Genomic DNA, 111,484 nt, shown 5'->3' with positions numbered 1-111,484 from the left:
CGGCCCGCGGAGCACCTCGTCGACCGTCGGGGTGCTCCGCGTGTCAGCGGCGGGCGGCGGATCCCTACGGCCGCCCCACCGTGTCGAACCACCGCACCACCTGCGGCGCCGACACCACGAACGACCGGAAATGGTCCACGGCGCCCTGGTTGACGATCCGTGCGGGCGCTCCGTGGCGCGCGAGTCGGGCCGCGCAGCTCCGCGCGTTGGCGATCGGGACGTCGGTGTCGGCCGTCCCCGCGTACAGCCGCACCGGCAGGTCGGCCTTCCAGTCGCAGGTGTGGTCGTTCTCGCGCGCCGCGTCCAGCAGGCCGCCGCCCGGGTGCTTGAGCCGCTCGTAGAAGGACGGCGTGAGCAGGTCCTTCACCGTGGGCGCGAGTGCGCCGAGGATGTCCTCCTCCTCGTGCTCGCCGTCGAAGAGGCCCTCGACGCGGTGCGCGTACGGCTCCCGGAACACCTCGGCCGGGTTTTTGTAGATGGCGTGCAGACGATTCTGCGCGACCAGCCAGTACGACACGTAGAGCACGCCGCTGACGTCGTTGACCCTGCCGTCGTACAGGGCCGGGAGCTCCTGTCCCTCCAGGTCGTACGGACCGCTGACGGGGGCGAGGGCCCGGAGCCTGAAGTGCCGGTCCGCGCCTTCCCGCAGCGCCCGGCCGAGCCCCATGGCGACCTGGCCGCCCTGCGAGAAGCCGGTGGCGTACACGTCGCCGTTGAGCGGGCGCCCCAGCTTCCCCGCCGCGGCGCGGGCCGCGCGCAGCATGTCGACCGAGGCGGTGACGGACGAGCGGGTGTCCATGTACGGATGGAGGCCCGGCCCGCCGCCGAGCCCGAGGTAGTCGGGTGCGGCGACGGCCCGGCCCGCGGCGGCGTTCAGATACGAGGCGACCCGCCCGAAGTCCTCCCCGGCCGAGGGCGCGTAGTCCCGGTTGACCATCGTGCCGTGCGTGTCGGAGACCACGTCGAGCCGGTGGGACCCGCCCTTGGGCAGGGTCAGCAGGCCGGTCGCGGTGGTGGGCCGACCGCGCGGGTCCACGGTCTTGTACGTGAGGCGGTAGGCCCGCACGCCGTACCGCGCGGGGCCGCTGTCGACGTTCCGCCCGCCGAGGAAGGCCCGGACCTCTGCGAGGTCCCGGTCGGCGACGGGGGTGAGGGACAGGAGGTCGCCGCGCCCGGCGCCCCGGTCCCCGGCGGCGGCGACCGGGGCCGCGGCCAGGCCCGCGAGCAGCAGGGCGGCCACTCCGGCGAGGCCCCGCCGCACGCGCCGACTCGCCCTGTGCGTACGGCCTTTGCGTGTGTCATCGCTCATTCCCCGAACGCTACGGGCGCGCGACTCACCTCGGCATCCGAGTGTCCCCCGTACCGGGGGTGGACCTGAGTGCACCCCCGCTCGCGCCGGGGGTCAGCGGCACAGGGCCGTGTCCACGACCTTCTCCACGCGCAGCATGTCCGCCTCCGCGTCCGGCAGCCTCGTCACCGCGACGTTGGCGGCGCGGCCGTCCTCGGTGACGCCGCCCCGGGTCTCGTAGCCGTCGATGTCGCCGCCGTGGTTCCAGGCGACGCCGCCGCACGACAGTGGCCTGCTCACGAGCCCGAGGCCGTAGCGGGCGCCGGGGCCGAGGGCCTTGGCCGGGATCGTGGTGCGCATCTGGGCCAGCTGGGCCTTCGGCAGGAGGGCACCGTCCAGGAGCGCGCCGAAGAACCGGTTGAGGTCGGCGTTGGTGGAGATGATCTGGCCTGCCGCCCAGGCCCAGGAGGGGTCCATCTCCGTGAAGTCGCGCGGCGGCCCGCCGTCCGGGTCGTTGATGTAGCCGTGGGGGTGCCGCTCCCGGATCGTCTTGTCGCCGACGGCCGGGAAGTAGGTGTGGCGCAGTCCGGCGCGCTGGATGACGCGCTTGTCGATCTCCTCGGCGAGGGGGCGCCCGGTGACCTTCTGGATGATCAGCCCGGCGACGACGTAGTTGGTGTTGTTGTACTCCCACTTCTCGCCGGGGGCGGAGCGGGCCTTGTGCTTCAGGGCGATGTCGAGGAGGTCGCGGGGTGCGAAGTACCGGTGCTGGATGGCCGGGAAGTCGAGGTGGTCGGTGTAGTTGGGCAGCCCGCTGGTGTGCTGGAGCAGCTGACGGACGGTGATGCGGCGCCCGTCGATGCCGTCCCCGCGGACGAGACCGGGCAGGTAGGTGTCGACGGAGGCGTCGAGGTCCACTTTCTTCTCGCCGACCAGTTGCAGCACCACCACCGCGGTGAAGGTCTTGGTGTTGCTGCCGATGCGCACCTGCCCGTCCCGGGGCACCTTCGCGCCGGTGGCCAGGTCGCCGACGCCCGCGGTGTAGCTGCGGGTGCGGCCGTCGCGGTCGCTCACGCTCGCCAGCGCGCCGGGCGGGCCGCCGTCCCGCACCAAGGCGTTCAGGCCCTTCTGCACGGCGTCCGGCCGGGCGGCGGGCGCGGCGGAGGCCGCCGACGGCGCGAGTGCGCCGAGCGACAGCACACCGGCGGTCACCGCGACAGCGGCCCTCTCGAGGCTGCGGCGACCGCTTCGCCGCCCTCCGCTCCGCTGCCGTCCGGGAGGGCTCTGCTGCCGTCCGGGAGCACGGTATGTCTGTCCTGCCTGTTCGCGCACGGGTCAACTCCGGGGAAATCGTAGGGATATCGGCGGTTGGTGCCGACGCCCAGCATTTCCGGAAGCGATCATTCAGGGCGATCCCGCTACCCACCCGGCTCGAGCGGGGGCTAACCCCCGGCGCGCCACCCGGCAGGCACCGGTCTCGGAGCCTGTCTGTCCGGCACGGCGGCGAGTCGCGGGCTCAGCCCCGTTCGAAGCAGTGCGTGACGCCGATGGCGGAGAAGCCGCGGCGCTCATACCAGTGGCGCGGCCAGTCCGCCGCGTCGGCGGTGAGGAACCGGGTGCCGCAGCCCTCGTCGACGGCGGCGCGCAGGGCGGTGTTCAGGACGGCGTCCGCGTGACCGCGCCTGAGGTGGGCCTCCGAGGTGACCAGGTCCTCGATCTGGGCCAGGCCGCTCGCCGGGTCGAGATAGAGGTCGGCCCACGAGGCGACCTCGCCTTCTTCCGTGCGGGCACCGAGGAAGCGAACGACGTCCGCCCCGCGCCGACGGGCCTCGCGCCGGTCGACGAGATGGCGTACGACCTCGTCGTCAACGTCCGGGAGGAGGTCCCGCCAGCGCCGGGTGAGCGGAGCGCGCAGCGCGTCGAGGTCCACCTCGTCCGCGGCTCCGCCGTCGCCGACGGGGCCCGCGTGCAGCATGACGAGATAGGCGGAGTGGGAGTATCCGGCCCGGATCAGCGGCTCCGCGCAGGCCGTTGCGACCGCGTCGTCGAGGACCGAGATCAGCCGGTGCGGCAGCTGCCCAAGGGCCCGGTCCGCGAGGGCGGGCAGCGCCTCGGGGTCGACGGCCGCGTCGATGACGACCTGGTTGTTCGCGCGCGAGTGCGCGAAGGCGTCGTCGTAGACGGCGAACCCGCCGGGAAGGTCCACGACGCGCCCGGCCTGACGGCGGGCGAAGGCGGCCAGGAAGGCGTTGATCCGCTGGAGTTCCGATCTCGACATGGAGGGAGCCTAGGCAGTCGTGGCCCTGGCCGCCTTCGGATTTTCCGCCGGGTCAGGCCTTCTTGTCGCCCAGCTTCCCGACGAAGCCCTGCGCCTTGTCCACGGCCGTGTCGATCTTGCCGCTGTGCTTGCCCTCGGTCTTGCCGTCGATGAAGTCGCCGACCTTCTCCAGGCCGCCCGAGATCTTGTCGCCGTGGGTCTGGGCCAGGTCCTCGGCCTTGTCCTTCAGGTTCTTGAGGTTCTTGAGGGCGTCGAACATGTACTGCCTCATCCTTCTTTTTCTGGGTTTCCCCTGGTCAGGCCCATGATCGCATGTGATTGGCCGAATGAGGCGGCCGGGGGCGGGCCCCGGGGGTACGCACGGTGGGCGCGGGAAGGGACCGAGGGGGCCGCCCCGCGCCGGCCCCGGGGGGCGGCCCGGCGCCACCCCCGTTCGACAAGATCCACTTCGTGTCACGCGCACGTCAGGGAAACATCGCCGGAGCGTTCCCGCCGGTTCACACAGCGCTGGTGAAGTGTCCGACAAGTCCAGTACTCGATCGAGGAGTCGTGCATGTCCAGACCGCGCCGGTCCCCCCGTACTCTCATAGTCGCCGCTTCCGTGGTCGCCGCCACCGCCACCGCCGCTGTCGCGGTCACCGCCGCGGCGGGGGCCTCGGGCGGCAAGGAGCAGGCCCAGGCCTCGATCAAGGGCGGGAAGGCGAAGAACGTCATCCTGCTCATCGGCGACGGCATGGGTGACTCGGAGATCACGCTGGCCCGCGACTACACCGTGGGGGCGGCCGGCCGCCTGAACATGGACAAGTTCCCGCTCACCGGCAGCTACACGACGTACGCCGTGCACCCCGACGGCTCCCCGGAGTACGTGACCGACTCCGCCGCCAGCGGCACCGGCTGGGCCACCGGCCACAAGACCGTGAACGGCCGCATCTCCAAGACGCCGGACACCGACAAGGCCGTGCCGACGATCCTGGAGCTGGCGCAGCGCAGGGGCTATGCCACCGGCTCCGTGACCACCGCCGAGCTGACCGACGCCACCCCCGCGGTGCTCGCCTCGCACGCCACCGACCGCAGCTGCCAGGGCCCCGCCGACATGGCCAAGTGCCCCGCCGACACCATCGCCAAGGGCGGCCCGGGCTCCATCGCCGAGCAGAGCGTCAACCACAAGGTGGACGTGCTCCTCGGCGGCGGCAAGCAGCGCTTCGACCAGAAGGTCACCGACGGCAAGTACAAGGGCCGCACGGTCACCGAGCAGGCGAAGAAGCTGGGCTACCAGGTCGTCACCGACAAGGCCTCGCTGAAGAACGTCAAGCCGGGCAAGCCCGTCCTCGGCCTCTTCGCCGACGGCAACGTGGCCACGGAGTGGACCGGCAAGCCCGCCGCCGTCGGCGGCACCGACCCGCAGCGCTGCGTCACCTCCAACCCCAACCGCCCGGACGGCACCCCGGCCCTCGCGGATCAGGCCACGCAGGCCATCAAGCTCCTTGAGGCCAAGCAGAAGAAGCAGCACTCGAAGCAGGGCTTCTTCCTGCAGATCGAGGGTGCCTCCATCGACAAGCAGGACCACGCGGCCGACCCCTGCGGCCAGATCGGTGAGACCGCCGCGTTCGACCGCGCGGTGAAGGTGGCGCGCGCCTACGCCGCCAAGCACCCGGACACCCTCGTGGTGACCACCGCCGACCACGGCCACACCAGCCAGATCGTGCCGCTGGACGCGCAGCCGCCCGGCCTGACCTCCACCCTGGTCACCGACGAGGGCCAGCAGCTGAAGGTCAACTACTCGACCAACACCCCGGGCAAGTCCCAGGAGCACACCGGCACCCAGGTCCGCATCGCAGCGCAGGGCCCGCAGGCGTACCGCGTCCTCGGCGTCACCAACCAGACCGACCTGTTCACCACCATCCGTGAGGCGCTGCGTCAGCGCTGACGCGACCCGAGCACACGCGTACGGCACACGACCCGAGGGGTGGTGTGCCGTTCGCGCGTCCGGGGACTCACCCGACGGAGGAGAGAGCGGACAGGGCAGCGGACGAGGCAGCGGAAAGAACGTCGCGCTGACCTGTCACATTCGGCTGCGCAGCCGCGTCAGACCAGTGACGGCGACGCCAGCGCGGCTGGGAGGCCGTCGCCACAAGTACCTGACCCGCTCAGCAGTCCCCAAGGAGTCCCCATGTCCACCACCGCCGTCGTCGTCACCGTCCTCACCGCCGCCTGGGTCGGCTTCTCCGGCTTCTCCCTGCTGCGCAAGGCCGCCTTCGTCACCGAGCCGCTCGTCCAGTACGGCGTCCCGCAGTCCTGGTGGACCCTGCTCGGCCTGGCCAAGGCCGCCGGAGCACTCGGCCTGCTCATCGGCCTCGCCGTGCCCGCCATCGGGGTGGCGGCCGCGATCGGCCTCATCCTGTACTTCGGCGGAGCAATCATCACCGTGCTGCGGGCCCACTCCTACAAGACCGTCGCCTTCCCCGTCCTCTACCTCGCCCCGGTCGTGGCCACGCTCGTCCTCAGCCACGCCGCCTGACCGCAAATCCCCCTCCCCGCAGCACCCCAGCCCGCGACCGGCCTGCCCCGCCGACCGCGGGCTTCGTGCTGCGAGGCTCCCGTCAGGCGCCGTTCACGCGCCCGACTGCGCGAGCAGACGCCGCAGCCAGCGGGTGCGGGCGTCCCGGGCGTCCCGGCTCACGGCCGCCTTCGGGGCGATGCCGTCGAAGCCGTGGTAGGCGCCGGACCACACGTGCAGCTCGGCCTGGCCTCCGGCCCGCCAGATCGCGTTCGCGTACGCGACGTCCTCGTCGCGGAACATCTCGGCCGAGCCGACCTCGACATAGGCCGGGGGCAGCCCGGAGAGGTCCGTGGCCCTCGCGGGGGCCGCGTAGTACGGCAGGTCCGCGGTGCCGTGGCGATCGCCGAGGGCCGCCTGCCACACGGTCGTGTGCGAGGTGAGGTCCCACAGGCCGCGGCCCGACATCTGGTGGCTGGAGAGCGTGCTGTTGCGGTCGTCGAGCATCGGGCAGAGCAGCAGTTGCCCCCGTACTGCGGGGCCGCCGCGGTCACGGGCCAGCAGGGCCAGGGCCGCGGCGAGCCCGCCGCCCGCGCTCTTGCCGCCGATGATGACGCGGTCCGGGTCGACGTCCAGGTCGGCCGCGTGCTCGACCGCCCAGACGAGTCCGGCGTAGCAGTCCTCCAGCGGTCCCGGGTACCGCGTCTCCGGCGCGAGGCGGTACTCGACGGAGAGCACCGCGAGGCCCAGCGGCAGCGACCACTCGCTGAGGACGCGCGGCAGCACGGACCAGGCGTTGCCCATCACCATGGCGCCGCCGTGCAGGTAGTACAGCAGGGGCAGCGGGCCCGCGAGCCCCGCGGGCCGGGCGCTCACGAGCGTGACCTCGGGTGCGCCCGGCGGCCCCGGCACGGACAGCTCCGTCACCTCGAAGCGGCCGTCGGCACGCAGGGCTTCGGCCGTCGGCCGGGGGCGCGACGCCGCGTCCCGCGCTCGTCGCTCCTGGAGGTTGTCCGGGGTGACCGGCTCCCTGGGGCCCGTGGCCAAGGCAGCGAGGGCGGCGCCCAGTTCGGGGTCGAACGGGGGCGCGGCACACGTCTCCGGGCCGCCGCCGGGCGGGTTCGGCGTGGGGTCCTCGCTCATGACCCGCCCTCCGTCCGGACGGCGGAACACCCGGCCGCCTCCCCGCCACGCTCCCCCACCCCGGCGCACGCGCGCCCTGCGAACACTCGTCTGAGATCCATACGGCGTACCCCATCACACCTCCCGCGCCGCGCCCCGTGGTCGGCTGTCCGGACGACGGCAGGGCGACTGCTGAGGCAGGACTGTTCGCGCAGGTCAGGCGGACTTTCGCCGGGCTCTAAACCCGCCGGGGGCGTTACTGAGTACGTTCGGCGTCAGTCCGAAATTCATCTCGCTCGGGACGTCTCGGGAGGCCCCAGTGAGCTTCATCTTCCACCGACAACTGCCGGACGAAAGGGCGGTGTTCACGCTCTTCCGGGACGTCTACCTCGGTGGGGCACCCGTGTGGGCCGTCCAGGAGTGGGTGCGGAGGGAGGCGGCCGTGTACTACGCCTCCGAGGCCCGCCGGTTCCGGTCGAACTGGGTCGAGTTCCGGGGCAGGACCATCGCCAAGGCGCGCAAGCACCGGAGCGCGATCCTGTCCGGCCGCTCGGGCCCCGTCGCCTTCTATCTGGAGGATCTTCCTCCGCTCCTTGCGAGGCAGCTCGATGAGCATCTCAACGACGCCGATCTGCCGCCGGGATGGGATCCGGCCGAGAAGAAACAGACGATCCTCGGCGGCCTGCACTACGTGAGCGACGGAAACCTCACGGAGCGCGAGAAGGAGGTCTTCCACATGGCCGGGGTCATGCGGATGCCGAGGACCGAGATCGCGGGCGCCATGGGGATCACGACCGGCTGCGTCAAGGCCCACTTCAGCAACGCCTGGAAGACCATGACCGAGGACCAGGTCGACGTCGACGGCCTCGAATGGCTGCTGTCCGGGCGGCGACGCGAGCCCGTGCATACGTGAAGCGGCACGTGCGTGACGAGAGGGAATCGATGACCAGGCCCTGCACCACCAGCACCGCCAAGGAGGAGGCTCCGATGGGTGAGTTCCGTACGTATTCGTTCGACCCGGAGAAGCATGTCCGGGCCTACGCCGACACCGTCCACAAGGCCTGCTGCGACGAGCGCCGGTCCACCCGGGCGCGGACGCAGAGCACCATCGCCAAGGTGCCGAACGCGGCGATGCCGCTCGGCGCCGTGGTGGTCAGCATCTGCATGACCGTCACGATGCTGCTGTTCTGGGGGATCTCCACGGCGGTGGCGCTCCAGCTGGGAGCCGGGATGGCGACGCTGTACACCGCGACGAACGACGTGCGGATCTCGGTGGTCCGCAACAACCCCGGCTGGCGCCAGCGGCACCGGATCCTGGCGCGCCTCATCCCCCAGCACCCCGTGGACTGACGGCGGCGGCCCCGCCCAGCGCCTCCAGGATTCCGAGCCCGTGGCAGACGCTGAGCGGCTACGGCCCGACCACGACTCCCGTTGCAACTCCTCGATCTCATCACGGAAGAGCCGATGCCCTCATTTTCATCGCGGTCCCTCGCCCGGAGGACGGATGACCGGGAAACACCTCAGTACGCACGTTTCCGCGTGTCCGCAGGACCGGAGTCGACCACGTCGCCCCCCATGCCGTCCGCGCCCCGGCGGCCGCGCGCGATAGCACCGCACGACGGGGCGCGACGGCCCTGAACGACCGCGGCCCCAGGCTTGGTGGAGCCCGAGGCCGCAGCTGTGACGTGCGCCGTGTCACCGCCGCACGGAGAACCTTCAGACGCTCGCCGGCCGATCTGTCCAGGACCTGGCCGCCGGGCATCCTCCTAGTTCCCGGTTAGGACAGCCTCATGGTGCCCCCCTGCTCTTCGTTTCCGTGGCAAAACACGGATGACACCTGCGCGAGCGGTCTGTTTCAGGCCAGCACGGCGGCTTCGGGCGGCTTCGACCACACGTTCACCTGGGTCGCGCTCCTCACCGCGATCGGCCTCGTCGCCGGGGCCGTCTACCGCTGGCGCGACAAGCGGGCCAAGCTCCTGGAGAAGGACTACGCGGTGCTCGACAAGGTCGTCGTCGAGCTCGACACCCTTCAGTCACTGGCCGCGACCCATGCCGATCTGGACGGCCTGAAGAGGGAACTCAGCCTCGTCAGGCAGGCGCAGAAGCGCTTCCCGAAGATCCCTTTCGGTGCCGTCGTCGCCACGATCGAGGCGTATCAGACGACCGCGTTGAGCACCGAGTGCGCCAAGAGGATCACCAAGCGCATCTCCGACAAGAAGTCGGTGACCGAGGCCCTCGAACTCTCGCGCCAGCAGGGCGCGAAGATCGCGGACATCCGTGTCGCGATCAACTCCGCGCAACGCGCCATCGACCGCAGGCTCAGGCAGTGACCTCAGCTGCCCGGCCGGGCGTCGACGATGAGGCTGATTTCGACGACCTGGCCGGGGAAGGTCAGTTCGGTGACGCCCACCGCGGTGGCGACCGGGCGGTGGTCGCCGAAGTAGGCCAGGTTCCCCCGTGCCATCGCCTCGGCGTGCGTCCGCAGGTCCACCACGTACAGGGTCTGCGCGATGACGTGGGCGCGCGTGACGCCGTAGTGGTCGAGGATCTTGTCGACGTTGGCGTACGTCAGCTGCACCTGGGCGTCGAAGTCGTCCGGGTGGCGGAACACGCCTGCCTCGTCGAACGCGAGCTGACCGGAGACGTGGATCAGGTCACCGGACTTGATCGCCTGTACGTAGCCGAAGTCGCGCTCGGCCTGCACGTCGTACTGGAAGACATCAGTCGTGCTCATCGTGTGCGTCCTTCTGGTGCGGGTCTCGGGACAGGGAGGACCCCGGCGGCAGCGGGTGGCCGGATCCGCCGAGTCGCTCTCTTGTGGTTACTCAGAAACCGTAGGAGAGTGAGCGCCGATCTGGAAGAACGCACTTTTCCGTAACGGGGGAACCAGATGGTGACCAAGCAACAGCTCAAGGGCCTGCCCGAGGACGCCGATCTGAGGCGGGCGGACTCCCTGGCACGGGAGATCTTCTCGGACATCGCCAACAAATGGGCGTTCCTGATCATCGAGGCGCTCGGCGAAGGCACCCTGCGCTTCAGCGGGTTGCGCAAGGAGGTCGAGGGCATCAGCCACAAGATGCTCACCCAGAACCTGCGCATGCTGGAGCGCAACGGCCTGGTGGAGCGGACCGTGCACCCCACCGTGCCGCCGCGGGTCGAGTACACCCTCACCCCGCCCGGCCGGGCCCTGCGCGCGGTGGTCGACGGCATGTGCGGCTGGACCCACGCCCACCTCGGCGACATCGAGGCCTCCCGCGACCGCTTCGACGGCTGACGGCACGGGCCGGGCCGGGCCGTCAGTCGAGCAGCAGGGGGTTGGGCAGCCGTGCCGCGGGGTGCATGCGCAGGAGGGTGTGGAGCACTCCCGCGAGGCCGGACATGAGGCTCGGTGAGAACGCCTCGCGGGCCAGGCCGCCGACCGGGCCCCGTTGTTCGAGGCCGGTCAGGATCTCGCCGTCGAGGCTCTGGGGGTCGTCGGCGCCCAGGGACGTCAGGAACTCCCAGAGGCCGAGGTCGCCGTGGCACAGGGTGTGGCTCCAGCCGAAGCCCTCCGCGGCGCAGGCGCGTGCGGCGCGCCGGGCCATGTCCAGCTGGGCCGGGTCACCCGTGCGCCGGTGGAGGTCCAGCAGGCCGATGCCGATGCCCGTGCTGCCGTGGCACCAGCTGGTGAAGAAGTCCTCCTCGGCGCCGATGCGCACGTCGAGCCAGTTGCCGTGCCCGGGACGGTAGAGGGACTCCTGGTAGGCGAAGGCCCGCTCGGCCAAGTGGGCCCAGCCGCGTCGTTCGCCGGCCGATCCGGCGTCGGTGAGGGCGAGCCGCAGCAGGGCCCAGCCGATGCCGGTGGCGCCGTGGGCGAAGCCCCCGATGCCCTCGGGGTTGAGCCGGGTCGTCCAGCGGGCACCGCTCTCGTCGACGACGGCCAGACCGGAGAGGCGGCGGCCGATGCGCGCGGCCGCCGCCAGCCAGCGGTCCTGCCCGGTCGCCGCGGCAAGCCCGAGCAGCGGGACGACGCCGCCCGCCGCCCCGTTGAGGAGGTCCACCTCGACGTCGTCGTCGACCAGCGGGCCCTCCTCCAGGAGGCGGGCCCGTCCGGCGGCCCGCTCCAGGAGCCAGTCCTCGCCGAGCACCCGGTGCAGCGCCAGCCACGTCCACACCTGGGACGCGGCACCGCTGAACGCGCCCGCCGACGGCGTCGGCGTGACGTCCTCGGTGCTCACCAGGACCCGCAGGGCCCCCGCGAACGTCTCGGCGACGCCCGGCACCTCCTCCGCGCGCCCGGCCCGCACCTCCTTGTCGTACTCCGCGAGCGTCAGCGCCACGCCGCCCTGCCCGGTGTAGAGGTCGGCGGGCAGCACCCTGATGGACCATCCGGCGGGGGTGAACACCGGGCTGATCCAGGTGACCGTGCCGTCGTCGCCGCGCACCGCGCCGTCGCACAGCCGCCGTACCATCCGCGCCGCCAACTCCCGGCGGCGGCGCTCCCGGTCGCGGGCGTGCGGGTCGCGGGCGGCGGCCTGCACGCGCGTGGGCAGCGACCGCTCGTTGAGGTACGCGCCCACCAGGGCATCCTGGATCACCGACTCCTCCAGGGCCAGGTCGGCGGTGCGCCAGTCCTCGACGGTGGCGCGTACGACGGCCGCGTCCACGGAGAAGGCGAACATCGGCACGTCGCCGACCAGGAGGTCCGCGATCTCGCCGTCGATGGCCGCGCGGTCCGTCGGCGCGCCCGGCAGCACCTCGGCGTTGCGCCGCAGGATGTCGCGGGCCCGCTCGACCGCGGCGGGCTCGTCGTGCAGCGACGCCGGGTGCCACAGCATCCGGCCGATGTCGACGTACGCCTGCGTCGGCCGCAGGATCCGGCGCGCCCGCGTGCCCTCGAAGCGGCGCAGCAGCGCGTGCGGGTCGGTGCCGGGCCGCCGCAGGTGCGCGGTCATCTCGCGGAAGCCCGCGAGGACCCGGTCCCAGTACGTGCTCAGGACCGGGGTGGGGCTGGGGTGGTTGCCCGCCGTGGGCATGGCCACCAGGTCCACCTCGAAGCGGGCGGCCGCCGTGCCGCCGCCCGCGATCACCGGGTGCGGGATCAGCGGCTGCTGGCCGGGGAGCGCCCCGACCCCGGAGATGTCCACGCCGCCGAGCGCGAAGCCCGTGCCGCGCACGGGCAGCAGTCCGGTGCGCAGCACCGTGCGGCGGATGGCGGCGGCCGCCACGTCGACCGCGTCGCCCCGGCCGCTGGGCGGGAACGGCGCGGGTGCGTCGAAGAGCGTCTCGGCGTCCACGATCACCGGGACCGGGCCCGCGGCGATCATGTTCTCGGCGTGCATGTCGGTGCCGCCGGTGCAGCGCAGGACGGCCAGCCAGTGTCCGACGCCCCGGTAGAACGCGGTGAGTTCGGCGTCGTCGGCGCAGTAGCGGTGGGGGACGAACTCGGCCCAGCCGTAGCCGTCCCGGGCCAGCGTCCGCGGCACCCGGATCCGCTCGTGGGGCGGCGGGGCGCCGGGAAGGTCCGCGAACAGCTCGTCGAGGAGCGCGCCCAGGGCCACGTCGGCCGCGGACGGCCGTGGCTTGTACATGATGCTTCCGTCGGCGAAGTCCACCCGGCTGACGGTCAGTCCGCCCCGGTGGCTGTCGCCCGCTCCGAACGCGACGGCGCGCACCTCCCCCGTCGGCGCGCCGAGCAGCGGCCCGAGCAGCTCGCGGTCCGTGGCGAGCCGCTCCGCGAAATGGGCGGTGGCCGCGACCGAGAGCCGCGCCACCGACGCGACCCGGGCGCCGAGGGTCGGGTAGCGGTGGGCCAGGGCGTCGAGATAGCCGTCCGCGCCCGCCTGCTCGATGAACGCGGCCCAGGTCCCGTCGTCGGGCCGGGCCGCCGCACCCGCGTTGGTTCGGCCCGTGTCCGCCGCCATGCGCAGCGCGTGCAGTTCGATCAGGAAGAGGCGCGACAGCTTCGCGTGCAAGGAGGTGAGCAGGGCGGTGTGCCCGGCCTCCAGGATCACCTCTCGTTCGCGCCCGCCGAGCGCGTCCACGGCGGCGAGGCGCCGGGCCAGCTCCTCCCGCCAAGGGCGGGCGAGGTTCCGCACCGGCCGGGCGAACCACTGGGCCTCGTCGCGTTCCCTCCCGGCTCCGTCCTGCTGTCCGGGCTTGTGCGGTGCCGATCCGCTCACGGGTCAGTGCCCCCATCCCGCGCCGCGCGCCGGCGCCTTCGAGCCGCTTGGACGAGACGCGGGGAGCCGCGGGGCCCGGCGCGCTCCCCGTCACGGGAGTGCCGTGGCCCGCGGCTCCCCGCGGGGAATCAGCAGCACCAACTGCCGTGCGACCCGCTCGGGCTGGAACAGAAGCCGTACAGCGAGTCACTCGGGTCGGTCAGCGCGGCCTCGGCCGCGGTACCGCCGACGTAGAGCGGCCCCGCGGGGTTGGCCTGGCCGTACGCGCTCTCGGCGCCCGACAGCCACGCTTCGAGAACGGCGTTGCGCACACTGGTCTGGGGCATGAGCGGCCTCCGGAGGTAGGAGTCGGGGACGGATTGCCGAGACCTGAGTATCACCGGACTCAAAGGCTCCTCAGCCGACCGATCCAGCCACAGTCACACGGGATTCGTGGGGCTCGGAACATCCTGTGGGACAGGCGTGACGGGCCGTACCCGGCCTGCCTTCCCCGGCTCCGTGCCCCGTTCCGGGTCATGACCTGCCGCCTCGCCTCGTCCCTGGAGGTCTGCACGATCTCGGCCAGGTTGGCGAGAGCGTCCGCCTGAATCGTGGAGTCCGAGCCCGCGCGGAAGCACGGCCTGGAGGGCGGCGACGCTCATGTAGTGCCCTGTCCTGGACGAAAGTTCCCGAGGGCTCGCCCGCCCCGGCCCGGGAGCCCGCCCGGGCCCGGATCCCCTCAGCCCGCCGGGGGACCCTGGGCCCGTCCGACGGGTCGGGCCGTCTCAGGCCACGGGCACGAGCCCGTCGCGCCGTGGCCGTCGCGAGCGGCCGGGGAATCCCCCGAGCCGACCGGTCACAGCCGGGCGTCTCGGTGGGTCGGCTCGCCGTCGACGACGGTGAGCAGCACCGGAAGGTCCGGGAGTTCGGTCGCGGCGGTGGTGAGCGGATCGGCGGAGAGGACCGTCAGGTCGGCACGGTGGCCGATCACGACGCGGCCCGCCTCGTGCTCCGCACCGGCCGCGTAGGCGGCGTTGACGGTCATGCCCTGGAGCGCCTCCAGAGCCGTGAGGGCCTGCTCCGGGCCGTGCGGGGGCTGGCTGAGGTCACGGCTCGGGCGGCGGTGCCGGGCCCCGGCCATGACGCCGAGCGGGGAGGAGGGCGCGATGGGCCAGTCGGAGCCGAGGACGACGACGGCCCCCGATTCGTGGAGGTCTCGGCAGCGCCAGGCGCGCGCGGCGCGCTCCTCGCCGAGGCGGCGCGACCAGTTGTCGGTGTGGTCGGCCCGGGTGAAGTCGCAGCAGTGCGTCGGCTGCATGGAGGCGACGACGCCCAGTTCGGCGAAGCGGCGCAGGGTGTCGTCGGGGACGGTCTCGATGTGCTCGACCCGGTGCCGTACCGCTCGCCAGTCGTCGGCCTGGGCCTTCTCGACGGCGTCGAGGACGTGCCGTACCGCCGCGTCGCCGATGGCGTGGGTGGCGGTGGGCACCCCGGCGCGGTGGAGCGTGCCGATGACGCGGGTGTACTCCTCGGGATCCGGCCAGAAGGCGTGCCGGGACTCGCCGTGGCAGTCGGGCCGCTCCAGCCACGCGGTGCCGTTGTCGATGGTGCCGTCCATGAAGATCTTCACGCCGTCGGTGCGCCACAGCCGGCCGCCCTCACCCTGCTGGTCGATGAGCGCGCGCAGGCCCTCGGTGTCGGTCCCCGGCTGGCACCACGGGGCGACCCGCAGCCGCAGCGGAAGCTGCCCGGCCGCGTCGAGTTCGGCGTAGAAGGCGAGGCTGTCGCCGCCCGCGTCCATGACGTGGCCGCCGGTGAGGCCCGCCGCGGCCATGGTCCGCAGCGCGGCGGCGACCCGGGCGCGGCGCTCCTCGTAGGTGGGCCGCGGGGCGACCCGCGTCACGAGTTCGCAGGCGGCCTCCTCCAGGAGCAGGCCGGTGGGCCGCCCCGCGGTGTCGCACACCACCTCGGCGGTCGCCTGGTCGAAGGTCCGCGGCCCGTCGACCCCGGCGAGTTCGAGGGCACGTCGGCTGACCAGCATGGAGTGCGCGTCGAAGAGGAGCAGTTGGGCGGGCACGCCGTCGAGCACGGCGTCGAAGGGGGCGGTCTCGACGGGGGCGCCCGCGAACACGTTGGGGTCCAGGCCCCAGCCGCGCAGCCACGCGCCGGGGGCGAGGTCCCGCACCTCGCGGGCGAGCGCGGCACGCACCTGGGCCACGTCGGTACAGGCCGACAGGTCCAGGCCGTGGGTGAGTTCGGCGCCGGTGACAGGGTGGATGTGCCCGTCGACCAGACCGGGTGTCACCACGGCGCCCTTGAGGTCGACCACCTCGGTGGCGGGGTCCGCGAGCGCGCGGACCTCCTGGTCGTCGCCGAGGGCGGTGATGCGTCCGCCCGCCGCGGCGAGCGCGGTCTGCGGCAGGAACTCGCCGGACTCCGGGTCGAGCAGACGGGCCGAGAGCAGGATGAGGGAGGTGCGCACGGGGGTCTCCTTGCGGGGTCGTCGGGTGGATGCCGCGCTGCGCCGGGCGTGCTGCGCTGGTCGTGCTGCGCGAGGTCGGCAGCGCTCGGCTCGTCGTGGGATCGGCGGTCTGCGGGGAGGGCGGCGGCGCCCGGAACCGCCCGGCACGCCGCCGGAACGTCAGTCGGGGGTCACCTCACTCAGCGAGCCCGGTTCCAGGCCGAGTTCGCGCTCCGCCGTGGTGAGGGGCAGGCGCAGCACCTCGGGCGCGCTGCCGACGCTGTCACCGCTGTTGACCAGCACGCCGAGGCCGTCGAGGACGACCAGGATCTGCTCGGTCGTCACCATCGGGTCGTCGGTGCGGAACTCCCCGCGGGCGACGCCGTCGCGGATGTGCCCTTCGAACCGGTCGCGCCAGGCGGCCTCCTGCGCACTGACGCGGGCGCGCAGCGCGGGCCGGTAGCGGCTGAGGTGGCGGGCGTTGAGCCAGAGGCGACTGAGGTCGTCGTAGGCGTCTCCGGTGGTCCGGGCGAAGAACCGTGCGAGGTGCTGGACGCAGGTGGCGCCGGCGCGCTCGGCCGGGAGGAGCGCGTCGAGCTCGGCGCCCGCGGCGGTGCCGTAGGCCTCGGCCACCAGGTCGTCCACGGCGGGGAAGTAGTGGCTGATCAGCCCCGGCCGCACGGCGAGTTCCTCAGCGATGCGCCGGAGGGTGATGCACTCAAGGCCTTCGGTCAGAGCTACCCGCGCCGCCGCCGCAACGATTTCCGCATGCCTTTCCGCTGGAGGCTTGCGGATTCGCTTGTTCTGGAGCCTTGACGTCATGGAATCCATGCTATTGAGTGTGCGACCAATAAACAAGCACGTGGGTTTCCAGCATCCGGAGGGGCCGCATGGCGTCCACGCTTCCCGACCCGCACGAAGTCCCCCCGAGCCCCCGGACGGCACCCCGGGAGGAGCCGCCTTCGACGGGCGGGACGGGCCGCATCGAGGCCCACGGCATCGACCACATCCCCGAGCACGAGCGCCACGGCCACCCCCGGCGCCTCTTCTCCGTCTGGGCCGCGGCGAACGTCAACTATCTGAGCCTCGTCATCGGCGGCACCCTGATCCTGATGGGCCTGACGCTGTGGCAGGCCCTCGCCGTGATCGTGACGGGCAATCTGTTCTGGTCGCTCACCGGGCTGCTCGCCCTGTCCGGCCCGGCCGCGGGCGCGCCGAGCGAAGTGATCACGCGCGCGATGTACGGGATCCGCGGCAACCGGGTCAACAACGCGGTCGTCGGCTGGATGATCTCCGTGTCGTACTTCGCCCTGAACCTCGCCGCCGCCGCTACCGCCGCGTTCTCCCTCGTCGAGAAGACCGGTGTCACCACCGGCACCGGCGTGAAGATCGCCGTGGTCCTCGCCATCGCCGCGCTCACCCTGACCATCGGCGTCTACGGCCACGCCACCATCCTGCGGCTGTACCTGCCGATCACCCTGGCGCTCACGGCCGTGTTCGCCGTCGTCGCGGTCCGCGTGTTCCAGCACGCCGACTACGCCTACGCGCCCGCCGAGCCGCTGACCGGCGCCGAGTTGTGGGCGGTCCTCATCTCCGGCGTCACCCTGGTCGGCTCCGCTCCGCTGTCGTACACCACCAGCGCCGACTTCTCCCGCTATCTGCCGCGCACGACGTCCGCCAAGGCCGTCCTCGGCTGGACCGCCCTCGGCGGCTTCGTGCCCGGCGTCGCCGTGTGCTCCCTCGGGGCGCTCGCCGCGACCTCGGTCGACATGACGGACCCTCAGGCAGGGCTCCAGCGGATCCTGCCGGGCTGGTTCGACCCGGTCTTCCTGCTCGCCCTCGTCCTCGGCACGATCGCCCTCAACGCCCTGACCTCCTACAGCGCCGGGCTCGCCCTCCAGGCCGTCGGCATCCGCATCCGCCGCTCCCGCAGCGTGATCGTCGACGGCGCCGCCGCGGTCTCCCTCACCCTGTACGCGCTCCTCGTCTCCGACTTCCTCGACACCGTCAGCAACGTCCTCCAGCTCACCGTCGTCCTGCTCGGCCCCGCCACCGCCGTCTACGCCACGGACATCCTGCTGCGCCGCAACCGCTACGACGGCCCGGCCCTGATGGACGAGACCCCCGCCGGCCCCTTCTGGTACGCCGCCGGGGTCAACCCGGCCGGTGCCCTCGCGCTGGCGGGCGGCGTCACCGCGGCGGCCCTGTGCGTCGACACCGCCTACACCGGACCGATCGCCCGCGCTCTGGGCGGCATGGACCTCTCCCTGCCCGTCGGCATCGTCACCGCCTCGTCCCTGTACGCGGTCCTCACCCGGGCCACGGGCGGAGCGCGCGTCCCCCGGTGAGGAGGCGGCAGGTGTGCCCGCTGCCGTCCGGGGCAGGGGCGAGGGCGGTGACAGGAGGTGTGCATGGTCCATCTGGCGGTGCCCCTGTGGGGCTTGAGGAGCGGGCAGGGCCCGCGGCAGCTGACCGAACTCGGCCTGGCCCTGCTCCTTTCGAGCCTCATCGGTTGGGAGCGCGCGGCACGGCACAAGAGCGCCGGGCTGCGCACGCACACCCTGGTGGGCATCGCCAGCGCGCTGATGATGGAGGTCTCCCAGCACGGCTTCGCGGGGGCGCTCGACCTGCCCGGCGTCTCCTTCGACCCCTCCCGGGTGGCCGCACAGATCGTCTCCGGGATCGGCTTCATCGGCGGCGGCCTGATCTTCGTGCGCCAGGACGTCGTGCGCGGCCTCACCACCGCCGCCACGGTCTGGCTCACCTGCGCGGTGGGCATGGCCTGCGGCGGCGGTCTGCCCGTGCTCGCCCTGGCCGCGACGGCGCTGCACTTCCTCGTCGTCCGCGGCTATCCACGGCTCGCCGCGCGCCTGCTGCCCCGCGCGAGCGGCTCCGCCTTCGAGCTGCGCATGACGTACCGGACGGGCACGGCGCTGCTGCCCCAGCTGATGGAGACGTGCACCCGCCGCGGCTTCCGCATCCTTCGGGTCAAGGTCGACCGGCTGCCCGGCGGAGCCGACCCCGACGCCCGCGTCCTGCTGGCGCTCGAGGGCACCGCCGACACCGGACGGCTGACCGCCGAACTCTTCGACCGCGACGACGTGATCGAGGTCGAGGTGACCAGTGCCACCGATGACGACTAGTCAGCCACAGCTTGACCTCAACCGAACTTCACCTATGAGTCTTGGCGGCATGACGCACGACACCACCGCTCTCCAGCGCTCGCTCCCCTCCCCCTCAGCCCTCTCCGGACATCGGTCCGGCGGCTCGGGACCGCTGTCCGACGCCACGCTCGACACCCTCGCCGAACGGCTCGCCGCCGGGGCCGACATCGTCGGCATCGGCGAGTCCACGCGGTTCTCCCGGGAGACCTTCGGCCTGCGTGACCAGCTCTTCCGCCGGCTGGTGCGGCAGCACGGGTTCCGGGCGCTCGCCCTCCAGGACAGCGCCGACGTCGCCGCCGGCCTCGACCGGTACGTGCGCCTCGGCGAGGGCTCCGCCGAGGCCGCGCTCGCCGGTGCCTGGCGTCCGTGGCGCACCGTGGAGATGGCCGCGGCCCTCGACTGGATCAGGGAGTTCAACCGGGAGCATCCCGACGACCCGGTACGGATCTTCGGGCTGAGGCCCGCGCAGGCGCGGCCCGAGGACTACGACGCCGTCCTGGACCACGTGCGCGCGACCGCCCCGGAACTCCTCGCCGAACTGGCCGCGCACCTCGCCCCGATCCGCACCGCGCACGACATCGACGAGCACGTGCAGCGTGCGCGGGGCACGCACCCCGGGCGGCCGTTCGTCGACCACGCCCGGGACGCGCTCGCGCTGCTCCAGGCCCGGCCCGGCAGCAGCGATGACGACGCCGTCCTGACCCGGATGCGGCTGATCGTGAGCTTCCACGCGGGCAGCGTCGCCGGACGCGGCAGCTTCACGAGCGACACCGCCACGGAGGCGGACGCCCTCGGCGACGCCCAGCGCGGGACCGGCCTGCGCCTGGTCTATTGGGACGGGATCGCGCACACCGCGGCGACCGGGACGGTCCTGGGCTCGGCCCCCGATTCCGCTGCGCGGCCCACCGTCGGCACGCACCTGCGGGAGCGCTACGGCACGCGGTACGTCTCCGTGGCGATCGGCTTCCACCACGGAGACCTCGGCGTCGTCGCCGTTCCCGAGCCGGGCGCGGACCTGGTGGACGCGCGGCTCGGCTCGGCGGACGTGCCCGCCCGCTGGCTCGACCTGCGCCGTGACGACGTACGCCGCCAGTGGGACGGCCCCGCCAGGCTCCGTGTCATCAGCGGCGTCTACGACCCGTCCCGTGACGCCTCCGAACACCTCGCGGTCGCTTCGCTGGCCGACGCGTTCGACGTCCTCCTGCACGTGCGCCGGGCGACCGGGGTGCGGTGGCTCGCCTGAGGCCTCAGGCGGGGCCCATCTGTCCCGACTCCCAGGCCCAGGCCGCGATCTCGACGCGGTTCCGGACGGCCAGCTTGGCCTGGATGTGGACGAGGTGGGTCTTCACCGTGGCGACGGAGATGAACAGCTCGGCGGCGATCTCCTGGTTGGTGCGGCCGCGCGCCACGCGCCGGGCCACGTCCAGCTCCCGCTCGGACAGCTCGTGCGGTGCGCCTCCCGCGGCCGCCGCGCCGCACCGCGGCCCGTGCCGCTCGGCGGTACGCCGCAGCAGCCGCAGCGTGACGGCCGGCGAGACCAGGGCGTCGCCGCGGGCAGCGGCGCGGACCGCCTCGACCAGGAGGCCGGGTCCCGCGTCCTTCAGCAGGAAACCGACGGCGCCGCAGCGCAGGGCCTCGTCCAGGTAGTCGTCCTGGTCGAAGGTGGTCACCACGACGACGTGCAGGGGATCGACGGCGTCCGGTCCGGCGAGCAGCCGGGTCACCTCCAGGCCGTTGAGCTTCGGCATGCGGACGTCGACCAGGCAGACGTCGGGGCGCAGCCGCCTGGCGAGCTCCACGCACGCGGCGCCGTCCGCGGCCTCGCCGACGACCTCGATGCCGGGCTGCGCGGCGAGGATCAGCCGGAAGCCGGTGCGCACCATCTCCTGGTCGTCGGCGATCAGGACGCGCAGGGGCGCGGAGCCGGTGTCGGGGTTCGTCACGCTCATCGTGGTCAGTGTGGCAGGTGGGCCGGGGGAAACGCGGCGCGGACCCGCCAGCCGCCGCCCGGCGCGGGCCCGGCCGCGAAGCTGCCGCCGACTGCCTCCACGCGCTCGCGCAGGCCGACCAGGCCGAGGCCGCCGCTGCCGCCGGGCGGCGGCCGGTCACCGGCGGGCGCGGGCCCGTTGGTGACCTCGACGCACAGGCGGCCGCCGTCGGCGGTCAGCCGCACGCGGACGTCGTCGGCCTCCGGCGCGTGGCGGCGCACGTTGGTGAGGGACTCCTGGACCACGCGGTGCGCGGACGTCTCGACCTCCGGCGGGAGGGCGAGGTCCCGGGCGCCTGCGGAGACGTCCAGGGTGGCCGCCGCTCCCCCGCTGTCGCCGTGCGCGGTCACCAGGGCGGCGAGTTCGGTGAGCAGGTCGGCGGGCCGGGTCGGGGCGTCGGGCGCGGCACGCAGCACGTGCACGAGACGGCGCATGGAGGCGAGGGTCTCCGTGCCCGCCCGCTCGATGCCCGCCAGGAGCGGATCGAGCTGCTCGGGCGCGGTTTCCCGGATGGTGCGGGCCGCCTGGGCCTGGACGACGATGCCGGTGACGTGGTGGGCGACGAAGTCGTGCAGGTCACGGGCGAGGGCGAGGCGCTCCGCCTCCTGCACGGCGGTCACCGCGTCGGCCCTGCGCCGGTCCAGGGAGCGCAGATAGCAGCCGAGCGCGAGGACGCCGCCCGCCGCGACGGTGAGCAGGAACGCGAAGGTCTGGGCGTCGGAGGGGAAGCCCATGCGCACCGGCGCGACCGCGATCGCCACGGCCAACAGCGGGCAGAGCCCGTACGCGGCCGGAACCCGTGCCGTCCGGGCCGCCACGGTGAGCAGCGCGAGCAGGGCGGCCGACTCCAGCAGCCCCCAGCTGCCGCCCGCGGGGGCGAGCCACAGCATGCCGAGCGTCAGCGCCCCGGACGCCAGGGCCGCCCCGGCCGTCAGCGTCTCCACGGCGACGCGGCGGCACGCGAGCAGCGCCCCCAGCGCCAGCGGCCCGGACACCAGCGGGAGCCAGGACCCGTCCGGCTCGTTCGACACGAGGTCGCCGAGCCAGAGCAGCAGGGCGGGCGGCAGGGCGAGGAGCAGCAGGCGACGGCGGTTCACACAGTGAATGTACGGACCAGGTCGTACGCGAGGGCTCAACCGAAAGCCGGACCGGCGCGGGTCCGATCCATCGAATGGCTGAGGCGGTGCCCGGCGCCGCGCGGCGACCGTGGAGGAACGCAGCATTCCAGGACTCCCGAAGAGAGCGACGCCCATGCCCCGAATCCCGCGCACACCGGCCTGTGCCCTCGGCGTGGCCGCGCTCGCCGTCTCCCTGACGGCGTGCGGCGGCTCGTACAACCCCTTCGACGACCACCAGGAGAAGGCCACGTACAAGACCGGCGCCGAGGCGAAGAAGGACCGGAAGTCCGTGCCGCGGTGGCTGCCGGACGACGCCACGGACGTCTCGTACGTGATGTCGACGACGGGTGGGGACCGCATCATGCGGTTCACGGCGGAGAACGGCGGGTTCCCCTCTTCGTGTGTGCGCGGAGAGCCGCAGGGCAAGCCGCGGCTGAAGGCCGACTGGTTCCCCTCCGACGTGGCCGCGAAGGCCGACGTGAACTGCGGCACCTGGTCGGGGGCGCGGATCGGCGGCACCCTGTACGCGTGGCAGGACCGGGATGTGGCGTCGGGGGCGCGGGGCACGGCGGCTGTGCGGATTCCGGAGCAGCGGATCGCCTGGAAGGCCTGCCGCGCCGAGGAGGGCGTGCCGAAGGGGGCCGACTGCGGCACCGTGCGGGTGCCCGTCGACTGGCGGAAGCCCGACGGCAAGAAGATCGACATCGCTGTCGCCCGACGTACGGCGACCGAACCGGACCGGCGTGTCGGCACGCTCGTGTTCCTGCCCGGCGGCCCCGGCAACTCCGGCGTCGACACGGTCCGGGCCACCGACGCCTGGGGCGGCCTGGAGCGGCGCTTCGACATCGTCAGTCTCGATCCGCGCGGCGTCGGCGCGAGCAGCCCGGTGCGCTGTCCGGCGGAGCCGTACGTCGCCATGGTGCGGGACAAGAAGCCCGCCACCTCCGCAGCGGAGTTCGCCCGCGAGCGGGAGCGGGCCACCGCTCTCGCCGAGGGCTGTGCCCGCGCGTCCGGGCCGGTGGCGGCGCACACCGACGCGACCAGCGTCAGCCATGACGTCGAGGCCGTCCGCGCCGCGCTCGGCGAGGACCGCGTCTCCCTGTACGGGCACTCGTACGGCACGGTCTACGGCCAGCGGTACGCGCAGCTGTACGGCCAGCGGGTGCGGGCCGCCGTGCTTGACGGCGTGATGGACCCGGCGGTCGGCCGTCGTGACTTCAACGCCACGAGCGCCCGCGCCCTGGAGCGGGCCTACGGGCAGTTCGCCCGGTGGTGCGGCAAGAGCGACGCGTGCGCGCTCGGCGACAAGGACCCGCGCACGGTCCATCGGCGGGTGGCCGCCAAGGCCGCCGACGGCACCCTGCGCAACGACGGGAAGAAGGTCACGCCCGCCACGCTGAACGGCACGCTCGACCAGATGCTCCTCACCCCGTCGTGGCCGGTGGTCGGCGAGTACCTCCAGGCCCTGGACAGTGGGAAGCCCTGGCAGGAGGACGGCGAGGAGCCGGTCGGGAAGCTGCTGCCCGTGGCCGACCAGGCGGTGTGCGTCGATCTGAACCTGCGCGCACCGGACGCGGCGGCCTACCTCGCCGACCAGAAGGCGGCCCGCAAGGCCGCGCCCGCCTTCGGCTTCTCGCCGAACGCCGTCGGGTACGCCAACCTCTGCCTGGGCCTGCCGGAACGCGCCACGCCCCGGCCCGCGACGCCGGGTGACGTCCGTACCGAGCACCCGATGCTTCTGATCAACGCCCGCCACGACAACGCCACGCCCGTGGACTGGGCCCGCTCCGTCGCGCGGCGCCTCGGCGACAAGGCGGCGCTCGTGGAGGTCGACGGCTGGGGCCACGGCGCGAAGATCTTCAACGGCGGTGCCGAGCGGAAGGCCGTCACCGACTACCTCACGCGTCTGGCCACGCCCGCGCCCGGCACCGTGATCAAGGGCAGCGTGCCGCCCGGCGCCTGACCGGTCGGTTCACGACCGGGCGAGGCGGTGCGGCTCCTCGTGGGTCTCCCGCACGGTGACGGTCAGCCGCTGCGAGGCGTGCCAGTCACCGGCGGGGTGGCCCACGAGGTAGCTCACCCGCGCGGTGCCCGGGGCGGGGCGGAGGGTGAAGACCTTGGCCTCACCGACCTCACCGGCGTCGATGACCTGCGTGTCGATGCGGGATGTGCGCAACACCCCGGTGTCCCACCTGAGTTGGACCTGGTCCCCCGCCGCCATCCCCGCGTACGGCTCGATGCGCACCATCAGCTCCGGTTCGTGCCCGCCGAGGGTGACCACGCCGTCGGCGGCCTCGTGGATCCTCGGCGCGGCCAGCTGATGTCCAGATGTGTCCTTCATCTCCCGGCCCCCTGCGACTTGACCTCCGGCCAGGGGAATCACGACGATCCGGATCCCCTGACGCCCCTCTCCGTCACCGTCCATTCTCGACGAACTCGGCCCCGCGTACCGGTAGCTCGCCCGACATTTGCCCATCGTTTGCTGTAGCGGCGACTATGCGCCGCGTGCGGGGCCCTTGAACGGGCCGCGCGAGCGGAACGTGCGGCGGTAGGCGTCCGGCGGTACGCCGACGGTGCGGTTGAAGTGACGGCGCAGTGTCGTGGCGGTCCCCATGCCGGTGGCCGCGGCGATGGCGTCGATGCCGTCGTCGGTCTTCTCCAGCAACTCCTGGGCGCGGCGGATGCGTTGGGTCAGCAGCCACTGCAGCGGAGTGGTGCCGGTCGCCGCCTTGAAGTGGCGGCCCAGCTGGCGCGAGCTCATGCGTGCCCGGCGGGCCAGGTCCTCCACGGTCAGCGGCTCGTCGAGGCGCTCGATCGCCCAGGGGAGCAGCCCGGCGAGGGGGTGGTCGTCCTGGGCGGGCACGGGGGCGGTGACGAACTGGGCCTGGCCGCCGCCGCGGTGCGGCGGCACGACCAGGCGGCGGGCGACGGCGTTGGCGACCGACGAGCCGTGGTCGAGGCGGACGAGGTGCAGACAGAGGTCCATCGCGGCGGCCTTGCCCGCGGAGGTGAGCACGCTGCCGTTGTCCACGTAGAGGACGTCCGGGTCCACCTCCACCCGCGGATGGCGGGCGGCCAGGGCGTCGGTGTGCGCCCAGTGCGTGGTGGCGCGCCTGCCGTCCAGGAGGCCCGCGGCGGCCAGGACGAACGCGCCCGTGCACAGGGAGGCCACGCGCGCACCCGCCTCGTGGGCCGTGCGCACCGCGTCGACCAGGTCGGCGGGCGGCTCCACGTCGACGTCGGCCCAGCCGGGGACGATCACGGTGCTCGCGTGGCGGAGCCGGTCGAAGCCGTGGTCGGGCTCCAGGCGGAACCGGCCGAACCGCACGGCGCCCGCGCCGTACACGCCGACGTCGTACCAGGGTCCGGGCACGGCGTCCGGGGCGGAGCCGAAGACCTCGTACGCCACGGACAGTTCGAAGTGCAGCATCCCGTCAGTGACGGCGAGCGCGACAGAACTCATGTCCGGAATTGTACGTGGCATGTCGTTCCAGACACTCACGCGCGGCGCCAGCACCGACCAGGATGTTCCTCGTTGATCGTTCAAGCACAGAGGAGAAGTCATGGCGACGGGGCAGATCGTGGCGGTGTACGGCGCTTATGGGCACACCGGCAGGTTCGTGGTGGCGCACTTGCGGGAGCGCGGGTTCGTCCCGGTCCTCTCCGGCCGGGACGCGAGCAAGCTGCGGGAACTGGCCGCGGCCCATCCCGGCCTCGACGTGCGGCCCGCGGCGGTCGACGATCCGGCCGCGCTCGACCGCGCGCTGTCCGGCGCGGCGGCCGTGGTCAACTGCGCCGGGCCCTTCGCCACGACCGCCGCGCCCGTGATCGAGGCGGCGCTGCGCGCCGGGATCCCGTATGTGGACGTGGCGGCCGAGATCGAGGCCAACGCCGACACGTTCGCCCGCTTCGCGGACCGGGCCCGCGCCGCGGGAGCGGTGATCGTGCCCGCGATGGCCTTCTTCGGCGGCCTCGGCGACCTGATGGCCACGGCGGCGATGGACGACTGGACGCATGCCGACGAGGTCCACATCGCCTACGGCCTGAACAGCTGGCACCCCACTGAGGGATCACGTGCCGCGGGCGCGGTCTCCCGGGAGCGGCGCGGCGGCCGACGCGTCCGCTTCGCGGACGGACGCCTGGAGTACCGCGACGACGCCCCGCCCACCCTGGAGTGGACCTTCCCCGAACCGATGGGAACCCGGTCCGTCATCGGGGAGTTCACGATGGCCGACGTCGTCACGGTCCCCAGCCATCTGCCGGTTCCCGACGTGCGCACCTACATGAGCGTCGAGGCGGCCGGGGACGTGGTGGCCCCGGACACCCCGGCCCCGGCCGCCGTCGACGAGCGGGGACGGTCGGCGCAGACCTTCGTCGTCGACGTCGTCGTGCGCTCCGGCGGCAGGGAGCGGCGCGCCGTGGCCCGCGGTCAGGACATCTACGCGGTCACCGCGCCGCTCGTGGTGGAAGCGGTGCACCGCGTCCTGAGCGGGAAGGTGCGGACGGAGGGCGTCGCCTCCGCGGGGCGGGCCTTCGACGCACCCGGCTTCCTCCGCTCGCTGGCGCCGCACATCACCGTCGAGACCCTGACGCCGCGCCCGTAGCCCGCGCCCCGCTCACGCGGCGCGCGGGCCCGGAGCGGGCCTCGGGCCCGCGGCCGCCGGCTCCGACGGCCACCGGCGCGTGGTGTCAGTCCTGGTGGACTTCGTTCCTGCCGGGGCCGCCGGACAGGGTGTCCGTGCCGGGACCGCCGTACAGCTTGTCGTCGCCGCTGTTGCCGTAGATGGTGTCGTTGCCGCCCTCGCCGTACAGGACGTCGTTGCCCTTGCCGCCGTACAGGAAGTCGTGGCCCGCTCCGGCGCGGACGGTGTCGTTGCCGTCGCCGCCGTTCAGGTTCTGCCGGTTCCCGCCGCCGCGGATCACGTCGTTGCCCGCTCCGCCGTCGGCGTCGCTGTTCTCGCCGCCGGCGTACATCGTGTCGTTGCCGTTGCCGCCTATCGCGATGGCGCCCCTGCCCGCGCGGATCGTGTCCTTGCCGTCGCCGCCGAGCACGACGCTGTACTCGCTGACCGTGAGGGTGTCGTCGCCCGTGCCGCCCAGGATCGAGTTGCCCTGGACGCCGGGGGCCTCGGCGAGGGTGTCGTTGCCCTTGCCGAGGTCGATGCGGGCGAAGTAGTAGGCGTCGTCGGTCTTGTTGGTGTACTTGACCGTGTCGTCGCCGTCACCCGCGGACAGTTCCAGGGTGGCGTACGGGTCCTGGCTCTCGGAGGTGTCGACCTTGCAGGACACCTTCGTACGGTCGGAGCCGCTGGGGTAGGTGCAGCCGGTGCCCGCCTTGATGGTGACGACGTCGTCGATGACGTAGGTGAGGTTGTCGAGGCTCGTACCGGTCCGCGACGCGGTGATGTTCAGCTTGTTGGTCTGACCTGCGGCGGCCGTGTAGACCACCGACTTCCCGTCAACCGCGGCGGTGGCCGACGGCGCGGCGGCACCTGCCGTGCCGGACAGCAGCACCGGTGCGGCGATCCCCGCGCCGAGAGCCAGCGTCAACGCGGAAGCGGCGCTTAACGCACGGCTGCTGATGGGTCGAGAGCGCATTTCCTAACCTCCATGAGGAGTAAGTGGTTTCAACAACAACAGGGGACTCGTGGGGCGGGCACTTGGTTGTATTCCTGTCGATCGACGAATCCGCCGACGAGTGCGGCAAGATGCCTTGTTTAGCCCTCTGACCTGCCACTTTCATGTTTCGGCGAGGAAATTGACAACACGCAGAAAGGGCAGGTTCATCGCGAATTCACCCACCCACCTGTGAAATCCCCCCCGAACTCAGGGGTCTGGAATGGCATTGCGTACGGCGCCACCCGACGGGCGGCGTGGGCGCCCTTGCGGGATCGACCGCCCCCGGCACTCCGGGCCGTCCCGCGCGAAGCGCACGCGCGCCCGCGACCTCACCCCGGAGCCGCCACGCGGTCGCGCAGCCGCCTGGCGAGAAACCGACCCTCTAAATGATCTTGAACGGGTCACCGCATGTATACCTTTGCCGTGACTTTGCGCTCTTTCTTCACCCGTTCCTGTGCCGTGGCCGTCCTCGCCACGGCCGCCGTCTCCGCACCGGCCGCCGCGGCGGAGCCGTCGGCACCCACCCCCCGGCCCGCTGCCCCGGCCGACAACACGCTGTGCGTCTACAGCACCGAGATCACCGACAGGACCACCGGCGGCTACGTCTGGGACGTGGGCACCCGTGCCTACGCGCTCTGGAAGTCCGAGGACTTCCAGAACAAGTACGGACAGCTCTCCTACGGCGAGCAGACGAACAAGCTCCTGTACGAACTCAACGTCAGCCAGCACGTCTTCGGCCACAGCTGGCTGGTGCACTTCAACTCGCACGGCGCCTTCGAGCGCAAGCTCGCCGGAGGCGCCACCGCACGCTACGACACGTACTCGTTCCAGCCGCAGGACCCCGACGGCCGCAACGGCGACGGCAGCGCGGTGGACGGCATGTCCATCAACTACACCGGCTACGACGTGAACGCGCCCGGCAAGCCACTGATCGAGTGGGACCGGCCGAGCCGCAAGCAGGACCGCAACGGCGCGTACGCGCCCCGCGCGGCCCGCTGCAAGGCGCTCACCCCCGCCCAGCAGACCGCCTTCGAGAAGGAGATCGACCGGCGCAAGCAGGCCGACGAGAAGTACACCCTGCTGCCCACCTGGAAGTACCTCCTCACCGGCGGCTGGGCCGGGACCCCGGCCCGCAACTGCACGACGTTCGCCCTCCAGGTGTGGGACGCCGCGATGGTGAACGCCCCCTCCGAGCGCATCGACCCGACGCTGCGACTGCCCGCCGCCGACCTCAACCGGCTCGGCGCCAAGGTGCCCGCCGACCTCACCCAGAGCGAGTTCTCCGCCTGGATCCCCGCCCTCGCGGGCAAGTGGATCCACGAGAAGAACGGCAACCGGGACGAGAACGACGAGGTGCCGCGCTTCGCGACCGACGACCCCACCCCGTCGCCCGCACCGGCCCGCCGGCTCGCGCACTAGCACCGGGCGGCGACGGCAACGGGCGACCGATGAGTTCCTCCGTGCCCGGCAGTCATAGATGATGTTGGTGCGAACGACGCCGCGCGTGCGGCCGAAGGACGCATCGACCGCACTTGCCGAGAACCGGGCGCACGCGCCGGGCACGAGAGACCGAGGACCCCAGATGCGTACTCTGATCAGCACCGCCTTCATCTCGCTCGACGGCGTCGTGGAGGCTCCCGGGGGCGAGCCCGGTTACCGGAACTCGGGGTGGACCTTCAAGGACGTCGAGTTCCTCCCCGAGGCGTTCGAGATCAAGGGCAGGGAGCAGCAGGAAGCCGCCGCGATACTGCTGGGCCGCGTCAGCTACGAGGCGTTCAGCCCGGTGTGGCCGGACATGGAGGAGTTCGCGGACTACAAGGTGATGCCGAAGTACGTCGTCTCCACCACCCTCGCGGAGAGCGACCTGGTGACGAACTGGGGCGAGACCACGATCCTGCGCTCGCTCGACGACGTCGCCGCGCTCAAGGAGACCGACGGCGGCCCGATCATCGTCCACGGCAGCGCCGGTCTGAACCGGAGCCTTTCGGACGCCGGTCTGATCGACCGCTACCACCTGCTCGTCTTCCCGCTGCTCCTCGGCGCGGGCAAGCGCCTGTTCAGCGACACGGACAAGGACACCCAGAAGCTGAAGCTGGTCGAGCACGAGGCGTACGCCAACGGCCTGCAGAAGAACGTCTTCGACGTCGTCCGCTGACACCACGGCTCGGGCCGTCGGTCATACCGCCGCATCACGCGGTCGGGGTGGCCGACGGCCCGAGCCGCTCCGCGAGGAAGGCGATGATCTCGTCGCGGGCCCGTACGGTCGGGTGGCCCTCCTGGTCGACGAGGTGTGCCGTGACGACGCTGTGGGCGCAGCCGACGACATCGCGGAAGAAGGGCGGCGGGTCCGGGTGCGCCGCTCCGCCGGGCAGGACGCGGCCGTCGAACGCGTCGCCGAGCAGCGCGCGATAGGCCGCGAACCGTCGCCCCGTACACCACGTGTCGTCGTCGAAGCGGTAGCCGAGCACCCGCAGCCCGTCCCGCTCGACGCGTTCCGCCACGGCGGCGGCGTCCTCGGCACTGAACTCCAGAGCTCCGGGGTCGTCCAGCGGCAGCGACGGATGGTTGACCACGGGAGCGATCACCGCGGGTTCGAGCGTCATGCTCAGGGCGAAGTTGCCCGTGAAACACAGGCCGACGGCACCGACGCCCGGTCCCCCGCACTCGGCGTGCGCCACGCGGGCGAGTCCGCGCAGCCACTCCACGACCGGGCTGGTACCGCCTCCGGCGAAGGCACGGAACTCGGCGCTGACACAGGCGGGCCGGACGACGGTCTCGACCGCGTCGGCGCGCGGATACGCGCCGTCGACGCCGAAGAGCGAGGGCAGATGGACGCGGAACCCGGCATCGCGTACCCACCGGGCGAAGCGCACCACGTCGGGGCTGATGCCCGGCATCTCGGGCATCAGGACGACCGCCGGTCCCGACCCGGCGACGTACACGGTCTTGCTGACGCCCTCGACCTCGACGGTTCTGCGGGACCAGTCGTCCATGGGATCGCTCCGGGCCCGCGTCAGGTCTCCCTGGGGCCGCGACGGGTCTCTCCTGGGCCGCAACTGGTCGCTCTGGGCTCGCTCGGTTGTCATGGGCCACAGGATGGCGAGAGGCTGCCCTTCCAGAGAAGCGGCGGTATCGCCAGGAGTCATGGTGATCCCGCCACCCGTCGGGTGCCGGAGGTGCCGCATGAGTCCGCTGCGCGTGAGCGTCCTGGCCTACCCGGGCTGCTTCGCGTCGGAGGTGTACGGCGTCCTCGACCTCCTGACCATGGCCACGCATGTCGCCGCGGCGCACGGGGCGCCCGAGCCGTCCTACGAGGCGACGGTCGTCTCGCCCCGCCGCCGCGTGACCGCCTCCGGCGGCGCGCGCCTGGACGTCTCGGCACCGCGCCCCGCGGACGTCGTCGTCGTACCGGGCTTCGAGCTCTCCCCCGCGCTCGACCTCGCAGCGACGCTCGCCGGCCTGGAGCCCGAAACCGCCGCGATCCGCGCGCAGGCAGCCGCGGGGGCCGCCGTCGTGTCGGTCTGCGTCGGCGCCTTCCTCATCGCCGAGGCCGGACTGCTGCACGGGCGCGAGGCGACGACGTCCTGGCTGTTCGCCGAGCGCTTCGCACGCCGGTACGCCGATGTGCGGGTCCGCCCGGAGCAGGTGGTCGTCACCGACCGGGGCGTGACGACCACCGCCGCCTTCAGCGCGATGTACGACTTCGCGCTGCGGCTCGTCCGCGAGCAGGACGGCCCCCGCGTCGCCCGCGGCACGGCACGCGTCGCGCTCCTGGACGACGCGCGTTCCACCCAGGCCGCGTACGTCGACCCGGAGCTGCTGCCCACCGGAGGCACGGGTTTCGCGCACCGGGTGAAGCGCTGGCTCGACCAGCGCCTCAGTACCCGCTACGACCTGACCGCCCTCGCCCGCGCGTTCGGCGTGAGCACGAGGACGATGCTCCGGCGCTTCGGCGAGGAAGCGGGCGAGACGCCCCTCGCCTATCTGCAGGGCGCCCGGGTCCGCCGCGCCAGACACCTCCTCGAGACGACCGACAGGACCGTCGCGAGCATCGCCGCCGACGTCGGGTACCGCGACTGCGGGACGTTCAGCGGGGTCTTCGCCCGGCACACCGGCCGCCAGCCGAGCGCGTACCGCTCCGCGTTCCGACGGTACGAGCCCTCGGAGAACCTCTTGCCGCGCCCCTGAACCGCGCGGAGCCCCGGACGGACGTGGAGAGTTCGCCTCAGTCCCGCCCGTACGTTCTCCCAGGCCTTGCGGGCGGACGTGGTCTCCCGGAACTGGAGGTCGAGACCGAGCCGCGCGGCCAGGTTCCTCGTGAGCTCGAAGGGTTTGACGCGCCCTCCGAGGAATTCGTCTCGCACGTCACCATCGTGGACTCTCCCCCCGTGGGAGAGTCCACCCGAGCCGGCCGCGCGTCCCGGCGGCGGGCGCGCGGCGGGGGCCGGACCCGTCGGACGACGGGCCCGGCCCCCGTGGTCGGCCGAAGGGTCAGACGCGGTCGGCGGCGATCAGGACGTACTGGAACGAGCCGTCCTTGTACGAGTTGATGAACGCCTCCTCGATGCCCGTGACCAGGGACGACGTGGCCCGCAGCTCCCAGTACGGCAGGGTCGCGGGGGTCAGGTCGACGACGGCCTGCGGGACGAGGCGGTTGTCCGCCATGGCGCGCAGGTACTCCCGCCGCGAGTGGATGTTGCACTCGAAGTGCGCGTTGATCTGCGAGACCCACTTCGAGGGCTGGCCGTAGCGGGGGTTCCAGCAGCCGGTGATCGTCACATAGCGGCCGCCCACGGAGAGGATGCGGGAGTGCTCGGCCATGAGGTCCTCGAGGTCGACGTACATGCTCGACTCGTTGTTCCACGAGCCCGCGGCCTGCCCCGTCTCGAAGGGCATCGCGAGCATGTTGCAGACCCGGGAACGGACGGAGTCCTCGATGCCCAGCTCGAGCGCGCGCTGATTGCCGAACTCGGCCTGCTTGGCCGAGAGCGTCACCCCCTCCACCGAGCAGCCGAAGCGCTGGTGGGCCATGACCATCGAACCACCGCGGCCGCAGCCCGCGTCGACGAGCGTGTCGTCGCGGCCGATGGCGCCGAGGTGGTCCAGGAGCGTCTCGGCCTGCGCCGACTCCAGCCGGTGCAACTCGGCGATCAGCCTCTTCTCGTACCCGCCGTCGTCGATGTCCCCGAGTGCGGAGCGGTCGACGTCACCGATGCCGTAGTGGTGGTGGTAGAGGCCGTCGACGTCGCCGAGGCGCAGATTGACGGGACGGGCCTCGTGGTCCCAGTAGCGGGCGATGTCGCCCTGGTAGGGCGTGGCCGGGGCGGGGATGAAGACGGAGGCGTCCGTGGAGCCGTTGACAGAGGTGACATCGGCGGTGAGATCGGTGCTGGACATGGATAAGTCCCCCTTTACCAGAAATCGGGAAGGCTGTAGCGGTAGGTGTTGGTCATGTGCCAGTAGTGGTTGCCGTCGACCCAGACGGCCACGCCCTTGAGGAAGCGGAGCACACGCGGGTCGGGGCAGGAGGCGGCCAGCTGTGCGGCCGTGGCCTCGAACTCGTGCATGAGCTCGTTGTGGACCTCGACGGCCTTCAGATAGGCCTCCCGCTCGGAGAGGTCCTCCCGTTCGGCGATCACCACGGGCAGGTTGAGGTGCTTGCCGGGGCTGGCGAGCTCCTTGGTGTACGAGTACAGGTCGTTGACGATGGTGGTGGCGTTGCTCGCGAGGGCGATGACCCGCTGCATGGCGGGCTGCGCGTGCAGGTCCGCCGGGAGTTCGTAGCCACCGACGGTGTCGGTGATGGTGGGGCACGGGCGGAAGTTGTTGAACTGGCGCATCGCCAGGTACTCCCACACCTGCGGTACGTAATCGGTCTCGGCCCAGGCCGCCTCGGCGAGGTATCCCAGGTGCAGCCGGGCCATGTCGTGCCGGAACCGGTCGGCCTGGGCGGGGGTGGCCAGCTGGGCGAAGTACTCCATGGCGGAGGCGTAGGCGCGCCGCGGGGCGTCCGACTGGAGGGATTCGGCCCAGTCCGGCGCGTACTCCTTCGTCGTGTGGAGCGGGTCGAGCGCGGTGTGCGCGAGCAGCAGCCTGCCGCCGAGGCCCACCGGCGAGCCGCCGTGGTCCTCGCAGTAGCAGTCGTCGACGGCGTTCTCGGCGACCATGAGCCGGGCGGCCGCCATCACGTGCTCGACGGTGGGCGCGTCCGGGTGGCAGGCGACCATGTACCGGCCGGTGGAGAAGCCGTCGAACTGGTCCTCCCACTCCGGCGGGTACGCCTGCACCTCGTCCACCGCCCAGCGCTTGATCCGGCGGCTGACCTCCTCCACGCGGACCGGGTCGGGCTCCGGTACCGGGTGGTGGTAGAGGCCGGGGATCGGCGTGCCCTCGGCCGCGGGCGGCTGCTCCGGCGGCTCGGGCTCCAGCGGCTCCGGGTCCGGCGCGACCGGGGCGGCAGGCAGCTCCTCGCGCCGGGCCAGGCTGAGGGCCGCCGTGCCCAGGCCGCTGGGGCCGCGCAGCACCCGGGCGAGCGCGGCGTTGGGTTCGATCGCGCTCGGCGGCAGGGGGGAGGGCCCGGGATCAGGCATCCGTGACTCCTAGGTGACGTGGGGTGGGCAGGCCTCGGCGGCTAGTCGGGCCTGCGGGCGATCTGCACGTTCTCCAGCACACCAAGGGCGTCGGGCACCAGGACCGCGGCGGAGAAGTACGTGGTCACCAGGTAGGACGTGACCGCCTGGTCGTTGAGCCCCATGAAGCGGACCGAGAGGCCCGGCTCGTACTCGTCCGGCAGCCCCGTCTGGTGCAGGCCGATGACGCCCTGGTTGTCCTCGCCGACGCGCATGGCGAGGATCGAGCTGGTGTGCTCCTTCGTGATCGGGATCTTGTTGCAGGGCAGGATCGGGACGCCGCGCCAGGCCGGGACCTGCTGGCCGCCGAGGTCCACGTTGTCCGGGTAGAGCCCGTGGGCGCTGAAGCCGCGCCCGATCGCCGCGATCGTGCGGGGGTGGGCGAGGAAGAACTTGGTGCCGCGGCGGCGGCAGAGGAGCGCGTCCATGTCGTCGGGGCTCGGCGGTCCCGCGTGGGGCTGGATCCGCTGCTTGAGGTCGGCGTTGTGCAGGAGGCCGAACTCGCGGTTGTTGATCAGCTCGTGCTCCTGGCGCTCGCGCAGCGCCTCGATGGTGAGCCTGAGCTGTTCCTCGGTCTGGTTCATCGGGCCGTTGTAGAGGTCGGCGACCCTGCTGTGGACCCTCAGGACGGTCTGGGCGACGGAGAGTTCGTACTCGCGCGGGTGGAGTTCGTAGTCCACGAACGTGCCGGGGAGCACCGGCTCGCCGGTGTGCCCGGCGGAGAGGGCGATCTCGGCCTCTCCGTGCCGGTTCTGCCGCTGCTGGGGCAGTGCGCTCAACCGCTCGACGTGCGCCCGCAGGCTCGGCGCCGAGGACATCAGGGCGGCGAAGTCCCCGCGGGAGAGCGTGACGAGGGTGCCGTCGGTCTCGGCGGTGGCGGTGAAGTCCCAGGTGGCGTCGGTATCGAGCAGGGCGTCGTCGCCGAACCGGTCGCCGTCGCTGAGCACCGCGACGGCGACCTCCTCCCCGTACTGGCCCACGGAGGTCTGGTTGATCCGGCCGTGGGCGATGAGGTGGAGCTGCTCGGCGGCGGCGCCGCGCTCCACGAGGACCTCACCGGCGCGGAAGTCGCGCTGCGCGCACCGGTCGGCGATCGCGGCCAGCACGTCGTCCTCGTCGAAGTCCCGCAGCAGGGCCAGTTCGCCGAGCTCTCGGGGGATGACCCGGACGCGTGCACCGTCCTGGATGAAGTCGATGCGTCCGTCGCCGACGGTGTACGTCAGTCGGCGGTTCACCCGGTAGGTGCCGCCCTTGGTCTCCACCCAGGGCAGCATCCGCAGCAGCCAGCGGGAGGAGATCTCCTGCATCTGCGGGGCGGACTTGGTGGTGGTGGCGAGGTTGCGGGCAGCCGCCGTGCCCAGGCTGGTGCGCGGCGGCTCCAGCTGTGCCTCCCGGCTGGCGTCAACGGTCATCGGGCAAGCGCTCCTTCATAAGGCATTCGCAGGCAGCCGGTGGCGTACCTGTGCACAACTGTTGAAAGTTGACAAATCGCAGCTAATATCGGTGAACCGGTCCAGAACTCAGGGAACAGTAACGGCGGGTACGCCCCGTCCACCCACGGAATCCCGGGGCATTACCTCGATGCGGTGAGCTTGACCGGCAGGGCGTTTGCCGCGGCCACCAGTGGTTTTCGGACAGCAGTCACCCCGGCCCAAGGGCATGGCACGGTCACTCACCCCTCTCCCCGCCCTCACACCTCACCCTCAACCCGCGCGACCCGGGTGTCGCGCCCCTGGTCGACGTACCGTCAGGCGTCCGCACCCACGCAGCAGTTGGCGTAGTTCGGGGCCCTCCCTCCCGTACGCGCAATCCGCCCGCCCGGCTCAAACGAATCCCCCGCGCAGACGCGGAGCACCCCGCCCCGTGCGCGAGCGCCACGAGAGACCAGGGAAGGGCCCATGACCCAGCACGAGAAACGCATCCGTACCCGGCGACTCACCCTGCTGGCCGTTCCGTTGCTCCTGGCGGGAGGTGGGGTGCTGCCCGCCGCGCCGAGTTCGGCGGCGGGCCCGGTGTACTGCCTGGGCGAGCAGGCGACGGTCGTCGGGACCGAGGGCGACGACTTCGAGACCGGCACTCCGCAGCGCGACGTCGTCCAGCTGCTGGGCGGCAACGACACCTACGCCGACCTCACCGGCGACGACCTGGTGTGTCTGGGGGACGGCAACGACCAGTACGGTTCCGACTTCAACCTGGCCAACGGCTCCGACAAGGTCTCCGGCGGCCCCGGCAACGACACGGTCTTCGGCTTCGGCGGCGCCGACGTCCTGCGCGGCAACGAGGGCAGCGACCAGATCCGCGGCGGCAACGGAGCGGACACGCTCGGCGGGGGCGAAGGGGACGACGACCTCGTCGGCGAGGCGGGCACCGACAACGCCAACGGGGGCGACGGCACCGACGCCTGCGACGCGGAGACCGAGACGGCCTGCGAGGGGTGAGCACACACGAGTGCGGGGGGTGCGGGGAGTGCCCGTCCACTCCCCCGTACGCCTGCGCGTCCAGCCCCGCTCCTGCCTCTGCGGCACGGCGCCCGCCCGGTCCGTCACGGGGGTACGGACCGCTGCGGCCACCGGCACCGGTCAGACGGCACCGATTCGCGCCGGAAGGCCCCGGAACCCCGCGTTCGCGGGACACTTCGGCCATGGCCTCCTCCCATCAGGCGCGGCCGCGCAGCGGGCTCGACGAGGCGACCCGGGCGGTCCCGGAGGACCGCCTGGAGGTCCAGGCCCTCCTGCTGGCCGCCGACGAAGACGCCTTCCGCGAGATCTACGAGCGGTACTCCCCGCTGGTGCGGGCCCTCGCGGCGCGCATCACCCGCGACCACAGCGCCGCCGACGACGTCGTCCAGGAGGTCTTCGTGCGGCTGTGGGAGAGCCCGCTGTCCTACGACCCGGCCCGCGGGCCCCTGCGCGCCTGGCTCGGGGTGGTCGCCCACCGGCGTGCCGTCGACTGGGTCCGCCGCGAGGAGCGCCACCGCAGGACCGCCGAGCCGCCGGCACCGTCCGGCCACGACGAGACCGCCGAGGCCGTGACCGCGCGCCTGGAGGCGCTCGGTGTACGCTCCGCCGCGGCCCGGCTGCCGGACACCTTGCGCACTCCGCTGCTCCTCGCCTACTACGGAAGCCGTACCTACCGTCAGGTGGCCGGTGACCTCGGCATCCCGGAAGGGACCGCCAAGACTCGCCTGCGGGCCGCCCTGCGCGCACTGGCCGCGGCACTCGCGGAGGAAGGGATCACACCATGAGCGGTGCCGCCCGCCCCGCGCCCGGCGAACACGCCGAGGTGCGTTCGCTGTTGGGCGCATGGCTCCTCGACGCGTGCTCGGACGGGGAGAGCTCCGCCGTGGCGGCGCACCTGGAGCGCTGCGCCGCCTGCGCGGCCGAGGTGCGGCACCTGTACCCGGCGGCCGTCGCGCTGGCCGATCCGCCGCCGTACGACGACGCCACCGCCCTGCCCGGAGCCGCCAGGAACCCGCCCGGTTCCCCGCGTTCCCCGCACGACCGCGTCACCGCCCTCGCCTTCGCCCGTCGGCCGCCCGCTCCCCGCGCCGTCCCGCCGCACCTGCGCCCGTACACCGACCAGGTGGCCACGTTGGACGCCGTCCTGCGCGACCTGGCCGACGCGGAGTGGAGCACCCTCACCGTGGAGGGCTGGACGGTGGTCCAGCTGGTGGCCCACCTCGCCGCGACCGACGGCCTCCTGGCCGAGGGGCTCGACGCCGGGGCCCGCGGCCCGCTGGGTCAGGCGGGTGACAGCGTCCGCGACCGCACCCGGGCCTGCACGGCCTGGGCGGCCGACCAGGCCCCCGCGTCCGTGCACAGGGCCTGGCGCGCCCAGGCCGACGTCCTGCGCGCCGCGCTGCTCGGCGACGGTGGCGGGACCGCGGTCGGCCCCGAGCGCCTCGTCTCCCTCGGGGGTGCCCCGCCGCTCGCCGTGGCCCATCACGCCGCCGCCAGGGCCTTCGAGACCTGGATCCACGCCCGGGACATCGCCCTGCGCACGGGCCGCCGGCTGCCGCCGCCCACGTCCCGCTCGCTGTCCCTCATGTGCGACTTCGGCGTACGTCTGCTGCCGCTCGCCATGCGGCTGCGGGGCACGCCGCTGGGGGACCGCGTCCTGCACCTCGAACTCACCGGCCGGAGCGGTGACACGTGGCTGCTCACCGAGCCGGGCCGCTCCTCGCCCCAAGGCCCGCCCGACGCCCGTCTCGTCCTCGACGCCGTGGAGTTCTGCCTGCTCACCGGGGACCGCCGGACCCCGGCCGAGGCCGCCGCCCTCGCCCGCGTCAGCGGGGACACCACGCTGGCCGACGAGGCCCTGGCCGCCGCGCCCGCCTTCGCCGGTCCCTGAACCCCGCCCCACCGGACACAGAGGACGCCGATGCACACCCCCCTCACCCCTCTGGCCTTCCTGCGCCGCGCCGCCGAGGTCCACCCCGACAAGACCGCTGTCGTGCACGGTGGACTGCGGCTCAGCTACGCCGAGTTCGCCGCGCTGGCGACCCGCCTCGCGCACGCGCTGCGGGCTTCCGGGGTGGCGCCCGGTGACCGGGTCGCCTATCTCGCCCCGAACATCCCCGAGCTGCTCGTCGCGCACTTCGGCGTGCCGCTGGCCGGTGCCGTGCTCGTCGCGGTGAACACCCGCCTCGCCCCGGCGGAGGTCCGGCACATCTGCGACCACTCCGGGGCCCGAATCCTGGTGGGCGACGCGGAGCTGCTCGCCGGGGCCGGACCGGAACTCGGCGGCCTGACGTCGGTCCGGGAGACCGTCGTCGTCGGCGCGGACGCCGGGGCGGCGCTCGGCACGCCGTACGAGACGTTCCTCGCCCGGGGTGACGACCGTCCGCTCTCCTGGGACGTGCCGGACGAGAACGCGGTCATCGCCCTCAACTACACCTCCGGCACGACCGGTCGGCCCAAGGGCGTCATGTACACCCACCGCGGGGCCTACCTCAACGCCCTCGGTGAGGTGCTCCACTCACGGCACACGCCCGAGAGCGTGTACCTGTGGACCCTGCCGATGTTCCACTGCAACGGCTGGTGCACCGCCTGGGCCGTCACCGCGATCGGCGGCACCCACGTGTGCCTGCGCGCGGTGGTCGCCGAGGACGTCTGGCGGCTCCTCGGCACCGAGGGGGTGACGCATCTGAACGGCGCCCCGACCGTCCTGCTCACCCTCACGACCGCCCCGCAGGCCCACCGGCTGCGGCGCCCGCTCACGGTCACGGTCGCGGGCGCGCCGCCCAGTCCCACCCTGATCCGCCGGGTCGAGGACCTCGGCGCCGACGTCGTCCACGTCTACGGACTCACCGAGACCTACGGCCCGTACGCCGTCTGCGAACCGCAGCCCTCCTGGGACGCCCTGGACGGCCCGGCACGCCACGCGCTGCGGGCCCGCCAGGGTGTCGGCATGATCCAGACGGACGGCCTGCGCGTCGTCGACGCGGACCTGCGCGACGTGCCGGCCGACGGCACCACGCTCGGTGAGGTCGTCATGCGCGGCAACAACGTCATGGCGGGCTACTTCCAGGACGCCGAGGCCACCGCCGAGGCGTTCCGCGGCGGCTGGTTCCACTCCGGTGACCTCGGCGTGCGGCACCCCGACGGGTACGTCGAACTCCGTGACCGGGCCAAGGACATCATCATCTCCGGCGGCGAGAACATCTCCACCGTGGAGGTCGAGCGCGCCCTCGACTCGCACCCCGCGGTGCACGAGGTGGCGGTCGTGGGGGTGCCCGACGAGAAGTGGGGGGAACGCCCGAAGGCCTTCGTGGTCCTGGGCCCCGCCGCGGACGACGTCGAGGTGACCGCCCAGGACCTCATCGACCACGTGCGCTCCCGCCTGGCCCGCTTCAAGGCGCCGGACCGGGTCGAGTTCGTCACCAGCCTGCCGAAGACGTCGACCGGCAAGATCCAGAAGTACGTGCTGCGGGAGCGGTCCCGGTAGGCCCGGGGGCGTCAGCTCAGCGCGTGCGCGCCGACGGCCCGGCCGACGCGCTGCGGCAGGTCGTTCCAGGGCCGCGGGCTCACGACCGGCACGCCCAGGGTCCGGGCCCGGTCGGCGAGCCACCTGCCGTACAGCACGCTGACGCGCGCCCGGTGGTGCTGCGGTCCGGCGTCCGGCTCGCGCGCCAGGTAGTTGGCCGTCACCTGGGCCTCGTCGTCCTCGTGGACGAGGACCGCCCGCACCCCGTCCATCGACTTCACCAGGTCGGGGAGCAGGTAGTCGCCCTCGATGATGACGGGGGTGTCGGTGTCCACGTGGTTGGCGACGACCGCCTCGACGGCCGGGGCGAGCACCCGGGCGATCGCGATCTGCCGCTCCACGACGGACTCGGGCGCCTGGAGCGCCGCCTCGGGGTGGGTGCGCCATATGTGCACCTCGGGCAGGTGCTCGGGCCGGGTGACCGCGAGGAGTGCCTCCACGATGTCGTCGACCTCCACGACGGGGACGGCGAACCGTCGTGCGAGCGCGCGGCTGACCGTGGTCTTGCCCGTTCCGGAGGCGCCGCCGACGGCGAGGACGCGCCAGTCCGGCTGCGGGGGCTGCTCAGGGGTGTCGTTCACGCGGGAACTGTAGCGAGCGCCGGCCGGGCTTCGGGGCGGCGGCCGGGAGCTGGAAGCCGACTTCCGCGCCGCCGCCCTGGGCGCCGGTGGCGAAGACGGTGCCGTCGTCGGCCGTGATGATGTCGTGGACGATGGCCAGGCCGAGGCCGGACCCGGGGATGGACTGGGTGCGGGGGCCGCGGTAGAAGCGGTCGAAGACGGCGTCCAGGTCGTCCGGCGCGATGCCGGGACCGTGGTCGCGTACCGTCAGACGGTTTCCTTGCACGTGGAGGGCGATGGGTGCGGGGGCCTCGCTGAACTTCACCGCGTTACTGAGGAGGTTGTCGACGCAGCGTTGCAGCGCCCGGGGTCTGGCCCGTACCGGGACGGGGCCCTCGGCCGTGACGGTGATGTCCCGGCCCGTGCGCTGGCGGTAGCGCTGCGCGCTGTCCTCCGCCGCGGCGGGCAGGTCGACGCTCGCCGGGTCCTCCCCGGTGTACCGGTCGGTGGCCAGCTCGACGAGTTCGCGGACGAGTTCGTCGAGTGCCGTGGTCTCCGTGACGAGGGTGGTGAGGATCTGCTCCTCGTCCTTGGGGTCGAGTCTGCCGCGGGCACGCTGGAGCAGTTCGGCGCTGCCGCGCACGGAGGTCAGGGGGGTGCGCAGTTCGTGGCTCGCGTCCTGCACCAGTTGCTGCTGCTGGGCGCGCGAGCGGCGCAGGGCGCCCAGCATGGCGTCGAAGCTGCGGGTCAGCTGGCCGATCTCGTCCGCTCCCGCGGGCGGCAGGGGCGTGGACAGGTCCTGGGTGGTGGTGATGCGCCCGGTGGCGCGGGCGAGGCGGCTGACCGGGCGCAGGATGCGGCCCAGGACGATCCAGCTCAGCACCGCCGAGAGGCCGGTGGCGGCCACGGTGGTCCAGGGGATGCGCCACAGGAAGGCGTTCTCGACGCGGGCGACGCCTTGGTAGTGCTGTCCGACCATCACCGCTCCCCCGTCGGGCAGCGCCTTGGTGAGCACCCCGTACTCGCGGCCGGAGACGAACACGTCCTGGCGGCTGGTCCCGGTGCCGGTGCGGGCCACCTCGCGGTCGGCGTCCGAGACCGGGAGGCGGTCGCGGCCGGGGTCGAGGGGGCGCACGGTGCCGTCGGCGAGCAGCACCTGTTCGGTGACGTCGGGGCGCACCGGGGGCTTGCGGGAGGCGCCGAGCAGGGCGGTGACCGTGTCGGCGCGGTCTTCGAGGCCGCGTTCCAGTTCGTCTGCGACGAGGTCGCTGACGCTGCGGTACGACGCGACGACGGTGACGCCGATGGCGAGTACGGCCGCGGCCACGACCACCAGGGTGATCTTCGCGCGCAGCGTCGGACGGGCCAGCCGTCCCAGGGGGCGTGCCATCACGCCGACCTGACGGTGAAGCCGACGTTGCGCACGGTGTGGATCACCCGGGGGGCGCCGTCGTGTTCGGTCTTGCGGCGCAGATAGCCGATGTAGACGTCCAGGGAGCGCGAGGTGGTGTCGAAGTCGTAGCCCCATATGCGCTCGTAGATCTGGGCGCGGGTGAGCACGACGCCCGGGTTGTCCAACAGCAGTTCCAGGACGTCGAACTCGGTCTTGGTCAGGTCGAGCGGGTGGGGTCCCCGGTGGGCCTGCCGGGTGGCGGGGTCCAGGGTGAGGTCGCCGACGGCCAGCAGCTCGGCGGCGGCTTCGGGGGGCGCGGTGCGGCGCAGCAACGCGCGGATGCGCGCGAGGAGTTCCTCGGTGGCGAACGGCTTCGCCAGGTAGTCGTCGGCGCCCGCGTCGAGACCGGCGACGCGGTCACCGATCTGGTCCCGGGCGGTGAGCACGAGCACGGGAAGCCGGTCGCCGCGTCTGCGCAGCATCCGGCACAGGGCCAGGCCGTCCAGGCCCGGCATGACCACGTCCACCACCGCCAGGTCCGGGCTCTCCTCCTCGATCAGGGCGAGCCCGCGCAGTCCGTCGGGGGCCAGCAGGACGCGGTAGCCCTCGAAGCGCAGCAGTTGGTCCAGGGTGCTGCGCACACCTGGGTCGTCCTCGACGACCAGGACGGTACGGCGGTGCTCGTTTGCCTCAGTCATGAGCACATCTTCGCTGGTGGGGGCGGTGGCCCCGGCGGGCGGCCCCGTCCTTGGCCCGCTCACCGACGCCCCTCGGCCGGTGGCGGCCGCCCGCGTCCCGCCGGGCCCGGGGCGTTCAGGCCGAAGGGGTGTGTTCCGTCGGGCCGTAGAGGGCCGCGTCCGCGCCGGTGTGCAGGGCCCAGTAGCGGTCGCCGTAGGACCAGTGCCACCACTCGGTGGGGTAGTTCACCAGGCCCGCGGCCGTGAGCACCGAGCCGAGCAGCTCCCGGTGGGCGCGGGCCCGGTCGCTGATGTTGGCGGCGCCGGTGTAGCAGGCGCCCTCGCTCTCCTCGGGGTCGGCGTTCATGCGCGTGCCCAGGTCCAGTTCGCGTCCGTCGGTGTCGGCCAGGGTGAGGTCGACGGCCGCGCCCGCGCTGTGCGGGGCGATCTCGGGCGGTGACACGTAGCGGCTGGTCGCCGCGTGGAGCTCCGCGGCGGACCAGTCGGGGTGCTGGGCCCGCAGTTCGTCGGCGTACTCCTCGAAGTAGGCGCGCTGCAGGGCCAGCGGGCGGTACCCCTCGACGAACAGCAGCCGCACGTCGGCCGGGAGCAGCGACTGGGCCTTCAGCAGGCGTTCCAGCACGCCCGCGCGCAGCTGGGCGAAGGAGTCCGCCGACCGCAGGTGCGCGAAGCCGTCCGCCGGGTCCTGCTCGCGGTCGTCGACGCGCAGACCGCCGTCGCGCCGTACGTCCACGAGCTGTTCACCGCACTCGGCGACGGGTATCGCGGCGACCCTCGGGTCCGACATCAGAATGATCTCGCTCATCACGCGATCATCTCCCAGGAGGGCGGTGCCCGGAAGTGCCTCGTCCGTCACCACGGGATCATCGCCCTGGTGGGTGTCGGGGCCGCTGGCCCGCGAAGTCAACCGCGCGGGCGCTGCGCCCTCCCCCTGGGGTACGGCGGTTCAACGCGGACTGCGCCGGGCCGGGTTGGGTACACGGCCAGCCCCTGGGTAGAGAAGCAGCCATGTCCTGCCTGCCTCGCCCGGCGGACGGTGTCGTGGTGGGCCATGAGGTGTCACGCTCATGGGCCCCGCGCGGCCGCCGCCGGACGAACTCTCGCCGACCGAGCAGGATCATGGCGAGAAACATGCGGGTAGGATCCGCCGACACCCCGTTCGCACTCAGGAGAGGTGGACGTCATGTCCGATGCCCTCGCCACACCGACCGGACTCGAGAGTCACTACGCCGCGCAGCTCGCGGCGGACCTCGAGCGCAACGCCACCGAGCAGGAACGTATCGGTACCGAAGTGCAGTCCCTGCAGGAGCAGTTGCGTGCCCTGCAGCGCGACCGTGAGCTGCTGCTGAAGATGCAGCAGCTGCTGGACGACGGGGCCGCGGCCTCCGTCCGGCAGGCCGCCGCGACCCGTAAGGCGCGGGTCCCCGCACCCCGGGAGACCGCGCCCCGCGCCAAGCGCACCGCGCCCAAGAAGGCCGCGGCCGCCAAGGCCAAGCCGCAGCCCAAGCCCAAGCCCGCCGAGGGACCCACCCTCATCGAGCTGGTGCGCACCCACCTCGGACAGCAGAGCGAACCGCGCTCGGCCGCCGAGGTGACGACCGCGCTCACCCAGGGCCACCCGGATCGCACCATCAAGACCACGGTCGTGCGCACCACCCTGGAGAAGCTGGTCGCCAAGGGCCAGGCCCAGCGCACCCGGCAGCAGAACTCCGTCTTCTACAGCACGCCCGACGCCCCCGAGCAGACGAAGGGGGCCGACGACGGCGCGGCCACCGCCGCCGAGAAGCCGGAGTCGAAGGACTGAACTCCGTTCGGGAAGAGTTCTGTCCAGCGGAATGCGAGGACCGGCACGGGACGTTCACCCAGAACGTTCAAGCAGTTGGGGAGCCCGAGCGGCTCCCCACGCGTGCCGCCCTCGCACCGCGCGGCGGCCGCCCATCACAGAGGATCGCCAGGACATGACGCACGACGCACGCACCCTCACCAACCCCTCCACGCTCCACGACCCGACCCCCTTCGGTTACAGCCACGCCGCATCGGCGCCCGGCGAACTCGTCTTCATCGGCGGTCAGTACGCCTCCGACGCCACCGGTTCGCCGGTGCCCGGTGACTTCGCCGCCCAGGTCGACCTGGCCTTCGAGCGGCTGCGGTCGGCTCTGGAAGGGGTGGGCCTCGGCTTCGAGCACGTCGTCCGGCTCGGCACGTACATCGTGGACCACGACGTCGACAAGCTCGGCGCCCTGGGCAAGGCGCTGCACACCCACTTCGGTGACCGCCTCCCGGCGCAGACCCTCAGTGGTGTCGCCTCGCTCGCCCTGCCGGGCATGCTCTTCGAGGTCGACGCGGTCGCCGTCCGCCCGGCCGCGTAGCGGTCGCGCCCCACTCCTCCGCGGGGCATCACGGACGACGCAGCCTGACGGCCAGGAACATCGGCTGGTGATGGCTCTTGTCGTACCGGCGCGGATCGACCCTCCGGGCCTCTTCCGTGGCTCTCGGCTCGACGAGCTTCTCCAGGACGAAGCCCGCGCCGAGGAGTTCGCCGAGGAAGACCTCGAGGGGGCCCGCAGTCCCCGCACCTCACCGGCCAGCTCCAGCATGGCGGGACGATCGGTGTACGCGTGGTACGCGCTGTCCGTGGCCTGTGCGGCGAACTGCTCGCCCATCTCACCGTGGTACGCGGTCTCGGCTGTCATGCCGGTGATCCTCGCAGGAGGTTCGTGGCCCACCGCCCGGCAGGGCCGGGGTGGCTCGACCGTGCCGCCGGGCCGTAGTGTCTGCCCGGCTCGGTCCGAGGCGATCAAGGGGGCAGTGGTGGTGCGGTGGGGGCAGCGGGGCGTGGTCGGTGTGGCGGTGGGGGTGGTGGTGGCCGTCGTCGCCGGGTGTGCGGCGCAGGAGGCGGGTGACACCGGGCGGTCGAAGGGCACGGCATCGGCGTCCGCCACGCCGTCGAAGGACGCGCCGTCGTCACCCGCGGCCCGGCCGCTCACCGCGGGGAAGCTCAAGTCCCTGCTCCTCCGGGACGCGGACGTGCCGCAGGCCGAGAGCACCTCGGTGCAGGGGCCCGTGCCCCGCTACGATCCGCCGGTGCGGGTGCCCGGCCCCGGCTGCCAGGAGGTGTTCGACGCGCTCGTCGCCCACCACGCGTCCGCGTCCGTGATCCAGGACTTCTGGTGGCGCGGCAGGACCTGGGGCGGCCGCACCTGGCTGGCCTCGTACGCGGGCACCGGGGCCACCGAGCGGTTCCAGCGGCTGACGGAGGGCCTCAAGACCTGTAGGACGCTGGTGGGGCAGACCCCGGAGGGCAGGCTGGGCTCCCGGATATCCCGGGTGAAGGCGGCGGAGTTCGGTGACGAGGCGGTCACCTTCGACCTGAGCTCGACCGGCCGGGACGGCGCCCCGCTGGTCGACCACCACACCTGGGTGCGCGTGGGCGCCCTCACCGTGGACATCAGTGACCGCGGCGCCCGCGACGCACCCCGCTTCCCCCTCGGCGTGGTGGTCGACCAGCAGCTCGACCGGCTCACGAGGGAGAAGCGGAGGTGACGCGCCAGCGGGGTCAGGCGCGCAGGGCCGTGAGCCCGTCGTAGGCGGCCATCACGACTTCCAGGCCCCGGTTTTCTTCTTCGGGACCGCGCATCTGATTCGTCACGTACGCCACCGCCATGCGGGCGTCGGGCTCGACCATGACCAGGGAACCGCCCCAGCCGCCCCAGCCGTAGGTGGTGCCGAACAGGCCGTAGCCCATGCCGTAGCGCATCGAGGTGCCCAGGACGCGGTCCTCGCCGTGGAACTGCTCCTGCCACGCGAGCTCGCAGCCCGCCCCCGACAGGAGCCGTACACCGCCCACCGCTCCCCCGCAGGCCAGGACCGACTGCACGAGCGCGACCGAGCGGGCGTTGCCGAAGCCGCTCGCCGCGGGGATCTCCGCGCGGCGCCAGGCCGTGCTGTTGCCGTCGCGGACCCGGATCGCGGTCGCGCCGGAGGGTGCGGCACCGGTGCCCGGCGCGCTCGCGGCGTAGTCCTCGCCCTGGGCGGGCGGCGGCACCGTGAGCGCGACCCGCCCGTCGTGCTCGGCGGGCAGGCCCAGGTGGAAGTCGGCGCCCAGCGGCCCGGCCACCTCCTCGGCGAAGAACCGGCCCGGGCTTCGGCCGGAGATCCGGCGGACGACCTCCCCGACCAGGAACCCCTGGGTCAGCGAGTGGTATCCGGCCGCGGTGCCCGGCTCCCAGCGCGGTGTCTGCGCGGCCAGGCGCGCCGTGGCGGCCGGCCAGTCGTAGAGCTCCTCGACAGGCCCCTCCCAGTCGGGCAGCCCCGCGGTGTGCGCGAGCAGATGGCGGACCAGCACACCCGCCTTGCCCGCGGCCGCGAACTCCGGCCAGTACCGGGCGACCGGCGCGTCCGGGTCGAGCGCGCCGCGGTCCGCGAGGACCAGGGCGCACAGCGCCGTCATCGTCTTGGTGACGGACCAGGTGTTGACGAGGGTGTCCCGCTGCCAGTCAGTCGTACGGTCCGCGTCGGCGAAGCCGCCCCAGACGTCGACCACCGGCTCGCCGTCCACGAAGACGGCTGCCGAGGCGCCCGTGTCACCCGAGTCGAGGAGCGCCGCGAGCGCTTGGGGTACGGCGGTGAACAGATCATCATATGTGCCCTGAACGTCGGCCATGCGCGGAATCTAGCCCGTGTCGCCGCGGCGCGGTCAACCGGTTTTCCGGCGGCCCGAGCCGCTCCACGAGGGCCGTGCGGCCGGGCCCCGTGCCGCCCGGCCCGGGGCCGGGACCCGGCCATGCCGTCGCCGCCCGTCCGCCGCTCACCGGGCCGTCTGTGAGACTGGCCCCTTCCGGACCGCCCCTCACCAGGGCGGCGTCGAGACGAGGAGCCAGTGTGGAGCCACAGGACCGTACCCGCCCGGTGATCGCGGCACCCGCGCACGTATGGATGCTGGTGCGGCAGCACCCCACCGCGCTGCGCAGGTCCACGCGTGAGCTCGCCGACGCCCTCGCGGCCGTCCACGGCGACCGATTCGCGGTCTGGCACACCGACGAGCTGCTCTTCGGCGTCCAGGACGGCCGGTTGGTGCTGCACACCCTCGGCGGCGCGGAGCTGCCCGCTCCCGAGGTGGTGTGCGTGCGCCAGGTGGCGGGGCCCATGCGCGACGACCGCGAGGTGACCCTGCTCCGGCATCTGGAGCGCATGGGCAGCACCCTGGTCAACGGCGTCGACGCCCACCTCACCAGCCGCAACAAGCTCTGGCAGCTCCAGGAACTCGCCCTGGCGGGACTGCCGGTGCCCGACACCCTCTCCTACGCCACCGCGCCGCTCGAAGGCGTGGTCCGCAGCCCTCGCCTTGACGGGCCGTGCGTGGTGAAGTCCGTCAGCGGCTGCAAGGGCACGCAGGTGTTCCTCGCTCCCGACGCCCAGCTGCTGCGATCGATGGCCGGGAGCCTTCAGCAGCACGTGCCGTTCCTGTTCCAGGAGCACGTGGCGCACTCACACGGCCGTACCCTGCGCGTCATCGTCGTCGACGGCGAGCCGGTGGACGCCGTGCTGCACACGTCCGGCGACGGCGGCCTCACCGCCAACATCGCCAAGGGCGGCTCCGCCGTGCTGTGCCGGGGGCGCTACCCGCGCGCGGAGGAGCTGGCGGTGGACGCGGCCCGCGCCCTGGGCCTGGACATCGCCGGGGTGGACCTGCTGTTCGCCACGGAGGACACCTACACCGTCTGCGAGGTCAACTCCGTCCCCGGCTGGCGTCCGGCGATGGAGGCGGTCGTGCCCGCCATCACCGCCTGCGTCGACCGTCGTCTGGCCGCCCGGGGCGAAGCCCGCGCGAAAAACCTGGTGGACGGGCCGAATCGGGCGGTGCGATAGTCCGGCCGTGACGACCACCGCCTCCGCCGCCCCCGTTTCCCTGGCCGATGGCCTCGTGCTGCGCGAGGCCCGCCCTCAGGACCTCGACCGGATCGGCGCTCTGCTGACCGCGCGGGGTGAGCCCGCCGACGCCCTCGACCACCGCCTCGTGGCCGAGGACCCGGACGCCGGGTGGTCCTCGTGCGCCGTGGTGGTCGACGGTGACCGCGTCGTCTCCACCGCGACGCTCCTCGACGAGAGCCTCCGCGTCGGCGGCGTCCAGCTGCCCGCGGGCCAGGTCGAACTGGTCGCCACGGACAAGGAGTACGAAGGCCGCGGACTGGTGCGGGCGCTCATGGGCTGGGCGCACGCACGCTCCGCCGCGCGGGGCCACGTGGTCCAGGCGATGATCGGGATCCCGTACTTCTACCGGCTGTTCGGGTACGAGTACGCCATCGACATGCCGCAGGCTCTGGCCCTCCGGACACCGCCGCCCGGTGCGGGAGCGCCCGCGCTGCGCGCCGCCGGGCCCGCCGACATCCCCGCGATGGCGGCCCTCCAGGACGCGGCGCAGGAACGGTTCGACGTGGCGATGCCGCACTCGGCCGCCTGCTGGCGGTGGCTCCTTGAGCACGAGGCGAGCGCTCTGTGGGTCCTGGAGCGGGCCGGTGCCGTCGTCGCCACCGGGCGCACCACGCCCCCGGACGGCGGGGTGCTCCTCGCCGAGGCCGCCGCACGCGACGAGGAGGCGGCCCGGCAGCTGCTGCGGGGTGTCGCCGCCCTGGCCCCCGAGGGGCCGGTGCGCGTCGTCGACCGGCCGGGCACGGTGACGTCCGCCGCCTGGCGGGAGTTCCTGGAGCACGAGCCGCGCGAGCAGGCCGAGCAGTACTACGTCCGCGTCCCGGACGTCGCGGTGCTCCTGGACCGGCTGCGGCCGCTGCTCTGGCAGCGCCTCACCGCGGCCGGTGCGGATCCCGGCGATCGCGACATCGTCGTGTCCACCTTCGGCGCCCACTACCGGATCCCGGTGCGGGCCGAGGGCCTCGGGGCCGTGGTCACCGGCGGGCCGATGCAGGGCCCCAGGGCCGTGGGCGGCGCCGGAGTGGCGCCCGACCAGCTGCCCGCCCTGCTGTTCGGCCCGCACGGCTTGGCGGGCCTGACGCGTCTGCGGCCCGACGTCTACGCCGCGCGGGAGGAGCTGTTCCGGACGCTCTTCCCGCCGCTGACCGCGGACGTGCTCAGCTTCTACCTGCCGTTCTGAGGCGGGTGGGCCCGCCACAGGAAGATGTCGGCCTTGCCGTTCGTGTCGCCCGGGACGATGCCCGCGTCGGGGCTGTCGAAGACGAGGCGGTCCTCACCGGCGATGGCTCCCGGAACGGCCCGTGCGGTGCCGTGGACGTCGGTCTCCCGGCCGCTCGGGACGTGGCGCAGGCGGAGCGCGGAGTACGCCACGGGGTCGTTGCTCCGGTAGAGCACCTGGTGGCCGTTCTGGCTGAGCGCGTCGATCCTCTTGCCGGGCAGCCGCGTGGTCGCGCCGTTGAGTACGTCGCGGACGTAGGCGCCGTCCGTCGTATTGATGGCGACGGTACGGCCGTTCCCGCCGAGCTGGACGAGTTCGCTCGACCCGCTGTCGTCGACGCGGACGCGGGCGTGCTGGTCGCGGTCGTAACGCCAGACCTCTCCGGTGCCCGCGTCGCGGTAGGCGACGTAGCGGCCGTCGGCGCTGATGGACGGCTCCTGCATGTCGCGGGTGGAGACCGGCGGGCCCTCACTGACGGTCTCGTAGGTGTCCGTCACGCGGTCATAGACGTCGACGCGGGAGGGGACCGAGGGGTGGTTGGGCAGCTGGGTGAAGGCGATGTAGCGGCCGTCGGCGCTCATGGTGGCGCTGTTGGACCCGGCCTTGGCCGGGCCGCTGCTGACGGTCCTCGTCTGCCCGGTCTCCAGGTCGGTCAGCTTGACCTTGACCGTCTGGCTGCCCCAGCCGAGGTAGGTGACGTACCGCCCGTCGTCGCTGACGGCGGGGTCCTGCAAGGAGTCCCTGATCCGTGTGACCGTGCCGGTCGTGTTGTCGCGGACGTGCACCGCGCCGGGCGGGCGGGGCGTGGGCTCCGACGTGAGGTTGGTGGCAGCGCTGTGGAAGACGGTGAAGGCGCCGTTCCGCGACAGGGACGCGTGGGTCGAGTTGTTGTCGGCCTCGGTGCCGTCGGCGGCGACGGACACGCGCTCCACGCTCGGCGCGTGTGACCGGGCGGGCCCGGCCGCCTGGGCGGTCGCGGGCACCGCGGTGAAAGTGACGGCTCCGACCGCGGTGACCGCGACGGCGGCCGTACGGATCCGTAACGCGCGTACGGCGGACAACTGCACGCTTCCAGCCAAGGACATGTTCCCCCCAGAGCGTGTTCCCCCCGGCCCGACGCCGAGGGCCTCCACGGATCCAAGCGCAGCCTCCGGCACGGGTCAATCGGACGCCATGCGTACAACCTAGACGGGCTTCCGTGCCTCCAGACGCCTTTGAAGCGCTCCCCGGAGGCCGTGCTCCGCCGGCTTCAGCCGTGGTGAGGTGTCCCGGGGCGGGGTGCCCGCCCCAGGCCCGTGCTCAGCATGCGGGCGGCGCGCCGGGCGGCTTCGACGGTGGTGCCGAGGCAGCGCGTGTCCACGACGGCCACGCCGAGGGCGGCGACGACCGCGCCCGAGGGAGCGTGCACCGGGACCGCCAGGCAGTTGCGCTCGCCGTCCCACTCGTACGCGTGTACGTCGGCGCCCTGCTCGCGGGCCCTGCGCAGTCGGCGCGTCCACTGGGCCGTGGAGTGCCCCGGCGGCGGGGCGGCCGTCGGCCCCGCGGCGGCGAAGATCACGTCGGCGGCGCTGTCGGGCGGCAGCGTCTCGCCCGCCAGGTGGGGGAAGAACTCCCGGGCGGCCGCGGGGATCCCGGTCACCACCGTCATCTGCCCGGCGTGCGGAACGGTCAGGCAGACCGTCGCCCGCGTCGCCGAGACGAGGTGCCGCAGCGGCAGCGCCGCGTTCCTCTCCAGGGCCCGATGGGCGCTCCAGGACCGCCCCAGGCGGGCCACGGTCGCGCCGACGCGGTAGCCCCCGGCGTGCCGCTCCACCGCTCCCAGGGCGGTGAGCTGGTCGAGCAGCCGGTGCACGGTGCTCTTGGGCAGGCCGGTGGCACGGCTCAGGCCGGTGGGTCCGGCCTCGCCCGCCCGGGCGAGCTCCTCCAGGAGGAGGAACGCACCCTCCAACACCCCCCGGCCGGGCGGTGTCCGCTCGTGATCCATGGTTGCCCCCTCGCGGCCACCGAGGCGTTCGGCAGCCTCTCGCTCCGCTCCGCCGGACACCCTAGGGCGGCCCGCTCCACCGCCGGTGAACGGCCGGGCCGGACCGATCCCGATCCGGCCACGGGGCCTATGCCCTACGGTCTTGCCATGGTGTCGAGTGAGGGGCTCGCTGCCGACCGCCGTGACCGGAGCGGCGGAGGCGGGTCCGGGGGCGGAGGCGGAGCGGTGGTCGAGGAAGACGACGTGGTCGCTGTGGTGATGGCGGCGTCGCGCCTGGTGATGGGCATGTCGGCGCGGGCACTTGCCGAGGTGGACGACACGCTCTCGCTGGCGCAGCTGCGGACGATGGTCGCCCTGGAGGGGTGCGGGCCGGTCAAACTCGCCGAACTGGCCGAGGTGTTGGGGGTGAACGCGTCGACGGCGCTGCGCGCGGTGGCGCGGCTCGAAGCGATCGGTCTCGTGGACCGCCGGGCCAATCCCGACAGCAGGCGCGAGGTGATCCTGACGCTGACGCCGTCGGGCGCGACCCTGGTGGCGCGCGTCCTGCGGCACCGGCGCCGGGAGGTGGCCAAGCTCGTCGAAGGGGTGCCGCCCGAGGCGCGGTCCGGTCTGGTGGCGGGGCTGCGGGCCTTGCTGGAGGTGGCGGGCGACCGTTCCGTCCATGTCCCCGAGGTGGCCGAGGAGTTCCGGCGGGTGGCCCTCTGACGGAGCCGGGCGCCCCCTGGCGCCCCTCGGCGCGGAGGGTCGGTCCCGCGGCGTCACGGGCGGGCGGGACGCCGCGCCGCCACCGCATGCCCCTGCACCGTCAGCCACACCACGGCCGCGACCCACGCGAGGAGGTGGACGGCCACGCTGGGCGCGTGGGGCGTCAGCGTGGCGGTGACGCGCGCGGTGGCGGTGGCGTACATGCCGACGGGGAAGACGACACACCACAGGGCGGGCTCGTACGCGAGCGGGACGCGGTGGTGGAAGTGCCGCCAGCAGCCGGTGGCGAGCAGCGGCGGTATCAGCACGGTCGCCCAGCTCCACAGGACGACCACGGCGAGGGCGAGCGTGCCGCGCACCGCGTGCGGCAAGAGGCCTTCGTGGTCGTGGAGTTGGGTGCCCGCGAGCGTGCTGATGGCCACCGCCCCCATCGCGACCCAGTACGCCGGAGTGCAGCGCGCGGGGCCCGGAGGGTGGCGCAGCAGTCTGCGGCCGAGCACGGTGGCGGTGCCCGCGTACAGCAGGACCCCGCACCACCACAGGGCGAACGCGAGCGGTACGAGCACGTGGCGCGGCGGCAGGCTGGTGAGGCCGAGGACCAGCGACTGGAGGCCGACGGTGGCCAGGAACCAGGTGCCGTCGGCCTCCCGCGCGGCCGCGCGCGGCAGGCGCGTGAGGCCGGCGGCGAGCACCGCCCAGGCCGCGCCCGCCACGGCGAGCAGGACGTACGCCGCCGCGCGTGCGGGGCCGTGACTGAGGCGGGTGACGAGGACACCGGAGGCCGCGACGAAGGTGAAGTGCCCGAACACTCTTGTGGGGTCGGTCAGTTCGGCCTTGAGGGTCGCGGGGTGGAGCAGGGCCTTGGCGCCGCTCGCCACCAGGAGGGCCGCGTAGAGCGCGCACGCGAGGGCGAAGAGCAGTGTGGAGGCGGTGCGGACCCCGGCTTCGTTCAGGGCCCGGGACACGATGCCGGTCGCCATGACGGGCGCGAAGCACGCCGGTGGCAGCGACCGGCACCGGTCACGGAGCCGGAGCCCGTCCCTCACCGGCGCGCGGCGGCGTCCCGCACCGGCGGGGAGACCGGGGCGGGACGGGTCACCGGCGCGGGGCGCGCGCCACGGGAGCGGTAGACGATGTAGGGGCGGGCCAGATAGCCGACCGGGGCGGTGAAGGCGTGGACGAGGCGGCTGAACGGCCACAGCGCGAACAGCGCCATGGCGAGCAGCGCGTGCGTCTGGTAGACGAACGGGGCGTGGGACATGGCCGACACGTCGGGGTCCAGGGCGAACAGGGAGCGGACCCACACGGAGACGCCGAGCCGGTAGTCGTAGTGGTGGGGCGGGCTGGTGGAGGCGGTCGCGGCGAGCCCGGCCAGGATCACCGCGGCGAGCAGCGGGTAGACGGCGCGGTCGCTGCGGCTGGTGGCGCCGCGGACGGCCGGAACGCGCAGGCGGCGGTAGAGCAGGACGGCGAGCCCGGCCAGGGTGGCGAGGCCCGCGATGCCGCCGACGAACAGCGCGTTGGCGTGGTAGAGCCACTCGTGGACGTGGACGCGGTCGGTGAAGGCCTCGGGGATGAGCAGGCCGATGAGGTGTCCGGCGATGACGAAGAGCAGGCCGAAGTGGAAGAGGGGGCCGCCGACCCGCAGGAGCCGGTTCTCGTGCAGCTGGCTGGAGCGGGTGGTGAAGCCGAACCGGTCGTAGCGGTAGCGCCAGACGGTGCCCGTGACCATGAAGGCCACGACGAGATAGGGCAGCACGCCCCACAAGGTGGTGTGCAGGTGCTTCACGAGACGGTCTCCTCCTCGTGCGGGTGCGGAACGGCTCGTTGGGGAAACGGCAGGAGTCCGACCGTCTCGGTGGGCGGCCCCGTCCGCGCCAGGCGCAGTGCGGCGGCGCGGTCGGTGGGCGAGGCGCCGGGCAGGGTGCGGCAGACGGCTTCGAGGACGTCGGCGTAGGGGCTGCGGTGGTCGCGCAGGGCGAGCCGGAGGAGCTCGACGGCGGCGCGGTCCTCCCGCAGCGCGGTGCGCCCCGGTGCGGGGCAGCGGGCGGCGAATTCGAGGACCAGGGGCAGGAAGTCGGGCAGTTCGTCGGCGGGCGGCTGCCACCCGTGGGCGCGGTACAGGCCCTGCCAGCGCAGCAGGGACTGGCCGCGGCGGCGCGTGTCGCCGTCGGTGTAGTACGTCAGGTGCAGGGTGCGCCTGCGGCTGCGGTCGAAGGTCGCGACGTAGCGCGCGGACAGGTCCAGCACGGGGACGTCGGCGACGGCCGCGCAGAAGCGGAGCAGCGGTTCCGCGCGGGGGCCGGGGGCGGCGGCGAGGGCGGTGGTGACCGCGTGGAGCCGGTGCGGCCAGTCCGCGTCGGGGTGGCGAAGGAGCAGGGACGCGGCCTGGTGGACGAGGGGTGCGTCGCTCATGCCCGGTGCCCCTCGGGCCCGGGGAACAGGCCCTCCGGGCGGCCCTGCCCGTTCCAGTTGAGGAGGTTGACGCGGCCGCGCAGCGAGGTCCCGGCGTGTTCGGGCGCGGGCTCTTCGGTGCCGGGCAGCGGGGTGTGGAAGGCGTCGGCGTCGAACATGCCGGGGCCGTGGTCGTGGTCGAGGCTGCAGCCGTCCGGCTCGTCGCCGGTGGCGGTGGTGTGGTAGCCGGTGGGGATGACGTAGCGCTCGTCGTACTTGGCGAGGGCGAGCAGCCGGTACATGGCCTCGACCTCCCCGGCGTCCATGCCGACGGCGCGGGCGATGGCGGGGTCCTGCTCCTCGCCGAGGTTGACGCGCCGCATGTGGGAGCGCATCGCGGCGAGACGGCACAGCGCGGCCTCGACGGGCGCGGGGTCGCCCGCGGTGAACAGACCGGCCAGGTAGGAGACGGGGATGCGCAGGGTGTCGATGGCGGCGAAGAGCTTGGCGGGGTCCTCGCCGTCGTGGCCCGTGGCGGTGAGGGACTCGACCACCGGGGAGAGCGGCGGCACGTACCAGACCATGGGCAGCGTGCGGTACTCGGGATGCAGGGGCAGGGCCACCTTGTACCGGCTGATCAGGTCGTACACCGGGGAGCGGCGGGCGGCCGTGATCCAGTCGTGCGGGATGCCGGACGCCTCGGCCGCGGCCGCGACCCGGGGGTCGAAGGGGTCGAGGAAGCAGTCCAGTTGGGCCTGGTACAGGTCCTTCTCGTCGGGGGTGGCGGCGGCCTCCCCCGCCTTGTCGGCGTCGTAGAGGATCACGCCGAGGTAGCGCAGCCGACCGACGCAGGTCTCGGAGCAGACGGTGGGCTGCCCGGCCTCGATGCGCGGGTAGCACAGGGTGCACTTCTCGGCCTTGCCGGTGGTGTGGTTGAAGTAGACCTTCTTGTACGGGCAGCCGGTGACGCACATGCGCCAGCCGCGGCAGCGGTCCTGGTCGACCAGGACGATGCCGTCCTCGATGCGCTTGTACAGCGCGCCGGAGGGGCACACGGCGACGCAGGACGGGTTGAGGCAGTGCTCGCAGATGCGGGGCAGATAGAACATGAACGCCTGCTCGTACTCCAGGCGCACCTGTTCGTTGAGGTCCCTCAGGACGGGGTCGCCCGCGAGGTGCTGGGGCCCGCCGCCGAGGTCGTCGTCCCAGTTGGGGCCCCAGGTGACGGACGTCGGGCGGCCGTCGATCTGGGAGCGCGGCGCGGCCGTGGGGACGTCCTCGCCCAGGGGCGCGCTGATCAGGTTGTCGTAGTCGTACGTCCACGGCTCGTAGTAGTCGTCGAGGGAGGGCAGTTCGGGGTTGGCGAAGAGCCGGGCGAGGCGGCGGGCGCGGCCGCCGCTGCGCGGCACGAGACGGCCGTGCTTGAGCCGCCAGCCGCCCTTCCACTTGTCCTGGTCCTCGTAGCCGCGGGGGTAGCCCTGGCCGGGGCGGGTCTCGACGTTGTTGAACCAGGCGTACTCGGTGCCCGAGCGGTTGGTCCACGTCTGTTTGCAGGTGACCGAGCAGGTGTGGCAGCCGATGCACTTGTCGAGGTTCATCACCATCGCCACCTGTGCCATGCAGCGTCCGATGGGGACTTCGTCACGGGGCATCAGTACTGCACCTCCTGGGAGCGGCGGCGGATGACGGTGACCGCGTCGCGCTGGTTGCCGGTCGGGCCGTAGTAGTTGGGGGCGAAGGACAGCTGGGCGTGTCCGCCGATGAGGTGGGTCGGTTTGACGAGGAGCCGGGTGAGGGCGTTGTGGACGCCGCCGCGCCGTCCGGTGCGCTCCGACTTGGGGACGTTCACCAGGCGTTCCTGCACGTGGTACATGAACACCGTGCCGGGCGGCATCCGGTGCGAGACGACGGCGCGGGCGACGACCACGCCGTTGGCGTTGACCGCTTCGATCCAGTCGTTGTCCGCCACGCCGATTGCTTCGGCGTCGGTGACGCTGATCCAGATGACGGGCCCGCCGCGGGCGAGGGTCTGCATCAGGAGGTTCTCCTGGTACTCGGAGTGGATGGACCACTTCGAGTGCGGTGTCAGATAGCGCACGGTCACCGAGGTGCCGTCGCCGTCGGTGGCGGGCCGCTCGCCGAGGAGGGCCAGGTCCAGGGGCGGCCGGTAGACGGGCAGCTGTTCGCCGAACTCGGTGATCCAGGGGTGGTCGAGGTAGAAGTGCTGTCGTCCGGTGAAGGTGTGCCAGGGCTTGCGGTGTTCGGTGTTGATCGTGAAGGGCGAGTAGCGCCGGTCGGACGCCTCCTTGCCGGACCATTCGAAGCTGGCGCTGACCTGCACGGGGCGGGCCTGGGTGTCGGAGAAGACGACGCGCCGTTCGGCGACCGAGGCGGCGAGTTCCTCGAGGCCGCTGTCGCCGCCGCAGCGTTCGGCCAGCTGGCGCAGCCCTTCGGCGGCGACGCGGCCGTTGGTGGTACCGGAGAGGGCGAGGATCGCCTCGCACAGCTTGACGTCCGTGTCCAGCAGGGGCCTGCCCCGGGCCGCTCCCTCGGTGGCAGTGCCGCAGCGGGCCGTCAGCCAGCGGCTCTCGGGGGTGGTGCGGACGGTGACGCCCTTGACCTGGAGGCCCAGTTCGTCGGGCAGCGGGCCGAGCGCGGCGAGCTGGTCGGCGACGGCCCGGTAGTCGCGCTCGACGAGCGTGTACTGCGGCCCGGTGGGGCCCGGTGGCGGTGCCTCGCCGGGGGTGTCGTGCTGGAGGGCGGTGGCCACCAGGTCGTGGGCGACGTCCAGACGGCCGTGGGCGAGGCGGGACACCTCGGCGGCGAGCCCGTGGAAGATCTCGAAGTCGGTGCGGGCCTGCCAGGGCGGGTTGATCGCCGGGGAGAAGGCGTGCACGTAGGGGTGCATGTCCGTGCTGGACAGGTCGTGTTTCTCGTACCAGGTGGCGGCGGGCAGCACGAGGTCGGCGAAGAGCGTGGTGGAGGTCATGCGGAAGTCGAGCGCGAGCAGCAGGTCGAGCTTGCCGCGCGGGGCCTGTTCGTGCCAGGTGACGTCCTGGGGCCGGTCGTCGGGCGGGACCTCGTCGGCGCTCGCGTTGTCGGTGGTGCCGAGCAGGTGCCGCTGGAAGAACTCGTTGCCCTTGGCCGAGGAGCCGATCAGGTTGGCCCGCCACACCGTCAGGACGCGGGGCCAGTTGGCGGGGTCGTCGGGGTCCTGGAAGGCGTGGGTGAGGCGGCCCGCCGCCTGCTCGGCGGCCACCCAGGGGCCGGGCTCCGCTCCCGCCTCGTGGATCTGCCGTCCCAGGGTCAGCGGGTTGGCCGAGAAGGTGGGGTAGGCGGGCATCCACCCCTGCCGGGTGGAGCGGGCGAGCAGGTCCGCGGTGTGCAGTCCGCTGAGCGCCCCGGGCCCGGTCGGCGACGCGAGGGCGTCCGCGGTGGTCCTGTCGTAGCGCCACTGGTCGGTGTGCAGGTACCAGTAGGGCGTGCCGGCCATCTGCCGCGAGGGGCGGGCCCAGTCGGAGCCGGTGGCCAGCTGCTGCCAGCCGGCGTAGGGGCGGACCTTCTCCTGCCCCACGTAGTGCGCCCAGCCGCCGCCGTTGACGCCCTGGCAGCCGGTGAGCAGCAGCAGCGACAGGAACGAGCGGTAGATCGTGTCGGAGTGGAACCAGTGGTTGGTCCCGGCCCCCATCACGATCATGCAGCGGCCCCGGGTCTGCTCCGCGGTGCGGGCGAACTCCCGGGCGGCGCGCACCACGGCCCCCGCGGACACCGAGGTGACGGCTTCCTGCCAGGCGGGGGTGCAGGGGGTCGAGGCGTCCTCGTACGGGACGGGCGGCTGTCCGTCCAGGGCCTCGCGCGCCACGCCGTACTGGGCCAGCATCAGGTCGAACACCGTGGTCACCAGGCAGCCGCCGACGCGGGTGGTCGGCACGGTGCGGCGGACCGTCGCGCCCGCCTCGTCGAAGCGGGGAAGCACCACCGTCGCGGTCCCGGCGCCCGGGTGTCCGAGGAGGCTCAGCACGGGGTCGAGGTCACCCAGGTCGAGGTTCCAGCGGCCCTCGCCGCCCTTGGCCCAGCGGTCGCCGAGCGTGCCGTTGGGCACCACGGCCGCGCCCGAGGCCGCGTCGAGGAACACCGGCATCCAGCGCCGCGCGTCCGCGTGCGCCTCCCCCGCCAGGTCCGCGTCGACGGCGGTGACGAAGGCCCCCGGGGCGTGCGCGCCCTGCTCCCGCTCGTCCAGGGCGACCAGGAACGGCAGGTCGGTGAACCGTTTGACGTAGTCGGTGAAGTACGGCACCTGTCGGTCGACGAAGCACTCGCGCAGGATCACGTGGCCCATCGCCATGGCGAGCGCGCCGTCGGTCCCGGGGTGCGGGTGCAGCCATTCGTCGGCGAACTTCGTCGCGTCGGCGTAGTCCGGCGACACGACGACGACCTTCTGGCCGCGGTAGCGGGCCTCGGCCATCCAGTGGGCGTCCGGGGTGCGGGTCACCGGCACGTTCGAACCCCACAGCATCAGGTACGCGGCGTCCCACCAGTCCCCGGACTCGGGCACGTCGGTCTGGTCGCCGAAGACCTGGGGCGAGGCGACGGGCAGGTCGGCGTACCAGTCGTAGAAGGACAGCATGGGCGCGCCGATCAGGGCGTGGAAGCGGGCGCCGACGGCGTGCGAGGCCATCGACATCGCCGGGATCGGTGAGAAGCCCGCGATCCGGTCGGGGCCGTACGCGTCGAGGGTGTGCACGTACGCGGCGGCCGCGATCTCCAGGGCCTCCTGCCAGCTGACGCGCACCAGGCCGCCGTGGCCGCGCGCCGCCTGGTAGCGGCGCCGACGCTGCGGGTCCCCGGTGATCTCCGCCCACGCCGCGACGGGGTCGCCGAGCCTCCGCTTGGCGGACCGGAACATCTCCACGAGAACGCCGCGGGCCAGCGGATACTTCACGCGCGTGGGCGAGTAGGTGTACCAGGAGAAGGAGGCGCCGCGCGGGCAGCCCCGCGGCTCATAGTCGGGCCTGTCGGGTCCGGTGGAGGGGTAGTCCGTGGCCTGCGTCTCCCAGGTGATCAGGCCGTCCTTGACGTACACCTGCCACGAACACGAGCCGGTGCAGTTCACGCCGTGGGTGGAGCGCACCACCTTGTCGTGGGCCCACCGCTCCCGATAGGGCTGGTCGTTGACCGTCTGACCTGGGTGGAAGACCGCTCGGCCCTCCGGTGTCGTGGGTGCCTGCTGAAGTAATCGGCCGATTTCGAGCAGTCGCTCGGCGGCGTCGGCGGCGGCGCGCTCCGCCTTCGCCCTGCTGCGTCCCATGCCCATGTCGCGGGCCCTCCTCGGGCATCGCGGTGCCGCCGTGCGGTGGTGGTCACGTCGGCACACACCTCATCGATCGAGGGCCAGAGTGCTCCTGGCCGGGCGCTGGTGTGGACCATTTTTCGGCCAGTTGGTTGTACTTAGAACTTATTTTTCTTGCTCTTTGCAATGGTTCAACACGCGATCGCTCATGCGTTCCCCGCCCGCCCGGACAGGCCAGGTGGAGGCCCCCTCCGGGGCGCGTGCCCGGCTCTGATCGTTTCCGCCCGCGAGCTGCCGTAAGGTACTGACGCCCCACCGCAAGAAGCACGAACACGGAGCAAGTACGCGTGTCACCCTCCCTCCAGCCGGTCCTCGACCGCATCGCTGACGAGATCCAGCGCCTGCCGGGCCGCGGCCGCCCGGCCGACTACATCCCGGCGCTCGCCTCGGCGGACCCGCGGCGGTTCGGGATGGCGGTCGCCGAGCTCGACGGCACGGTCTACGGCGTCGGGGACTGGCAGCAGCCCTTCTCCACCCAGTCCATCACCAAGGTCTTCACGCTCGCCCTCGATCTGAGCCTGGAGGGCGAGCTGCTGTGGGAGCACGTGGGCCGGGAGCCGTCGGGCAACCCGTTCAACTCGCTGGTGCAGCTGGAGTACGAGCACGGCATCCCGCGCAACCCCTTCATCAACGCCGGCGCCCTCGTCGTCACCGACCGGCTGCAGAGCCTGACCGGCGACGCCGCCGGGGTGCTGCGCGACTTCCTGCGCGCGGAGTCCGGCAACGACCGCCTCACCTTCGACGAGCACGTCGCCGACAGCGAGACCGAGCACGGCGACCGCAACGCCGCCCTCGCGCACTTCATGGCGTCGTACGGCAACATCACCAACGCCGTCCCCGAGCTCCTCGCCCAGTACTTCCGCCAGTGCTCCATCGAGGCGTCCTGCGCCGACCTCGCCCTGGCCGCCGGGTTCCTCGCCCGCCACGGCATACGGTCCGACGGCTCCACGCTGCTCACCCGCAGCCAGGCCAAGCAGATCAACGCGGTCATGCTGACCTGCGGCACGTACGACGCCGCCGGTGACTTCGCCCACCGCGTGGGCCTGCCCGGCAAGAGCGGCGTGGGCGGCGGCATCATCGCCGTCGTGCCCGGGCGCTGCACCCTGTGCGTGTGGAGCCCCGGCCTGGACCAGCGCGGCAACTCCGTGGCGGGCGTCGCCGCGCTCGACCGCTTCACCACGCTCACCGGGCTCTCCGTCTTCTGAGCCCGCCGGGGGCGCCGCCGCTCAGGCCCCGGCGGGCGGGGCCCCGCGGTCGGCACCCGTCAGGCGCAGCTGGACCTGGACCTCCTGGTCGCCCGACGCCGTGCCCTCGGCCGCGGCGCTGAAGGCCCCTTCGAGCACCGCGCGCAGCCGGTCGACCGCCGCCGGGGCGCCCTGGAGGTCGGCGGTCACGGAGTCCGAGAGGAGCACTCCCGGCACCGGGCCGGGTGCCGCGGAGGCCTGGAAGGAGCCGGTCCAGACGGCGGGCCGGGTCGCCTCGGTCTGGCGTGGCGCGTCGTCACCGCGGTCGCCGCGGAAGTGCGTGCATAGGGCACCGAAGACCGCGTCCGCGTCGGCGGCCGAGCAGTCGCTGAGCACCACGTGCACCAGGTCGGGGGACGAGGGCCGCGGCTGCGGGCTCGATGTGTCGGTCATGCTGTTCTCCCGTCGGGTCGTGGATGGCTGAGGCGGCGTCACAGGTCGCGCAGCACGGGCAGCAGCTCCTTCTCGGCCCAGTCGATGAACGGCAGCTGGTGGTCGCCGCCGACCTGGACGAGGGCGATCTCGGTGAAGCCGGCTTCCGCGTAGGGGCGTACCGCGTCGACGAACGTGTCGACGTCGGCGCCGCACGGGATCTGCTGTGCGACGTCCCGCGGCGTGACGTACTGGGTGGCTCCGGCGAAGCCGGACGGGCCGGGCAGTTCGGCGTTGACCGGCCAGCCGCCCACGCTCCAGCGGAACTGCTCGTGGGCGCGGGCGATCGCCGCGCCCTCGTCGGGGTCGTAACAGACGGGCAGCTGGCCGATGCGGGGCTTGCCGCTGCCGCCGTGCCGGTCGAAGGCGTCGAGCAGCTCGGGCTTCGCCTCGGTGGCGATGACCAGGTCGGCGTGGCGGCCCGCCAGGGCGCACGACACCTCGCCGGAGACGGCCACACCAAGGGGCGGCGGCTCCTCCGGCAGGTCCCACAGGCGGGCGTTCGCCACGTCGAAGTGGGTGCCCTGGTGGTGGACGGTGTCCCCCGAGAAGAGCGCCCGGATGATCCCGACGGCCTCTTCGAGCATCTCCAGACGGACCTCCGGGGCGGGCCAGCCGCCCCCCACCACGTGCTCGTTGAGGTTCTCCCCGCTGCCGAGGCCGAGCCGGAAGCGGCCCTCGGAGAGCAGCTGCATCGTGGCGGCCTTCTGGGCCACCACGGCCGGGTGGTAGCGGACCGTCGGGCAGGTCACGTACGTCATGAGCGGGATGCGCGAGGTCGCCTGCGCGGCGGCGCCGAGCACGCTCCACGCGTACGGCGCGTGGCCCTGCTCCTCCAGCCACGGGAAGTAGTGGTCCGAGGTCACCGAGAAGTCGAAACCGGCACCCTCTGCGGCGACCAGATGTTCGACGAGGGAGCGCGGTCCCGCTTGCTCGGTCATCATCGTGTAGCCGATTTTCACCATGATCTACGCATTCGCCCCATCGGCTCGGCTGAAACCCATGAACCCTGATGGCGGACAGCACACGGCTGCTACCCCGCCGTCGGGGTACTGGGTACCGAGTGGCCCCCACAGTCCGAAGTAGGCGGGCCGGAGAGGCGGCGTCCGGTGCGTACCGTGGGTGTGGAGGAGGAGCTCCTCCTGTTCGACCGTGAGAGTGGGGAGCCTCGGGCCCTGTCGACGGCCGTCCTGGCCCGTGCGGCCAGGGACACCGCCGAGCACGGCGGTGCGGAGGAGAGCGGGAACGGGGACTCCGGGGACGACGCCTTCGAGAAGGAGCTGCACGGCCACCAGATCGAATTCGCCACGCGGCCGCAGTCGGACATGGACAGCCTCTCCGCCGAGATCGTCCGGTGGCGGGCCGAGGCGGCCCGGCACGCCGGTGACGTCGGCGCCTCGGTGGCCGCCCTTGCCACCTCTCCCCTGCCCGCGAGCCCCTCCGTCAACGTGGGCAAGCGCTTCCAGTGGATGGAGGAGCAGTTCGGCCTCACCACCCAGGAGCAGCTGACCTGCGGCTGCCACGTGCACGTCGCCGTGGAGTCGGACGAGGAGGGCGTGGCCGTCGTCGACAGGATCCGGCCGTGGCTGGCGGTCCTCGTCGCGCTCAGCTCCAACTCCCCGTTCTGGCAGGGCAAGGACAGCCGGTACGCCAGCTACCGCAGCAGAGTGTGGGGGCGCTGGCCGATGGCGGGCCCCACCGAGCTCTTCGGCTCGGCCGTGCGGTACGAGCAGCAGGTCAGCGACATGGTGACCACCGGGGTGCTGCGCGACCGGGGCATGGTCTACTTCGACGCCCGGCTCTCCCACCGCTACCCCACCGTCGAGATCCGGGTGGCGGACGTGTGCCTCGACGCGGGCACCACCGTCCTGATCGCCGCGCTCTGCCGGGCCCTCGTCGAGACGGCCGCGCGGGAGTGGCGCGCGGGCACGCCGCCGCTGGGGCACGGCGTCAGCCTGCTGCGGCTCGCCGCGTGGCGCGCCGCGCGCTCCGGCCTCGACGACGTGCTCCTCCACCCCCTGACGATGCGGCCGACCCCCGGCCCCGAGGCGGCCCGCGCCCTCCTCGACCACGTACGGGACGCCCTCGACGACACCGGGGACCTCGCCCTGGCCCGCGAACGCACGGCACGCCTCCTCGCCCACGGCACCGGGGCCCACCTCCAGCGCGACCTCTACCGGCGCACCGACAGCCTGCGCTCCGTGATCACGGAGTGCGTACGCCACACCCAGGCACCACCCACGTGACCTGCGGCCCAGCCGCACGTCATGATCCTCCCCACGCTCACCCGCACGTCAACCCGCCGTAACCCACGGCGCCTTGGATGGCCGACGCCGGTGCTTCCAGCCGGCGCCCGTTCCCACCCCCACAGGGAGATACTCCGTGCCCCACCCCACCCCGCGCACCTGTCTCGTGGCGCTCGCCACGGCGGCGACGCTGGCCGCGACGGCCCCGAGCGCGACGGCCGCCGACGCGCCGCCCCGGCTGAAGGTGCTCACGTACAACGCCTTCCTGTTCAGCAAGACGCTGTACCCGAACTGGGGGCAGGACCACCGGGCCAAGGAGATACCGGCCGCCGGGTTCTTCCGGGGGAACGACGTCGTCGTGGTGCAGGAGGCGTTCGACAACTCCGCGTCCGAGGCGCTCCAGAAGAACGCCTCGGCGCTGTACCCGCACCAGACGCCGGTGGTGGGCAGGAGCAAGTCCGGGTGGGACGCCACCGGGGGCGCATACTCCGCGCTGACCCCGGAGGACGGCGGCGTGACAGTCCTCAGCAAGTGGCCGATCGTGCGCAAGGAGCAGTACGTCTACAAGGACGCATGCGGCGCGGACCACCACTCCAACAAGGGGTTCGCCTACGTCGTCCTGGACGTGAACGGCACGAAGGTGCACGTGGTCGGCACCCACGCCCAGTCCACCGACCCCGGCTGCTCGGCGGGCGAGGCGGCCACGACGCGCGCCAAGCAGTTCAAGGAGCTGGACGCGTTCCTGGACGCCCAGCGCATCCCGGCGAACGAGCAGGTCATGGTCGCGGGCGACTTCAACGTGGACTCGCACAGCCCGGAGTACGCCTCGATGCTCGCCGACGCGGGCCTGGCGCCCGCGGACGAGCGGACCGGGCACCCGTACTCCTTCGACACGCGGGACAACTCGATCGCCGCCGAGCGCTACCCGAGCGACCCCCGCGAGGACCTCGACCACGTCCTGCACCGCCAGGGGCACGCCCGTCCTTCGGCGTGGAAGAACGACGTGGTCAAGGAGCGGAGCGCGCCCTGGACGGTGTCGAGCTGGGGCAAGCAGTACACGTACACCAACCTCTCCGACCACTACCCGGTCGTGGGCGGCTGACGGACAGGACCCGAGGGGTCACGTGGAGCCCGTCCACGCGTCGGGCCCGAAGGTGCCCTCGACGTCGGAGGCGAGGGTGGCGGCGTTCACCCTCGCCTCCAGGGCGTGGACGGTGGCTCCTGGCCGAGGAGCGGGCGGCGGTGTCTGGAAGCCGCACGGGCCCACTGAGGCCGGGGCCGCGCGGCCCGGTGGCGCTGTCTACGATCGGCGTATGGCCCTCTTCCGTCTCGTACGCACCACGCCGCTCGGTCCCGACGAGGCATGGCGGCGGCTGACGGACTGGGAGCGGCACGGCCAGGTGATGCCCCTGACCAGGGTCACGGTCTCCGGAGCGGAGTCCGGGGGTGCGGGTGCCCTGCTGACGGCGCGCTCCGGGGTCGGGCCGCTGGCGTTCGACGACGTGATGGAGGTCGTGCTCTGGCAGCCGCCGCGGGGGCGGCGCGGGACCTGCCGCCTGGTCAAGCGCGGCTCGTTCGTCACCGGGTGGGCCGAGATAGAGGTGGGTCCCAGGGAGGCCGGTGCGGGTTCGCGGGTGGTCTGGCGTGAGGAGCTGCGGGTGCGGTGGCTGCCCGGGGCGCTGGATCCCGTGGTGGCACGGGCGGCGGCGTGGCTGTTCGGCCGGGCGGTCGACGCGCTGCTCACCGGGCGCTGACCGGGCGTTCACCGGGGCCCGGTCAGTCGAGGGGCTTCTCCCACACCGAGACGTGCTGGGTGCTCTCGCTGGTGAAGGGCCTCCGGTGCCAGTCCTCCCAGCGGTCGCGCAGGCGGAGTCCGGCGAGCCGCGCCATCAGGTCGAGCTCGGCGGGCCACACGTACCGGAAGGGGATGGCGCGGTGCTCGGCGCGGCCGTCGACGATCGTGACGTAGTGCGAGCTCAGCGCCTGTGTGGCCACGTCGTAGGTGTCGAACGCCCACTGGGTGGGGCTGATGTGGAACGGCACGGCGGTCTGCCCCGGCGGCAGGAGCCGCAGATCGGGCACGCCGACCTCGATGACGAAGCGGCCGCCGGGGCGCAGATGGGCGGCGGCGTTGTGGAAGCAGTCCACCTGGGCGTCCTGCGTGGTGAGGTTGTTGATCGTGTTGAAGACGAGGTAGACCACCGAGGCGGACCGCGCGTCCTCGACGTGGGTGGTGGCGAAGTCGCCGATGGTCACGGGCACCGCGTCGCCGCCCGGCTTGTCCCGCAGCCGGGACGCCATGGCGCGGGACATCTCGATGCCGTGCACCGGGACGCCGCGTCGGGCGAGCGGCAGGGCGATGCGGCCCGTGCCGATGCCGAACTCCAGTGCCTCGCCGTCGCCCGCCAGGTCGGCGAGGAGATCGACGACGGGGTCCACCGCCTCCGGGCGGAACATGTCGGCCGACGACTCGTCGTAGGTGGCGGCTACGTCCTCCGCGAAGTGTCCGTCCTCAGGGGGCATGCCGGGACGGTAGCGCCCGGGACTCCCGTGACGCACGGGGTTTTCCGCCGCACGGGATGCGGATCGGTCGGTGCGCGGTGAACCTGGAACCAGGGGCGACACCGCAAGGAGACATCCCATGTCTGTGCTGGACAAGCTCAAGCAGATGCTGAAGGGCCACGAGGACAAGGCGGGCCAGGGCATCGACAAGGCGGGAGACTTCGTCGACGACAAGACGCAGGGCAAGTACAGCAGCCAGGTCGACACCGCCCAGGAGAAACTCAAGGAGCAGCTGGGCGGCGACCAGGGGCAGCAGAACCCGCCGCAGTCCTGATCGAGGCACCGAGTGGTCCGGGCCCCGGCCCGGACCACGGGGTCTGCGGACGCTACGGGCGCTGGTCGCGGCCCGTCGCGGCCCGCGCGTGCGCGGTACGGGCGAGCTTCGGCCCCAGCCACCGCTTGAAGCGGCGCAGCGCCTCGACCTGCCCGGCGGCCTTGTCGAGGCCGTAGTAGAGCTGGGGCGGCACGTACGGCAGCAGCGGTGAGTGGCGCTGGCCGAGCAGGGCGAACATGCGGTGCGGCGGCAGGTGGACGTACCGCGGCAGGCTCTCGTACCACCGGGCGCTGTAGCGGGCGGCGCTCTGGACGGACAGGAGGGCGGCCTCGCGCTCCCGCTGGTAGGCGGCGAGCGCTGCCGGGAGCGTGGGGTGGCCGCGCAGGGCGGCGGCCAGCGCGATGGCGTCCTCCAGGGCGAGGGTGGTGCCCGCGCCGATGGAGTAGTGGGTGGTGTGGGCGGCGTCGCCGAGGAGGACGACGTTGTCGCGGTACCAGCGCTTGTTGGTGAGGGTCTGGAAGGTCAGCCACTGGGCCCGGCCGTCGGCGGAGGAGCGGCCGATCAGGGGGTGCCCGTCCAGGAGGTGGTCGAAGAGCTTGCCCAGGAGGGTCAGGCCTTCGGCCTCGTCGGCGCGGTCGAGGCCGAGACCGGTCCAGGTCTCCGGGGCGCACTCGACGACGCAGGTGCTGCCCTGCGCGCCGTAGCCGTACGCGTAGGCCCAGATCCAGCCGTGGTCGCTCTCCACGAAGGCGAACGTGAAGGCGTCGAAGACCTTGGTGGTGCCGAGCCAGATGTACCGGTTGCGTCCGGCGGTGACGTGCGTGCCGTGGTGCTCGGGGTACTGGCCGCGCAGCGTGCTGTGCAGGCCGTCGCCGGCGACGACCAGGTCGGCCTCGCGGGGCAGTGCGTCGGCCGTCATCTCGTGGCCGAACTCCAGGCGTACGCCGAGGGCCCTGGCCCGTGCGGCGAGCAGTTCGAGGAGGCGGTGGCGGCCGATGCCGAAGCCCTCGTCGCCGCGGTGGCGCGTGGTGCGGTCCCCCACGTGGGCGACGCCGTCGCGCCAGCGGACGGAGGCCTCCTCGACGGCGCGCGCGGACTCGGGGTCGTGCTCGTGGAGTTTGTCGAGGAGCCCGCGCCAGTACGTGACGCCCCAGCCGTAGGTGGAGCCCTCCGGGTTGCGCTCGTGGACGGTGATCTCGGTGGTCGGGTCCTGCCGCTTCAGGAGGATGGAGAGATAGAGACCGGCGGGGCCGCCACCGACGCAGGTGACCTTCACGTACACCTCTGCAAGTTGCTCACGATGACCATGCGACGACAGAGAGTAGCAGCAGAGGTGACTGTTGCCCGACGCGCTGCGAGGGGCCCGGCCGCGTCTCCCTACGGCCCGGGCCCTGCGCGGCGACCGCTCGCTACAGCTTGAAGTCGATCCGGCCCAGGAGACCGACCGTCAGCTCGAAGTAGTCGGCGTGCACCAGGCGCCGGGCGGCCGGTACCGGGGTGCCGTTGACGGTGGCCGTGTCGGTCGCCGTGTCCTTGTCGGTGCGGTACAGCTCGTGCTCCTGGACCAGCAGCCGGTACAGGGTGAGGAGTTGGCCGGTGGGGGCCGCGATGCCGCCGGACCAGGCGAAGCCCGTGCCGTTGGCGCGGCAGACCAGGTCCGCCGGGGTGCCCAGGTCCTTCCAGTCCATGTCGTCCTCCCCCGCCTGCGCCCGGCTCTGGAGGGTGAGCGTGACCCGGCGGCACGCGGCCGCGGCGGTGCTGCCGGTGCCGCTCATCTCACCCAGTTCGTTGTACGTGGCCGGGCCGGTGAGGGTGACCGTGAGCTGGTTGCCCTCGCGCCGCCCGGTGAGCGTGCGCGGCGGCAGGAGCTGGGCGAACTCCGCCCGTTCCACCTTCGACAGGTGCAGCGGGTCGACCGCGTACGGCTGGTAGCGGGCGAGGGCGAGGCGCAGATACGGGAAGTAGGTGGTGGCCGCGCCGCTGCCGAAGTCCACGTCGATGTCGACGTACCAGAGCCCCCGTCCCTTGTCGTACGCGGGGGTGAAGGCCGCCGCGTCGACGAGGACCGGTTCCGTGTCGGGTGAGCCGGGCAGGCGCAGACCGGTCGGGCGCTTCTCCGCGTTCGGGAAGTGCGTGGCCTGCGGGCGCGGCAGGACGGTGGTGTCGGACCAGACGGGGTCGACGCCCCAGCGGGTGGCGACGGTGTCGGGCAGGGCGGTGCCGGTGTCGAGCACCACGGCGAGCATCTCGTCGTCGCCGGAGGAGTACCAGGGGCGGTTCAGATAGACGCGCAGGCCCGCGGGGCGGCGGCGCTGGGTGACCGTGGCCCGCTGCTCGTCGACGCTGCGGTCGTGGCGCAGGGTGGGCACGGCGTAGGCGACGGCGGGCGGCTGGGGCCTGCGGGAGCTGGGCACCGGCAGGGGGGCCGCGGTCGGGCCGAGGCGGGTGACGTTGGCGCGGTCGTCGGTGATGGTGGGGTGGAAGTACTCGCGGAAGCGGGTGACGGCGGTCGGCGTGTAGCGGACGTTGCGGTGCCGGGTGTCGCCGAACTCGTGGGTGCGGGTGACCCGTTCCTCGTCGTCGGTGTAGGCCAGGGTGATGTCCTCCAGCTGCTTGTGGCCGTCCACGCGGGTGGGCGCGGGCTGGGTGACGTCGTCGAGCCACTCGCTCCAGCGGGCGTCCACCTCGACGTGGCCGGTGCTCTCGGCGTGGCTGGTGACCTGGACGGTGATGGCGGCGGCGGTCTGTTCGGCCGTCCGATAAGCCGTGAGTTCGGCGAGGCGGGGTGGCTGCACGGGCTTCTCCACCGCGTGCACCAGCGTGACCTCGGTCCAGGGCGTGAGCATCCAGTTCTCGCCGTCGGCGGTGGCCCGGGTGAGGAACGCCCTGTCCTGCTCGCGCAGGTCCTGCCAGAAGGAGGACTCGGTGAGCAGCCCCCACTGGCGCAGCAGGGGGAGCTTCTGCGGGTCCAGATAGCAGCTCAGGCGGACCGTGGCGATCTCGCCCTTGGGCAGGTACACCTCCAGGACGCGCTGGGTGAGGCCGTCCCAGTGCGGTGCGCCGCTGCCTTCCCGGATGCGGATCTTGAAGGGCTGGGCCTGTGGCCAGGGGCCGGGGAAGGGGATCTTGCGGTTGTCCAGGTCGCCGGGCAGGCCGCGCAGCATGACGCCCTCGGCGAGGACGTCCGGGAGGTACGGCAGGCGCAGTTGGTGGGTGTCGTGCACGACGAACTCGCCCTGCTTGAGCCCGGCGCCGCGGCGCGCGAGCGGCAGCGGGGTGACGGCCACAGGGTCGTGCACGTCGTGCTTGGCGATGTGGATGGAGCCTTCGAGCAGCAGGTCGTGCGGGAGGTGCGGCCACTGCGGGTCGCGGACGACGGTGTCCAGGAAGGACCCGGATTCGCGGGAGGCGGCGGCGAAGTACTCCGCGCGCACCCGGTCGGGCTTGGTGGCGCCGAAGGCGGCGTCGAACACGCCGTGCTCCTCGGCCATCTGCAGGGCCGTCTTCGGCGGTGCCACGTGTCGCTCCGCGATCGGCTTGTACTGGCGGTCCAGGCCGTCGACGTCGGAGCGCGCCTTGTGGTCGGGGACGTTGGAGCGCCACAGGACGTACTCGTCGGGCGAGATCTGACGGCCGTCGTCGGTGACGGTGCTGCGGATGACCAGGCGCTCGGTGGACTCGCCCTCGTTGAACGGAAGGAGCGGCACCACCACGGGCTGTGGGACGGGCTCCCAACGGCCGTAGGTGATCGCGTCGGACCGGACGGCGTCGGGTGTGCTCGCGGTGTGTTCGAGGCCGTTGCCCGCGAGGTCGACGACGCGGGCGCGCATCCGGTACGTGCGGCCGAAGCGCAGGGCGGGCAGCGAGCCGGGCTCCGCCGTGAACCGGGTCTCCAGGGGCACGTCCGGCGACACGGGCGGGGCGGGTGCCTCCGGCTCGTTGTCGAGCCCGATGGTGCGGCCCGGCCGGGGTGCGGCGAGGCTCCAGCCGTGCCAGCCGCAGACGGCCTGGTGGCCGTAGAGCTCCTTGGAGGTGGCGGAGGTGGCCGTCACGGCGCTGGCGCGCACCAGGCCCTCGTCGGGGCGGACCTGGAGGGTGATGGGCTGCTGTCCGGGCCAGCGGATCGTGTAGCGGCCGCGGCGGCGCAGCAGCGACTGCCACTGGCGGACGGCGCCGGTGGCCGGGTCGACGGTGCCGATGTCCACGCGGTAGCCGCGGACCAGGTTCTCCGCGGTCAGTTCGGCCACCTCGCCGTTGGTGCGGCGCTTGAGGTCGGTGCCGATCTGTCCGGCGAGGTAGTGGTCGCGGACGGTGTGCATCAGGGTGATGCCGCCGCCGCGGGCGGCCGGGGTGGCGGTGCCCGCGACCTGGTGGGCGACGGAGCCGGGGCTCGACGGCACGTCACGGTCGTACAGGGCCGCGATGGTGCGGGCGTAGTCGAGGTGCTTGAGCGCCGCCCCGTCCACGTCCAGTTCGGTGAGGTGCCAGGTGTCGGGGGCGCCGAGGTTCAGCATCCCGCCGGTGATCAGGCCCCCGGTGGCGGGGGCCGCTTCGAAGACGCTGCCCCGGACGAGCCGGAGGGTCGTCCAGGGGCGGAGCGGCTCGGCGTTGAGGTCGTCGGCGTGGGGGACGCCGTCCGCGAAGCGCACCCGGACGCGGGCCCCGTCGGGGATGCTCGCGGGCAGGGTGAACCGGCGGTCGACGACGAGGCCGAACCTGCGCTGGAGCTCCGGGTAGTCGCCGAGCAGACCGCACGCCTCGTGGAAGTCGACGCGGTGCTCTTCCTCCTCCTCGGCGGCCAGGGCCTCGGCGGACGGCCGGGGCCGGTCGTAGAACAGGGCGGTCTCGGCCAGGGGCAGCACGTGCTTGTTCACCGCCCTGGTGTAGAACTCGGTCGTACGGTCCATGACCCGCGGAGTGAGGTCGTCCGCGGCGGCGCGCGGGACGTCGCCGTGCTGGTTGAACGCCCGCTTCACCACCTCGTAGCCCTCGGCCAGGTTCCGGCCCATGTCCAGGACCTCGCGGGTGATGATGTCGGGCATCAGATACAGGGCGGGCATCTCCCAGCCGCGGTGGTCCGTCGGCGGTTCCTCGCACAGGAGGCTCTCCTGGCGGGCCCATTCGCCGCCGAGGCGGCTGCGCGTCGTGGTCACGGCGACGGCCTGGTACACGTCGGCGATCTCGTCGTGCACCATCTTGCCGGGGAAGGAGCGCAGGGTGTCCGGTGCCTCGGCGACCAGCGCGGTCGCCTGCTCCGGCAGGGCGACCGGGGTGGTGTCCTTGAACAGGGCTTTCCACGTGTCGAGGTCGGCCGGGGGGTAGTGGCCCGTCGGCTCGTGTGCCGTGACGTAGGTGTGCTCGGGCTTGTCGAACTCGAACCGGAGCCCGGCCAGCAGGGTGGCCAGCCGCTCGGGCCAGCGGAGGAACGCCTCGGACTGGCCGAGTTGGGTGATGCCGGTCAGGTGCGGGGTGACGAGGACGGACACGCGTACGGTGTCGCCCTCGATGACGCCGTCGGGAAGGACGGTCCATCGGATGCTGTCCACCATGGTCAGTCCACCTCCGCGAAGGCCGTGCAGTAGTCGAGGACGGGGTCGATGCGGGCGCCCGTGACCGGGTCGGTGTACGGCGACATGAGGTCGACGAAGGACGGCGGTGTGAGCTCCGGGGCGGGGGCGGCGCCCGCGACGTCGGTGCGCTTGCCGCTGCCCGCGAACTTCTTCTCGCAGCGGATCGTCACCGACTTCGAGAAGAAGCCGATCTCGATGCTGATGGTGAGCCGGGCGCGGCCGACGGCGTAGCCGCCTTCGTAGCCCAGTTCGAGGTAGAGCTCGATGGAGGCGGAGACGATGCCGAGGACGTCGACCTCGCCGCGGGCGCGGAGGTAGCCGACGAGTTTGACGTTGGGGCGGATCTCCTTCTGGTCGGGCCTGCCCGGGTCGTTGGTGACGCTGACGAGTTCGAGCCGGAAGTAGATGCCCGCCATCACGGACAAGCTGCCGCTGGCCACGCCGAAGTTCATGGACACCGCGGCGCCGAATTCGACGGCGGCGTCCAGGACGGCGATTTCCTTGGGGTTGAGGACGATGCCGAAGTAGCCGCCACCGCCGAGCATCGACACGGTGAGGCGGAACGGCGCCTCACGGCGGCAGAACGAGAAGCCCGCCTGGAGCGGGGTGTTCCCGATGAACGGCACCGAGAGCATCGCGTTCAGGGAGAGGTTCTCCAGGCTGAACACGCCCACGGCCGCGTTGGGCAGCTGCATCGAGTAGTTGGCGTGGATGCCGGAGCTGTCGACGGTGAGGGCGGGCGGGTCGCTGAAGCCGTCGAGCGGGATGAGGTTGCGCAGGGTCTGGATGAACTCCAGGTGCCCGATGAAGTCGACGCTGCCGAGCTTCACCTCGACGTCGGGTTTCTGGCCCGCGCGCATGGTGAAGCGGATCCGCTGGAAGTGCAGGGCGATCGCTTCGAAGTCGGGGACCATGCGCAGCTTGAAGTTGTCCAGCGTGCAGGTGATGTCGGCGGCCTGGGGCACGTCGGGCCGCAGGGAGCCGCGCAGGTCCGCCACGAGCGTCAGCTTGCCCACGGGCCAGAAGACGGCGTCCTTCTCGTGCTCCGGGGGCTCCTTCTTGTCCGGCCGCCACGCCGTGATGTCCGGCTGCCACTGGATGCGGGAGTTGACGACGTCCGGCAGCTTGGCGCCGAGCGCCGCCATCTTGATGGCGTCCCGCAGCGCGATGACCTCGCCCGCCCCGTTCTCGTACGTGGCGGTCGCCTCGGCGATGCGGGTGAGCAGCTGCCGCACACCGGTCTCGACCCCGGCGGGCAGGGCCACGCGCAGCTCCCTGAGGGCGTCGGCGAAGGCGCGGAAGGCGTTGTCGACGTCCTCGATGCGGGTGGGGTTGGGGGCGTGCTCCAGATTGCTGGTGATGTAGGCGAGGAGCACCTCGACGAAGCGTGTCGCGGTGTCGACGACGCGGATGACGCGGTCGGCGGTCTGGGGGAACTGTTCCTGGACGGCGGCCAGGGTGTCGCGCAGACCGCGCAGGTCGTTGAGGAATCCGGTGACGGCGTTGACGGTCGCCGTGAGGAAGTTCGGCGCCTTGAGCCGGTCGAGTCCGGCCTCCTTGAGGATCGCTGACAGCGGGAACATTCCGAAGAGCTTGGCGTCGTTGATCTGCTTGAAGTAGTCGAGGGGGTTGAACCGGCCCTGGAGGAGGTTGACCCACTTGTCGGCCGGGTCGGCGGCAGGAGCGAGGGCCGTGGCGGGGACGGCGGCCACCGGGCCGGTCAGCCGGGACAGGCCCGCGACGCTGAAGTTCGGCTGGGCGAGGGCTCCGGCGCTCTGCCCTCCCGAGCTGAAGGTCAGCGGGAACGGCTCGACGAGCTCGACGAACAGCTGGCCCTTGTTGGCGTCGGTGAAGGCGTCGCGCACGTACGGCTCGGGGTGGAACACCGACTTCGGCTGGTCACCGCCGCCGCCGGTGCCGAAGCGGCTGAGGGCCGGCACGACGGCGCGCGCCCAGCGCACGGTGGGCAGGAACAGGGGCTCTTCGGCGGCGACCGGGTCCGGGGCGAGCGCGGCGCCCCAGATCAGCCGGCCGGTGGAGAGCGTCGTGTCGTCGGGCTTGTTGCTCGGCGCGAAGGCGACGGCCTGGCCGCGCACGTCGGCGAGGGCGCGTTTGACCGCGTCGTGGGTCAGGTCGGGTTCCGTGGGGCTCGGCGCGGTCTCGTCCGGGGTGTAGAACGTGATCAGCGTCTGCACGTCGGCCCGGTTCCCGTACAGGTTCTTGCCGACGAAGGCCATGGGCGTGCGGAACTCGACAAGGCGGCCGTCCAGGTCGGTCATGCTCACCTGGAACTGGAAGGGCACCTCCCCGTCGGTCTCCGGGAAGAAGGCGAGCTTCTCGTTGGGGTGGTTGGGGTCGGTGGCCAGGCCCGGGATCGTCCGGGGCTCGTGCAGGTCGGGGGTGACGAGGGTGAGCAGCCGGACGCTGACGAACGGGAAACGGCGGCGCAGCCGCTTCAGCTCCTCCGGGTCCCCGGGCGCTCCGTAGCGGCGGACCGGCTCGCGCACCATGATGAAGAACCGCTGGTTGAGGTAGGCCGCGTGGTCCGGCCGCTCGTGGTCGAACTTGCGCTCGGTGACCTTGACGAGGTCCGCGAGGTGACCGAAGGGGAAGAGCCGCCCCCGGTACATGACCCGTACGTAGTGGTCGCGGCCGAGGGAGGCGCGGTGGCGCCACTGGGTGACCTGGAAGCCGTCGGGCGGCCGGTCCCAGCGGCCGAGGGAGTCGAGCCAGCCTCCCATGCTGGACAGCATGAGGTTGTCGCCGGTGAGCGGCGTCGGCCGGAAGCCGCCCGGCAGGCCGGTGTTGGAGGTCAGGTGCACCACGGACGACCGGTCCTCGGGGGTCATCGCCATGGTGAAGTCGTTGCCGTCGGGGCGCAGCGGGTGCGGGTCGGCGGGGTCGAAGCCGGGGTCGCGGGTCCAGACGGCACGGGCGCCGGTGGCGGGCAGCCGGGTGTGCCACAGCTCGACGCGGCCCGTGGGATCGGGGAGTTCGCTGGTGTGCGACCAGGTGGCGCCCTGGGGCGGTGACAGCAGGAGCCGGTAGGGCAGTTCGATGCCGGTCTTCGGGTCGTCCGGGTTCGCGAGCGGGTTCTCCGGCCGGGCTCCGGCGGCGGGCGCCGCGGCCGGGGCGGCGAGCAGCCCCGCGTCGACGGGCCCGTCGGGACCGTGCCGCGCCGCGAGCTCCGCCACCGTGCGGGCCAGGCGCAGGGCGTGGAAGACGTTGTCGGGAGCCTCGGTCACGGCGTGGTGCAGCCCGGCCGCGGCGGCCGGTTCCCGGGCGGCGTCCACGACGCGCAGGGGGAGCTCCCGCATCGCGTCGAGGAGGCCCTTCTCGGTGTAGGTGACGGAGCTCTGGGCTCCCACATCGAACACCAGGACGCTGCGGCCGCCGATGCGCGAGGCCACCGGCGGCGGCTTGTGCGGCTCGCTCCCGGCGAGGGTGGCGCCTTCCGGGATGCCGGGGGTGAGCTCGAAGAACGCCCGCTCGACGACGTGCTGGGGGCCGAAGGTGACGACGAGGTAGCCCGGCTGGTCCGGCTTCTGGCGGACCAGCCGGCGGGGTGCGAGCAGGGGCTTCTCCAGGCGCAGGCCCAGGAAGCGGAAGTGGAGGTCGAGCAGGTCGGTGGCGCGCAGCAGACGGTAGGGCTGCGGAGGCGGTGGCACGGACATGGGTTCCCCCGTTGCCGGGTCCGAGGACCCCGTAGGGCGGCATGGTGTGTCGCAAGAGTGGTGGAGGGAGGTGCGTCAGGACGTCGGTGTCACGGCCGACCTGCCTGACGCGTGGTGGGAGGGGTGGCGTGCCCGCGACGACGGAGCGAGGCGTGGCAGAGCCGCCACTGAAGCGAAGTGAGATGCGCCCTGGGATGGGTGATCCATGGTTCTATCGCACGCCGGGGGCTGTCGTCGCTGTCAATTTCGGCCTTCATGCCAGCTCCTGCCCGCACGCCGCTTCCGTCCCAGGATCCCCGCTCGGCGGGTGCGTGCGGCGATCGATACGCGCAGCTCACCCCATTGGATGAGCCGGAGGTGGCGCCGCGCGCAGCGCCGGACCGGTGCGCGGGCGCGTCCCGGTGCGCCAGGCGAAATCCGTTCGCCGGTGCGCGCCCGCGCGCCCTACGCTCGGCGGCATGAGCAAGCCCCTCGTCGCCCTTCTCAGCGGAGCCGGCATCTCCACGGACTCCGGCATCCCCGACTACCGCGGGCCGAACGGCCTGTGGCGGCGCGACCCCGAGGCCGAGAAGCTCGTGACGTACGAGTACTACATGGGTGATCCGGAGATCCGGCGCAGGGCGTGGCGGATGCGGCGGGAGAACCGCACGCTCCTGGCCCGCCCGAACGCGGCGCATCACGCGGTGGTCGAGCTGGAGCGCTCCGGCGTCCCGGTGCGGGTGATCACGCAGAACGTGGACGGGCTGCACCAGCTGGCCGGGATGCCGGACCGCAAGGTGCTCGAACTGCACGGCTCGGCACGGTCGGTGGTGTGCACCGGGTGTGGTGCGCGCGGGCCGATGGAGGAGGCGCTCGCCCGTGTCGAGGCGGGCGAGCCGGATCCGGCGTGCACGGCATGCGGTGGTGTCCTCAAGTCGGCGACGGTGATGTTCGGCGAGCGGCTCGATCCGGAGGTGCTCGGCGAGGCCGTGGCGATCACGAAGGCCTGCGAGGTGTTCGTCGCGGTGGGCACGAGCCTCCAGGTGCAGCCCGCGGCGGGCCTCGCGGGTCTCGCCGCCGACTTCGGGGCGCGCCTCGTCATCGTGAACGCCGAGCCGACCCCGTACGACGACCGGGCCACGGAGGTGGTGCGCGAGCCGATCGGCACGGCGCTGCCGGAGCTGCTGCGGGGGCTCACCGCCTAGAGGGGTGGACGGCGGGGCCAAGGAGGGGCGGCCCCGCCGTCCTGGGGGGGGGTGGTTCTCAGCCGAACTGCACGCTGTGCGGGAGGGGCTCGAAGTAGCCGCGCTCCTGGCCGGGGGCGAGGGTGTCCGCGCGCTCCTCGCAGCCCTGGTCGAAGTACACGGTGGCGATGGTGTCCGTGCCGTTGTTGACGCTGTCCGCGCCTTGGAGCAGGAGGTAGCACTCGCCGTTGTCCGGGTCGTCGATCTCCAGGTCGCCGGACTGGGACGAGTGGTAGAAGAAGGTCCCGGTGGCCGCGTGGGCGGTGCCGGCGGGCAGGGCGGTGAAAACGGCCAGTGCGGTGGCCGCGGCCAGGGCCGCGCGCCCGATGCGTGCCGACGTCATGCGCGTGGTGGTCATGGGTGCCACGGTTCCGCACGGGAGTGGAGTCACCCAGGGGACACACTCCCAGAGAGCCGGGAAGTCGGAGCGGGCAGCCGGTTCGCACGCCCCCTGTGCGCGCCCCGGGCGCCCCTCGTCCGACGCCCGCGTGACGCATCCAGGGCGACTCCCTCGTCCGGGTGAGTGCCGACAGGACCGGCATATGCGGACATGCGCGTGGGAAGCGAAGGCCCGTTGCACCCACCACTGTGAAAGGACCGCGCGTATGCGCTTCCGCACCGCCCTGGCCGCCGCCGCGGGCGCTCTTGCCCTGACCGTCGCCCTGCCCGCGTCGGCCACCGCGGCCGACGGCCAGTTCCAGTACACCTATAGCGGGCTCGACGGCAGGCCGCGGGTCGCCGTCATCGACGACCCGGAGAGCTGGGAGTGCGTCACGCTGCCGGAGGTGGCGGACCCGGGATCCAGCTCCCCGGCCCACTCGCCGCGCAACCGGACCGACGCGTACGCCGAGGTCTTCACGGAGCCGGACTGCACGGGTGACTCGTTCACCTTGCGACCGCACACCGGCTACGGCTCCGAACGCCTCAAGCTCCGCTCCGTGATGTTCTTCTGACGGCTTTTCAGCGACGTGTGCGGCTCGGCGGACCCGGTGTGACGCGCACGTCCACCGCCGCCTGGCGGGCGGCCCACACCTTCACGTGGCCCGCCCGTCCCGCGGGCACCCTGTCGGTGCTGGCGTGCGCCCCGCGCCCCGTGACCTCGACGCGCCATCCGGTGGGGCTCGGCGGCAGGGACAGCTCGGTGGTGCCGGGGCGGCGCGCGGCCCGGTAGGCCAGGCGGTAGGTGCCGGTGTCCGGGTCGTGGACGTCCTCGCGTACGGCTCCGGCGACCGCGGGGGCGTACGGCGTGGCGGTGCGCTCCTTGTTCGTACGGAAGCGGCCGTCGGGGTCGAGCGCGCAGTAGCCGCCGCCGTAGCACCACACGTAGCCCGCCCAGCCGGAGGAGTAGCGGTTCAGGGAGGCGAGGGCGTCGTCGTAGAAGCGGCGCATGTGCGGCAAGCCGCTGTTGAGGGGGCCCCACTCCCCCACCACGACCGGCAGGGAGTGCTCGCGCGGGTAGGCGGTGACGGCCCGCTCGTAGGCCTCGATCCAACCGGCCGACGGGTCGTAGTCGGCGCCCGCCTCCATCGCGGTGTTGTAGAAGTGCGGCGCGTACACGACCCGTTCGTCGTCGATGCGGCCGAGGCCGGTGGGGACGCCTTCGCCGACGATCGGGGTCGGCTCGACGAACAGCCAGGCCGAGCGGTCCCGGGTGCGGATCGCGTCCGCGAGGCGGTTGTACAGGGGGGTGAGCTGGGTGGCCTCGATGCGGCGGGCGGCGTTCGCCAGGTCCTCGCCGGGGCGGAGTTCACCCATCGGCTCGTTGATGAGGTCGTAGCCGAGCAGCGCCGGGTGGTCGCCGAAGCGGTCGGCGATCAGGCGCCACATGCGGGCCTGGGCGGTGCGCAGGTCCGCGTCCTCGTAGAGGTGGGTGAAGGCACGCTGGACGGCGGGCTCGAAGTACTCGGCGAACCAGTCGTCGGGGTGCGGGGTGAAGGGCAGCCCGTCGGTGCGCGTCGCCCAGCGGGGGATCCCGCGGTGGCCGAAGGCGGGTCCGAACACGTCCTGGTGGGCGTCGAGCACGACCTGGATCCTGTGCTTGTGGGCCCAGCCGAGGATCCGCTGGATCTTGCGCAGATAGCCGTTGCTGTAGTGGCCGCGGCGCGGCTCCAGGTCGTCCCAGAACACGAGGAGGCGCGCGACGTTGAAGCCGCGGGCGCGCAGGTCGCTGAAGTGGCGTTCCGTGATGGCGCTGAGGGCCTCGGCGCCGTGGTGGGTCTTGTCCTCGACGTTCCATCCGCGCAGCGTGAGGGTGCGGCCCCGGCGGTCGGTCAGGCGCGGGATGCCGGTGGTGTCCGCCGGGGGCGCTGCGCCGACGGCTCCGCCGCGCGGGCCGTCCGCCCGCGCGGCGGCGGGCCGGGCCTGGGCCGTGGGGGTCAGCGCCCCGCCGAGAAGGGCGACGGCGAGGAGCGCGGCCAGAGCCGTGCGGCGCGGGGCCATGGCGGACCTCCGGTGATTGACGGGGAACACCCTGGGTACCGAGGTGTTCGCGTCATCCAACCTGTTGACTGACGGCCCATCAAGATATTTGCGTGAGGCTTTGGTTGGAATTCCCAGCGGGCCTCGGGTCGCGCCCGCGCCGCACAGACCGAGAGGCTCAGTGCGCCTCCAGGACGCGCAGGGCGCGGTCGAAGGCCGAGTCGCGGTTCTTGGCGAACTCCTCCTTGGTGAAGACGGGTTCGCTCAGGTGCGGCGGGACGCCGGTGCCGTCGAAGGTGCGGCCGGTGCGGGTCAGGAACTCCTCGTTCGGCAGCCAGGCGACCATGCCGTTGGGGAGGTTGCGCGCCAGGACGTCCGAGAACACGCCCTGGGTGGCCTGGCCGACGCGCACGACCTTGCCGGGCCGGTCCATCAGGGCTTGGGTGAAGGTCTCCCCCGCGCTCACGGTCGAGCCGCCGGTCAGCACGGCGATCGGGCCGGTGTAGCGGGGCGCGTCGGCCGGGCGGACGCGGATGGGCTCGGGGCGGGTGTGCTTGCCCGGGTCGGCGGGGTCGTTGCGGGCCCGCTTGGAATAAGCGACGTAAGGCGTGTCGGTGAGGCGCTCGGCGATGCGGATGCCGAGGACGTCGGAGCCGCCGCCGTTGACGCGCAGGTCGATCATGAGGCCCTTCAGCCGCCGGGTGCGGTCCTTGGTGAGGATCGTGTCGAGCGCCCGGTCGAGCTCGGCCGCGTGGGCGGAGAAGGGGGCGCCCGCGGGCACGTACCCGGCGAAGCCGGAGATCCGCAGATAGCCCCGGTCGCCCGGCAGATCGGCGTAGGTGATCCGGCCGCCTCCGAAGTCCTTGCGGTACGTGGCGTGCTTCAGGTCGCGCTTCTCGATGAACTTCTTGGCCTTGGCGTCCAGTTCCTTCGTCGGGTTGACCGTGCCGGGGCGGACCTCGGCGTAGACGCGGTCGCCGTCCATGACCGCGACGTGGGCGTCGTGGAGCGGCTTCACCATGCTGCTGAAGATCGAGAACAGTTCCTTGCGCGTGGTGTCCGCGTGCACCCGGGGCCGGTACCGGTCGCGTACGGCGTCCCAGTCGACGCCCCTCGCCGCGAAGAAGGGGTAGTTCTCCGCGAACGACTGCCAGAACACGTCGAAGGACGCCCGGGGGCCCCTCGGGCCCTGCCGCGTGCAGTCGTCCGGCAGTGCCTGGACGCGCCGCAGGGCGCGGTGGCCCACGGAGCTGTCGAAGCTCAGGGTCGCGCGCCGCCCGTCGGGCCGGGTGCGGACGGCGACGACGGTGCCGTCCTCCGTGAGGTAGCGCCCGGCGCCCGTGCGCCGGGCCGACTCGCCCTTGAGACAGCTCACGGCGGTCGTCTGGTACTCCTGGAAGGTTCCGTTCCGGATCGCGAGGACGGTGCCGTAGCCGTCCATGCGCCAGTAGCCGTCGACGGTCGAGCGCTCCTTGCCGGGGGCGGGACGGTCCTTCGCGACGGCGCTCGGCGCGGCGCCCGCGGCGAGGGCCAGGACGACGGCGGTGGCGGTGGCGATGCGCACGGTGAGGCCTTCCGGGTAAGGGGTGCGTGACGTGAAGGGGTGCGGTGACGCGATCCGTGTCGGCATCACGGTCCCGCACGCGGCCCGGCGCGGCCATCCGGCTGGCCGGTGGGACGGGGGTGGGGACAACCCCCGCCTCTCGACACGCACCCCACGCGCCACCCCGGCCCGCCCCAGGCCTCGCACGCGTCACCCGAAGCGACTCGGACCTCGCACCGCGTGACGTGACTCGGGTCTCAAAGTGATCTGCGCGGTTTCTGTTATCCCCCCGCGCCCCGCAGGATCTCCGATGCAGTGGGCGCACTCAGCACCACGCAGCGATCAGGACAGGAGATGTGCCGTGCAGCACGATCAGTGGGAGCCGCAGCAGGGGGACGGCACCGGCCTGACCGCTCTCGTCGTCGCGGGCCGGGCGGGGGACGCGCGGGCCCAGGACGAGCTGGTCGCCGCGTTCCTGCCGCTCGTGTACAACATCGTCGGCCGCGCCCTCAGCGGGCACGCCGACGTCGACGACCTGGTGCAGGACGTCATGGTGCGGATGCTCAGAGGGCTTCCCGGCCTGCGCGATCCGGACTCGTTCCGGTCCTGGCTCGTCGCCATCGCCATGAACGAGACCCGCCGCCACCAGCGGCCCGCGCCGGTCGACAGCGGCCTCCAGGACGCGTACGACGTCCCGGACCCGGGCGGGGACTTCACCGACGTGACGATCCTCAGGCTCGGCCTGTCCGGGGAGCGCAAGGAGGTCGCCCGGGCCACGCGCTGGATGGACGACGACCACCGGGAGCTGCTCGCGCTGTGGTGGCTGGAGGCCGCCGGCGAGCTGTCCCGCGGTGAGGTCGCCGCGGCCCTGGAGCTCACGCCGGAGCACACCGCCGTACGGGTGCAGCGCATGAAGGCCCAGCTGGAGACGGCACGCGTGGTCGTGCGCGCGCTGGCCGCCGAGCCGCGCTGCCCCGTGCTCGCCCAGGTGGCGTCGGGCTGGGACGGCAGGCCGTCCGCGCTGTGGCGCAAACGTCTGGTGCGGCACACCCGCGACTGCGCATCCTGCGGGGGCCTCGGCGCGCGCCTCACGCCCGCGGAGGGGCTGCTCGCCGGGATCGCTCTCGTGCCGCCACTGCTGGTCATGGGGGCCGGGCACTTCTCCGGAGCGGGTGCCGGGGCCGGGACGGACACCATGGCGTCCGTCGCGTACGCGGGAGACGGCGAAGGACATGCGCAAGCCATGCATCAGCATGAAGCGGGAGCTTCTGGTGACGTCGGCGGCGGTGGCGCCCCTGACGTGACCCCCCTCTCCTCGACGGGCACCCCTGGCTCCCGGGCACGGCTGCGGCAGGGGCGGCGCAGCGTGCGCAGGCGGCGCCAGGCGGTCGGCGCGGGCGCGGGTGTGGCCGCCATCGCCGCGCTCGCCGGTGTCATGCAGCTCGCCGACGACTCGCCCGAGCCTTCGGACAAGGGCTCGGCGGTGGCGCTGGAGTCGGCTGAGCCCTCCGTGTCGCCGACGGTCACGCAGGAGCCGAGCCGGTCGCCGTCCCCCTCCGCGTCGCCGTCGAAGGCCAAGAAGGCCAAGAAGCCCTCGCCGACCGCGAGTCCTTCGCGCGCCAGCAGGAAGAAGACGGCCGAGCCGCCGCGCCCCACCCCCTCCACGAAGGCGGCGCCCCGCCCCACGACCAGGAAGCCCGCGCCGCCCGCACCCTCCGGGTCCAAGGCGCAGCAGGTCCTCAGCCTGGTCAACGCCGAGCGCGCCAAGGCCGGGTGCGGTCCCCTCACCCACAACAGCAAGCTGGCCACGGCCGCACAGCGCCACTCCGCCGACATGCGGTCGCGCAACTACTTCGACCACACCTCGCCGGACGGCACCGACCCGGGGCAGCGCATCACGGCCGCGGGCTACAAGTGGAGCACGTACGGCGAGAACATCGCGCGCGGCCAGCAGACCGCCGCCTCGGTGATGGACTCCTGGATGAACAGCGAGGGCCACCGCGCCAACATCCTCAACTGCTCCTTCAAGGAGCTGGGCACGGGGGTCGAGGAGGGCGAAGGCGGCCCGTGGTGGACGCAGAACTTCGGGGCGCGGGGCTGATGGTCTGACCCGGCGCGGGGGGCGACCCGGCGGGCGGTGAGCGGTGGGCCTCAGCCGCGCCCACCGCCGGGCCCCCACCGCCGGGCCGGGCCGGACGCCCCCCCACCGCCGGGCCGGGCCGCCCCCCCCACCGCCACTCGGAGCCGCCCCCGCCCCCGGACCGGACCCGGCCGCCGACCGCTGCCGGTCCGATTCGCCCCACCGGGCCCAACGCCCCATCCCACCAGTCAAATCCGTCCCAAAAGACTGTTGACACCTCAAAGGTGCCCGACGGAGGGTACCGCTGACCGGCTTGTCATGTTCTTGTCCACACCCACCAGGCAAGAGGTGAGCCTTGTTCCTCCGTCGCACCCGTCGTAGAAATGCGCGCGGCGCCAGCACGCGCCGCCTCCCGGTCCGCCGTCTCGGTCTCCTCACGGCGCTCCTGGGACTCACCGCCTCCGCCCTCGCCGTCGGCCCCGCACGGGCGAACCCCGAGCCCACGGCCCGGCCTCCCCTCGTCCAGCCCATCGACCCGCAGCGCTGGCAGAACCCCGACTCCATGACGTGGGCCGACCACCGGTCCGTGCCCGGCACCGACTGGGCCAATCCCGACCTCAAGCCCACCAAGCGCACCTTCAAGGGCGCCCTGGTGCTCCTGGACTACCCCGACGAGGAGTTCACGGTCAGCAAACCGGCCGGATCCAGCCTCTTCGGCAATCCCCAGCCGAGCGCCTCCAACATCCCGCGCGCCCAACTGCCGACGTTCTACCGCGACTTCCTCAACAAGCCGGGCGCGCTCAACCGCGGCCACACCATCAACGAGTACTGGATGGAGGACTCCGGCGGCCGCATCGGCGTCGACCTGACCGCCTTCGGCGTCTACCGCATGCCGTACAAGTCCTTCCAGTACGGCATCGAGCCGCAGATGAACCCGGGCGCCTGTCCGCGCGGCAGCAGTTGCGGCAAGGACATCCGCGCCGACGGCAAGGCCGCCTGGACCGCGGACGTGGGCGGCGGCGAGACCGCCAAGTACGACTTCGTCTTCTTCCTGACCGCGGGGCAGGACGAGTCGTCCGTGTGGCAGGAGTTCGGGCAGATGAAGTTCGCCTCGCCGCAGAGCGTGCCGGCGGCGTGGGGCCCGCCCGCGCCCATCGCCTCCGGCGGCAACTCCGCGAGCACCCGCTACGTGCCGTGGACGTCCTGGGCGGCGGCGGCCCGCATCTGGCCCAACGCGACGGCCGGATCGTCCACCCAGGCCGAGAGCTCCGGGATGGGCGTGTACGCGCACGAACTCAGCCACATCCTGGGCATCGGCGACAACTACAACAACCCGTACGGCAAACCGCTGCGCCGCGCCTACACCGGCATCTGGAGCATGCTCTCGCGCGGTTCCTTCAACGGCCCGGGAGGCCCGCACACCCGCTGGCAGATACCGTCCACCCAGGGCGGCTCGATGGGCTCCCAGCACGTCCTGCGCGACAAGCTCAAGCTCGGCATCGTCGACGAGAAGAACGTGCTGCGCCTGGACCGCGACGCGCTCAAGGGCTCCGGCACCGTCGTGGCCCGGGTGACGGCCCGCTCCGCGCCGCCCGGCGTCAAGGGGCTCAGCGGCGTCAACATCAGCATGAGCCGCGACCTGTCGCGCGCCTGCGATCCGGCCGCCGACCCCCTGTGCGACGGCGGCGGCTACCAGAACTACACCGTCGAGGTCGTCGACCGCATGGGCATGGACTCCTTCACGCCGGACAACGGCGTGCTGCTGTCCAAGACGAAGAACCAGGACCAGGCGCCGTTCGCGTGGGTGGTCGACGCGCACCCCGAGGACATCGACATGGTGGACTTCAAGCGTCCCGACGGCACCCCGCAGAAGATCACCATGGGCGACTACCGGCAGCTCAGCGACGCCCTGCTGCACGCCGGCGCCAACTCCGGCAGCGAGTACGAGTACGTCGACGAGGCCAACCGGCTGCACTTCTACGTCCTCGACCTGGAGCGCACCCCGAGCGGTGTCCTGTCGTACACGATCGCCGTCAAGTCCCTCGACGGCGCGGGCCCGCAGCGCCGGGGCGTGGCGCTGGACCGGGGGCACGCCAAGGGCAGCGCGGAACGCCGTGCCGTGTGCTCCTTCGACCTGGCCAACACCGGGCGCGGCCTTCCGCCGCGTCCGGGGCACCCCGAGAACGTGGACCGTTATCTGCGCTCCGACGTCTACCGCCTGTCCGCCAAGGCGTCCGGTGACGGCTGGTCCGCGTGGCTGCCCAACCGCCTCGCCACCGCGCGGTCCGGCCAGTCCGTCGAGGTCGATGTCGCCGTGAGCGCGCGGCGCGACGCCGACCGGAAGGGCCGGGTGGTGCTCACCGCCCGCTCGGAGAGCGATCCGGGCAAGACCGCGAAGGCCGTCTGCAAGGTGAACAAGGGCGGACACCACTAGGACCGCCCGAGGTCCGGGGTGCCGCCGCGTGCGGGGCCCCGAAGCGACGTAGCGGCCCCCGCACCGGTTCGGCGTCCGGTGCGGGGGCCGCTCGCGCGCGGCGTCAGTTCAGCGGGGCCTTCGGGGGCGTGCCGTAGAACGTCATGCGGGGCCAGCCGCGCTTGGCCGCGACCTCGTTGAGGGCCTCCGCGATCTCCGCGGGCGAGATGTCGTACTGGGCGGGCGACTCCTCGGTCTTGACCGTGAAGGTCATCGACAGCTCGGCGTAGCCGGTGCCGTGCTGGACCCGGCCGCTGAACTCCGTGCCCGGCGTGAAGGCGACGGCCGCCGCCTGCGTCCGCTCGGCGGACGCGCCGGTGTCGGCGGCCTGCGCCGCCTTGCCGTCCTCCGCCTGCGCGGTACCGGCCGACGCGAGCACCGCGCCCGCAGCGGCCGAACCCGAGTAGCCAAGCAGCGATCTTCTGGAGACTCCGGACATGTTTCCCCTCCTGACCATGGCGGCCTCCCCCCTGGAGGCCCGCGGTGATCATAAAGAACACGGCGGGCCCATGGGGCGGAACAAGATCGTCCATATGGGAGCGGTCCGGCACGTGCCGCACCGGGGCCGCAGAGGAGTCCCATCCGAACCCCCGAGAACGGCCGATCGCCCGCGTTGACAGGTACATCACACGCTCCTACGGTGCCCCCACCCAACAGGAAAGCTTCCTCCCTGCCAGGGCCGTCAACTCCCCCCACTCCCCCTGGAGGACACCGTGTCACGCACCCGACGCCACCCGTCCCGGACCCTGGGCGCGCTGGTGGCCGCGGCCACCGCCGTCTCGCTCTGCGCGACCCTGACCACGGCCGACGCCGCAACGCGGGCCGAGCCGGGCACCCCCGACCCCGGCACCGTCACGACCCTCGCCGGCGCCCTCGACGTGCCGTGGGGCCTGGCGTTCCTGCCGGACGGCGCCGCGATCTTCACCGAGCGCAACACCTTCAACGTCTACCGCCTGACGAAGACGGGCCAGAAGACGCTCCTCGGCAAGGTGCCCTACTCCCAGACCACCGGCCTCGAAGGCGGCCTGATGGGCCTGGAGATCTCGCCGACCTTCGCCACCGACCACTTCCTGTACTTCCTGCACACCTCGACCGACGGCAACCGCATCGCCCGCATGACGCTGGAGAACAACACCCTCACCGGGTACAAGGTGCTCCTCGGCGGCATGACCAAGAACCGCGCCCACAACGGCGGGAGGCTGCGCTTCGGCCCCGACGGCAAGCTCTACGCGGGCATGGGCGACGCGCAGAACGGCGCGCTCGCACAGAACAGGAACTCCCTCAACGGCAAGATCCTGCGCATCAACCCCGACGGCTCGATCCCCGCCGACAACCCCTTCGGCAACGCCGTCTGGTCACTCGGCCACCGCAACCCGCAGGGCCTCGACTTCGACTCCCAGGGCCGCCTGTGGCAGGCCGAGTTCGGCAACAACGTGATGGACGAGGTCAACCTCGTCCAGAAGGGCGGCAACTACGGCTGGCCCAACTGCGAGGGCACCAGCGGCAGTTGCTCCGGCACCATCCCGCCGAAGAAGACCTGGCCGGTGGCCTCGGGCTCGCCCAGCGGCCTGACCATCATCAACGACCACGTCTTCGTCGCCACCACCCGGGGCCAGCGGGTGTACCGGATGCGCATCGACGCGAACTCCGGCCTGACCGACCAGCGGACGTACTTCCAGGGCACGTACAACCGGCTGCGCACCGTCGAGGTCGACCCCCAGGGCGACATCTGGCTGACCACGTCCATCGACAGGGACGGCTCCCCGGGCAACGACCAGATCCTGCTCGTCGACGTCGTGTACTCGGGCGCCGCCGCGCGCCGGTGAGGCGAGGGGCCGGGCCGCGCACACGCGGGGACGCGCCCCGGAGGCGAGTCCGGGGCGCGTCCCTGCGCGGGGCACTTCCCGCGGGGCGTTACTTGCCGACCGGCGAGACCGCGATGCAGCCCGCCACGACGTTCTCGCCGGAGGCCTCCTTGATGACCTCGCCCTTGTAGATCACCTTGCAGGTGAGGTCGGCCCCCGTCGGGTCCGTGGAGATCGGGACGACGGTGGGCGGCATGATCCCGCGCAGCGTCACCGTCTTCTTCCAGGGCAGCTCCGGCTTGGCGGCCTTCTCCAGCTTGGGGTTGGCGGCGGAACCCGCACCGGCGGCGAACTCGATCTCGTCGACGTTCTTGCCGGAGACCTCGTAGGTCACCTCGTACTTCTCGTTGACGGCCTTGTCGACGGCGTCGACGGCCTTCTTCTCGGCCTCGGAGCAGGCGCCGAGCGTCAGTGCGAGACCGGCGGCGGCGAGCGCGCACGCGGCGGCGCGGATCGTTCTCTTCATGTGCGCAGACAACAGTAAAGAGCACGCAAAGTCAATCCGCGCCGCCAGGGAATCCCCAGCTCAGCGCGGGGCCGCCGCTCGGCCCCTAACGTTGCGGCGCCGGGAAGGCCACCGGGCCGCGCAGTCCGGCCCGGTTCACCGCGCGCACGCCGAAGAACACGTTGTCCTTGGAGAGGTCGACGGTGTGGCGGGTGGTGTCGCCCACGCGGACGGCGTGGGTCCACTCGGGCGAGGTCGTCTCGCGCCACACGACCTCGTACCCGGCCAGGTCCGGCTCGCCGCCGCGCTCCCACACCAGCTCCGTCGCGTTCGTCAGGGCCGTGGTCACGATCTTCGCGCCGCGAGGCGTGCCCGGGGCCCGAGCCAGGCTCCACAGGGCCGCGGCGTTGACCCGGGCGACGCGCGCGACGAACGGGAAGTCGCAGAACTCGGGCAGGTCCCCGTACTGCTTGCCGTCGACGACCCGGACGTCCTGGTGCTGGTGGGCGTAGTCCTCCGCGGGCTCGGTGAAGCGGGCCGCCGGGTAGCCGCGTTCGAGGAACGGGATGTGGTCGCCGCCGCGCAGATAGCGGTCGCGGCGGTAGATCACACGGACCTTCATGCCGGTCGCGTCGGGGTCGGCGACCTCGCGCACGAAGCGGGCGAGCTGACGCGCGGGAGAGTCGTTCTCGCCACCGACGGAGCGCCGCACCTCGGCCTCCTGCGGCGTCTCGGAGGTGGGCACGCCCTCGGCGAAGAGCCGGATGGTGTGCGGGTCGCGGGTGCCGTCGTCGGCGGTGGAGCTGCCCACGATGTCGTTGGTGAACATCCCTTGTACGTCGGCCCGTTGGTCCTTGTAGCTCTGCGCGAGGTGGGCGGCGCCGTACAGCCCCTGCTCCTCCCCGGCGACGGCAGCGAACACCAGCGTCGCCCCCGTGCGCCGGGTCGCGAGGACGCGGGCCAGCTCCATGACCACGGCGACCCCGGAGGCGTCGTCGTCGGCGCCCGGGGCGTCGCTGGTGTGGTCCATGGGGTCGCCGGCGCGGGAGTCGTAGTGCCCGGAGACGACGTAGACGCGGTCGGGGGACGTCGTGCCGCGCAGCGTGGCGACGACGTTGGAGATCCGGGTCGGCGTCGGGATGCGCGGCCCCGGCTGCTGCACGTAGGACTGGAGGTCCACGGTCATCCGGCCGCCGGACGCCCGGGCGTACTCCCGCATCCGGGCGAGGATCCAGTCGCGCGCGGCGCCGATGCCGCGCTCCGGGTCGTCCTGGGCGGAGAGGGTGTGCCGGGTGCCGAAGGCGACCAGGCGGCGTACGGTCGCCTCGATGCGGCGGTGGTCGATCTCCCGCAGCAGGGCGCGCAGTTCGCGCGGGGCCGGCTGCGGGGCGAGCCGGGTTCGCTCGTCCGCGGCGGCCGGGCCCGCGGCCTGGACGGTGGCGGCGGCCGCGGTGGCGGCGGCGCCGGTGAGGAGGGTGCGCCGAGGGGTGCCCTTCGGATTCGCCATGGCCGTATGGTCATGCACACCACAACCCACCCGCAAGACGCGCGCCTCTCCGGAGTCACCCGGGCGCGAGCCCCGCCGTCGCGCGAACACGGCCAGCAGCGTCAGGGCTTGCGCGCCACGCCCCCGAAGTCGTCGACCTCCGCGGGCAGTCGGCCCTTCCGCGGCTCGGGCCGCCAGCGCGAGACGGAGACCAGACCGGGCTCCAGGAGGTCCAGGCCGTCGAAGAAGCGGGCGAGCTGCTCGGGGCTGCGGTTGACGCGCGGGTTGTCGCTCGCCTCGTTCCACTGCTCGATCATCTCGCGCATCCGCTCGGGGTCGAGCACCTCGGTGTCGTCGCACAGGACCAGATAGCTGCCGGAGGGCAGGGCGGCCACCAGGCGGCCCACGATGGCGTAGACGGAGTCGTCGGTGATGTGCGCGGTGATCCCGAGCAGCATCAGGGCGACGGGCCGGGCGAAGTCCAGGGTCTTGGCGGCTTGCTCCAGGATCGCGTCCGGGTCGCGCAGGTCGGCGTCGATGTAGCCCGTCGCGCCTTCCGGGGTGCTGGTGAGCAGCGCCTCGGCGTGGGTGAGCACGATCGGGTCGTGGTCGACGTAGACGATCCGCGCGTCGGGGGCGAGGCGCTGGGCGACCTCGTGGGTGTTGTCGGCGGTGGGGAGGCCCGTGCCGACGTCCAGGAACTGGCGGACGCCCGCCTCCTCGACGAGGTGGCTCACGGCGCGCACGAGGAAGTGGCGCTGGGCGCGCGCGATCTCGATGATCCCCGGGTTGGCCGCGCAGATCTGGTCGCCCACCTGCCGGTCGACCTCGTAGCAGTCCTTGCCGCCCAGCCAGTAGTTCCAGATGCGTGCGGAGTGCGGCACGTTGCTGTTGATCAGCGTGGGGTCGTACGACATGAGAGCCCTCCCGGGGTCGACCGCTGCGGAGCTTAACGCAGCTCCCGGCGGCGGTCGGCGCCGGATACGGCCGGCGTGACGGCGCCGAGCCCGTCACGATCGAGGACGTCATCGCCGAGCCGCCGCAGGGCGGCGCATTCCTGGCTCAACTACGCCCTCACGAACCGCACGGGTGACGGGTGCAATGTCCTTGTACGTGCGGAGGATCGGCATCCGCACCCACAGGGAGGAGACGCACCATGGCAGCGGAGGCACACGGCACGGCTCCCACCCCCGACGAGGTCGGGGCGATGTACGACCAGTACGGCGATCTGCTGGCGCACCTGCTCGGGTCGAGCGCCGTGCACATCGGCATGTACGTGCCGCACGGCACGCGTACGCCCGCGACCTCGCTCGTCGACATGGCCGACGTCGCACAGGACCGGCAGACCGAGTTCCTCATCGACACCTTCGACCCGGTGGCGGGCAGCCGCGTGCTCGACATCGGCTGCGGCACCGGCGCTCCCGCGCTGCGCCTGGCGGAGCGCACCGGGTGCCGCGTCACCGGCATCACGGTGAGCCGCAGCCAGCTCGCCCGGTGCCAGGAGCGGCGGACGGAGCATCCGGCCGCGGGCCGCGTGGAGTTCGCGTACGGCAACGCCATGGCCCTGGAGCACCCCGACGCGTCGTTCGACGCCGTCTGGTCCATCGACTGCGTGCCGCACCTGTCCGACCGTCCCCTGGGGCTCCGGGAGGCGCATCGCGTGCTGAGGCCCGGCGGTCGCTTCCTGCTGACCGAGTTCACGGTGCGCGGCACGCCCAGCGAGGCGGAGATGTCCGCGTACACCACGCTGTGGGCGTGTCCGCCGCTACGGCCCTTCGCCGCGCTGATCGGCGAGGTCGAGGAGGCCGGGTTCCAGGTGGAGCTGGTGCGGGACATGACCACCAACGCCGTGCTGTGCGGCGAGCTGATGGGCGTGCTCTACCAGGACCGGCGCGAGGAGATCGAGCAGCGGTTCGGCAAGGAGGCGCTCACCCACACCGACCCGCTGATCGGTCCGTTCCGCTCCTTCACCCGTCGGCACACGGACTACCACGTTCTGGTGCTCCGCAAGCCGGAGGACTGAGGGGACCGGGCGTCAGGCCGCCCCGACCTCGTTCGCGGCCGCCTCGATGAGGTCGGTGACCGGGCCCGGCTGGGAGGCCAGGGAGGCGTGGCCGGCGTCGAGTTCGATGGTCTTGCGCGGATTCATGCGCTGGGCCATGCGGCGCTCGTTGTCGGGGTGGATCATGCGGTCGGCGGTGGAGACCTGGTACCAGCTCGGCTTGGCGCGCCAGGCCGGGGCGGTGACCGTGTCACCGAACGTCGAGCCCAGCGGCGCCTTCTGCGTGACGGCCATGACCAGCGCCTCCTCGGGCGTGAGGTCCTGGGCGAAGCTCTCGTGGAAGGCGTCCTGCTTGATCCACAGATAGCCGTCGGAGTCCGGGGCGATGTTGTCGAAGGCGGCCGGGGGGTTCTCCTGGCTGATCTGCCCCGGGCTCTCCCCGGCGTCCGGCGCGAACGCCGCGATGTAGACGAGTCCGGCGACGTTGGGCAGGTCGCCCGCCTCGGTGATGACCGCACCGCCGTAGGAGTGGCCCACCAGGAGCACGGGTCCGTCGATCTGCTCGACCATCTTGCGGGTGCGCTCGGCGTCGTCGGCGAGGGAGGTCAGCGGGTTCTCCACCGCGTGCAGATCGTCGAAGCCGCGCTTGTTCAGCTCCACGATGACGTTCGCCCAGTGGGCGGCGCCGCCCCAGAACCCGTGCACCAGAACAACGGCCGGTTTGCCTGCCATGGCGATTCCACCTGTTCGTTCCACGCCCCCGGTGAGTGATGTGCGCTCCCACGCTAAGCAGGCCGGGCCCGGCCCGCGACCGGAGGCCGGACCGCGCGGTTTCAGCCGACGGCGGTCAGCTCGTCGAAGGCCGCGAGCAGGTCCAGGAGCGGCGCCTCGCCCCACGCGGCGACCGCCAGGGCCGCCGCGAGCACCGCCGTGCCGTGCGCGCCCCCGTCCTCGTCCCGCCAGGAGGCGCGCAACGCCGCGTCGTCACGGCCGGCCCAGGCCCGGACCGCCCGGGTGGCGGCCAGTTCGTGGTGCGGCGGGCCCGCGGCGGCGAGCCGGTCGGCGGTGCGGACCACGTCGGCCGGGGTGAGGGTGCGCGGGCCCGACAGGACGACGCCGACGACGACGCGCAGGACGTCACCGGTGACGGACGGCAGCTGGGCCCGCACGGCAGGGTCCGGGGTGTCGAGGGCCGCGGCGATCGTCGCGGAGTCGCCGCGGGCATAGGCACGGACCAGAGCGACGCCCCTGCGCGTCGCCTCCCGGCCCGCGCGGTCGGCGGGCTCGGCGCGCCGCCGGGCCCGGTCGGCCTCCATGAGCGACCCGTGGGGACCGTGCGGTGCGGGGTACGAGGTCATGCCCCGGCTCCTTTCGCGAGACGTGCCCCGATCTTCCGACCTCAAGTGCGGTTGAAGTCAAGCCCCGGGGGCCGCACCGGTCACTCCGGCTTCGGGGAGGTCCCGTCGGCCTGCGGGGAGGTCCCATCGGTGAAGTCCACGCGCGCGAGGTCGGCGCGGGCCGCGACGCCGAGCTTCGCGAGCGCGTCGGTCACCTGGTGGTGGACCGTGCGCGGGCCGAGCAGGAGCTGGGCCGCGATCTCGGGGTCGGTGAGGCCGTCGGCGGCGAGGCGGGTCACCTGCCACGCGCGCGGCGTGAGCACCGGCCCGCCGCTCGGCTCCGGCTCAGGGCGCCGGATCCGCTCCCCGGCCCGCTCCTGCTCGGCCAGGGCGCGGTCGAGCAGGGGCACGGCGCCGAGCCGTCGGAAGGTCTCGGCCGCGTCTGCGAGCTGCACGAGGGCCTCCGTGCGCCGTTGGGCCCGGCCCAGCCACTCGCCGTACAGCAGGCGCGTACGCGCGTGGTCGAAGGGTCGCCGGGCCACGCCGCAGGCCTCCAGGGCCCGGTGGAAGAGGGCCTCGGCCTCGCCCGGGTCCGTGGTGAGGAGCGCGGCGGTGCTGTCGGCGGCGGCCTGCGCCCAGGCGGCGCCGGTGCCGTCGGCCCAGGCCCGCAGCGCCGCCAGGGCGGCTCGCGCGTCCGCCTCGGCACCGGCACGGAGTGCCGCCTCCGCGGTGTCGGGCGCGGCGAGCAGCGCGAGAGTGGGGTGCGCGGCGGCGTGGCCGGGCTCGGTGAGGCGGCGCAGCCACGCCAGCGCCTCGCTGTCCCGGCCCGTGAACAGGGCGTACTGGCCCCGGGCCCAGTACGCGGTGGCCGTCAGGTCGCGCATGCCGCACGGCACCGAGCGTTCCAGGACGCGGTCGGTGAGGGCGGCGACGGCGGGCGTCTCGCCGCGCAGCGCGGCGAGACGCGCGAGAGCGGCGCGGCACAGGGACGCGGCGTGGTCGGCCCCGGTCTCCTCGGCCACGCGCAGGGCCTCGGTGGCGTCGGCGGTGGCCTCCGTCCAGTGGCCGCGCGCTATGTCGAGAGGGGCGGTCCGCGGGGCGGTGCGCACGAGCGCGCCGGTGGGGTCGGTCGCGCGCAGGGCGGTGAGCCGGGCGCGCAGGACGTCGGCGAGGGCGGCCTCCGCACCCCGGGCCAGGGCGAGCGGGGCGGGCGGGAGCAGCGGCCAGGAGCCGGTGCCGAGCCGGGCGACGGCGTCGCCGGTGAGGGGCGCGGCGGCGGACGTCTCGCGGTCGGTGTCCCACCACTGGTTGAGCGCGGGCAGCAGCGCGGCCTCGGGCAGGTCGCCGTCGGTGGCGAGGCCCGCCAGGACGCGCAGGGCCTCGGCCTGCCGGTCGCCGGAGCCCGCGGACCAGGCCGCGCGCACGGCGACGCAGGCCAGTTCGACGGCGCGGCCCCGGTCGGCGACGGCGCGCAGGTCCCGCAGGAGCAGCCGGTGTGCGCTCTCCTGGTCGCCGTGGGCGTGGGCGATGAGGCCGCGCAGGCCGCCGCTGATCCCGGCGACGACCTCCTCGGAGGCGCACCGCTCGGCCTGGTCGAGGAGGTCGCGTGCGGTGGGGACCTGTCCGGCCTCCCAGGCGGCGCGGGCGGCGAGGGCGAGGCGCCGACCCTTGCCGTGGGGCGCGGTGGTGAGGCCGGCGGCCCGGCGCAGACCGGCGACGGCCGAGGCGTGGCCGCCGCGCCGCCCGCTCCGCCGGGCGCAGTCCTCCAGTTGGGCGGCGATGTCGTCGTCGGGGCCATCGGCGGCGGCCGCGCGGTGCCAGGCGCGCAGGTCGGCGCGGCCCTCGCCGGTCAGGACGTCCGCGAGGGCGCGGTGGGCGCGGCGGCACTCGGCGGGCGGGGCGTGGTCGTGGACGACCGTACGGACCAGGGGCGTGGGGAAGCGGACGCGCTCACCCTCGATGTGCAGCAGTCCGGAGCGCAGGGCGTCCTGCCAGGCGGGTTCGGTGGCGCCGAGCAGGGCGGCGGCGGCGCGGACGGCGCGGTGGTCGCCGCGGTCCTCGGCGGCGGCGACCAGGAGGAGGGTGCGGGTGGGCGCGGCGAGCTGCGCGACGCGCACGGCGATGGCCCGGTGCGGGGGCGGACCGGGCGCCGTCTGCCCTTCCGTTCCGTCGGCCGCGCCGGAGCCGGGCAGCTCGCGCAGGGCAAGGGGGTTGCCGCCCGCGGCGCGCAGGGTACGGCGGACGGTCTCGGCGTCGGCGTGCGGCGCGGCGTCGCGGACGACGGCTGTGGCGGCGGTGTCGTCGAGGGCGCCGATCTCCAGGGCGGTGCCGTCGTCCCAGGGGCCACCGGGCGCGGGCGCTTCGTGACCCGTGGCGACGAGCAGGGCGACCGGTTCGCTGTCCAGGCGGCGGGCGACGTAGGCGAGGCACGCGGTGGTCGGCCCGTCGAGCCACTGGGCGTCGTCGACGGTGATCAGGAGGGGCTGGTCCGCGGCGAGTTCGGACAGCAGCGTGAGGGTGGCGACGCCGATGAGGAAGCGGTCGGGGCGCGCGCCGCCGCGGCCGAGCGCCGCACCCAGGGCCGCCGCCTGGGCCGCGGGCAACGCGTCGACCCGGTCGGCCACCGACCGCAGCAGCGCGTGCAGCGCGGCGAAGGCGAGGGGCTCTTCCACGCGGGTGCCGCGGCAGGAGAGCGTGGTGAATCCGGTCGCCGTGGCGGCGGCGTGCTCCAGGAGCGCCGTCTTGCCGATGCCGGGGTCCCCCCACAGCGTGAGCGTCGCGCCGCTGCCCTCGCGCGCTCCTCGCAGGACGCGGGCGAACGTGGCCTTCTCGAAGTCCCGTCCGTGCACGTTCATTTGGTCGAGATCCTAGGGCAGACACAGTCCGTCCTGACAAAGAGTCTCGCTCTTGCCCTTCTACGGACTGTGTTCGACCGCTTCCCGTCCGTCGGCCCCGCGGCCCCCCGTAGGGCGCGCGGGGCGACCCGTCGGGCAGGCCCTAGGCGTGCTCCTCCGCCGTCACCGGCTTCGGGATCAGGAAGGACGTCACGAACGCCGCCGCGATGAGGACGACTCCGGCGATCATGCCCGCCGAGTAGCCCGCCACCGAGGTCTTGTCCGCGGGCGCGGCCGCGGTCTGCACGGCGAACAGGACGGCGAAGCTCAGGCCCGCGCCCAGGTTGAACGCGCCCGCGTTGAGGCCGGGCAGGACGCCGGGGCTCTCCTTCGGGGACAGGACGATGCCGAGACCGTTGAGGACGATGTTGGCGACGCCCGCGTACGTGACGCCGATGAGGATCGACGAGACGAGCAGCAGCGGGCGCGAGTCGGCCTGGAGCGTGACGAGCATCAGGGCGACCGTCGCGGCCGAGCCGACGAGGCCGAAGCGCAGGACCTTGCCGTAGCCGAGGGTGGCGGCGAGGCGGCCCGCGAGGGGGCCCATGGCCAGGCCCGCGAGGGCGTAGGGGGTCAGGGTCCACCAGGCGGACTGCTCGGCACTCATGCCGAACCCGGCGTCCGCGTTCTGCGCGAACGCGGGGATCATGCCGTTCATGACGGCGAAGACGCCGGTCATGGTGAGCACGGTCGTCAGGAGCAGGGCCCAGGTGGAGCGCTGGCGCAGGTGCCGGGTCGCCACCAGCGGGTGGCTGCTGCGGTCCTCCGCGCGCCAGAACACGGCGAAGGCGGCCGCGGCGACGACGGCGAGAGCGGCCACGAGCGGCCAGTTGGCGTCGCCGAGCTTCCCCGCTTCGTTGAGGGCGATCAGGGCCGCGCCGACGGAGACGACCAGGATGGCCACGCCGGGCCAGTCCATGCGGGTCTCGGCGGCGTTGTCGGCGGTCGACTCGGGGGTGAGCACGGCGACCAGGACGGCGGCGAGGGCGGCGACGACGGCCATCACCCAGAAGACCGAGTGGAAGCCGTAGTGGTCGGCGAGCTTGCCGCCCGCGATGGAGTCGACGCCCGCGATGCCGCCGTTGACGGCGGTGATGACGCCGAGCAGGGTGCCGTAGCGCTTGGGCTCGTGGACCTCGTTGCGCAGCATGATCAGGCAGAGCGGGACCGTCGGCCCGGACACGCCCTGGATGACGCGGCCGACGAACAGCATCGGCACGCTCTGCGCGAGCGCGGCCACGACGCAGCCCACGGCCATCAGGACCATCATCGCGGCGAGCACCCGGCGGCGGCCGACGAGGTCGCCCAGGCGCGGCAGGAACAGCGAGAACAGCGCGGCGGAGGTGAAGAACGCCGTCTGGGTCAGGCCGACCTCGGCGGTGGTCGCGCCGAGGGAGTCCTCGACGTTCTTCAGCGCGGGGCTGAGCATGCTCGCGTTCAGCTGGAAGGCGAAGCACGCCACGAGGAGGGCGGTGACGAGGACCCAGATCCGCACCGGGCGGCTGCCCGGCGCGGTCGCGGTGGCGGACCCGGTGGATGAGGCGTTCACGCGGGCACCTCGCCGATGCGCTCCAGGGCGTCGACGACGAGGTCCCAGAACCTGCCGTGGTCCAGGTCGACGGCGACCTGGGTGTGGCAGTCGGCGGGGGCGGGCGCGCGGAAGTCGGCCACGGTCATGCCGAGGGTGAGGGTGCCGGTCAGCTCGATGTCCACGGGGGCCTTGCGCACCGTCATGACGCTCGGGTCGATGACGTACGCGACGGCGCACGGGTCGTGCACCGGCGGGTGCTCGAAGCCCTGCTCCCGCAGGTACATGGAGCCGAAGAAGTCCAGGAGCTCGCCCACGAACGCGGCGGGCCGCGTGCCCACGGCGGCGATGCGCCCGACGACCTCGGGGGTGGCGAGCGCCTGGTGCGTCAGGTCGAGGCCGACCATGGTGAGGGGCCAGCGCTCGTTGAAGACGATGTGCGCGGCCTCCGGGTCGATCTTGATGTTGAACTCGGCGACGGCGCTCCAGTTGCCGGTGTGGTAGCCGCCGCCCATGAGGACGACCTCGCGGACGCGCTCGGCGATGCGGGGCTCCTTGCGCACGGCCAGGGCGATGTTGGTCAGACCGGCCGTCGGGACGATCGTGATCTCGCCGGGCTCGTGGGACATCACCGTGTCGATGATGAGGTCGACGGCGTGGCGGCGGTCGAGCTCCAGGGCCGGCTCGGGCAGGACGGGGCCGTCCAGGCCGCTCTCGCCGTGGATCGACTCGGCAACCTCGACGTCGCGCACCAGGGGCCGGGGGCAGCCCGCCGCGAAGGGCACGCCGGTGATGTCGGCGATGCGGGCCACCGACAGGGCGTTGCGGGTGACCTTCTCCAGGGTCTGGTTGCCGACGACGGTGGTGACCGCGACCAGCTCGACGTCCGGATTGCCGTGCGCCAGCAGCATGGCGATCGCGTCGTCATGCCCGGGGTCGCAGTCGAGGATGATCTTTCTGGCCATCGCGGAACCTCTTTGTTCGGCTGAGGCGGCGCTGGCGGGCGTCACCTCGGGAAAACGTTCTCCGAAGACTTTGTGCACGGGTGCGCATTATGTCAACGATCCGGAGCGTCCCCGTCCATGTACCCACGCAACGCCTCTGAACTGGTGTGACGTCAGGCCTGCGCGAGGCGACCCGAGGACCTGCCGCGCTTCGGCACCCTCAGGCGAGCCCTGGGGCCGTTGATAACGTTCTCCGGACATTGCCGAGGGAAGGGGGCACGGGCGTGGCTGACGTAACGCTCCGGGACGTGGCGCGGGCCTCGGGCTGCTCCGTCGCCACCGTCTCACGGGTCCTCGCCGGAACCCGGCCCGTGGGCGCCGACACCGCCCGCCGCGTCCGGGCGGCCGCGGCGAGCCTCGGCTACCGGCCCAACCACGCGGCCCGCGCCCTGCGCAGCCGCGCCACCGGCACGGTCGGCCTCGTCCTGCCGCAGATCACCAACCCCTTCTACCCGGCCCTGGTCCGCGAGCTGACCCACGCGCTGCACGCCGAGGGCCGGGCCGTGCTGCTCGCCGACTGCGACGACGACCCCGTGGCGGAGGCGGAGCGCATCGACGACCTGCTCAGCCGCCGCGTCGACGCGCTCCTGGTGATCCCGGCCGACGAGCGGCGCAGCCGGGACGCGGTGGCCGCGGCAGCGGCGCGGGTGCCGCTGGTCCTCCTGGACCGCCGGTGCGGCCCCGGCGTCGCCGACTCCGTGGCCGTCGACAACGCCACGGGCATGGCGCTCGTCCTGGACCACCTCGCGGCCACCGGGCGCCGGCGGCCCTGTTTCGTCGGCGCGCACGGCACGGCGTCGGCTGCGGCCGAACGGCGCGCGGCGTACGCGGCCGGTTCCGGCGCGCTCGACCCCCGGGCCCCGGAGCGAGTGGCGCTCGGCGACTTCTCCGTCGCCTGGGGCCGGGCAGCCGTCGACGTGCTGTGGGAGGCGCGCCCCGACGCCGTGGTCTGCGCGAACGACCTCATCGCGATCGGTGTGCTCCAGCGGCTGCGGGAGCTGGGCGCGGACGTGCCCGGCGAGGTCGCCGTCACCGGTTTCGACGACATCCCGATGGCGGAGCTCGCGGCCCCCGGCATCACCACGGTCCGCCAGCCGGTCGCCGAACTGGCCGCCGAGGCGACGCGGTTGCTCGGCCACCGCCTCGGCGCCGACGGCGCGGGACCGCAGCGCGCGATACGCCTGGCCCCCGACCTGGTGGTACGAGGCTCCAGCCGCCCCCTCCCCTGAGCGGGCTCGCGCTCGGCCCCGCCTCCTGAGCACGTTCGGGTGCAATCGGCGGCACGGGCGTTGCGGCCCGCCGCCGGGTCCGGGAAATTGACCTCGTGCCGGCTCGGCCGCCGCCCAGGCCGCCGCACCGCCGCTGAGGAGCCGACATGCCCGGAGTGGACGCCGAGACGGCGGTACTGATCGTCGGGGGCGGTCCCGTCGGGCTCACCGCCCGCGCGCTGCTCGCGCGCTGGGGCGTGCGGACGCTGCTCGTCGAGAAGCGCACGGGCCTCTCGCCCTTCCCCCGGTCCCGGCTCGTCAACGTGCGCTCGATGGAGATCTACCGCGGGCTCGGCCTCGCCGCCCGGATCGCGGGCCGCGCGTTCGCGCCCGAGTACGGCCGCATCCGCTTCCGCGACACCCTGTACGACCGCGACTTCGCCACGGCCGCGATGGTCGGGGTCGACGCGCCGGTGCCCGAGAGCCCCGTGATCGGCGTCCTCACCTCGCAGGACCGCCTGGAGCCCACCCTGCTGGCGGCCTCCGACACACCGGTGCGCTTCGGAGCCGAACTCGTCGACCTGGCGGAAGGGGACGAGGGCGTCGTGGCCGTGCTCGCCGACCACGGCAGCGGCGAGCGGACGCGGGTCCGTGCCCGGTACGTCCTCGCCGCCGACGGCGCGAACTCCACCCTCAGGCCGCTCCTGGGCATCGGCACCACCGGCCCCGGTGAGCTGGGCCGGTTCACCACCGTCGTGTTCGACGCCGACCTCGGCCGCTGGAGCGCCGAGCAGCCCGCCGGGGTCTACTTCACCGCGCACGGGTCGTTCGGTCCCGTCCACCCCGAGGGCGGCTGGCTCTGGTTCGGCCTCACGCCGGACGACGCCGCGCACACCGACTGGCCCGGCCTGGTCTCCCGTGCGCTCGGGCCGCGCGCCGAGGTGCGGCCCGAGGTGCTGCGGGTGCAGCACTGGGTGATGAACGCGTTCGTCGCCGAGCGCTTCCGGCAGGGGCGCGTGGTGCTCGCCGGTGACGCCGTGCACGCGCTGCCCATCACCGGCGGCCTGGGCATGAACACCGGCGTCGCCGACGTGCACAACCTCTGCTGGAAGCTGGCGGGCGTCCTGCACGGGTGGGCGGGGCCGGGCCTGCTCGACACCTACGGCACGGAACGCCTGCCCGTGGCCCATCGGACGCTCGACCGGACCGTGGCCGGCACCCAGCTCATGGTCGAGGTGCAGACGCGCCGCAACGAGCAGCTCCGTTCCGGCACGGCGACCGCGGATCCGGTCGAACTCCCCTGGTCGGAGCGGTACTTCGCGCAGCTCGGCCTGGTGCTCGGCGTCGCGTACCGCTCCGGGGCGGTCCTCGCCGACGGCCCGGCCCCGCCGGAAGCGTCCGACTCCTCCGAAGGGGGCACGGACTACGTCCCCACCCCGGAGCCCGGCCACCGCATGCCGCACCTCTGGCTCGCCCCGGGCCGCTCCACGCTCGACGCCTGCGGCGAGTGGTTCACCCTGCTCACCCCGGACCCGGCCCGGTGGGCGCACCTGCCCGCCGCGCTCTGGCCGTTGCGGATCGAGGCCCTCCTCCGTGAGCACGCGGACCCCTGCGGCCTGAGCCTGCACGGGGCGCTGCTCGTCCGCCCCGACGGCCACATCGCGGCCCGCTGGCCCGACGCCCCGCCGAGCGACGCCTCGCTCCGCCAGGCACTCGCGGCGGTCACCGGCTCGCCGACCGCCTGACGGCCCCCGCGCGATCCCGCCACCGGGCGGCACCATCAGGCCGAGTTCCACCGCCCGGGTCTTCGCACGGTACTTCTGCCGCGCTCGTCCGTTGTCCCCGTCGACGATCACCGCCCGCCCCGCTGCCTCGGGGCGGGCGGTGCCCCCCGCGAGAAGGGACACCGCCTCCGCATGACCACGCAGCACCGCCTGGGCCGGACGGCCGCCGTACTGGCCGCCGCCCTCACCCTGTCCACGGCCGCCACCGGGCTCACCGCGTACGCCGCCGACCACTCCGGCAAGACGGGCAAGCACGCCATCGCCCCGCGCGGCGACGCGGCGCGGCACGACGACGAGGGCGGCTGGGAGCGCGACGGCCTGCGCCTCGACGCCGCGGACAACCGCAAGGTCGACGCGTACGTCGCCCGCGCCCGTGCGGCGGAACCGGCGATCAGCCGCGACGTGCGGGCCGCCGCCGACCTCAGCCGGGCCGAACTCGTCGGCTTCGACCACCGTCTCAAGTCCCCCGACTCCCTCAAGCGGAAGGTCGCCACGGACCTCAAGGACCATCCGGAGCGGAACGTCGACGACGCCCTGGCCCGGCTGAGCGACGCGGTGCGCTACACCCTCCAGTGGCCCGACGACCGCTACGTCACCGGTGTCACCCTCGCCGCCGAGGTGCTCTCCGCCTGGGGCGACGACACCACGAAGTGGTCCAACACCTGGGGTCGCGAGAAGGGCTACAAAGGTCTCAACTCCGGCTGGATTGCGGCGGATTCGCGGCAGCGGTTCGAGGTGCAGTTCCACACCCCGGCGAGCAAGTACGCCCAGGAGGAGACGCACAAGCTGTACGAGGAGCTGCGGCTGCCCTCGACCAGCCCCGAGCGCAAGCGGGAGCTCCAGGACCAGCAGGACGCGATCTTCGCCGCGGTGCCCGTCCCGGACGGCGCTCCCGCCCTCGCCGCGCCCGCGCCGCTGCTCCGCCGCACGGCTCTGACCCCGGCCGCCTGACCTCGCCGCGCGGCACCGGCCGCGCTCAGCCCTCGCGCGCCGCCCGCTCCATGATCTCCGCGACCACGTCCGACTTGGCGTCGGCGTAGTTCTGCATATGGGTCCAGGTGCGGGCGGCAAGCGCTTGCTTGGTGCGGGCGTACAGGTCCCGGTCGTCGGGGTGGGCGCGCAGCCGGTCGCGGAACAGCAGCATGCGGGTCACCTCGGCGCAGCCGCGCGGGAACACGTGCAGGTTCGCCGAATCGGCGCCGGGCCCCAGGTCCTGCTTGCGCAGCACGCGGTGTTCGTACCACTCGGGTTCACGGATGGCGAGCCGGAATCCGATCCGCTCCAGGGCCGGTACGTACGCCTCCTCGTCGCCGGGGTCGGGGACGGTGAGCACCATGTCGACGACCGGCTTGGCGGTCAGGCCCGGCACCGAGGTGGACCCCGCGTGCTCCAGCTCGTGCGGCGTCGCGGCGAGCGCGGCACGGATGCGTGCCGCCTCCCGCGCGAAGGCCTCGGGCCAGCGCGGATCGTACTCCCTGAGCGTCACTGGCCCGTCGAGCCGGGGCACTTCGCCGACCGTGACCGCCTCGATGCTCTCGGCGGTCATCGGCACGCGTGCCGGTGTCTCGTCCTTGCTTTCCTGTGCGGGCATGACGGCTCCTGGTCGAGGGCGATGGGCCCGGCGATGGGCCCTCCCACTCAAAGCGGAGACCGTTCCGCGGTCAAGTACGTTCTGCTCGCGCAAGTACGTTCTCCTCGCGCCGGCATGGCACCGGGGCGGCGTCCCCGGGTCGTGTTCCCGCGGGCGCCGCCCCGGTCCTGCCGGGGGTACCGCCTCAGTCGCGCAGGACGACCAGGACGAACGCGGCCGAGAGCGCGCCGAGGGCGACCGCCGCGACGCCCTTCGTGAACCGGTGGTCGCGCAGCCCGGGCAGCAGCTGGTCGGCGGCGACGCGGCCGGGTCCGGTCAGGGCCAGGGCCACGGCGCCGGTGAGCAGGACGAGGTCGTACTCGATGCCCTCGGGGGCGAAGAAGCCGCCGCCCCACTTGGTGGCGATGGCGTTGAGCATGATGCCGAGGATGCCCGCGCCCGCGAGCGGGGTGAGCAGGCCGATGGCGAGGCCGAGGCCGCAGAAGGTCTCGGTGAGGGCGGCGACCCAGGCCATCGCCTTGGCGGCCTTGTAGCCGTCCGCGGCGAAATGGTCGGCGGTGCCGTTCAAGCCGCCGCCGTCGAACCAGCCGAACAGCTTCTGCGTGCCGTGACCGGCCATGGTCAAGCCGACGGCGACGCGCAGGAGCAGCAGACCGAGGTCGGTGCCGGGCTGGAGCGCGGGAGCGCCGGGGGCGGCCCGGTGGGCGACCGGCGCACCGGGCACGATCAGGCCCTCGGGCGGGGCGGGGGGACGGGAGGGGGACGAAGACATGCTGGATCTCTCCTTGGTGCGATGGGGGTGCGGAGGAAGCCGCGCGGCCGGACACCGCGCGGGCAGGGGGGCGTCCGGTGGAGCGGTCGGACGCCGCGTCCGTGGCGTGGGAAGCGTCGAGGGAGGAGAGGGCCCTCTACGTTCTGATGACGCGGGTTCTGTAGAGATCGACGGCGGTGGCGTCCGCGCAGCCCTTCGGGCTCGACGCGGTGGCAACGGGCACCGCGTCGCCGCTCGTCGGCGCGGACCGGGGCAGGGGCGCGCAGGGCTGGTCGGGCCGGGGCAGCATCGCGCCACGGGGCGCGTCCTGGGCGTCCCCGTCCTGGCAGCCGCTCGTGTCGGGGCCCACCGAGACCTCGACGGCCGGGCTGGAGGGGCCCGTCGTGCGCGCGTGGTCAGGCTTCTCCGTGACTAAGGAGGCCGACGCCGCGCCCGAGCCCCCCACGGTGAGCAGGCAGACCACGAGCGCCAGCAGGCACAGGACCGCGCCGCGCGCGCCGGTGTGCCGCGCACCGCGCCGGGTCCTGAGCTGTCGCCCGCTCATGCCGCCCGATCCTAGATCCGGACCGGGGCGGTACTGAAGACTTCAATGAGCCTGTTGTGCCGCGGCTTCACACCGGGCGGCGCATGCACACCCTCGGCCACCGGTCCAGGCCGTGGGCCGCCTCGTTCCGCCGCACCGCCCGCAGCTGCGGGCCGATCGCCGCCTCGTCGACGGTCTCGAAGCCGCAGCGGGCGTAGTACGGCGCGTTCCACGGCACCTCGGCGAAGGTCGTCAGGGTCAGCGCGGGGAACCCACCCGCCCTTGCGGTGCCGGCCAGGTGCTCGATGAGGGCGCGGCCGACGCCGCGCCGCGCGTGGTCGGGGTGCACGGACACCTGCTCGATGTGCAGGTCGCCGTCGACGTGGTCCGCGAGGAGGTACGCCACGGGCCGGTCGGCGTCGTCGGCCGCGACCCAGGCGCGCCCCGCCCGCTGGTACCGCGCGAGCTCGTCGGACGTGGGCGGCTCGTCATCGGCGATCTCCGGCATGCCGACGTCCCGGAAGGAGCGGCCCGCGGCCCTCTCGATGTCCTGGAGCAGGGGGAATTCGTTGGGGTCGACCACTCGGATGCGCATGATCCAATTGTTCCCGACGGCTCCGGGCGGCGCTCCCCCTTTTCCGCTCCACCGACCGGAGACGCCCCGTTGACCGGCGGCGCCTCAGAGGCGCCGCCCTCATGGGAGGGGGCGGGGGCCGCTGCCGGTCCCCGCCCGTGTGCGTCACTCGCTCTCGAGGGTGATGGCCTGCACCGGGCAGGCGCGTGCCGCCTCCTTCAGCATCGGGTCGTCCGCTGTGCCGGCGCTCTCGGGCAGCAGTGCGCTGAAGCCGTCGTCGTCCTGGGTGAAGACGCCGGGGGCGGTCAGCACGCACTGGCCCGCGCCGATGCAGCGGTCCGTGTCGATCGTGATGCGCATCAGCCGCGCCCCCAGCTGACGGGCAGTTCGATGAGGCCCTGGATGGTGTCGCCGGGCTTGATCGGGACCTCGTCCGGCGGGACGGCGAGCCGCAGGTCGGGAACCCGGGCGAGGAGGGAGGTGAAGGCGATCTCCAGCTCCAGGCGGGCGAGGTTCTGCCCGAGGCACTGGTGGATGCCGAAGCCGAAGGCCAGGTGGTGGCGGGCGCTTCTGCGGACGTCGAGGTCGTCGGGTTCGGGGTAGACGGCGGCGTCGCGGTTGATGGCCGAGGCGGCGAGGAAGACGCCCTCGCCCGCGCGGATGGTCTGCCCGGCCACCTCGATGTCGGCGGTCGCGACCCGCTGGAGCGCGTCGGCGATCGACAGGAAGCGCAGCAGTTCCTCCACCGCGTCGCGGATCAGCTCCGGCTCGGCGCGCAGCGCGTCGAGCTGTGCCGGGTGTTCGAGGAGGGTGAAGGTGCCGAGCGAGATCATGTTGGCGGTCGTCTCGTGCCCGGCGACCAGCAGGATCAGTGCGATCCGCGCCAGTTCGTCGCGGTCGACCTCGTCGGTGTGCAGCCGTTCGCGGACGAGGTCGTCGAGCAGGCCTTCGGTGGGCGCCGCCGCGTCCGCGGGGCGGCCCCCGGCGGCCCGGCTCTTCCGGTCGACCAGGCCCACGAGGTAGTCCATGAGGTCCAGCCGCGCCTCCTCGGCCTCATCGGCCGTCTTGCCGCGCAGCAGGCGGCGCGAGGCCTCCTCGAAGAAGTCGTGGTCGTCGTACGGCACACCCAGGAGCTCGCAGATCACCATGGACGGCACCGGAAGGGCGAACGCGGACACCAGGTCCACGGGCGGGCCCTGTTCGAGCATGGTGTCCAGGAGCTGGTCGACGAGGTGCTCGATGCGGGGCCGCATCGCCGCCACCCGTTTCACGCCGAACGGCGGTATGAGCATGCGGCGCTGTCTGTTGTGTTCGGGGTCGTCCACGCCGAGGAGCGCGGTCCGGACGCGGCGCGAGAGCTCGAAGCGGGGGGCGATGGAGGGGAAGGCCGGATTCTGTCGGTTCGCGGAGAGCCGGGCGTCGGTGAGCAGCGCCTGGGCCTCGGCGTGCCCGGTGACGACCCAGGCCTCGGTGTCGTCGTAGAGGGTGATGCGGCTGAGGGGGCCCTGTTCGCTCAGTGGGCGGTAGCCGGCGGGCGGGTGGTAGGGACAGGTGCGGTCCTGAGGAAAGGGAGCTGCTTGCGTCATGCTGTCTCCGGTTTCGGACGGGCGTACAGGTCTGCCGGTCCCCCGAGGCGTTCCGCTCCCCACTACATGCCCTCTACAGCAATTTCGATGACGTGCGGTTCGGCCAAGTTCGTCGCGCATGTCCCCCGCCGGGATGATGAAGGCCGGAAACCGCGCCTTGCGGGGCGGCGCCGTCCCGCGCCCGCCCCGTCACCTTCGTTCCGTTTCCGGGCCCGGACGCCTCGTACGGTCCACCGAATTGGCTGGTTCTCACTGTTCATTCCATCGGGCTACCAGGACTTTCTCCCGTGCCGCACGGCGGCGAGGCTCGGGAGGAACCATTCCTTCGCACCAGGAGGTACCCATGCGCACTCGCGTACTCCTCGCCTCGGCCGCACTCGCCGTGACGACGCTGGTCGGCGGCGCCACCTCAGCGGCCGCCGACGCCGACGCCAACGGCAAGGTGGAGAACTCGCCCGGCGTCCTCAGCGGCAACCTCGTCCAAGTGCCGGTCGACGTCCCCGTGAACCTCTGCGGCAACACCGTGAACGTCGTGGGCGTGCTCAACCCCGCCACGGGCAACGAGTGCTCGGAGAAGCCCTGACGCCTACCGTGGCGCGGCGAGGCCCTTGAGGTCGCGGACGTACCAGTTGTGGCACGTCCCGTCCGCCTCCCGGACCTGCTTCATGTACGTGAAGCCCGCGCGCCGCGCCACCGCTTCCGACGCGGCGTTGGCGGGGTCCACCCGGATCACGCCGACGCGCGCGCCCTCGGTCGCCGTGTAGCGGCAGACCAGGTCGACCGCGCGGGTCGCGAGGCCCCGGCCCCGCCAGGCGGGATAGAGCCCGTAGGCGATGTTGGCCGCGCCGGGGGCGAGGCCCGGGACGGTGAGCCGTACGTCGATGGTGCCCGCGAGGGTCTGGTCGTCACCGGCGCGCACGCCGAAGGCGCGCAGCGTGCCCTCGTCGGCCCACTGGTCCTGGCAGTGGCGCACGTACTCCTCCGTGCTCGCCCGGGTGCTGGGCTCGCCGTTGAGCCAGCGCACGAGGAGGTCGTCCTCGCCCGCCAGGTGCGCGTCGACGTCCTCCAGGGTCAGGGGGGACAGGGTGACCACGCCGTCCGACAGCTCGATGTTTCGCACGGGGCGACTGTGGTCCTCCGCCGCCGCGAGGGCAAGCGAATATCGCGGGCGTGCCGTGGGGCGCGGGGTCCGCACCCCACGGCACGGGCTCAGGAGGCCACGTACTCCCGCAGGTGACGTGCTGTCAGCGTGTCGGCTTCCGCGACCAGTTCGGCGGGGGTGCCGGTGAACACCACCTCGCCGCCGTCGTGTCCGCCGCCCGGGCCGAGGTCGATGATCCAGTCGGCGTGGGCCATGACGGCCTGGTGGTGTTCGATGACGACCACCGAATTGCCGTCGTCGACGAGCCGGTCGAGGAGTGCGAGCAGCTTGTCCACGTCGGCCAGGTGCAGTCCGGTCGTCGGCTCGTCCAGGACGTACGTGGACGACTTCTCGGCCATGTGGATGGCGAGCTTGAGGCGCTGCCGCTCGCCTCCGGAGAGGGTGTTGAGCGGCTGGCCGAGGCGCAGATAGCCAAGGCCGACGTCGTGGAGCCGGCCGAGGATGGTGTGCGCCTGGCCGGACGGGAAGAAGGCGTACGCCTCCGCGACCGACATGCCGAGCACCTCGCTGATGTTCTTGCCGCGCAGCGTGTACGTCAGGACCTCGGGCGTGAACCGCTTGCCCGCGCACTCCTCGCACACCGAGGCGACCTGCGCCATCATCGCGAGGTCGGTGTAGACGAGGCCGATGCCGTTGCACTTCGGGCAGGCACCCTCGGAGTTGGCGCTGAACAGCGCCGCCTTGACGCCGTTGGCCTTGGCGAAGGCGGTACGGATGGGGCCGAGGAGGTTGGTGTACGTCGCCGGGTTCGAGCGGCGCGAGCCGCGTATCGGCGACTGGTCGGCGACCACGACCCCGTCCTGCCCTGACAGATAGCCGTGGATCAGGGAGCTCTTGCCGGAGCCCGCGACGCCGGTGACCACGGTGAGCACCCCGAGCGGCACGTCGACCGCCACGTCCTTGAGGTTGTGCCGGTCGGCGCCCTTGATGGACAGGTGCCCCTGGGGCGTACGGACGCGTGTGCGCAGCTCGGCGCGGTGTCCGAGGTGGCGTCCGGTGAGCGTGCCGGACGTGCGCAGGCCCGCCACGTCGCCGGTGTAGCAGATCTCGCCGCCCGCCTCCCCCGCGCCGGGGCCGAGGTCCACGACGTGGTCGGCGATCGCGACGACCTCCGGCTTGTGCTCGACGACGAGCACGGTGTTGCCCTTGTCGCGCAGCCGCAGCAGCAGGCCGTTCATGCGCTGGATGTCGTGCGGGTGCAGGCCGATGGTCGGCTCGTCGAACACGTACGTCACGTCGGTGATGCTGGAGCCGAGGTGGCGCACCATCTTCACGCGCTGGGCCTCGCCGCCGGACAGCGTGCCCGAGGGCCGGTCCAGACTGAGGTAGCCGAGGCCGATCTCCACGAGCGAGTCGAGCAGGTCCCGCAGTCCGGCGAGCAGCGGCGCCACGCCCGGCGCGTCGATGCCGCGCACGAACGCCGCCAGGTCGCTGATCTGCATCGCCGAGCACTCGGCGATGTTCAGCCCGTCGACCTTCGAGGCGAGCGCGGCCCGGGTGAGGCGGCTGCCCTCGCAGAGCGGGCAGCGGGCGAAGACGACCGCCCGCTCGACGAAGCTCCTGATGTGCGGCTGGAGCGACTCGCGGTCCTTGGCCAGCCAGCTCCGCTGCATCTTGGAGACGAGGCCCTCGTACGTGAAACCGTTGGAGCCCACCTTCACCTTGACCGGCGCCTTGTGCAGGAGGTCGTCCCACTCCCGCGCGGTGAAGTCCCGCAGCTTCTTGTCGGGGTCGTGGAAGCCGGAGTTGGCCATGATCTGCCAGCTCCAGGAGTCCACCGCGTAAGAGGGGACGGTGATGGCGCCCTCGTTCAACGAGAGGTCGCGGTCCACCAGCTGGTCGACGTCGACGGTGGAGACCTCGCCGGTGCCCTCGCAGTCCGGGCACATGCCCTCGGGCAGATTGAAGCTGAAGGCCCCCGCGGTGCCGATGCCCGGCTCCCCGAGGCGGCTGAAGATGATGCGCAGCATCGTGTAGGCGTCCGTGGCGGTGCCCACCGTGGAGCGCGAGTTGGCGCCCATCCGCTCCTGGTCGACGACGATGGCCGCGCTGAGGTTGCGCAGCTCGTCGACGTCGGGGCGGCCGACGCTCGGCATGAACGACTGGATGAACGCGGCGTACGTCTCGTTGATGAGCCGCTGCGACTCGGCGGCGATCGTGCCGAAGACCAGCGAGGACTTCCCCGAGCCCGAGACTCCGGTGAAGACGGTCAAGCGCCGTTTCGGCAGGTCGAGGGAGACGTTCTGCAAGTTGTTCGCCCGGGCACCGCGGACCTGGATCACGGTGTGGCTGTCTGCGGGGGTGACGTTCACGAGCGCTCCTCGCACGTTGGTTCGAGCAGAAGGATCAGCGTACACCGTACCCAGTCGAGTCGAAGGGCCGTTCTCCACACCACCCCGACCACGGCGTTCGCCACGGCATCACGCCTCGCGCGTGAAGAAAGGCTTCTGCTCTCCCACAGGCCCACCATTCGGGTGAATGCCTGAATGTCGCCCTCGCACCGAGGGCAGTCTGGCGGTGCCCGCCCACGAGCCTTGGGCGGGAATCCCCCAGCGACGCGAAGGTGCCCATGCTCCGCAAACTCGCTCTGTCCACCGCCGCCCTGGTCACCGCCCTCGCCCCCGCGCTCGCGACGGCTCCCGCGTCGGCGGCCGGGCCCGGCGTCGAGCGCGGCCCCGGCGAAGTGTGCTTCTGGACCCAGGCGGGCCAGCACGGCACGGGCTTCTGCTACCGGCCCCCGGGCTACCGGGACCTGCCCGACTCCCACCACGACAAGACCGCGTCGTTCCGCTCGGACGCCAACCAGAACCTGTACGCGATCGACTGGGGGCGGCACGACTGCTTCTACCGTCTGATCCGCCCGTACGACTTCAGCGACAACTGGTCCTGGGGATCGCGGATCGACGGCGTGTCCGACAAGGACGAGGGCTGCCAGGCGGCCTGACCGGCCGGCGCCCGCCGCGCACCAGCCATCCCGAAACACCGAAGCAGTACCAGAGAAGCAAACAGAAAGGCCCCATTCACCCATGAGCACGAAGCTCGCCCCCTCCGCCCCCAAGACCTCCGCCAAGCGAGGCCTCTTCGCCGCCGTCGCGGCAGCCGCCCTCCTGATGACGGGCGGCCTGGTCGCGGCCACGCCCGCCGGTGCCGCCGACTGCCCCAGCGGCGAGTTCTGCACCTGGGAGCACTCCGACTACAAGGGCCAGCGCGCCAACTGGTCCGGTGACGACGGCTGGTGGGAGAGCTGGATCGCCGACGAGGACTCCTCCTGGGCCAACCACGGCATCTCCGGGCCCGGCATCAAGGATCACGTGAGGGTGTACTCGCGAGCCCACCAGGGCGGCCACATGACCATCTGCCTCACTCCGGGCCAGGAGGTCAACTACAACGGCGCGGCCAACGACAACGGCGACTCCCACACCTGGGCCATGAGCTGCTAGGCACCGTTCCACGGCGCGGGCCCG

Annotated in this window: 97 protein-coding genes and 2 pseudogenes; 41 read left to right on the top strand and 58 right to left on the bottom strand. The window is 72.9% G+C overall.

Annotated features, from left to right (window positions below; all coding sequences use genetic code 11):
- Window positions 1–64: 64 nt before the first annotated feature.
- The 4 genes from MQV74_RS40050 to MQV74_RS40035 all read right to left on the bottom strand — a co-directional run bounded on the left by MQV74_RS40050 (window position 65) and on the right by MQV74_RS40035 (window position 3,825).
- On the bottom strand, window positions 65–1,309 hold the full coding sequence (locus MQV74_RS40050; RefSeq protein WP_242728432.1) for an alpha/beta hydrolase: 1,245 nt from the start codon (window positions 1,307–1,309) through the stop codon (window positions 65–67).
- 93 nt (window positions 1,310–1,402) lie between these two features.
- On the bottom strand, window positions 1,403–2,500 hold the full coding sequence (locus MQV74_RS40045) for a serine hydrolase domain-containing protein (protein WP_242728431.1): 1,098 nt from the start codon (window positions 2,498–2,500) through the stop codon (window positions 1,403–1,405).
- Window positions 2,501–2,804: 304 nt separating this feature from the next.
- Window positions 2,805–3,566, bottom strand: a complete 762-nt coding sequence (locus MQV74_RS40040) for a GNAT family N-acetyltransferase (protein ID WP_242728430.1) — start codon at window positions 3,564–3,566, stop codon at window positions 2,805–2,807.
- A gap of 52 nt (window positions 3,567–3,618) precedes the next feature.
- Window positions 3,619–3,825 carry an antitoxin gene (locus MQV74_RS40035; RefSeq protein WP_242728429.1) on the bottom strand — a complete coding sequence of 69 codons (207 nt, stop codon included), beginning with the start codon at window positions 3,823–3,825 and terminating at the stop codon, window positions 3,619–3,621.
- Window positions 3,826–4,119: 294 nt separating this feature from the next.
- Between MQV74_RS40035 and MQV74_RS40030 the strand changes: the two genes are divergently transcribed.
- The gene (locus tag MQV74_RS40030) at window positions 4,120–5,493 is read left to right on the top strand and encodes an alkaline phosphatase (protein ID WP_242728428.1); all 1,374 of its coding nucleotides are present in this window, start codon (window positions 4,120–4,122) and stop codon (window positions 5,491–5,493) included.
- Window positions 5,494–5,736: 243 nt separating this feature from the next.
- A complete protein-coding gene (locus MQV74_RS40025) occupies window positions 5,737–6,084 on the top strand; it encodes a DoxX family protein (protein ID WP_242728427.1) in 348 nt (115 codons plus the stop codon).
- Between the two features lie 93 nt (window positions 6,085–6,177).
- Here MQV74_RS40025 and MQV74_RS40020 read toward each other — a convergent pair whose 3' ends face one another.
- Window positions 6,178–7,206 (bottom strand): alpha/beta hydrolase, encoded by a 1,029-nt coding sequence (locus MQV74_RS40020; protein WP_242728426.1) that lies wholly within the window; start codon window positions 7,204–7,206, stop codon window positions 6,178–6,180.
- 298 nt (window positions 7,207–7,504) lie between these two features.
- On the opposite strand from MQV74_RS40020, the gene MQV74_RS40015 reads away from it, so the two are divergent.
- From MQV74_RS40015 to MQV74_RS40005, 3 genes are all read left to right on the top strand, one after another.
- A complete protein-coding gene (locus tag MQV74_RS40015; RefSeq protein ID WP_242728425.1) occupies window positions 7,505–8,098 on the top strand; it encodes a helix-turn-helix transcriptional regulator in 594 nt (197 codons plus the stop codon).
- Window positions 8,099–8,127: 29 nt separating this feature from the next.
- Window positions 8,128–8,535, top strand: a complete 408-nt coding sequence (locus MQV74_RS40010; RefSeq protein ID WP_242728424.1) for a hypothetical protein — start codon at window positions 8,128–8,130, stop codon at window positions 8,533–8,535.
- A gap of 440 nt (window positions 8,536–8,975) precedes the next feature.
- Window positions 8,976–9,515: a hypothetical protein gene (locus tag MQV74_RS40005; protein WP_242728423.1), complete on the top strand. Its 540-nt coding sequence runs from the start codon at window positions 8,976–8,978 to the stop codon at window positions 9,513–9,515.
- A gap of 2 nt (window positions 9,516–9,517) precedes the next feature.
- Here MQV74_RS40005 and MQV74_RS40000 read toward each other — a convergent pair whose 3' ends face one another.
- A complete protein-coding gene (locus MQV74_RS40000) occupies window positions 9,518–9,919 on the bottom strand; it encodes a RidA family protein (RefSeq protein ID WP_242728422.1) in 402 nt (133 codons plus the stop codon).
- A gap of 156 nt (window positions 9,920–10,075) precedes the next feature.
- Between MQV74_RS40000 and MQV74_RS39995 the strand changes: the two genes are divergently transcribed.
- On the top strand, window positions 10,076–10,459 hold the full coding sequence (locus MQV74_RS39995) for a winged helix-turn-helix transcriptional regulator (RefSeq protein ID WP_242728421.1): 384 nt from the start codon (window positions 10,076–10,078) through the stop codon (window positions 10,457–10,459).
- A 22-nt stretch (window positions 10,460–10,481) separates the two neighbouring features.
- Here MQV74_RS39995 and MQV74_RS39990 read toward each other — a convergent pair whose 3' ends face one another.
- The 4 genes from MQV74_RS39990 to MQV74_RS39975 all read right to left on the bottom strand — a co-directional run bounded on the left by MQV74_RS39990 (window position 10,482) and on the right by MQV74_RS39975 (window position 16,608).
- Window positions 10,482–13,346, bottom strand: a complete 2,865-nt coding sequence (locus MQV74_RS39990; RefSeq protein WP_242728420.1) for a type 2 lanthipeptide synthetase LanM family protein — start codon at window positions 13,344–13,346, stop codon at window positions 10,482–10,484.
- A gap of 128 nt (window positions 13,347–13,474) precedes the next feature.
- Window positions 13,475–13,672 carry a DUF6229 family protein gene (locus MQV74_RS39985; RefSeq protein ID WP_242728419.1) on the bottom strand — a complete coding sequence of 66 codons (198 nt, stop codon included), beginning with the start codon at window positions 13,670–13,672 and terminating at the stop codon, window positions 13,475–13,477.
- 509 nt (window positions 13,673–14,181) lie between these two features.
- Window positions 14,182–15,807, bottom strand: coding sequence for an amidohydrolase (locus tag MQV74_RS39980; protein WP_242728418.1), 1,626 nt, complete (start codon window positions 15,805–15,807; stop codon window positions 14,182–14,184).
- Window positions 15,808–15,966: 159 nt separating this feature from the next.
- A complete protein-coding gene (locus tag MQV74_RS39975) occupies window positions 15,967–16,608 on the bottom strand; it encodes a TetR/AcrR family transcriptional regulator (RefSeq protein WP_242728417.1) in 642 nt (213 codons plus the stop codon).
- A gap of 68 nt (window positions 16,609–16,676) precedes the next feature.
- On the opposite strand from MQV74_RS39975, the gene MQV74_RS39970 reads away from it, so the two are divergent.
- From MQV74_RS39970 to MQV74_RS39960, 3 genes are all read left to right on the top strand, one after another.
- The gene (locus MQV74_RS39970) at window positions 16,677–18,134 is read left to right on the top strand and encodes a purine-cytosine permease family protein (protein WP_242728416.1); all 1,458 of its coding nucleotides are present in this window, start codon (window positions 16,677–16,679) and stop codon (window positions 18,132–18,134) included.
- 63 nt (window positions 18,135–18,197) lie between these two features.
- Window positions 18,198–18,929, top strand: coding sequence for an MgtC/SapB family protein (locus MQV74_RS39965; RefSeq protein ID WP_242728415.1), 732 nt, complete (start codon window positions 18,198–18,200; stop codon window positions 18,927–18,929).
- Window positions 18,930–18,978: 49 nt separating this feature from the next.
- Window positions 18,979–20,193, top strand: coding sequence for an erythromycin esterase family protein (locus tag MQV74_RS39960; protein WP_242728414.1), 1,215 nt, complete (start codon window positions 18,979–18,981; stop codon window positions 20,191–20,193).
- A gap of 4 nt (window positions 20,194–20,197) precedes the next feature.
- On the opposite strand, the gene MQV74_RS39955 is transcribed toward MQV74_RS39960, so the two are convergent.
- Window positions 20,198–20,899 (bottom strand): response regulator, encoded by a 702-nt coding sequence (locus MQV74_RS39955; protein ID WP_242728413.1) that lies wholly within the window; start codon window positions 20,897–20,899, stop codon window positions 20,198–20,200.
- 5 nt (window positions 20,900–20,904) lie between these two features.
- On the bottom strand, window positions 20,905–22,035 hold the full coding sequence (locus tag MQV74_RS39950; protein ID WP_242728412.1) for a sensor histidine kinase: 1,131 nt from the start codon (window positions 22,033–22,035) through the stop codon (window positions 20,905–20,907).
- A 154-nt stretch (window positions 22,036–22,189) separates the two neighbouring features.
- Between MQV74_RS39950 and MQV74_RS39945 the strand changes: the two genes are divergently transcribed.
- Window positions 22,190–24,019: an alpha/beta fold hydrolase gene (locus tag MQV74_RS39945; RefSeq protein WP_242728411.1), complete on the top strand. Its 1,830-nt coding sequence runs from the start codon at window positions 22,190–22,192 to the stop codon at window positions 24,017–24,019.
- 9 nt (window positions 24,020–24,028) lie between these two features.
- Here the strand turns inward: MQV74_RS39945 and MQV74_RS39940 are convergent, their stop codons facing one another.
- The gene (locus MQV74_RS39940) at window positions 24,029–24,397 is read right to left on the bottom strand and encodes a hypothetical protein (RefSeq protein WP_242728410.1); all 369 of its coding nucleotides are present in this window, start codon (window positions 24,395–24,397) and stop codon (window positions 24,029–24,031) included.
- 153 nt (window positions 24,398–24,550) lie between these two features.
- On the bottom strand, window positions 24,551–25,519 hold the full coding sequence (locus tag MQV74_RS39935) for a GlxA family transcriptional regulator (protein ID WP_242728409.1): 969 nt from the start codon (window positions 25,517–25,519) through the stop codon (window positions 24,551–24,553).
- A gap of 100 nt (window positions 25,520–25,619) precedes the next feature.
- On the opposite strand from MQV74_RS39935, the gene MQV74_RS39930 reads away from it, so the two are divergent.
- On the top strand, window positions 25,620–26,660 hold the full coding sequence (locus MQV74_RS39930; protein WP_242728408.1) for a saccharopine dehydrogenase family protein: 1,041 nt from the start codon (window positions 25,620–25,622) through the stop codon (window positions 26,658–26,660).
- A gap of 85 nt (window positions 26,661–26,745) precedes the next feature.
- Here the strand turns inward: MQV74_RS39930 and MQV74_RS39925 are convergent, their stop codons facing one another.
- Complete coding sequence (locus tag MQV74_RS39925) at window positions 26,746–27,606, bottom strand: calcium-binding protein (protein WP_242728407.1); 861 nt, start codon at window positions 27,604–27,606, stop codon at window positions 26,746–26,748.
- Between the two features lie 492 nt (window positions 27,607–28,098).
- On the opposite strand from MQV74_RS39925, the gene MQV74_RS39920 reads away from it, so the two are divergent.
- Window positions 28,099–29,094 (top strand): hypothetical protein, encoded by a 996-nt coding sequence (locus MQV74_RS39920; protein ID WP_242728406.1) that lies wholly within the window; start codon window positions 28,099–28,101, stop codon window positions 29,092–29,094.
- Between the two features lie 163 nt (window positions 29,095–29,257).
- Window positions 29,258–29,830: a dihydrofolate reductase family protein gene (locus MQV74_RS39915; protein WP_242728405.1), complete on the top strand. Its 573-nt coding sequence runs from the start codon at window positions 29,258–29,260 to the stop codon at window positions 29,828–29,830.
- A 34-nt stretch (window positions 29,831–29,864) separates the two neighbouring features.
- On the opposite strand, the gene MQV74_RS39910 is transcribed toward MQV74_RS39915, so the two are convergent.
- The gene (locus MQV74_RS39910; RefSeq protein WP_242728404.1) at window positions 29,865–30,761 is read right to left on the bottom strand and encodes a dienelactone hydrolase family protein; all 897 of its coding nucleotides are present in this window, start codon (window positions 30,759–30,761) and stop codon (window positions 29,865–29,867) included.
- 97 nt (window positions 30,762–30,858) lie between these two features.
- Here MQV74_RS39910 and MQV74_RS39905 point away from each other — a divergent pair, with 97 nt between their 5' ends.
- Window positions 30,859–31,863, top strand: a complete 1,005-nt coding sequence (locus MQV74_RS39905) for a GlxA family transcriptional regulator (RefSeq protein ID WP_242728403.1) — start codon at window positions 30,859–30,861, stop codon at window positions 31,861–31,863.
- 44 nt (window positions 31,864–31,907) lie between these two features.
- Here the strand turns inward: MQV74_RS39905 and MQV74_RS39900 are convergent.
- The 4 genes and pseudogenes from MQV74_RS39900 to MQV74_RS39885 all read right to left on the bottom strand — a co-directional run.
- A pseudogene (locus MQV74_RS39900) lies at window positions 31,908–32,027 on the bottom strand (lantibiotic ABC transporter); the annotation flags it as partial.
- 139 nt (window positions 32,028–32,166) lie between these two features.
- Window positions 32,167–33,072, bottom strand: a complete 906-nt coding sequence (locus MQV74_RS39895; RefSeq protein ID WP_242728402.1) for a geranyl diphosphate 2-C-methyltransferase — start codon at window positions 33,070–33,072, stop codon at window positions 32,167–32,169.
- 14 nt (window positions 33,073–33,086) lie between these two features.
- A pseudogene (locus tag MQV74_RS39890) lies at window positions 33,087–34,202 on the bottom strand (family 2 encapsulin nanocompartment cargo protein terpene cyclase); the annotation flags it as partial.
- Window positions 34,203–34,306: 104 nt separating this feature from the next.
- Window positions 34,307–35,716: a family 2B encapsulin nanocompartment shell protein gene (locus MQV74_RS39885; protein ID WP_242728401.1), complete on the bottom strand. Its 1,410-nt coding sequence runs from the start codon at window positions 35,714–35,716 to the stop codon at window positions 34,307–34,309.
- A 486-nt stretch (window positions 35,717–36,202) separates the two neighbouring features.
- On the opposite strand from MQV74_RS39885, the gene MQV74_RS39880 reads away from it, so the two are divergent.
- From MQV74_RS39880 to MQV74_RS39865, 4 genes are all read left to right on the top strand, one after another.
- The gene (locus MQV74_RS39880; protein ID WP_242728400.1) at window positions 36,203–36,742 is read left to right on the top strand and encodes a calcium-binding protein; all 540 of its coding nucleotides are present in this window, start codon (window positions 36,203–36,205) and stop codon (window positions 36,740–36,742) included.
- 203 nt (window positions 36,743–36,945) lie between these two features.
- Window positions 36,946–37,548, top strand: coding sequence for a sigma-70 family RNA polymerase sigma factor (locus MQV74_RS39875; RefSeq protein WP_242728399.1), 603 nt, complete (start codon window positions 36,946–36,948; stop codon window positions 37,546–37,548).
- Window positions 37,545–38,654, top strand: a complete 1,110-nt coding sequence (locus MQV74_RS39870) for a maleylpyruvate isomerase family mycothiol-dependent enzyme (protein ID WP_242728398.1) — start codon at window positions 37,545–37,547, stop codon at window positions 38,652–38,654. The genes MQV74_RS39875 and MQV74_RS39870 overlap by 4 nt, the downstream gene beginning before the upstream one ends.
- 30 nt (window positions 38,655–38,684) lie before the next feature.
- Window positions 38,685–40,250 carry a long-chain-fatty-acid--CoA ligase gene (locus MQV74_RS39865; RefSeq protein WP_242728397.1) on the top strand — a complete coding sequence of 522 codons (1,566 nt, stop codon included), beginning with the start codon at window positions 38,685–38,687 and terminating at the stop codon, window positions 40,248–40,250.
- 11 nt (window positions 40,251–40,261) lie between these two features.
- Here the strand turns inward: MQV74_RS39865 and MQV74_RS39860 are convergent, their stop codons facing one another.
- From MQV74_RS39860 to MQV74_RS39845, 4 genes are all read right to left on the bottom strand, one after another.
- Complete coding sequence (locus MQV74_RS39860; protein ID WP_242728396.1) at window positions 40,262–40,870, bottom strand: hypothetical protein; 609 nt, start codon at window positions 40,868–40,870, stop codon at window positions 40,262–40,264.
- Window positions 40,854–42,239, bottom strand: a complete 1,386-nt coding sequence (locus tag MQV74_RS39855; protein ID WP_242728395.1) for a HAMP domain-containing sensor histidine kinase — start codon at window positions 42,237–42,239, stop codon at window positions 40,854–40,856. The genes MQV74_RS39860 and MQV74_RS39855 overlap by 17 nt, the downstream gene beginning before the upstream one ends.
- The gene (locus MQV74_RS39850) at window positions 42,239–42,940 is read right to left on the bottom strand and encodes a response regulator transcription factor (protein WP_242728394.1); all 702 of its coding nucleotides are present in this window, start codon (window positions 42,938–42,940) and stop codon (window positions 42,239–42,241) included. Before MQV74_RS39850 ends, MQV74_RS39855 begins: the two co-directional genes overlap by 1 nt.
- Before the next feature lie 115 nt (window positions 42,941–43,055).
- The gene (locus tag MQV74_RS39845) at window positions 43,056–43,745 is read right to left on the bottom strand and encodes a M15 family metallopeptidase (RefSeq protein WP_242728393.1); all 690 of its coding nucleotides are present in this window, start codon (window positions 43,743–43,745) and stop codon (window positions 43,056–43,058) included.
- Window positions 43,746–44,123: 378 nt separating this feature from the next.
- On the opposite strand from MQV74_RS39845, the gene MQV74_RS39840 reads away from it, so the two are divergent.
- From MQV74_RS39840 to MQV74_RS39830, 3 genes are all read left to right on the top strand, one after another.
- Window positions 44,124–44,744 (top strand): hypothetical protein, encoded by a 621-nt coding sequence (locus tag MQV74_RS39840; protein ID WP_242728392.1) that lies wholly within the window; start codon window positions 44,124–44,126, stop codon window positions 44,742–44,744.
- Window positions 44,745–44,898: 154 nt separating this feature from the next.
- A complete protein-coding gene (locus MQV74_RS39835; RefSeq protein ID WP_242728391.1) occupies window positions 44,899–45,309 on the top strand; it encodes a RidA family protein in 411 nt (136 codons plus the stop codon).
- A 70-nt stretch (window positions 45,310–45,379) separates the two neighbouring features.
- Entirely contained in the window at window positions 45,380–46,483 is a 1,104-nt protein-coding gene (locus tag MQV74_RS39830; protein ID WP_242728390.1) for a hypothetical protein, read from the top strand.
- A 13-nt stretch (window positions 46,484–46,496) separates the two neighbouring features.
- Here the strand turns inward: MQV74_RS39830 and MQV74_RS39825 are convergent, their stop codons facing one another.
- Window positions 46,497–47,603 (bottom strand): serine hydrolase domain-containing protein, encoded by a 1,107-nt coding sequence (locus MQV74_RS39825; protein WP_242728389.1) that lies wholly within the window; start codon window positions 47,601–47,603, stop codon window positions 46,497–46,499.
- A gap of 218 nt (window positions 47,604–47,821) precedes the next feature.
- On the opposite strand from MQV74_RS39825, the gene MQV74_RS39820 reads away from it, so the two are divergent.
- Together MQV74_RS39820 and MQV74_RS39815 are read left to right on the top strand one after the other, a co-directional pair.
- Window positions 47,822–48,808 carry an ATP-grasp domain-containing protein gene (locus MQV74_RS39820; protein WP_242728388.1) on the top strand — a complete coding sequence of 329 codons (987 nt, stop codon included), beginning with the start codon at window positions 47,822–47,824 and terminating at the stop codon, window positions 48,806–48,808.
- A gap of 7 nt (window positions 48,809–48,815) precedes the next feature.
- Complete coding sequence (locus tag MQV74_RS39815; RefSeq protein WP_242728387.1) at window positions 48,816–50,048, top strand: GNAT family N-acetyltransferase; 1,233 nt, start codon at window positions 48,816–48,818, stop codon at window positions 50,046–50,048.
- Here MQV74_RS39815 and MQV74_RS39810 read toward each other — a convergent pair.
- Together MQV74_RS39810 and MQV74_RS39805 are read right to left on the bottom strand one after the other, a co-directional pair.
- Window positions 50,033–51,166 carry a protein TolB gene (locus MQV74_RS39810; RefSeq protein ID WP_242728386.1) on the bottom strand — a complete coding sequence of 378 codons (1,134 nt, stop codon included), beginning with the start codon at window positions 51,164–51,166 and terminating at the stop codon, window positions 50,033–50,035. The genes MQV74_RS39815 and MQV74_RS39810 overlap by 16 nt on opposite strands.
- A gap of 170 nt (window positions 51,167–51,336) precedes the next feature.
- Entirely contained in the window at window positions 51,337–52,071 is a 735-nt protein-coding gene (locus tag MQV74_RS39805; RefSeq protein ID WP_242728385.1) for a helix-turn-helix domain-containing protein, read from the bottom strand.
- Between the two features lie 225 nt (window positions 52,072–52,296).
- Here MQV74_RS39805 and MQV74_RS39800 point away from each other — a divergent pair, with 225 nt between their 5' ends.
- Window positions 52,297–52,776, top strand: coding sequence for a MarR family winged helix-turn-helix transcriptional regulator (locus tag MQV74_RS39800; protein WP_242728384.1), 480 nt, complete (start codon window positions 52,297–52,299; stop codon window positions 52,774–52,776).
- A 53-nt stretch (window positions 52,777–52,829) separates the two neighbouring features.
- Here MQV74_RS39800 and MQV74_RS39795 read toward each other — a convergent pair whose 3' ends face one another.
- The 5 genes from MQV74_RS39795 to MQV74_RS39775 are packed head-to-tail and all read right to left on the bottom strand — an operon-like array spanning window position 52,830 to window position 60,478.
- Window positions 52,830–53,822, bottom strand: a complete 993-nt coding sequence (locus MQV74_RS39795) for a tellurite resistance/C4-dicarboxylate transporter family protein (RefSeq protein ID WP_374120763.1) — start codon at window positions 53,820–53,822, stop codon at window positions 52,830–52,832.
- Entirely contained in the window at window positions 53,819–54,565 is a 747-nt protein-coding gene (gene narI, locus MQV74_RS39790; protein WP_242728382.1) for a respiratory nitrate reductase subunit gamma, read from the bottom strand. Before narI ends, MQV74_RS39795 begins: the two co-directional genes overlap by 4 nt.
- The gene (narJ, locus tag MQV74_RS39785; RefSeq protein ID WP_242728381.1) at window positions 54,562–55,191 is read right to left on the bottom strand and encodes a nitrate reductase molybdenum cofactor assembly chaperone; all 630 of its coding nucleotides are present in this window, start codon (window positions 55,189–55,191) and stop codon (window positions 54,562–54,564) included. The genes narI and narJ overlap by 4 nt, the downstream gene beginning before the upstream one ends.
- Window positions 55,188–56,822, bottom strand: a complete 1,635-nt coding sequence (gene narH / locus MQV74_RS39780; protein ID WP_242728380.1) for a nitrate reductase subunit beta — start codon at window positions 56,820–56,822, stop codon at window positions 55,188–55,190. Before narH ends, narJ begins: the two co-directional genes overlap by 4 nt.
- The gene (locus tag MQV74_RS39775; protein ID WP_242729388.1) at window positions 56,822–60,478 is read right to left on the bottom strand and encodes a nitrate reductase subunit alpha; all 3,657 of its coding nucleotides are present in this window, start codon (window positions 60,476–60,478) and stop codon (window positions 56,822–56,824) included. Before MQV74_RS39775 ends, narH begins: the two co-directional genes overlap by 1 nt.
- 329 nt (window positions 60,479–60,807) lie before the next feature.
- On the opposite strand from MQV74_RS39775, the gene MQV74_RS39770 reads away from it, so the two are divergent.
- Window positions 60,808–61,725 carry a glutaminase gene (locus MQV74_RS39770; protein ID WP_242728379.1) on the top strand — a complete coding sequence of 306 codons (918 nt, stop codon included), beginning with the start codon at window positions 60,808–60,810 and terminating at the stop codon, window positions 61,723–61,725.
- 21 nt (window positions 61,726–61,746) lie between these two features.
- Here the strand turns inward: MQV74_RS39770 and MQV74_RS39765 are convergent, their stop codons facing one another.
- Both MQV74_RS39765 and MQV74_RS39760 read right to left on the bottom strand, forming a co-directional pair.
- The gene (locus MQV74_RS39765; RefSeq protein WP_242728378.1) at window positions 61,747–62,157 is read right to left on the bottom strand and encodes a hypothetical protein; all 411 of its coding nucleotides are present in this window, start codon (window positions 62,155–62,157) and stop codon (window positions 61,747–61,749) included.
- Between the two features lie 38 nt (window positions 62,158–62,195).
- A complete protein-coding gene (locus MQV74_RS39760) occupies window positions 62,196–63,161 on the bottom strand; it encodes an LLM class F420-dependent oxidoreductase (protein WP_242728377.1) in 966 nt (321 codons plus the stop codon).
- Between the two features lie 144 nt (window positions 63,162–63,305).
- Here MQV74_RS39760 and MQV74_RS39755 point away from each other — a divergent pair, with 144 nt between their 5' ends.
- The 3 genes from MQV74_RS39755 (at window position 63,306) to MQV74_RS39745 (ending at window position 66,196) form a co-directional block, all read left to right on the top strand.
- On the top strand, window positions 63,306–64,442 hold the full coding sequence (locus MQV74_RS39755; protein ID WP_242728376.1) for a glutamate--cysteine ligase 2: 1,137 nt from the start codon (window positions 63,306–63,308) through the stop codon (window positions 64,440–64,442).
- Window positions 64,443–64,578: 136 nt separating this feature from the next.
- Window positions 64,579–65,544: a sphingomyelin phosphodiesterase gene (gene sph, locus MQV74_RS39750; RefSeq protein WP_242728375.1), complete on the top strand. Its 966-nt coding sequence runs from the start codon at window positions 64,579–64,581 to the stop codon at window positions 65,542–65,544.
- Between the two features lie 211 nt (window positions 65,545–65,755).
- Complete coding sequence (locus MQV74_RS39745) at window positions 65,756–66,196, top strand: SRPBCC family protein (protein WP_242728374.1); 441 nt, start codon at window positions 65,756–65,758, stop codon at window positions 66,194–66,196.
- A gap of 22 nt (window positions 66,197–66,218) precedes the next feature.
- Here the strand turns inward: MQV74_RS39745 and MQV74_RS39740 are convergent, their stop codons facing one another.
- The gene (locus MQV74_RS39740) at window positions 66,219–66,965 is read right to left on the bottom strand and encodes a class I SAM-dependent DNA methyltransferase (RefSeq protein WP_242728373.1); all 747 of its coding nucleotides are present in this window, start codon (window positions 66,963–66,965) and stop codon (window positions 66,219–66,221) included.
- Window positions 66,966–67,083: 118 nt separating this feature from the next.
- On the opposite strand from MQV74_RS39740, the gene MQV74_RS39735 reads away from it, so the two are divergent.
- Window positions 67,084–67,278: an antitoxin gene (locus tag MQV74_RS39735; RefSeq protein WP_138965465.1), complete on the top strand. Its 195-nt coding sequence runs from the start codon at window positions 67,084–67,086 to the stop codon at window positions 67,276–67,278.
- Window positions 67,279–67,330: 52 nt separating this feature from the next.
- Here MQV74_RS39735 and MQV74_RS39730 read toward each other — a convergent pair whose 3' ends face one another.
- The 3 genes from MQV74_RS39730 to MQV74_RS39720 all read right to left on the bottom strand — a co-directional run bounded on the left by MQV74_RS39730 (window position 67,331) and on the right by MQV74_RS39720 (window position 76,522).
- On the bottom strand, window positions 67,331–68,554 hold the full coding sequence (locus tag MQV74_RS39730; RefSeq protein ID WP_242728372.1) for an FAD-dependent monooxygenase: 1,224 nt from the start codon (window positions 68,552–68,554) through the stop codon (window positions 67,331–67,333).
- 133 nt (window positions 68,555–68,687) lie between these two features.
- Window positions 68,688–72,827: a hypothetical protein gene (locus tag MQV74_RS39725; protein WP_242728371.1), complete on the bottom strand. Its 4,140-nt coding sequence runs from the start codon at window positions 72,825–72,827 to the stop codon at window positions 68,688–68,690.
- 2 nt (window positions 72,828–72,829) lie between these two features.
- Complete coding sequence (locus tag MQV74_RS39720) at window positions 72,830–76,522, bottom strand: hypothetical protein (RefSeq protein ID WP_242728370.1); 3,693 nt, start codon at window positions 76,520–76,522, stop codon at window positions 72,830–72,832.
- Window positions 76,523–76,980: 458 nt separating this feature from the next.
- On the opposite strand from MQV74_RS39720, the gene MQV74_RS39715 reads away from it, so the two are divergent.
- On the top strand, window positions 76,981–77,706 hold the full coding sequence (locus MQV74_RS39715; RefSeq protein WP_242728369.1) for an SIR2 family NAD-dependent protein deacylase: 726 nt from the start codon (window positions 76,981–76,983) through the stop codon (window positions 77,704–77,706).
- 58 nt (window positions 77,707–77,764) lie between these two features.
- On the opposite strand, the gene MQV74_RS39710 is transcribed toward MQV74_RS39715, so the two are convergent.
- Complete coding sequence (locus MQV74_RS39710; RefSeq protein WP_242728368.1) at window positions 77,765–78,103, bottom strand: hypothetical protein; 339 nt, start codon at window positions 78,101–78,103, stop codon at window positions 77,765–77,767.
- Window positions 78,104–78,350: 247 nt separating this feature from the next.
- On the opposite strand from MQV74_RS39710, the gene MQV74_RS39705 reads away from it, so the two are divergent.
- Window positions 78,351–78,698: a hypothetical protein gene (locus tag MQV74_RS39705; protein WP_242728367.1), complete on the top strand. Its 348-nt coding sequence runs from the start codon at window positions 78,351–78,353 to the stop codon at window positions 78,696–78,698.
- Between the two features lie 7 nt (window positions 78,699–78,705).
- Here MQV74_RS39705 and MQV74_RS39700 read toward each other — a convergent pair whose 3' ends face one another.
- Window positions 78,706–80,184 carry a glycoside hydrolase family 5 protein gene (locus MQV74_RS39700; RefSeq protein ID WP_242728366.1) on the bottom strand — a complete coding sequence of 493 codons (1,479 nt, stop codon included), beginning with the start codon at window positions 80,182–80,184 and terminating at the stop codon, window positions 78,706–78,708.
- A 157-nt stretch (window positions 80,185–80,341) separates the two neighbouring features.
- Window positions 80,342–81,727, bottom strand: coding sequence for a S41 family peptidase (locus tag MQV74_RS39695; RefSeq protein ID WP_242728365.1), 1,386 nt, complete (start codon window positions 81,725–81,727; stop codon window positions 80,342–80,344).
- A gap of 340 nt (window positions 81,728–82,067) precedes the next feature.
- Between MQV74_RS39695 and MQV74_RS39690 the strand changes: the two genes are divergently transcribed.
- Together MQV74_RS39690 and MQV74_RS39685 are read left to right on the top strand one after the other, a co-directional pair.
- Complete coding sequence (locus tag MQV74_RS39690; RefSeq protein ID WP_242728364.1) at window positions 82,068–83,807, top strand: sigma-70 family RNA polymerase sigma factor; 1,740 nt, start codon at window positions 82,068–82,070, stop codon at window positions 83,805–83,807.
- 334 nt (window positions 83,808–84,141) lie between these two features.
- On the top strand, window positions 84,142–86,220 hold the full coding sequence (locus tag MQV74_RS39685) for a M6 family metalloprotease domain-containing protein (protein ID WP_242728363.1): 2,079 nt from the start codon (window positions 84,142–84,144) through the stop codon (window positions 86,218–86,220).
- Between the two features lie 103 nt (window positions 86,221–86,323).
- Here the strand turns inward: MQV74_RS39685 and MQV74_RS39680 are convergent, their stop codons facing one another.
- Entirely contained in the window at window positions 86,324–86,698 is a 375-nt protein-coding gene (locus tag MQV74_RS39680; protein ID WP_242728362.1) for a hypothetical protein, read from the bottom strand.
- Between the two features lie 274 nt (window positions 86,699–86,972).
- On the opposite strand from MQV74_RS39680, the gene MQV74_RS39675 reads away from it, so the two are divergent.
- Window positions 86,973–88,085: a PQQ-dependent sugar dehydrogenase gene (locus MQV74_RS39675; protein WP_242728361.1), complete on the top strand. Its 1,113-nt coding sequence runs from the start codon at window positions 86,973–86,975 to the stop codon at window positions 88,083–88,085.
- A gap of 88 nt (window positions 88,086–88,173) precedes the next feature.
- Here MQV74_RS39675 and MQV74_RS39670 read toward each other — a convergent pair whose 3' ends face one another.
- The 3 genes from MQV74_RS39670 to MQV74_RS39660 all read right to left on the bottom strand — a co-directional run bounded on the left by MQV74_RS39670 (window position 88,174) and on the right by MQV74_RS39660 (window position 90,972).
- Window positions 88,174–88,590, bottom strand: coding sequence for a hypothetical protein (locus tag MQV74_RS39670; protein ID WP_242728360.1), 417 nt, complete (start codon window positions 88,588–88,590; stop codon window positions 88,174–88,176).
- 85 nt (window positions 88,591–88,675) lie between these two features.
- Window positions 88,676–90,076: a M28 family metallopeptidase gene (locus MQV74_RS39665; RefSeq protein ID WP_242728359.1), complete on the bottom strand. Its 1,401-nt coding sequence runs from the start codon at window positions 90,074–90,076 to the stop codon at window positions 88,676–88,678.
- Between the two features lie 101 nt (window positions 90,077–90,177).
- A complete protein-coding gene (locus MQV74_RS39660; RefSeq protein WP_242728358.1) occupies window positions 90,178–90,972 on the bottom strand; it encodes an SAM-dependent methyltransferase in 795 nt (264 codons plus the stop codon).
- Between the two features lie 239 nt (window positions 90,973–91,211).
- Between MQV74_RS39660 and MQV74_RS39655 the strand changes: the two genes are divergently transcribed.
- Window positions 91,212–92,078 carry an SAM-dependent methyltransferase gene (locus MQV74_RS39655; protein ID WP_242728357.1) on the top strand — a complete coding sequence of 289 codons (867 nt, stop codon included), beginning with the start codon at window positions 91,212–91,214 and terminating at the stop codon, window positions 92,076–92,078.
- 12 nt (window positions 92,079–92,090) lie between these two features.
- On the opposite strand, the gene MQV74_RS39650 is transcribed toward MQV74_RS39655, so the two are convergent.
- From MQV74_RS39650 to uriH, 5 genes are all read right to left on the bottom strand, one after another.
- Entirely contained in the window at window positions 92,091–92,789 is a 699-nt protein-coding gene (locus MQV74_RS39650) for an alpha/beta hydrolase (RefSeq protein ID WP_242728356.1), read from the bottom strand.
- A 101-nt stretch (window positions 92,790–92,890) separates the two neighbouring features.
- Window positions 92,891–93,415 carry a hypothetical protein gene (locus tag MQV74_RS39645; protein WP_242728355.1) on the bottom strand — a complete coding sequence of 175 codons (525 nt, stop codon included), beginning with the start codon at window positions 93,413–93,415 and terminating at the stop codon, window positions 92,891–92,893.
- An 80-nt stretch (window positions 93,416–93,495) separates the two neighbouring features.
- Window positions 93,496–96,249 (bottom strand): helix-turn-helix transcriptional regulator, encoded by a 2,754-nt coding sequence (locus tag MQV74_RS39640; RefSeq protein ID WP_242728354.1) that lies wholly within the window; start codon window positions 96,247–96,249, stop codon window positions 93,496–93,498.
- Window positions 96,250–96,391: 142 nt separating this feature from the next.
- A complete protein-coding gene (uriT, locus tag MQV74_RS39635) occupies window positions 96,392–97,837 on the bottom strand; it encodes a uridine transporter UriT (RefSeq protein WP_242728353.1) in 1,446 nt (481 codons plus the stop codon).
- Window positions 97,834–98,781, bottom strand: coding sequence for a uridine-preferring nucleoside hydrolase UriH (uriH, locus tag MQV74_RS39630; RefSeq protein ID WP_242728352.1), 948 nt, complete (start codon window positions 98,779–98,781; stop codon window positions 97,834–97,836). The genes uriT and uriH overlap by 4 nt, the downstream gene beginning before the upstream one ends.
- 263 nt (window positions 98,782–99,044) lie before the next feature.
- On the opposite strand from uriH, the gene MQV74_RS39625 reads away from it, so the two are divergent.
- The 3 genes from MQV74_RS39625 to MQV74_RS39615 all read left to right on the top strand — a co-directional run bounded on the left by MQV74_RS39625 (window position 99,045) and on the right by MQV74_RS39615 (window position 102,763).
- A complete protein-coding gene (locus MQV74_RS39625; RefSeq protein WP_242728351.1) occupies window positions 99,045–100,049 on the top strand; it encodes a LacI family DNA-binding transcriptional regulator in 1,005 nt (334 codons plus the stop codon).
- Window positions 100,050–100,195: 146 nt separating this feature from the next.
- Entirely contained in the window at window positions 100,196–101,773 is a 1,578-nt protein-coding gene (locus MQV74_RS39620) for an FAD-dependent monooxygenase (protein WP_242728350.1), read from the top strand.
- 171 nt (window positions 101,774–101,944) lie between these two features.
- Window positions 101,945–102,763 carry an ATP nucleotide 3'-pyrophosphokinase gene (locus tag MQV74_RS39615; protein WP_242728349.1) on the top strand — a complete coding sequence of 273 codons (819 nt, stop codon included), beginning with the start codon at window positions 101,945–101,947 and terminating at the stop codon, window positions 102,761–102,763.
- A gap of 25 nt (window positions 102,764–102,788) precedes the next feature.
- Here the strand turns inward: MQV74_RS39615 and MQV74_RS39610 are convergent, their stop codons facing one another.
- The 6 genes from MQV74_RS39610 to MQV74_RS39585 form a co-directional block, all read right to left on the bottom strand.
- A complete protein-coding gene (locus MQV74_RS39610) occupies window positions 102,789–103,403 on the bottom strand; it encodes a GrpB family protein (protein WP_242728348.1) in 615 nt (204 codons plus the stop codon).
- Between the two features lie 184 nt (window positions 103,404–103,587).
- Window positions 103,588–104,175: a DoxX family protein gene (locus tag MQV74_RS39605; RefSeq protein ID WP_242728347.1), complete on the bottom strand. Its 588-nt coding sequence runs from the start codon at window positions 104,173–104,175 to the stop codon at window positions 103,588–103,590.
- A 136-nt stretch (window positions 104,176–104,311) separates the two neighbouring features.
- Complete coding sequence (locus tag MQV74_RS39600) at window positions 104,312–104,719, bottom strand: hypothetical protein (protein WP_242728346.1); 408 nt, start codon at window positions 104,717–104,719, stop codon at window positions 104,312–104,314.
- 67 nt (window positions 104,720–104,786) lie between these two features.
- Window positions 104,787–105,293 carry a GNAT family N-acetyltransferase gene (locus MQV74_RS39595; RefSeq protein ID WP_242728345.1) on the bottom strand — a complete coding sequence of 169 codons (507 nt, stop codon included), beginning with the start codon at window positions 105,291–105,293 and terminating at the stop codon, window positions 104,787–104,789.
- 144 nt (window positions 105,294–105,437) lie between these two features.
- The gene (locus tag MQV74_RS39590) at window positions 105,438–105,632 is read right to left on the bottom strand and encodes a ferredoxin (RefSeq protein ID WP_242728344.1); all 195 of its coding nucleotides are present in this window, start codon (window positions 105,630–105,632) and stop codon (window positions 105,438–105,440) included.
- Window positions 105,632–106,858, bottom strand: a complete 1,227-nt coding sequence (locus tag MQV74_RS39585; protein ID WP_242728343.1) for a cytochrome P450 — start codon at window positions 106,856–106,858, stop codon at window positions 105,632–105,634. Before MQV74_RS39585 ends, MQV74_RS39590 begins: the two co-directional genes overlap by 1 nt.
- Before the next feature lie 343 nt (window positions 106,859–107,201).
- Between MQV74_RS39585 and MQV74_RS39580 the strand changes: the two genes are divergently transcribed.
- Entirely contained in the window at window positions 107,202–107,441 is a 240-nt protein-coding gene (locus MQV74_RS39580) for a chaplin (RefSeq protein ID WP_242728342.1), read from the top strand.
- Window positions 107,442–107,444: 3 nt separating this feature from the next.
- Here MQV74_RS39580 and MQV74_RS39575 read toward each other — a convergent pair whose 3' ends face one another.
- Both MQV74_RS39575 and MQV74_RS39570 read right to left on the bottom strand, forming a co-directional pair.
- Complete coding sequence (locus MQV74_RS39575) at window positions 107,445–107,978, bottom strand: GNAT family N-acetyltransferase (RefSeq protein ID WP_242728341.1); 534 nt, start codon at window positions 107,976–107,978, stop codon at window positions 107,445–107,447.
- 89 nt (window positions 107,979–108,067) lie between these two features.
- Window positions 108,068–110,332 carry an ATP-binding cassette domain-containing protein gene (locus tag MQV74_RS39570; RefSeq protein WP_242728340.1) on the bottom strand — a complete coding sequence of 755 codons (2,265 nt, stop codon included), beginning with the start codon at window positions 110,330–110,332 and terminating at the stop codon, window positions 108,068–108,070.
- Between the two features lie 257 nt (window positions 110,333–110,589).
- Between MQV74_RS39570 and MQV74_RS39565 the strand changes: the two genes are divergently transcribed.
- Together MQV74_RS39565 and MQV74_RS39560 are read left to right on the top strand one after the other, a co-directional pair.
- Window positions 110,590–110,964: a hypothetical protein gene (locus MQV74_RS39565; RefSeq protein ID WP_242728339.1), complete on the top strand. Its 375-nt coding sequence runs from the start codon at window positions 110,590–110,592 to the stop codon at window positions 110,962–110,964.
- 82 nt (window positions 110,965–111,046) lie between these two features.
- Entirely contained in the window at window positions 111,047–111,460 is a 414-nt protein-coding gene (locus tag MQV74_RS39560) for a peptidase inhibitor family I36 protein (protein ID WP_374120762.1), read from the top strand.
- Window positions 111,461–111,484 lie beyond the last annotated feature (24 nt).

This window comes from Streptomyces sp. AN091965 (assembly GCF_022698285.1).
Classification (GTDB): Bacteria; Actinomycetota; Actinomycetes; order Streptomycetales; family Streptomycetaceae; genus Streptomyces.
Note: the sequence above shows the minus strand (reverse complement) of the source record. Positions and strands in the feature narration are given on the sequence as shown.

Excerpts from the sequence above, each read along its gene's own strand:
- MQV74_RS40050 (WP_242728432.1), bottom strand. The coding sequence starts at position 1,309 with ATGAGCGATGACACACGCAAAGGCCGTACGCACAGGGCGAGTCGGCGC.
- MQV74_RS40040 (WP_242728430.1), bottom strand. The coding sequence starts at position 3,566 with ATGTCGAGATCGGAACTCCAGCGGATCAACGCCTTCCTGGCCGCCTTC.
- MQV74_RS40035 (WP_242728429.1), bottom strand. The coding sequence starts at position 3,825 with ATGTTCGACGCCCTCAAGAACCTCAAGAACCTGAAGGACAAGGCCGAG.
- MQV74_RS40030 (WP_242728428.1), top strand. The coding sequence starts at position 4,120 with ATGTCCAGACCGCGCCGGTCCCCCCGTACTCTCATAGTCGCCGCTTCC.
- MQV74_RS40025 (WP_242728427.1), top strand. The coding sequence starts at position 5,737 with ATGTCCACCACCGCCGTCGTCGTCACCGTCCTCACCGCCGCCTGGGTC.
- MQV74_RS40020 (WP_242728426.1), bottom strand. The coding sequence starts at position 7,206 with ATGAGCGAGGACCCCACGCCGAACCCGCCCGGCGGCGGCCCGGAGACG.
- MQV74_RS40010 (WP_242728424.1), top strand. The coding sequence starts at position 8,128 with ATGACCAGGCCCTGCACCACCAGCACCGCCAAGGAGGAGGCTCCGATG.
- MQV74_RS40005 (WP_242728423.1), top strand. The coding sequence starts at position 8,976 with ATGGTGCCCCCCTGCTCTTCGTTTCCGTGGCAAAACACGGATGACACC.
- MQV74_RS40000 (WP_242728422.1), bottom strand. The coding sequence starts at position 9,919 with ATGAGCACGACTGATGTCTTCCAGTACGACGTGCAGGCCGAGCGCGAC.
- MQV74_RS39995 (WP_242728421.1), top strand. The coding sequence starts at position 10,076 with ATGGTGACCAAGCAACAGCTCAAGGGCCTGCCCGAGGACGCCGATCTG.
- MQV74_RS39985 (WP_242728419.1), bottom strand. The coding sequence starts at position 13,672 with ATGCCCCAGACCAGTGTGCGCAACGCCGTTCTCGAAGCGTGGCTGTCG.
- MQV74_RS39975 (WP_242728417.1), bottom strand. The coding sequence starts at position 16,608 with ATGACGTCAAGGCTCCAGAACAAGCGAATCCGCAAGCCTCCAGCGGAA.
- MQV74_RS39970 (WP_242728416.1), top strand. The coding sequence starts at position 16,677 with ATGGCGTCCACGCTTCCCGACCCGCACGAAGTCCCCCCGAGCCCCCGG.
- MQV74_RS39965 (WP_242728415.1), top strand. The coding sequence starts at position 18,198 with ATGGTCCATCTGGCGGTGCCCCTGTGGGGCTTGAGGAGCGGGCAGGGC.
- MQV74_RS39960 (WP_242728414.1), top strand. The coding sequence starts at position 18,979 with ATGACGCACGACACCACCGCTCTCCAGCGCTCGCTCCCCTCCCCCTCA.
- MQV74_RS39955 (WP_242728413.1), bottom strand. The coding sequence starts at position 20,899 with ATGAGCGTGACGAACCCCGACACCGGCTCCGCGCCCCTGCGCGTCCTG.
- MQV74_RS39945 (WP_242728411.1), top strand. The coding sequence starts at position 22,190 with ATGCCCCGAATCCCGCGCACACCGGCCTGTGCCCTCGGCGTGGCCGCG.
- MQV74_RS39940 (WP_242728410.1), bottom strand. The coding sequence starts at position 24,397 with ATGAAGGACACATCTGGACATCAGCTGGCCGCGCCGAGGATCCACGAG.
- MQV74_RS39935 (WP_242728409.1), bottom strand. The coding sequence starts at position 25,519 with ATGAGTTCTGTCGCGCTCGCCGTCACTGACGGGATGCTGCACTTCGAA.
- MQV74_RS39930 (WP_242728408.1), top strand. The coding sequence starts at position 25,620 with ATGGCGACGGGGCAGATCGTGGCGGTGTACGGCGCTTATGGGCACACC.
- MQV74_RS39915 (WP_242728405.1), top strand. The coding sequence starts at position 29,258 with ATGCGTACTCTGATCAGCACCGCCTTCATCTCGCTCGACGGCGTCGTG.
- MQV74_RS39910 (WP_242728404.1), bottom strand. The coding sequence starts at position 30,761 with ATGACAACCGAGCGAGCCCAGAGCGACCAGTTGCGGCCCAGGAGAGAC.
- MQV74_RS39905 (WP_242728403.1), top strand. The coding sequence starts at position 30,859 with ATGAGTCCGCTGCGCGTGAGCGTCCTGGCCTACCCGGGCTGCTTCGCG.
- MQV74_RS39895 (WP_242728402.1), bottom strand. The coding sequence starts at position 33,072 with ATGTCCAGCACCGATCTCACCGCCGATGTCACCTCTGTCAACGGCTCC.
- MQV74_RS39885 (WP_242728401.1), bottom strand. The coding sequence starts at position 35,716 with ATGACCGTTGACGCCAGCCGGGAGGCACAGCTGGAGCCGCCGCGCACC.
- MQV74_RS39880 (WP_242728400.1), top strand. The coding sequence starts at position 36,203 with ATGACCCAGCACGAGAAACGCATCCGTACCCGGCGACTCACCCTGCTG.
- MQV74_RS39875 (WP_242728399.1), top strand. The coding sequence starts at position 36,946 with ATGGCCTCCTCCCATCAGGCGCGGCCGCGCAGCGGGCTCGACGAGGCG.
- MQV74_RS39870 (WP_242728398.1), top strand. The coding sequence starts at position 37,545 with ATGAGCGGTGCCGCCCGCCCCGCGCCCGGCGAACACGCCGAGGTGCGT.
- MQV74_RS39865 (WP_242728397.1), top strand. The coding sequence starts at position 38,685 with ATGCACACCCCCCTCACCCCTCTGGCCTTCCTGCGCCGCGCCGCCGAG.
- MQV74_RS39855 (WP_242728395.1), bottom strand. The coding sequence starts at position 42,239 with ATGGCACGCCCCCTGGGACGGCTGGCCCGTCCGACGCTGCGCGCGAAG.
- MQV74_RS39850 (WP_242728394.1), bottom strand. The coding sequence starts at position 42,940 with ATGACTGAGGCAAACGAGCACCGCCGTACCGTCCTGGTCGTCGAGGAC.
- MQV74_RS39845 (WP_242728393.1), bottom strand. The coding sequence starts at position 43,745 with ATGAGCGAGATCATTCTGATGTCGGACCCGAGGGTCGCCGCGATACCC.
- MQV74_RS39840 (WP_242728392.1), top strand. The coding sequence starts at position 44,124 with ATGTCCGATGCCCTCGCCACACCGACCGGACTCGAGAGTCACTACGCC.
- MQV74_RS39835 (WP_242728391.1), top strand. The coding sequence starts at position 44,899 with ATGACGCACGACGCACGCACCCTCACCAACCCCTCCACGCTCCACGAC.
- MQV74_RS39830 (WP_242728390.1), top strand. The coding sequence starts at position 45,380 with ATGGCTCTTGTCGTACCGGCGCGGATCGACCCTCCGGGCCTCTTCCGT.
- MQV74_RS39825 (WP_242728389.1), bottom strand. The coding sequence starts at position 47,603 with ATGGCCGACGTTCAGGGCACATATGATGATCTGTTCACCGCCGTACCC.
- MQV74_RS39805 (WP_242728385.1), bottom strand. The coding sequence starts at position 52,071 with ATGGATCACGAGCGGACACCGCCCGGCCGGGGGGTGTTGGAGGGTGCG.
- narJ (WP_242728381.1), bottom strand. The coding sequence starts at position 55,191 with ATGAGCGACGCACCCCTCGTCCACCAGGCCGCGTCCCTGCTCCTTCGC.
- narH (WP_242728380.1), bottom strand. The coding sequence starts at position 56,822 with ATGCCCCGTGACGAAGTCCCCATCGGACGCTGCATGGCACAGGTGGCG.
- MQV74_RS39775 (WP_242729388.1), bottom strand. The coding sequence starts at position 60,478 with ATGGGACGCAGCAGGGCGAAGGCGGAGCGCGCCGCCGCCGACGCCGCC.
- MQV74_RS39765 (WP_242728378.1), bottom strand. The coding sequence starts at position 62,157 with ATGACCGACACATCGAGCCCGCAGCCGCGGCCCTCGTCCCCCGACCTG.
- MQV74_RS39760 (WP_242728377.1), bottom strand. The coding sequence starts at position 63,161 with ATGGTGAAAATCGGCTACACGATGATGACCGAGCAAGCGGGACCGCGC.
- MQV74_RS39745 (WP_242728374.1), top strand. The coding sequence starts at position 65,756 with ATGGCCCTCTTCCGTCTCGTACGCACCACGCCGCTCGGTCCCGACGAG.
- MQV74_RS39740 (WP_242728373.1), bottom strand. The coding sequence starts at position 66,965 with ATGCCCCCTGAGGACGGACACTTCGCGGAGGACGTAGCCGCCACCTAC.
- MQV74_RS39735 (WP_138965465.1), top strand. The coding sequence starts at position 67,084 with ATGTCTGTGCTGGACAAGCTCAAGCAGATGCTGAAGGGCCACGAGGAC.
- MQV74_RS39725 (WP_242728371.1), bottom strand. The coding sequence starts at position 72,827 with ATGGTGGACAGCATCCGATGGACCGTCCTTCCCGACGGCGTCATCGAG.
- MQV74_RS39720 (WP_242728370.1), bottom strand. The coding sequence starts at position 76,522 with ATGTCCGTGCCACCGCCTCCGCAGCCCTACCGTCTGCTGCGCGCCACC.
- MQV74_RS39715 (WP_242728369.1), top strand. The coding sequence starts at position 76,981 with ATGAGCAAGCCCCTCGTCGCCCTTCTCAGCGGAGCCGGCATCTCCACG.
- MQV74_RS39710 (WP_242728368.1), bottom strand. The coding sequence starts at position 78,103 with ATGACCACCACGCGCATGACGTCGGCACGCATCGGGCGCGCGGCCCTG.
- MQV74_RS39705 (WP_242728367.1), top strand. The coding sequence starts at position 78,351 with ATGCGCTTCCGCACCGCCCTGGCCGCCGCCGCGGGCGCTCTTGCCCTG.
- MQV74_RS39700 (WP_242728366.1), bottom strand. The coding sequence starts at position 80,184 with ATGGCCCCGCGCCGCACGGCTCTGGCCGCGCTCCTCGCCGTCGCCCTT.
- MQV74_RS39680 (WP_242728362.1), bottom strand. The coding sequence starts at position 86,698 with ATGTCCGGAGTCTCCAGAAGATCGCTGCTTGGCTACTCGGGTTCGGCC.
- MQV74_RS39670 (WP_242728360.1), bottom strand. The coding sequence starts at position 88,590 with ATGAAGAGAACGATCCGCGCCGCCGCGTGCGCGCTCGCCGCCGCCGGT.
- MQV74_RS39665 (WP_242728359.1), bottom strand. The coding sequence starts at position 90,076 with ATGGCGAATCCGAAGGGCACCCCTCGGCGCACCCTCCTCACCGGCGCC.
- MQV74_RS39660 (WP_242728358.1), bottom strand. The coding sequence starts at position 90,972 with ATGTCGTACGACCCCACGCTGATCAACAGCAACGTGCCGCACTCCGCA.
- MQV74_RS39655 (WP_242728357.1), top strand. The coding sequence starts at position 91,212 with ATGGCAGCGGAGGCACACGGCACGGCTCCCACCCCCGACGAGGTCGGG.
- MQV74_RS39650 (WP_242728356.1), bottom strand. The coding sequence starts at position 92,789 with ATGGCAGGCAAACCGGCCGTTGTTCTGGTGCACGGGTTCTGGGGCGGC.
- MQV74_RS39645 (WP_242728355.1), bottom strand. The coding sequence starts at position 93,415 with ATGACCTCGTACCCCGCACCGCACGGTCCCCACGGGTCGCTCATGGAG.
- MQV74_RS39640 (WP_242728354.1), bottom strand. The coding sequence starts at position 96,249 with ATGAACGTGCACGGACGGGACTTCGAGAAGGCCACGTTCGCCCGCGTC.
- uriH (WP_242728352.1), bottom strand. The coding sequence starts at position 98,781 with ATGGCCAGAAAGATCATCCTCGACTGCGACCCCGGGCATGACGACGCG.
- MQV74_RS39620 (WP_242728350.1), top strand. The coding sequence starts at position 100,196 with ATGCCCGGAGTGGACGCCGAGACGGCGGTACTGATCGTCGGGGGCGGT.
- MQV74_RS39615 (WP_242728349.1), top strand. The coding sequence starts at position 101,945 with ATGACCACGCAGCACCGCCTGGGCCGGACGGCCGCCGTACTGGCCGCC.
- MQV74_RS39610 (WP_242728348.1), bottom strand. The coding sequence starts at position 103,403 with ATGCCCGCACAGGAAAGCAAGGACGAGACACCGGCACGCGTGCCGATG.
- MQV74_RS39605 (WP_242728347.1), bottom strand. The coding sequence starts at position 104,175 with ATGTCTTCGTCCCCCTCCCGTCCCCCCGCCCCGCCCGAGGGCCTGATC.
- MQV74_RS39600 (WP_242728346.1), bottom strand. The coding sequence starts at position 104,719 with ATGAGCGGGCGACAGCTCAGGACCCGGCGCGGTGCGCGGCACACCGGC.
- MQV74_RS39595 (WP_242728345.1), bottom strand. The coding sequence starts at position 105,293 with ATGCGCATCCGAGTGGTCGACCCCAACGAATTCCCCCTGCTCCAGGAC.
- MQV74_RS39590 (WP_242728344.1), bottom strand. The coding sequence starts at position 105,632 with ATGCGCATCACGATCGACACGGACCGCTGCATCGGCGCGGGCCAGTGC.
- MQV74_RS39585 (WP_242728343.1), bottom strand. The coding sequence starts at position 106,858 with ATGACGCAAGCAGCTCCCTTTCCTCAGGACCGCACCTGTCCCTACCAC.
- MQV74_RS39580 (WP_242728342.1), top strand. The coding sequence starts at position 107,202 with ATGCGCACTCGCGTACTCCTCGCCTCGGCCGCACTCGCCGTGACGACG.
- MQV74_RS39565 (WP_242728339.1), top strand. The coding sequence starts at position 110,590 with ATGCTCCGCAAACTCGCTCTGTCCACCGCCGCCCTGGTCACCGCCCTC.
- MQV74_RS39560 (WP_374120762.1), top strand. The coding sequence starts at position 111,047 with ATGAGCACGAAGCTCGCCCCCTCCGCCCCCAAGACCTCCGCCAAGCGA.